Consider the following 115100-nt stretch of genomic DNA (forward strand, 5'->3'; position numbering starts at 1 on the left):
GCCCTCGTACTGGATGTACTTGGGCGTTCCGACAACGCAGCGAGTGTGCGTGCCAGGCGTCGCGGGCCAGGCGGGACTTTCGAAACACGCCCTAGTGCCCCGAGCCGGGCTGTCCATACCCGCGCAGCCGCTCGCCGACCTCCGCGACCTGTTCGCCGGTCAGCAGATGGGGCCGCGCGCCGGGCACGGACGACGCCGTGAGCCACACCCGGCACATCCACTCCAGCTGGGCGGTGCGGTCGTACGCCTGGGCGAGGGTGGCGCCGTGGGCGAGGGTGCCGTGGTTCTGGAGGAGGCAGGCCGTGCGGTCGCGCAGGGCGCGGAGCATGTTCTCGGCCAGTTCGGGGGTGCCGTAGGTGGCGTAGGGGGCGACGCGGACGGGGCCGCCGAGGGCCGCCGCCATGTAGTGGACGAGGGGGAGTTCGGATACGAGCGTGGAGACGGCCGTGGCGTGCACGGCGTGCGTGTGGACGACGGCGCGGGCGTCCGTGGTGCGGTAGACGGCCAGGTGCATGGGGAGTTCGCTGGTCGGGACGAGGGTGCCGAGCACCTGCCGGCCGTCCGGGTCGACGCCGGTCAGGTCGTCCGGGCCCAGCTCGTCGTAGGGCACTCCGGACGGGGTGACCAGGACGGTGTCGCCGACGCGCACCGACACGTTGCCCGAGGTGCCGACGACCAGCCCCTCGCGGACCGTCCGCCGTGCCGTCCCCACCAGTTCCGTCCAGGCCCGGGCCAGGGCCCCGTCCGCCCGGCTCCGCCGCTGTTCAGCCATGCGGTGATCCTTTCAGGCGGCGGCCCGGCGCGGGGGCGTGACGAGGATCTCGCGGAGGCGGAACGAAACAGTCCACAGTGACACTCCGATGCCCACCTCAGTTCATCTTTCGTTCACCTGGGTTTCCTACGGTCAACCGGCCAATGACTTCGAACGATTGCCTGGGTAAATGGAAAACTTCTCGCTGATCCTCGCGATTGTGGTGGTAACCGCACTCGCGTTTGATTTCACGAACGGTTTCCACGACACCGCCAACGCGATGGCCACGACCATCTCGACCGGTGCCCTCAAGCCCAAGGTCGCGGTGGCCATGTCCGCCGCGCTCAACCTTGTGGGAGCTTTCCTCTCCGTGGAGGTCGCCAACACGATCTCCAAGGGTCTCGTCGACGAGACCGGCATCCGTCCCGAGGTCATCTTCGCCGCCCTGGTCGGCGCGATCCTCTGGAACCTGCTGACCTGGCTGGTGGGCCTGCCCTCCAGCTCCTCGCACGCCCTCATGGGCGGTCTGGTCGGCGCCACCGTCGCCTCCGCCGGCACCGGCGCCGTGCACGGCGACGCACTTGTCACCAAGGTGCTGCTGCCCGCGCTCGCCGCCCCGCTCGTCGCGGGCCTCGCGGCGGCGGCGGCCACCCGGCTGTCCTACACGATCGGCAGGGGCGCCGAGGGCGAGGCCACCCGCAAGGGCTACCGCGCCGGCCAGATCGCCTCCGCCGGCCTGGTCTCCCTCGCCCACGGCACCAACGACGCGCAGAAGACCATGGGCATCATCACCCTCGCCCTGATCGCCGGCGGCGCCATCGCCCCCGGCTCGAACCCTCCCACCTGGGTGATCCTCTCGGCCGGGCTCGCCATCGCGCTCGGCACCTACATCGGCGGCTGGCGCATCATCCGGACCATGGGCAAGGGTCTGACCGACCTGCAACCGCAGCAGGGCTTCGCCGCCCAGACCAGCGCGGCCACCGCCATCCTCGCCTCCTCGCACCTCGGCTTCTCCCTCTCCACCACGCACGTCGTCTCCGGCTCCGTGATGGGCGCCGGCCTCGGCCGCAAGGGCGGGGTGGTCCGCTGGTCCACCGCGACCCGGATGATCGTCGCCTGGGCCCTGACCCTGCCGGCCGCCGCGCTGGTCGGCGCGCTCGCCGAGACCGTGACGGACCTCGGCGACTGGGGCACCGCGGCCGTCGCCGTACTGCTCGTCGCCGCGAGCGCCGCGATCTGGCGGCTCTCCCGCCGCGAGGTGGTCGACCACAGCAACGTCAACGACGCCGACGAACCGGTCGGCGTGGTCACCGCGGCGATGGCCGCCGTGACGCCGCCCCCGGCGGGCTCGGTCCCCGCCGGGGACCTGACCGCCACCATCCCCGCCCCCGCGGGCGAGGCAGCCCCGGCCCCCTCCACGGCCACCACCCTGTGAACCCCGCGCATCCGGTCACGAAGGACAACACAGAATGAAGATCGACTGGGCGGCCATCGGCTCCGTCTTCGGCGTCAGCCTCGTGTCCACCGTGGGCCTCGTGGCCCTCTTCACCCTCGGCGTGGCGGGACTGTCCCGCCGTGAGCGGGCCACCGCGCGCGGCGGCTCCGCGGCGCTCGCGGCGACCGGCGCGTACGTCTGCTTCGCGGCGTGCGCGGCGGCGGTGGCGTACGGCATCTACCTGATCATGGCGAAGTCCTGAACCCGGCGGCGGCGACCGCCTCCTGACGCCCCGACACCTCCGTGAGGCCCCTCGCGCCCCGTGCGCGCAGGGGCCTCACCCCTGTCCCGCGCCGGTGTGCGCCGGCGCCGCTATGAACCTCGGCACACTCTCCCCGCGCAGGTCAACGGCAAGTTGACGGCCGTTCCGGGGACATGGTGGACTTCCGGAGCCAAGTACGGCGGCACGAGAGGAAGCCGGTGCGAATCCGGCGCGGTCCCGCCACTGTCACCGGGGAAGAACTCCCCGGGAGCCAGGAACTCTCACCGCCGGTCTCGTCGAACCAGGGCGTGGACACCCTGAGTGAGGACATATCGCCATGCGCGGCTGCGGATCGAGGCACAGCACCAGGTCGTCGACGGCCGACCCCACGGCCGGCTGAGCCGATGCGGGCCGATCGCGTCTTCGCGTACGGCGCCACCGCCGGCCTCCTCGGCGACCACCTCCTGGGCGATCCGCGCCACGGGCACCCCGTGGCCGCGTTCGGGAGTGCGGCCGCGTCCCTGGAGCGGGTGCTGTGGCGCGACCACCGGGGCCGGGGCGCCCTGCACACCGCCGTCTGCGTCGGCGGCGCCGTCCTGCTCGCGGCGGCGGCCGAACGGGCCGTACGCCGCTCCCCCACCGCCTCCGTGGCCCTGACCGCCCTCGCCACCTGGACCGTCGTCGGCGGCACCTCGCTCGCCCGCGAGGCCCGGACCGTCGGACGGGCCCTGGCGGCCGGTGACGTGGCCGGGGCGCGGGCGCGGCTTCCGCACCTGTGCGGACGGGACCCCCAGGCCCTCGACGCGGACGGGATCGCCCGGGCGGTCGTGGAGTCCGTCGCCGAGAACACCTCCGACGCCGTCGTGGGCGCCCTGGTGTGGGGCGCCGTCGCCGGTGTCCCCGGGCTGCTCGGGTTCCGGGCCGTCAACACCCTGGACGCCATGGTCGGTCACAGGTCGCCCAGGTACCTCCGCTACGGCTGGGCCTCCGCCCGGCTGGACGACCTGGCGGGCTGGCCGGGGGCGCGGCTGACCGCCGTCCTCGCGACGCTCGCCGGGGACGATCCGCGCGGGGCGGCACGGGCCTGGCGGGCCGACGCCCGGAAGCATCCGAGCCCCAACGCCGGGCCCGTGGAGGCGTCGTTCGCGGGAGCGCTCGGCGTCCGGCTCGGCGGGACCCTGTCGTACGGCGGCCGGGTCGAGCACCGGCCCGTGCTCAACGGGGCGGGGCGCGCCGTGCGGGCCGGGGACGTCGAACGGGCGGTGCGCCTGTCGAAGCGGGTCGGTCTGCTCGCGCTCGGCGTGTCCGTCGCCGCGCGGCTCCTCGTGAAGGGACGTACGACGTGAACGGTGGTCTCCTCGTCGCCGGCACCACCTCCGACGCCGGCAAGAGCGTCGTGACCGCCGGGATCTGCCGGTGGCTGGTGCGCCGGGGCGTCAAGGTCGCGCCCTTCAAGGCGCAGAACATGTCCCTCAACTCGTTCGTGACGCGGGAGGGGGCGGAGATCGGGCGGGCGCAGGCCATGCAGGCGCAGGCGTGCCGCGTCGAGCCGACCGCGCTGATGAACCCCGTGCTGCTCAAGCCCGGTGGCGAGCGGAGCAGCCAAGTGGTCCTGCTCGGCAGGCCGGTGGGCGAGATGAGCGCGCGCGGCTACCACGGCGGGCGGCAGGAGCGCCTGCTGGGAACGGTGCTGGAGTGCCTGGAGGAGTTGCGGGGCACGTATGACGCGGTGATCTGTGAGGGGGCCGGTTCGCCCGCGGAGATCAATCTGCGGCGGACCGACATCGTGAACATGGGGATCGCCCGCAACTCGCGGCTGCCCGTGCTCGTCGTCGGCGACATCGACCGCGGCGGTGTCTTCGCGTCGTTCTTCGGGACGGTCGCGCTCCTGTCGCGCGAGGACCAGGAGCTGGTCGCCGGGTTCCTCGTCAACAAGTTCCGCGGGGACGTCTCCCTGCTCGAACCCGGGCTCGACATGCTGCACGGGCTCACCGGGCGGCGCACCTACGGCGTCCTGCCCTTCCGGCACGGCCTCGGCATCGACGAGGAGGACGGACTGCGGGTGTCCCTGCGCGGGACCGTGCGCGAGTCCGCCGTCGCCACCCCGGTCGGCGAGGACGTGCTGCGCGTCGCCGTGTGCGCGGTCCCGCTGATGTCCAACTTCACGGACGTGGACGCCCTGGCCGCCGAACCGGGCGTCGTCGTGCGGTTCGTGGACCGGCCCGAGGAACTGGCCGACGCGGACCTCGTCGTCGTACCCGGGACCCGCGGCACGGTCCGCGCCCTGGAGTGGCTGCACGAGCGCGGGCTCGCCGGGGCACTGCGCCGCCGGGCCGCCGAGGGCCGGCCGACCCTCGGCATCTGCGGCGGCTTCCAGGTCCTCGGCGAGCACATCGAGGACGACGTCGAGAGCCGCCGGGGGCGGGTGGACGGACTCGGCGTCCTGCCCGTGCGGGTGCGGTTCGCACGGGAGAAGACCCTCGCCCGCCCCGTCGGCGAGGCCCTCGGCGAGCACGTCGAGGGGTACGAGATCCACCACGGGGTCGCCGAGGTGACCGGCGGCCGGACCTTCCTGGACGGCTGCCGGGTCGGCCACACCTGGGGCACGCACTGGCACGGCTCCCTGGAGTCGGACGGCTTCCGGCGGGCCTTCCTGCGCGAGGTGGCCGCCGCCGCGGGCCGCCGCTTCGTGCCGGCGCCCGACACCTCGTTCGCCGCGCTGCGCGAGGAGCAGCTCGACCGGCTCGGCGACCTGATCGAACAGCACGCGGACACCGACGCGCTCCTGCGGCTCATCGAGTCGGGAGCGCCCCAAGGACTGCCCTTCATCCCCCCGGGAGCGCCCGCATGACCACAGTGTTGTTGTTGTCGACCGCCGACACCGATCTGCTGGCGGCCTGGGCCTCCGGCGCGTCGTACCGCATCGGCAACCCGACCCGGATCGACGTCGCCGAGGAGTTGCCGGAGCTCGTCGAGGGCGCGGACGTCGCGGTCGTACGGCTGCTCGGCGGCAAGCGGGCCTGGGAGGACGGGCTCGCCCGGCTCACCGCCTCGGGTGTGCCGACCGTGCTGCTGGGCGGCGAGGCCGTGCCCGACGCGGAGTTGATGGCCGAGTCGTCCGTCCCGGCCGGTGTCGTCGCCGAGGCACTGCGCTACCTGGTGGAGGGCGGGCCCGCCAACCTCGCCGAACTGGCCCGGTTCCTGTCCGACACCGTGCTGCTGACCGGCGAGGGCTTCGAGGAACCGCACCGGATGCCCGCGTACGGCGTCCACGGCGGGCGGGCCCGCGTCGAGGGCCGGCCGACCGTCGGCGTGCTCTTCTACCGGGCCCACGAACTCAGCGGCAACACGGCGTTCGTGGACACGCTGTGCGACGCGATCGAGGAACGGGGCGCCAACGCCCTTCCGGTGTACTGCGGTTCGCTGCGCGACGCCGACCCCGGCCTCTTCGAGGTCCTGGCCGGCGCGGACGCGCTGGTGGCGACGGTCCTCGCGGCCGGCGGCACCCACGCCTCGCGGGCTTCGGCGGGCGGCGACGAGGAGGCGTGGGACGTCGGCGCGCTCGCGGAGCTGAACGTCCCGGTGCTGCAAGGGCTCTGCCTCACCTCCTCGCGGGCCGCGTGGGAGGCGTCCGACGCCGCCCTCTCCCCCATGGACGCGGCCATGCAGGTCGCGATCCCGGAGTTCGACGGCCGTCTGATCACCGTGCCGTTCTCCTTCAAGGAGCAGGGCCCCGACGACGTACCGGTGTACGTCGCCGACCCCGAGCGGGCCGGGCGCGTGGCCGGGATCGCCGTACGGCACGCGCTGTTGAGGCACAGGCCGAACGCCGAGAAGAGGATCGCGCTGGTCTTCACCGCGTACCCGACCAAGCACTCCCGGGTCGGCAACGCGGTCGGCCTGGACACCCCGGCCTCGGCGGTACGGGTGCTGGACGCGCTGCGGGACGCCGGGTACGGCCTCACCGAGTACCCCTCGGGCGGCGACGAGTTGATCCACCGGCTGATCGAGGCCGGCGGCCACGACGTCGAGTGGCTGACGGAGGAGCAGTTGGCCGCCGCGCCCGCGCGGGTGCCGCTGGCCGACTACCGGGCCTGGTTCGACGGGCTCGACCCGGTGCTGCGGGAGGGGATGCTCCGGGCGTGGGGCGAACCGCCGGGCGGACTGTACGTGGACGGCGAGGACATCGTGCTCGCGTCGCTGCGGTTCGGGAACGTCGTCGTGATGATCCAGCCGCCGCGCGGCTTCGGCGAGAACCCCATCGCCATCTACCACGACCCCGACATGCCCCCCTCGCACCACTATCTGGCCGCCTACCGCTGGCTGGAGGCCGCGCCGTCGGAGGGGGGCTTCGGCGCCGACGCGATCGTGCACATGGGCAAGCACGGCACGATGGAGTGGCTGCCGGGCAAGGGCCTCGGGCTGAGCGCCGGCTGCGCGCCGGACGCCGTCCTCGGGGACCTGCCGCTGATCTACCCGTTCATCGTCAACGACCCCGGCGAGGGCACCCAGGCCAAGCGTCGCGGGCACGCCACGGTCGTGGACCACCTGGTCCCGCCGATGGCCCGCGCCGACACCTACGGCGACCTGGCCAAGCTGGAGCAGCTGCTCGACGAGTACGCGCTGGTCTCCGACCTGGACCCGACGAAGGCACCGGCCGTGCGGGCGCAGATCTGGACGCTGGTCAAGGCGGCCGAACTCCACCACGACCTGCACGTGGACGAGCAGCCGGGCGACGACGCCTTCGACGAGTTCGTCATGCACATCGACGGCTATCTGTGCGAGATCAAGGACGTGCAGATCCGCGACGGACTGCACGTCCTCGGCGGCGGGCCGGTCGGCGAGCCGCGGGTGAACCTGGTGCTCGCGGTGCTGCGCGCCGCGCAGGTGTGGGGCGGGCAGGCCGACGCGCTCCCCGGGCTGAGGGCGGCCCTGGCGGCCCATTTCGGGCTGGTCGAGAAGGAGTTGCTGGCCGAGCCGGGTGCGCCGGTGAAGGTGCCGGTGGAGCTGACGGACCTGGTGGCGGGTCCGGCCCGGACGGCGGCCGACGCGATCGACCTCCTGGAGCAGCTGTGCCGGCGGATCGCGGAGGGCATGGAGGAGCGCGGCTGGGCGGTGGCCGAGAGCGCGCCGCTCGCGCGGGCCGTGCTCGGGGCCGAACTCCCGGAGGCCGTGGCCGTGCTGGAGTTCGCGTGCACCGAGGTGGTGCCGCGGCTCGCCCGGACCACCGACGAGATCGGCCACATCCTGCGCGCGCTGGAGGGCGGTTACGTCCCGGCGGGTCCTTCCGGTTCGCCGACGCGCGGTCTGGTCAACGTGCTGCCGACGGGCCGCAACTTCTACTCGGTCGACCCCAAGGCCATTCCGTCCCGGCTGAGTTGGGAGGTCGGCCAGTCCCTCGCCGACTCGCTGGTCGCGCGCTACCTCCAGGACACCGGGGAGTACCCGAAGTCGGTGGGCCTGACCGTGTGGGGCACCTCCGCGATGCGCACACAGGGCGACGACATCGCCGAGATCCTGGCCCTGCTCGGCTGCCGGCCGGTCTGGGACGACGCGTCGCGCCGGGTGACCGGGTTCGAGGTGGTCGGCCTCGGTGAACTCGGCCGGCCGCGCATCGACGTCACGGTCCGTATCTCGGGGTTCTTCCGGGACGCGTTCCCGCACGTGGTGGGGCTGATCGACGACGCGGTGCGGGCGGTGGCCGAGCTGGACGAGCCCGCGGCGAGCAACTTCGTGAAGGCGCACGCGGACGAGGACACCGCCGGGCACGGTGAGCGGCGCCGGGCCACGTCCCGCGTCTTCGGCTCTAAGCCGGGGGCGTACGGCGCGGGCCTGCTGCCGCTGATCGACGCCCGCAACTGGCGCTCCGACGCGGACCTCGCCGAGGTGTACGCGGTGTGGGGCGGCTACGCCTACGGGCGGGGGCTCGACGGGCGGGCGGCGCGCGGGGACATGGAGACGGCGTTCCGGCGGATCGCGGTGGCGGCGAAGAACGTCGACACGAGGGAGCACGACCTCGTGGACGCGGACGACTACTTCCAGTACCACGGCGGCATGGTGGCGATGGTGCGGCACCTGACGGGGACCTCCCCCGAGGCGTACGTCGGCGATTCGGCCGTGCCGGACCAGGTGCGCACCCGGACCCTGGGCGAGGAGACCCACCGGGTCTTCCGGGCGCGCGTGGTCAACCCCCGCTGGATGAGCGCCATGCGCAGGCACGGCTACAAGGGCGCCTTCGAGATGGCGGCCACGGTGGACTACCTCTTCGGCTACGACGCCACGGCGGGCGTCGTGGACGACTGGATGTACGAGAAGCTCAGCGCCGAGTACGTCTTCGACGCGGAGAACCGGGACTTCATGAAGAAGTCCAACCCCTGGGCCCTGCGCGGCATCACGGAGCGCCTGCTGGAGGCGGCGGACCGGGGGCTGTGGGCGGAGCCGGACGCGGACACGCTGGAACGGCTGCGGGCCACCTATCTGGAGTTGGAAGGCGACTTGGAGGGCGACGAGAAGTGAGTACCCCGTTTCCGTTCACGGCCGTCGTCGGGCAGGACGACCTGCGGTTGGCGCTGTTGCTGAACGCGGTGTCGCCGGCCGTCGGCGGTGTGCTGGTCCGCGGGGAGAAGGGCACCGCCAAGTCGACGGCCGTGCGGGCGCTCTCGGCGCTGCTGCCGGGGGTCGACGTGGTGGCCGGGTGCCGGTTCTCCTGCGATCCCGGGGCGCCCGATCCGGCGTGCCCGGACGGGCCGCACTCCCCCGGGGCGTTCGCGTCGCGGCCGGCGCGGATGGTCGAACTGCCCGTCGGGGCCTCCGAGGACCGGCTGGTGGGCGCCCTCGACATCGAGCGGGCGCTCGCGGAGGGCGTGAAGGCGTTCGAGCCCGGTCTGCTGGCCGACGCCCATCGCGGGATCCTCTACGTCGACGAGGTCAACCTCCTCCACGACCACCTCGTCGACCTGCTGCTGGACGCCGCAGCGATGGGCGCCTCGTACGTCGAGCGCGAGGGTGTCTCCGTGCGGCACGCCGCGCGCTTCCTGCTCGTCGGAACGATGAACCCGGAAGAGGGGGAGCTGCGGCCGCAGTTGCTCGACCGGTTCGGGCTGACCGTGGAGGTCGCCGCCTCGCGTGAGCCCGACCAGCGCGTGGAGGTGGTGCGGCGGCGGCTCGCCTACGACGACGACCCCGCCGGGTTCGCGATGCGGTGGGCCGACGAGGAGTCCGCCGTACGGCAACGGATCGTCGCCGCACGGGAGTTGCTGCCCTCCGTGCGGCTGGGCGACGGCGCGCTGCGGCAGATCGCCGCGACCTGTGCCGCCTTCGAGGTGGACGGCATGCGCGCCGACATCGTGATGGCCCGCACCGCGACGGCGCTGGCCGCGTGGGCGGGGCGGACGGACGTGCTCGCCGAGGACGTACGGCAGGCGGCGCTGCTCGCGCTGCCGCACCGGCGCCGGCGCAACCCCTTCGACGCGCCGGGTCTGGACGAGGACAAGCTCGACCGGACGCTGGAGGAGTTCGACGACGGCGACCCCGATCCCGACGGCCCGGATCCGGACGGCCCCGATCCGGACGGTCCCGGTGGCCCGGACGATCCCGGTGGTGGTGGGGCGCCCGCCCCGGACGACGGCCCGCGGGACGGTGGCTCCGACGCCGCGCCCGAGACCGGCGAGGCCGGTGAGGCGGGCGGCCCACAGGCTTCGGGCGGCGGCGAGCAGTCGGCCGTACGCGCCGCGGAACCCTTCCGTACGAAGGTGCTGAGCGTGCCGGGCATCGGTGCGGGCGCCGCGGGCCGGCGTTCGAGGGCGCGGACCGAGCACGGGCGGACCACCGGGGCGCGCCGCCCCCGGGGCGCCCTGACCAAGCTGCACCTGGCGGCGACGATCCAGGCGGCGGCGCCGCACCAGCGGGCGCGCGGCCGGTCGGGGCCCGGCCTGGTCGTACGCCGGGACGATCTGCGGCAGGCGACGCGCGAGGGCCGTGAGGGCAACCTCGTGCTGTTCGTGGTGGACGCGTCCGGTTCGATGGCGGCGCGGCAGCGGATGGGCGCCGTCAAGGGCGCCGTGCTGTCGCTGCTGCTGGACGCCTACCAGCGGCGGGACAAGGTGGGGTTGGTGACGTTCCGCGGGCGGGACGCGCAGGTCGCGCTGCCGCCGACGTCGTCCGTGGACGCGGCGGCGGCCCGGCTGGAGTCGCTGCCCACGGGCGGGCGGACACCGCTCGCCGCCGGGCTGCTCAAGGCGCACGAGGTGCTGCGCATCGAGCGGTTGCGGGACCCGGCGCGGCGGGCGCTGGTCGTGGTGGTCACCGACGGGCGGGCCACCGGTGGCCCGGAGCCGGTCGAGCTGGCCGGGCGCGCGGCGCGGCTGTTCGCGGCCGAGGGGGTCGCCTCGGTGGTCGTGGACTGCGAGTCGGGGCCGGTGCGGCTGGGCCTGGCCGGGCGGCTGGCCGGTGAGCTGGGCGGTGCGGCGGTGACGCTGGACGAGCTGCGGGCGGACTCGATCGCCGGGCTGGTGCGGGACGTGCAGGGTGGTACGGCGAGGAGGGCCGCGTAATGCCGAAGGGTCAGCCGAGTGTGGTGCCCGACGACGGGCTGACGACGCGTCAGCGGCGCAACCGGCCGCTGGTGGTCGTGCACACGGGCGTCGGGAAGGGCAAGTCGACGGCCGCGTTCGGGCTCGCGCTGCGCGCCTGGAACCAGGGGTGGCCGATCGGGGTGTTCCAGTTCGTCAAGTCGGCGAAGTGGAAGGTCGGCGAGGAGAACGCGCTGCGGGTGCTCGGGGAGTCCGGGCAGGGCGGGAGCGTCGACTGGCACAAGATGGGCGAGGGCTGGAGCTGGGTCCAGCGCGACGACCAGATGGACAACGAGGACAAGGCCCGGGAGGGCTGGGAGCAGGTCAAGCGTGACCTGGCCGCCGAGACGTACCGGCTGTACGTGCTCGACGAGTTCGCGTACCCGATGCACTGGGGCTGGGTGGACACGGACGAGGTCGTGGAGGTGCTGCGCGACCGGCCCGGGACGCAGCACGTGGTGATCACGGGGCGCAACGCGCCGGAGAAGCTGGTGGAGTTCGCGGATCTCGTCACCGACATGTCGAAGGTCAAGCACCCCATGGACACGGGGCAGAAGGGGCAGAGGGGCATCGAGTGGTGACGTCGGTTCCCCGGCTGGTCGTCGCGGCGCCCGCGTCGGGCAGCGGCAAGACCACCGTCGCGACGGGGCTGATGGCCGCGCTCGCCGGGCGGGGACTCGCCGTGTCCCCGCACAAGGTCGGGCCGGACTACATCGACCCGGGGTACCACGCGCTCGCGACGGGGCGGGTGGGGCGGAACCTGGACGCGTACCTGTGCGGGCCCGAGCTGGTCGCGCCGCTGTTCGCGCACGGGGCGCGGGGCTGTGACATCGCGGTGGTCGAGGGCGTGATGGGGCTGTACGACGGGGCCGCCGGGGAGGGGGAGCTGGCGTCGACCGCGCAGGTCGCGAAGGTGCTGCGGGCGCCGGTGGTGCTCGTCGTGGACGCGTCGTCGCAGTCGCGGTCGGTGGCGGCGCTGGTGCACGGGTTCGTGTCGTGGGACCCGGAGGTGCGGATCGGGGGCGTGATCCTCAACAAGGTCGCGTCGGACCGGCACGAGGAGTTGCTGCGGGAGGCGGTGGACTCCGTCGGGGTGCCGGTGCTGGGGGTGTTGCGGCGGGCCGCGGGTGTCGAGGTGCCCTCGCGGCATCTGGGGTTGGTACCGGTCGCCGAGCGGCGGGCTTCGGCCGTGTCCGCGGTGGCCGTCATGGCCGAGATGGTCTCCGGGGGGTGTGATCTGACGGCGTTGGTGCAACTGGCCCGGACCGCGGGTCCGTTGCCGGGTGCGGCTTGGGACCCGGCCACCGCCTTGCCCACCCACGACCACCCGTCCCGATCCGTCGAGAAGTCACCGCCGACAACTGCCCTCACGACCTCCGACACCACCGGCACCACCTCGCCCACCCACGAGCGGGCGTTTCGGTCCGTCGAGAAGTCTCCCTCGACAACTGCCCTCACAGCCTCCGACGCCACCGGCACCACCTCGCCCACCAACGAGCGGGCGTCTCGGTCCGTCGAGAAGCCTCCCTCGACAGCTGCCCTCACGGGCTCCGGCGCCACCGGCGCTGCCGCCACCACTGCCTCGCCCACCCACGACCGCCCGTCCCGATCCGTCGAGAAGTCCCCCTCGACAGCTGCCCCGCCGGACCTGGAAGCCGCCGTGTCCACCACCGCCGCCTCGCCGACCCACGGACGCCCGTCTCAGTACGCCGAGAAGTCTCCCGTGGGGGCGGCGCGGCCCGTCGTCGCCGTGGCCGGTGGGCCCGCGTTCACCTTCTCCTACGCCGAGCACGCGGAGCTGCTCGTCGCCGCCGGGGCCGACGTCGTCGTCTTCGATCCGCTGCGGGACGAGCGGCTGCCCGACGGGACCGCCGGGCTGGTCGTCGGGGGCGGGTTCCCCGAGGTGTACGGCGGTGAGCTGTCGGCCAACGAACCGCTGCGCAAGGCCGTCGCCGAACTCGCCCTCGGTGGGGCCCCCGTCGCCGCCGAGTGTGCCGGACTGCTGTATCTGTGCCGGGAGTTGGACGGCCGTCCGATGTGCGGCGTGCTCGACGCGCGCGCCCGGATGAGCGAGCGGCTCACCCTCGGCTACCGGGACGCCGTGGCCGTCGGGGACAGCGTGCTCGCCCCCGCGGGGACCCGGATGCGCGGCCACGAGTTCCACCGGACGGTCGTCGAGCCCGGCTCGGGGCCGGCGCCCGCCTGGGGCGTGCGCGCCCCCGCGCGGCGGGTCGAGGGATTCGTGCAGGGGGGCGTGCACGCGAGTTATCTGCACACGCACTGGGCGTCCGAGCCCGGTGTGGCCCGTCGGTTCGTGGAGAGGTGCCGTACGTCATGAGCAGCAGGCTGGTCGGAGTGGGGATGGGTCCCGGCGACCCCGAGCTGGTGACCGTGAAGGGCGTGAACGCGCTGCGCGCCGCCGAGGTCGTCGTCGTCCCGGTGATGGCCGCGTCCGACGGCGAGGACGGCGGGGAGCCCGGCCGGGCCGAGTCGACGGTGCTGCACCACGTGCCGCGGGAGAAGGTCGTCCGGGTGGTGTTCGCGCTGAACGAGCGCAGCGACCGGGCCCGCCGGGAGGCGGCGTGGGACGCGGCCGGGGAGCGGGTCGCCGCCCTGCTGCGGGAGCACGGGAGCGTGGCCTTCGCGACGATCGGCGACCCGAACGTGTACTCCACGTTCACGTACCTCGCCCAGACGATCGCCGCGCTGGTGCCGGGGGTCGTGGTGGAGACGGTGCCCGGGATCACCGCGATGCAGGACCTGGCGGCGCGGTCGGGTGCCGTGCTGACCGAGGGGACGGAGCCACTGACGCTGGTGCCGGTGACCGCGGGCTCCGGTGTCCTCAAGGACGCGCTGAACGGTCCGGGCACGGTCGTGGCGTACAAGTTCGGGCGGCGGGCCGCGGAGGTCGCCGAGGCGCTGCGGGAGTCGGGCCGGCTCGGGGACGCGGTGTGGGGTTCGGCGCTCGGGCTGCCCGAGGAGTCGATCCGGTCGGCCGCCGAGCTGGACGGGGCGCCGCTGCCTTATCTGTCGACGCTCATCGCGCCCGCGCGGCGCGAGGGCGGCCGGGGCGGCAAGCTGTGAGTCCGCGGTCAGCCGGACAGGCCCACCACCAGCCAGATGAACGCGGCGCCCGCGACCGTGCACAGCAGGGTCGAGCGGGCGGGGTGCTCGTGGTGGGCCTCGGGGAGGATCTCGGCGGCGGCGAGGTAGAGGAGCGCGCCGCCGAAGAGGCCGAGGTAGCCGCCGAGGAGCGGTTCGGGGATGGTGAAGAAGACCGTCGACAGGGCGCCCAGGACGGGTGCGCAGGCGTCGGCGACGAGCATGGCGACGGCCTTGCGGCGGGCGTTGCCGTAGAGGCTCGTGATGGTGAACGTGTTGAAGCCGTCGGCGAAGTCGTGGGCGATCACCGCGAGCGCGACGGCGGTGCCCATGCTGCCGCCGACCTGGAAGGCGGCGCCGATGGCGACGCCGTCCATGGCGCTGTGCCCGACCATGGCGGCCGCCGCGGTCAGGCCGACCTCGGGCGCCCGGTGGTTGTGGTCGCCGCCGCCGTGGGCGGCCTGGCGGACGGCCAGCAGGCGCTCCACGAGATGGGCCAGGAGGAAGCCGCCCACGAACAGCACCAGCGCGGCCGGTACGCCGAAGACGTCGCCGTCCGCGGCCTCCAGCGCCTCGGGGAGCAGGTCGAGGCCGACCACGCCGAGCATGAGGCCGCCGGCCAGGCCCAGGACCAGGTGGCGGCGGTCGGTCACGCGTTGTGCCGTCCAGCCGCCGGCCAACGTCATCAGGAACGCGCCGAGCGCGACGAACACCGCCATGGGCCCTTGCTATCCGATCAACTGCCGTTTGCGCACATCGGGCCCCTCACCAATCCCTGCACACCATGACATTTCGCACGAGAGGATCTTCTTCCATGGCCGATGCCCCCACCGGCAAGGTGACCTTCGTCGGTGCCGGTCCGGGCGCCGCCGACCTGCTGACGTTCCGTGCCGCGCGCGCGATCGCGGAGGCCGATGTCGTGATCTGGGCGGCCAGCCTGGTCCAGGAGGAGGTGCTGCGGCACGCGCGCGAGGACGCGGAGATCCTGGACTCGGCCACCATGTCGCTCGAGGACGTCGTCGCCGTGTACCGGCGGGCGCGCGCCGAGGGGCTGCGGGTCGCGCGGGTCCACTCCGGGGACCCGTCGCTGTGGGGCGGCACGCAGGAGCAGCTCGACCGGTGCGCCGGGCTGGGCATCGAGACGGAGATCGTGCCGGGCGTCTCCTCGTTCTCGGCGGTCGCGGCGCTGGTGGGGCGGGAGCTGACGATCCCCGAGGTCGCGCAGTCGGTCGTGCTGACCCGGCTGGGCGGCGGCAAGACGCCGATGCCGCCCGGTGAGGACGTCCGCGAGTTCGCCCGGCACGGCACCACGATGGCGGTGTTCCTGTCGGCGGCCCGCAGCGGCCAGCTGGTGCGGGAGCTGCTGGAGGGCGGCTATCCGACGGACACCCCGGTCGTGGTGGCCCACCAGGCGACCTGGCCGGAGGAGCTGGTGGTGCGCTGCACCGTCGGGACGCTGGAGGAGACCGTCAAGGAGCACAGGCTGTGGAAGCACACGCTGTTCCTGGTCGGCCCGGCGCTCGACGCGCACGGCACCCGCTCGCACCTGTACCACCCGGGCCACTTCCACGGCCACCGCAAGGCGGACCCCCAGGCGCGCAGGGAGCTGCGCGAGCGCGGGGCGAGCACATGATCACGGTCGTCGGGACGGGCACCGGGTCGCCGGTGGAGCCCGGGGCGCTGGAGGGCGCCGCGCTGGTCGTGGGCGGCCGGCGGCACCTGGACGCGGTGCGGCTGCCGGAGACGGTCGCACGGGTCGTGCTGGGGCCGCTGGCGCCCGCCCTCGACACCGTCGCGGAGTACGTCGCCGAGGACCGCAGGGTCGTCGTGCTGGCCTCCGGGGACCCGGGGTTCTTCGGGATCGTGCGGGCGCTGGCGGAGCGGTTCGGTCCCGGGCTGCTGGACGTGCGGCCCGGTGTGTCGTCGGTGGCGGCCGCGTTCGCCCGGCTGGGGCTGCCGTGGGACGACGCGGTGGTGGTCAGCGCGCACGGGCGGGAGCTGCGGACGGCGGTGAACCTGTGCCGGGCACATCCCAAGGTGGCGGTGCTGACCGGTCCGGGCGCGGGGCCCGCCGAGCTGGGGGCCGCGGTACCGGCGGACCGGGTGCTCGTCGTGGCGAGCGCGCTCGGCGATCCGGGGCGCGAGCGGGTCGAGCGGGTCACGCCGGCCGAGGCCGCGGCCCGGGACTGGGGTACGGCGGTGAGCGTGGTGCTGTGCCTGGACGAGGCGCGGGCCCTGGGGGCCGTGCGCACGGTCGCGGGCGGCCGGGAGCGGCCGGCCGGCTGGGCCCTGGACGAGTCGGCGTTCGCACACCGCGACTCGATGATCACCAAGTTCGAGGTGCGGGCGCTGGCACTGGCCCGGCTCGGACCGCAACCCGGCGACCTGGTGTGGGACGTGGGCGCGGGCTCCGGTTCGGTGGCCGTGGAGTGCGCACGACTCGGCGCGGCCGTCGTCGCCGTCGAGAAGACACCGGACGGGGTGGGGCGGGTGCGCGCCAACGCCGCCGCGCACGGCGTCGACGTCTGCGTGGTGCACGGGGCGGCGCCGACCGTGCTGTCCGGTCTCGACGATCCCGACGCGGTGTTCGTCGGGGGCGGGGGCGCCGAGCTGCCCGCCGTCGTGACGGCGTGCGCGCGGCGGGCGCGGCGCACGGTCGTGGTGGCACTGGCCGCCCTGGACCGGGTGCCGGCGGCGCGCGCGGCGCTCACCGGTGCCGGGCTGGTGTGCGACGGGGTGCTGCTCCAGTCGTCGCGGCTCGCCCCGCTGCCGGGTGACGTGACCCGGCTCGCGGCCGGCAATCCGGTCTTCCTGCTGTGGGGCGAACGGCCCCAGGGCCGTACCGAAGGAGTAGTCGATTGATCGGCCTGATTTCCGCCACCGCGGCGGGGGCGGTGGCGCGGGACCGGCTGGCGGCCGCGTGGCCGGGACGCACCCGGGTGTACGAGGGTCCCGTCGGGGACGCGGTGCGCGCGGCGTTCGCGGAGTGCGAGCAGCTGGTGTGCTTCCTGGCGACCGGTGCCGTGGTGCGGCTGCTCGCCCCGCTGCTCGGGGACAAGGCGGCCGACCCGGGGGTGGTGTGCGTCGACGAGGCCGGGCGGTTCGCGGTGTCGCTGGTCGGCGGGCACGGCGGCGGCGCCAATGAACTCGCCCGCGAGGTGGGCGGGTTGCTCGGGGCGGAGCCCGTGGTGACGACGGCGACGGACGCGGCGGGGCTGCCCGGTCTGGACACGCTGGGCCTGCCCGTGGAGGGTGCCGTGGCGGCGGTCTCGCGGGCGCTGCTGGACGGTGAACCCGTGGTGCTGGATGCGGAGTCGCCGTGGCCGCTGCCGGCCCTGCCGACCGCGCCGCACGGGTCGTACACGATCCGGCTGACGGACCGGGACGTCGAACCGGCCGACGGCGAGGTGCTGTTGCGGCCGCCGTCGCTGGTCGTCGGGGTCGGCGCGTCGAAGGGCGTGCCGGTGGACGAGGTGCTGGGGCTGGTCGGGGAGGCGCTGCGGGAGGCGGGGCTCTCGGTGCGGTCGGTGGCCCGGCTGGCCACGGTGGACGCCAAGGCGGCGGAGCCCGGTGTGGTGGGGGCCGCGGAGCGGCTGGGGGTGCCCCTGGTGACGTACTCCGCCGAGGAGTTGGCGGCGGTCGAGGTGCCGAACCCGTCCGCCGCGCCGCTGGCCGCCGTCGGCACGCCGTCGGTGGCCGAGGCGGCGGCGCTGGTGGGCGGGGGCGAACTCCTCGTGCCCAAGCGGAAGTCGGCGGGCCGGCCGGCCATGGCGACCTGTGCCGTCGTACGGCGGCCGGCGCGCGGCAGGCTCGCGGTGGTCGGGCTCGGTCCCGGCGCCCGCGACCTGCTGACCCCGCGTGCGGCTGAGGAGTTGCGGCGGGCCTCCGTGCTCGTGGGCCTGGACCAGTACGTGGACCAGATCCGCGATCTGCTGCGGCCCGGCACCCGGGTCCTGGAGTCGGGGCTCGGCGCCGAGGAGGAACGGGCGCGCACGGCGGTCGCCGAGGCCCGCGCGGGCCACGCGGTGGCGCTGATCGGCAGCGGGGACGCGGGGGTGTACGCGATGGCCTCGCCGGCGCTCGCCGAGGCGTCGGAGGACATCGACGTGGTGGGGGTGCCGGGGGTGACGGCGGCGCTCGCGGCCGGCGCGATCCTCGGGGCGCCGCTCGGCCACGACCATGTCTCGATCAGTCTGTCGGACCTGCACACGCCGTGGGAGGTCATCGAGCGCCGGGTGCGGGCGGCGGCGGAGGCGGATCTCGTGGTCACCTTCTACAACCCCCGTTCGCGGGGCCGGGACTGGCAGTTGCCGAAGGCCCTCGCGATCCTCGCCGGGCACCGGGAGCCGCGGACCCCGGTCGGGGTGGTGCGCAATGCGTCACGGCCGGATGAATCAAGCCGTCTGACCACCCTGGCCGCACTCGACCCGGCCACGGTCGACATGATGACCGTCGTGACCGTGGGCAACACGGCGACACGGCAGGTCGCGGGGCGTATGGTCACTCCGCGTGGCTACCGCTGGCAGGAGAGCGCACAGGAGGGTGGTGTCCGGTGAACCGTGTGGTCCATCCCATCGAGCGGGAGTCCTTCCGCCGGCTGCGCGCCCGTCTGGACACCTCCGCGCTGCCGCCGCTGACCCGGGCGGTGGTGGAGCGGGTGATCCACTCCGCGGCCGACCTGGAGTACGCGGACGACCTCGTCCTCGACGAGGCCGACCTGGTGCGCGGGCACACCGCGTTGCACGCCGGGGCGCCGGTGGTCGTCGACGTCGAGATGGTCGCCGCGGGGATCACCCGGCGCGCGACCGTCTGCCGGCTGCGGGACGCCGAGTCCGGTCCGGGGCTGACGCGTTCGGCCCACGCGGTCCGGCTCGCGTACGAGGAGGTCGGCCCCGGCGCGCTGTGGGTGATCGGCTGTGCGCCGACCGCCCTGGAGGAACTCCTCGCGCTGGACGCCGCTCCGGCGCTCGTCATCGGGCTGCCCGTCGGCTTCGTCGGGGCGGCCGAGTCCAAGGCCGCGCTGCGCGCGAGCGGGCTGCCCGCCGTCAGCAACGTGTCCGAGAAGGGCGGTTCGGCGGTCGCCGCCGCCGCGCTCAACGCCCTGCTGTACCACCCCGTGCATCCCACGTCACCGTCCGAAGCAGTACCTCTCACAGAACCGCCCGAGGAGAAACAGTGACCACCCCGCCGCCCGCCCTGCTCATCGCCGGCCATGGCACCCGGGACGATGCCGGAGCCGAGGCGTTCCGCGACTTCGTACGGGAGCTGGGGCGCCGCCACCCGGACCTGCCCGTCGCGGGCGGCTTCATCGAGCTGTCCGCGCCGCCGCTCGGCGAGGCCGTGACCGAACTCGTGGAGCGGGGGGTGCGGCGGTTCGCGGCCGTGCCGCTGATGCTGGTGGCCGCCGGGCACGCCAAGGGCGACATACCGGCCGCGCTGGCCCGGGAGCAGGCCCGGCACCCCGGGACGTCGTACACGTACGGCCGTCCGCTGGGCCCGCACCCGGCGCTGCTGAGGGTGCTGGAGCGGCGGCTGGACGAGGCGCTCGACGGCACGGCCCGCACGCCGTACGACCGCAACGACGTGACCGTGCTGCTGGTCGGGCGGGGGTCGACCGATCCGGACGCCAACGCCGAGGTGTTCAAGGCGGCGCGGCTGCTGTGGGAGGGGCGCGGCTACGCCGGTGTGGAGACGGCGTTCGTGTCGCTGGCGGCGCCGGACGTGCCGAGCGGGCTCGACCGGTGTGTGCGGCTGGGGGCCCGCCGGATCGTGGTGCTGCCGTACTTCCTGTTCACGGGGGTGCTGCCGGAGCGGGTGCGGCAGCAGACCGAGGGCTGGGCGGCGGCGCACCCGGAGGTCGACGTGCGGTCGGCGGACGTGATCGGGCCCGAGCCCGAGCTGCTCGACCTGGTGTGGGAGCGGTACGTGGAGGCCGTCGAGGGCGATCTGCGGATGAACTGCGACTCGTGCGTGTACCGCGTCGCGCTGCCGGGGTTCGAGGACAAGGTGGGGCTGCCGCAGCAGCCGCACTTCCACCCGGACGACGACGGGCACCACGGGCACGGGCATCCCCATCACGGCGGTCACGCGCATGCCCACTGAGGGCGAGCACGATCTGCGGCACCACGGGGACGCCGAAGTCCGCGACGACGGCGCGGAGTTGGTGGACCTCGCCGTCAACGTGCGGGCGGGGACGCCGCCGACGTGGCTGCGGGAGCGCATCGCGGCGTCGCTGACCGGTCTCGCGGCCTACCCGGACGGGCGGGCCGCGCGGGCGGCGGTGGCCGCGCGGCACGGGGTCCCGGTGGAGCGGGTGTTGCTGACGGCGGGGGCCGCGGAGGCGTTCGTGCTGCTCGCGCGGGCCCTGAAGGTACGGCGGCCGGTCGTGGTGCATCCGCAGTTCACCGAGCCGGAGGCGGCGCTGAGGGACGCGGGGCACACCGTGGACCGGGTGCTGCTGCGGGCGGCGGACGGGTTCCGGCTGGATCCCGCGGCCGTGCCGGAGGAGGCCGACCTGGTGGTGGTCGGGAACCCGACGAATCCCACGTCGGTGCTGCACCCCGCGTCGGCCGTGGCCCGACTGGCGCGGCCCGGGCGGACGTTGGTGGTCGACGAGGCGTTCATGGACGCGGTGCCGAGTGAGCGGGAGTCGCTGGCCGGGCGGACGGCGGACGTGCCGGGGCTGGTCGTGCTGCGCAGTCTGACCAAGACGTGGGGGCTCGCGGGGCTGCGGGTCGGGTACCTGCTGGCGGCGCCGGAGACGGTCGCGGAGCTGGCGCGGGCGCAGCCGTTGTGGCCGGTGTCGGCGCCGGCGCTGGTGGCGGTGCGGGAGTGCATGGGCCGGGACGCCGTGGCCGAGGCGGCGGCAGCGGCGCGCCGGATCACGCGGGACCGGGAGCTTCTGGTGGCGGGGCTGGCGGAGTCGGGCGGGGCGGGGGTGCGGGTGGCGGGTCCCGCGGAGGGGCCGTTCGTGCTGGTACGGGCGCCGGACGGCGCGGCCGTACGTCGCCGGTTGCGCGACCTCGGTTACGCCGTCCGGCGCGGGGACACGTTCCCGGGCCTGGACGCCGACTGGCTCAGAATCGCGGTACGCGACCCGAAGACAACACAAGCCTTCCTGACGGCCTTCCGCCGCTCCCTGTTGCCCACCCACCCGACTCGGTGAGTTGGGAACCACCCGCTGCGGAGACCCGCCCGGTCTCAGTTCTTGCGGCGGCGGGTCAGGAGTAGGGCTCCGGCGCCTGCTGCGAGGAGTGCGGCGGCGCCGCCCGCGAGGTACGGCGTCGTCGAGCTGCCGCCCGTTTCCGCCAGGTCGGTGCGTTCGGGGGCGCCCTGGGACCTGACGTCCCCGGGCGGGGTCTCGCAGGAGGCCCCGGCGAGCGTCACAGTGCCCCGGACGTCCGCCACGTTGAGCTTCAACGGGTTGACGGAGACGTTGAGTTCGAGGGCGGTCGCGGCGGCCGTACGGGACGTGGTCGCGTGCTTCGAGAGGTCGAGGCGGACCTCACCGACGCCGGGGACACGGACGTCGGTGGGGCCGCCCGCGCTCAGGGTCACGCGCTTGCCGAGGACGGTCACCGCGCCGACGACATCGGCGTCGGCGACCGGCGCCCTCCCCGCCTCGCACGTGGCCCGTGAGGTCACGGTGTCGACCTCGATCAGGGACAGCAGGGGCAGGCCGGGGACATGGAGCTTGGCGTGGGCCAGGCGGACCGAGCCCTCGGCACGCCCGTCGGTCACCGTCGCCTTCGCCGTGGCGACGTCGGCGGCGAGGACGGTGAACGGCTTGTCGCCGTCCACCCCGTCGAGCCGGGCGGTGAGTGTGCTCCGCTCGGCGCTCCTCGGTGCCTCCACCTCGTTGAGGGAGACCGCGAGCGGGACGTTCACGGTCTTGTCGAGGAGGGACACGTCGAGTCCGGTCCGCAGGACGGCGGCGCTCGCGCGACCGTGGTCGTCGGTCGCGTGCGCGGCGTGCGCGCCGGCCAGGACCGCGGGACCGGCGCTCAGGGCCGTGGCCGCCGCGACGACGGCGAGGCGGCGGGCGGGCATGCGGAAGGTATGGCTGTTCACGGTGGTGGGACCCCCAGACGGAACTTGCTCGGGACCCGAGAAGGATTACGCACTGTGGGTGATCAGTCAGCGATCCTGCGTTACTTCACCCCATCGTGGGGTTTCCGCGCGCCTTTTCGATTCATGGGGCACATGCGTTCCCCTAGCCGATGATCCGTCCCTCCAGCACCACCCGTCGGGGCGCCGCCAGCACCCGTACGTCGGCCCGGGGATCCTCGTCGTACACCACGAGGTCGGCCGGCGCCCCCTCCACGAGTCCGGGCCGTCCGAGCCAGTCCCGCGCGGCCCAGGCCGCCGCCGACACCGCCTCGACCGGCGGGATGCCCGCGGTGACGAGTTCGGCGACCTCGGCCGCGACCAGCCCGTGCGCGAGCGATCCGCCGGCGTCGGTGCCGACGTACACCGGGATGCCCGCGTCACGGGCGGAGCGCACGGTGTCGTAGCGCGCCTCGTACAGCCGCCGCATATGGGCCGACCAGCGCGGGAACCTGGTGTCGCCGCCCGCGGCGAGCTGCGGGAAGGTCGCGATGTTGACGAGGGTGGGGACGATGGCGACACCGCGTTCGGCGAACAGCGGGATCAGTTCGTCGGACAGTCCGGTGGCGTGTTCGATGCAGTCGATGCCCGCCTCGACCAGGTCGCGCAGGGAACTCTCGGCGAAGCAGTGCGCGGTGACGCGCGCGCCGAGCCGGTGCGCCTCCGCGATGGCCGCCTCGACGGCGTCGCGCGGCCAGCAGGCGGCCAGGTCGCCGAGGTCGCGGTCGATCCAGTCGCCGACGAGCTTGACCCAGCCGTCGCCGCGGCGGGCCTCCTGGGCGACGTACGCGACGAGTTCGCCGGGCTCGATCTCGTGGGCGAAGTCGCGGATGTAGCGGCGGGTGCGCGCGATGTGCCGGCCGGCCCGGATGATCTTCGGGAGGTCGGGGCGGTCGTCGATCCAGCGGGTGTCGGTGGGCGCCCCCGCGTCGCGGATCAGCAGGGTGCCCGCCTCGCGGTCGGTCAGCGCCTGCTTCTCGGCGACGTCGTCGTCCACGGGGCCGTGCACACCGAGCCCCACGTGGCAGTGGGCGTCGACGAGACCGGGCAGCGCCCAGCCGGTCACGGTCCGTTCGTCCCGGGCGCCGGCGGGACGGTCGTAGGAGATCCGCCCGCCGACGACCCACACCTCGTCACGCACCTCGTCAGGACCGACGAGAACCCGCCCCTTGACCCGCAGCACCAGCTCATCGCTCATACCGGCACCCTAGGGCCTGTCTGACAATTCCCGCCGGGCCCGCGGCATCTGGCACCGCACCTCGCCGCGTTGTCGGGCACGCCCAAGTACGTCCAGTACGAGGGCGACCCTCCGCCTTGCGATGCACGGCACCAGACACCGCGGCCTGATCCGACGCGAATCGTCAGACCGGCCCTAGTGAAGCCGTGTGTCGTCCTTCCCCGTGCGGTCGGGCGTTGTCTCCGGGACCTCGGCCATGGCCGGGTCGAGGAGGCGGGAGAGGAAGTGGCGGGTGCGCTCGTGCTCGGGGGCGCCGATGACGCGGTCGGGGGTGCCGTCCTCTACGACGACCCCGCCGTCCATGAAGACGACCCGGTCGGCGACCTCGCGGGCGAAGGTCATCTCGTGGGTGACGACCATCATGGTCATGCCCTCGTCGGCGAGCATCCGCATCACCGCGAGGACGTCGCCGACCAGTTCGGGGTCGAGCGCCGAGGTCGGCTCGTCGAACAGCATGACCTCGGGCCCCATGGCCAGCGCCCGCGCGATGGCGACGCGCTGCTGCTGGCCGCCGGAGAGGGAGGCGGGGTAGGCGCCGGCCTTCTCGGACAGGCCGACGCGCGCCAGGTTCTCGGCGGCGACCCGCGCCGCCGTCGCCTTGTCCCGCCCCAGCACCCGCCGCTGCGGGAGCGTGAGGTTCTCGGTGACGGACAGGTGCGGGAAGAGGTTGAACTGCTGGAAGACCATGCCGATGCGGCGGCGCACGGCGTCGATGTCGACGTCCGGGTCGGTGATCTCGGTGCCGCCCACGAAGACCTGGCCCCCGGTGGGCTCCTCCAGCAGGTTCACACAGCGCAGGAGGGTCGACTTGCCGGAGCCGGACGGGCCGATGACACAGACGACCTCGCCCTGGCCGATCTCCAGGTCGATGCCCTTGAGCACCTCGTTGTCACCGAACGACTTGCGCAGACCGCTGACGCGGATCTCCGGGCGGCTCAACGGATCGCCTCCTGGGACTTGGACTCCATACGGCGCACGACGAGGCCGAGCGGGACGGTGACGAGGAGGTAGCACAGCCCCGCCACCAGCAGCGGGGTGGAGTTGGCGGTCTGGCTGGCCAGGTCGTTGCCGAACTTGGACAGTTCGCGCTCCTCCAGCGTGACCCCGAGGAACAGCACCAGCGAGGAGTCCTTGAACAGCAGGACGAGTTCGTTGGTGAGCGGCGGCAGGACGATCCGGAACGCCTGCGGGACGATGATGGAGACCATGGCCCGGGCGGGCGAGAAGCCCAGCGAACGGGCCGCCTCCATCTGCCCCTTGGGCACGGCCTGGATGCCCGCGCGGATGGTCTCGGCCATATACGCGGCGGAGACCAGGCCGAGGGCGACGGCCACCTTGCCGTAGGTGCCGCCCGGGAACTGCACCCCGGGGAAGGCCAGCGGCACGGCGACGCCCACGAAGATGAAGATCAGCAGGGCGGGCAGACCGCGGAAGATCTCGATGTAGACGCCGGCGACCCAGCGGTAGGGGCCCACGGACGACAGCCGCATCAGCGCGATCACCATGCCGAGCACCAGGCCGACGACGAAGCCGGACAGGGTGAAGAGCACGGTGTTCTTCAGCGCCAGCGTGATGACGTCGGGGAACATCTGCCGGGCGACGTCGGCCTGCGCGAACTGGTTCTTCAGCCGCCCCCAGTCCGCCGAGACGGCCAGGGCGATCACCGCGGCGACGAACACGCCGTACTGCGCACCGCGCGAGGCCCGGCGCCGCTGGGTGCGGGTCAGCCCCTTGCGGCGGGGCAGGACCGTGGTGTCGGTGGTGTCGGTGGTGTCGGCGGGGCCGGTCATGAGGCGGAGGGCGAGGCGGCCGAGGCGTCGTACGGGCCGATCCACTGCTCGTAGATCTTCTTGTACGTGCCGTCCGCCTTGGCGTCCGTGAGGGCCTTGTCGATCGCGGCGAGGAGCTTCGCGTTGCCCTTCTTCACCGTGAAGCCGTACTGCTCACCGGTGTTGAGGTTGTCGACGACCTGGAAGGCCGCGGCGTTCGCCTTGTCCTTGAGCCAGCCCTGGACGACCGGGTAGTCGATGACCACGGCCTGGACCTGGCCGGTGCGCAGGCCGTTGAGGACGGCGTCGGAGGAGGCGAAGGAGGTCGGGTCGAGGCCCTTGCTCCGGGCGTAGTCCTCGCCGGTGGTCTGCGCCTGCGCGCCGAGCTTGCGGCCCTTGGCCTTGAGGTCGGCGAGCGAGGTGACGCCGCTCTTCCGGTCGGCGAGCACGGCCTGGGTGGCGTCGAAGTACGGCTGCGAGAAGTCGACGTTCTTCTTGCGCTCCTCGGTGATCGTCATGCCGGCGGCGGCGAGGTCGCACTGGCCGGAGTTGAGGAACGCGCCGGTCTTGAAGTTCTCGAAGGGCGTGTCGAGGATCTGCTGCTTCACGCCGAGGTTCTTGGCGACGAGGTCGATCAGCGACACGTCGAAGCCCTGCACCTTGCCGTCGATCTCCGACTGGAAGGGCGGGTAGGGCAGGTGGGTGCAGGTCGTGAGCTGCCCGGCCTTGACGAGCCGGACGCCGCCCGCGGCGGTGTTCGACGTGCCACCGCTGTCGCCCGACGAGCACCCGGCCACGAGGGCCAGTCCGGCCGCGGTGGCGGTGGCGGCCAGGACACGGGCCCGGCGCCCGAGGAGCGTGATCACGGGACCTCCTGTGAGGGAACTTTGTCTTCCGACTGATGCGGCTTCCGATTATAAGGAAAGGTTGGGGGTCCTCAAATTAATCCGATGGTTCCGTGCCCATTTGACCTGGGAAGTCTCCAGTCCTGGCGGTGGCGGGGGCGCGGGCTACGCTCGACGGCGTTGATCCCTCGCGAGTGGAGAGAGCACCGCCATGACCACCCATGCCTTCCTCGACCTGCCCCCGTTGACCGCCGCGCGCTTCGCGGCGATCGAGGACCGGGTGGCCCGGCTCCTCGGCACCCGGCAGGACGTCGTGATCATGCAGGGCGAGGCGCTGCTGCCACTGGAGGGCGCCATCCGGGGCACCGCGGGACCGGGCACGACCGCACTGAACGTGATCACCGCCCGTACGGGCAGACCTTCGGCACCTGGCTGCGGGACTGCGGCGCCACGGTGATCGACCTGGCGGTGCCGTTCCACACGGCGGTGACGGCCGGGCAGGTCCGGGAGGCGTTCGCCGAGCACCCGGAGATCGACTTCGTGTCCCTGGTGCACGCGGAGGCGGCCACCGGCAACACCAACCCGGTCGCGGAGATCGGCGAGGCGGTGCGGGAGCAGGGCGCCCTGTTCTACCTGGACGCGGTCGCCTCCGTGGGCGCCGAACCGGTCCTGCCGGACGAGTGGGGCGTGGACCTGTGCGTGATCGGGGCGCAGAAGGCGATGGGCGGCCCGGCCGGGGTGTCGGCGGTCTCGGTCAGCGAGCGGGCGTGGGCGCGGATGGCGGCCACCCCCGGGGCACCGCGGCGCTCCTACCTGTCGTTGCTGGACTGGAAGGAGCGCTGGCTCGACGCCGGCCGCACGGCGCTGCCGCACGCTCCGGCGCAGCTGGAGATGCTGGCCCTGGAGGCGTGCCTGGAGCGGATCGAGGCGGTGGGGGCGGCGCAGGTGATGCGGCGCCACCGGGAGGCGGCGCGGGCGACGCGGGCGGGCGCGGCGGCCCTGGGCGGGGGCCTGGAGCCGTATGTGTACGAGGCGGCGGACGCGGCGCCGGTGGCGACGACGCTGCGGGTGCCGGCCGGGCTGGTGGCCTCCGAGCTGGTCGCCCACGCCCTGGCGGCGGATCCGGCGCTGCCCCTCGCGGCGGGCGGCGGCGCATTGGCCGAGGAGATGGTCAGGGTCAACCACTACGGCGCCGACGCGACGCCGGAAGCGGTGCGCCGGTCGCTGGACGCGCTGGGCGCGGCCCTCGCGGACAAGGGCCTCACGGCGGACCGGGAGGGCGCGCTGCGCGCCGCGAATTCCGCCTGGGGGCAGGCAATCGGGGCCTGAATTCAAAGAGAATTCCAGAATTTATCGGCCGGATAGCTTTCCCGAGCTCTTCTGCCCCGGTTCTCCGGAGCTAAACGCAGAGATTTTCAGGCGGGTTACAGCCTTGTGACGCACCGCACACCAAGTCCATTTTATTGTGATTTACGGGGGCGCAAACCTCACATATCGGACTGGCTTCGTACACAAAACAGTGCACCCGAAGCACGTCGCCCTGCATTTTTTAATTTCTCTCGCTAAATTCAATCCGCATGACTGCCGCACAAGCAGACCTGCTCATCGACCGCCCCGCGGTGACGGACGGGGCCGCGCTCTGGCGTATGGCGCGGGCCTCGGGAACGCTCGATCTGAACTCCCCGTACAGCTATCTCCTGTGGTGCCGCGACTTCGCCGGCACCTCGGCGGTGGCCCGCGGGGCGGACGACGTGCCCGTCGGTTTCGTCACCGGATACGTGCGGCCGGAGCGACCCCACACCCTGCTCGTCTGGCAGGTGGCGGTGGACGCGTCCCACCGCGGGCGCGGTGTCGCCGCCGCCCTGCTCGACGCGCTGATCGCGCGGATCGGCGCCGAAGGCGGCATCACGTCCGTGGAGACGACGATCACGCCCGACAACGCCGCGTCCGAGCGCCTGTTCACCTCGTTCGCCACCCGCCACGGCGCCTCCGTCACCCGTGAGGTGCTGTTCGACGCGGGCCTGTTCCCGGACGGCCCCCACCAGCCCGAAGTCCTCTTCCGGATCGGCCCGTTGACCCCCCACCCGGCGCACCTCTGAGGAGCGAATCACCGTGACCATCACCCAGCCCGACCTGAGCGTGTTCGAGACCCTGGAGTCCGAGGTACGCAGCTACTGCCGCGGCTGGCCCACCGTCTTCGACCGGGCGCGCGGCAGCGAGATGTTCGACGAGGACGGCCATCGCTACCTCGACTTCTTCGCCGGTGCCGGATCGCTCAACTACGGCCACAACAACCCGGTGCTCAAGCGGGCCCTGGTGGACTACCTGCTGCGCGACGGGGTCACCCACGGCCTCGACATGTCGACCACGGCCAAACGTTCCTTCCTCCAGACCTTCCAGGACCTGGTGCTGCGGCCGCGTGATCTGCCGTACAAGGTCATGTTCCCGGGGCCGACCGGCACCAACGCCGTGGAGTCCGCGCTGAAGCTGGCGCGGAAGGTGAAGGGGCGCGAGGCGATCGTGTCGTTCACCAACGCCTTCCACGGCATGTCCCTGGGCTCCCTCGCCGTCACCGGCAACGCCTTCAAGCGGGCCGGCGCCGGCATCCCGCTGGTGCACGGCACGCCGATGCCGTTCGACCACTACCTCGACGGACAGGTCCCCGACTTCCTGTGGTTCGAACGGCTCCTGGAGGACCAGGGCTCCGGGCTCAACCAGCCGGCCGCCGTGATCGTGGAGACCGTGCAGGGCGAGGGCGGCATCAACGTGGCCCGCGCCGAGTGGCTGCGCCGGCTCGCGCAGCTGTGCGAGCGGCGGGACATGCTGCTGATCGTCGACGACATCCAGATGGGCTGCGGCCGCACCGGCGCCTTCTTCTCGTTCGAGGAGGCCGGGATCGTGCCCGACATCGTCACCGTGTCCAAGTCGATCAGCGGCTACGGACTGCCCATGTCGCTGTGCCTGTTCAAGCCCGAGCTGGACGTCTGGGAGCCGGGCGAGCACAACGGCACCTTCCGCGGCAACAACCCGGCCTTCGTGACGGCCACCGCCGCCCTGGAGTCGTACTGGGCGGACGGCTCCGCCATGGAGAAGCAGACCCGTGCGCGCGGCGAGCAGGTCGAGCAGAGCCTGATCGCCGTCACCGAGGAGAACCTCGCCGACGTCAAGGAGTACCGGGGACGCGGGCTCGTGTGGGGCCTGGAGTTCCACGACAAGGGGCGCGCCGAGCGGGTGGCGCGGCGCGCGTTCGACCTCGGGCTGCTCATCGAGACGTCCGGTCCGGAGAGCGAGGTCGTCAAACTCCTGCCCGCCCTCACCGTCAGCCCGGACGAACTGGACGAGGGGCTGAGCGTCCTCGCCCGCGCCGTCCGTGAAACCGTCTAGCAAGGAGGCCAGTACCACCGTGATCGTCCGCTCGTTCAAGGACATCGAAGGCACCGACCGGCACGTCAGGGCGGCGTCCGGGACCTGGGAGAGCAAGCGCATCGTGCTCGCCAAGGAGCGCGTGGGCTTCTCCCTCCACGAGACCGTCCTCTACGCCGGGACGGAGACGTCGATGTGGTACGCCAACCACGTCGAGGCCGTCGTCTGCGTCGAGGGCGCGGCCGAACTCACCGACCAGGAGACCGGGAGGACGTACTCGATCACTCCCGGCACCATGTACCTCCTCGACGGGCACGAGCGGCACACGCTGCGCGTCCAGGAGGACTTCCGCTGCATCTGCGTGTTCAACCCGCCCGTGACCGGACGGGAGGACCACGACGAGAACGGCGTGTACCCGCTGCTCACCGAGCCCGAGGAGGTGTGAACGCCATGACCGCCATGACCGTCACCGACCTGTACCCCAGCCGGGGCCCCGTCGAGGTCTCCGTACCGCGCCGGGACCCGGTGGTCTGGGGCTCCCCCGACACCCCCGGCCCCGTCCCGGCCGCCGGCCTCCAGGCGTACGAGCGCGACGGCTTCCTGGCCGTCGATGAGTTGATCACGCCGGACGAGGTCGCCGTGTACCGGCGGGAGCTGGAGCGGCTGGTCACGGACCCGGGCGTCCGGGCCGACGACCGGTCGATCGTCGAGCCGAAGTCGAAGGAGATCCGCTCGGTCTTCGAGGTGCACCGGATCAGCGAGGTGTTCGCGAACCTGGTGCGCGACGAGCGGGTCGTCGGCCGGGCCCGGCAGATCCTCGGCTCGGAGGTGTACGTGCACCAGTCCCGGATCAACGTGAAGCCGGGCTTCGGGGCGAGCGGCTTCTACTGGCACTCGGACTTCGAGACCTGGCACGCCGAGGACGGGCTGCCGAACATGCGGACCGTGTCGGTGTCGATCGCGCTGACCGAGAACCGCGACACCAACGGCGGGCTCATGATCATGCCGGGTTCGCACCGCACGTTCCTCGGCTGCGCGGGAGCCACGCCCGAGGACAACTACAAGAAGTCGCTCCAGATGCAGGACGCGGGCACGCCGTCCGACGAGGCGCTGACCGCGATCGCGGGTGAGTACGGCATCAAGCTGTTCACCGGTGCGGCCGGTTCGGCGACCTGGTTCGACTGCAACTGCATGCACGGCTCCGGCGACAACATCACGCCGTTCCCGCGCAGCAACGTGTTCATCGTGTTCAACAGCGTGGAGAACGCGGCGGTGGAGCCCTTCGCCGCGCCGGGCCGTAGGCCGGAGTTCATCGGCGCCCGGGACTTCACGCCCGTCCGCTGAGACCGCCGGGCCCGGGGCGGGCCGACCCTCACCCGGCTCCGCCCCCCCCCGGCCCGGCCCACCGTGCCGCCGGCCGTCCTCGCGACGGCCGGCGGCACGTGCGTGTGCGGCGGGTGGCGTCCGTGGTGTGCGGCGGTCAGCCGGACAGCGCGTCCAGCAGGCGGTCGACGTCGGCGGTCGTGTTGTAGAGGTGGAAGGCGGCGCGCAGATGGCCCGCGCGGTCGGAGACCTCGATGCCCGCCGCGCTCAACCCGGGCTGCCGGGAACCGAGTCCGGGTACCGAGACGATCGCCGAGCCGGGTGCGGGCACCGGCTCGTGGCCGAGTCCGGCGAGCCCGGCCCGGAACCGGTCGGCGAGCCCCACGGCGTGGGCGTGCAGGGCGGACACCCCGAGTTCCCCGATCAGTTCGAGGGAGCGGCGCAGCCCGGCGTAGGTGAACAGGGCGTGCGTGAGGTCGAAGCGCCGGGCGGAGTGGGCGAGTTCGGCGACCGGGCCGTAGCAGCTGTCCCAGGGTGCCTCGCCCGCGACCCAGCCGGCGAGGACCGGTACGAGTCCGCCGAGGTCCTCGGGGACGGTGAGGAAGGCCGCGCCGTGCGGGCCGAACAGCCACTTGAAGGAGACGGTGGCGGTGAAGTCGTAGGCGTCGGCGTCGACCGGCAGCCAGCCCGCGGCCTGGGAGAAGTCGACGTAGGTGCGGGCACCGTGCTCGTGGGCGGCCTCGCGCAGGGTGGGCAGGTCGGCGAGCCGGCCGTCGGCGGACTGGACGGCGCTGACCGCGACGAGCGCGGTTCCGGGGCGGACGGACTCGGCGATCCGCTCCAGCGGCACCGCGCGCACCTTGAGGTCGCCGCGGACGTGGAACGGGTTCAGCACGGAGGTGAAGTCGTCCTCGGCGGTGAGGACTTCGGCGCCCGCGGGCAGCGACGCGGCGATCACTCCGGTGTGCGCGGCGACCGAGGCGCCCGCCGCGACGCGGGTCGCCGGGACTCCGGTGAGCCGGGCGTACGCGGCCCGGCAGGACTCGACGTCCTCGTGGAGCGGGCGCAGCGGCCGGCCCTCGGCCCGCATCAGCGCCGCCTCGTGCAGGGCGGTGACGGTACGGGCGGGCAGCAGGCCGTTGCTCGCGGTGTTGAGGTAGGTGCTCCTGGGGGCGAACTCGGCGCGGACGAGGCTCTCGAACGTCTCCATGGGACCACTGTGCGGCCCGGGGCACTCCCCGTCCATCGCGCCCGGTGCCACGGCCGCGCCAAGTGGGGCTTATACGTCCGCCCCGGCCTGCGGTTTCTCAGTTCTGCGGGACCGCGCACCCGTCCGGGCCGCACGCCTCGGCGTCACCCTGGTCGACGAGGGTGAGCGGGGCGCGCTCGCCCCACGCCTGGGTGAGCGCGCGGGTGAAGACCTCGGCGGGCTGGGCGCCGGAGACGCCGTACTTGCGGTCGAGGACGAAGAAGGGCACGCCGTTTGCGCCGAGCTGGGCGGCCTCGCGCTCGTCGGCGCGGACCTCGTCGGCGTAGGCGGTGGGGTCGGCGAGGACCGTGCGGCTGGCGTCGGCGTCCAGGCCGGCCTCGGCGGCGAGGGCCACGAGCCGTTCGTCGCCCTCGGTGAAGAGGGAGCGTTCCTCGGCGAAGTTGGCGCGGTAGAGGAGCTGGACGAGCCGGTCCTGGAGGCCCTGTTCCTTGGCGAAGTGGAGCAGGCGGTGCATGTCGAAGGTGTTGCCGTGGTCACGGCCGCGGGTGCGGTAGTCGAGTCCCTCGGCGGCGGCCTGCGCGCCCAGGTTCTCCTCGCCTGCCTGGGCCTGCGCCTCGCTCATGCCGTACTTCTTGGTGAGCATCGCCAGGACGGGCTCGACGTCGCCCTTGGCGCGGCCGGGGTCCAGCTCGAAGGACCGGTGGACCACCTCGACCTGCTCACGGTGCGGGAAGGCCGCGAGCGCCTTCTCGAAGCGGGCCTTGCCCACGTAGCACCAGGGGCAGGCGATGTCGCTCCAGATCTCGACGCGCATGTCTTCGGCTCTCTCCGGCTCGTACAGGGGACGGGGGCTCTCCCCGCTCGTGCGCGAACGTCCGGTCAGCTGCTTTCATTCCCGGGCACCGGGCACCGTGTACCGCAGCCGCAGATGGTGGTCGCCCTCCGCGAGCGGCAGGTCGGGGTCGGGGGTCCAGCCCTGGCGGGCGTAGAAGCCCTGGGCGCGGGTGTTGTCGACGTGCACGTCGAGCACGGCGGTGCGCCGGCCGTCGGCCCGCCACTGCTCGACGCACGCGGTGTGCAGGGCGGTGCCGACGCCGTCGCGCCAGCGGTCGGGGTCGACGTGGAACTGGTACAGCTTGACCGTTTCCGCGGACTCCCCTTCCGGGGTGCGGAAGGAGGCGAGCGCGGTGATCCGGCCCTGTTCGACCACGCACAGCACCTGTCCGTCGGGCCGCTCGATGGCGCCGCGCCAGGCGGCGGTCCAGTCGGTGCCGTCGTCCGGGAGGCCGTCGGGGTAGTACGTGGCCCGCGCCCGGGTGTGCAGGGCGGCGACGGTCTCCGCCTCGGCGGGCAGGACGGTACGGATCACTCGGCTGCCGGTGGGTCGGTCACTGATCATGCAACGGAGGACGTGACCGGGTGCCGGGACGGTTCCGGAGGGCCCCGGGCTCAGCTGCCGTCCCGCAGGTCGCTCGGCCAGACGGGCCGGTACTCGACGTGGTCGTAGGTCACGACGCAGCCCTCCCCGAGCGGCGACTGGGTCATGAAGCCGACGAGGGCGGCGCCGGTCTCCTCCTCGGTGCCGAGGGTGAACAGCCGGACGAAGGTCCAGCGCCGGCCGTCGCGGGAGGCGTGGAAGGCGAAGGCCCGGCCGGTGCGGCTGATCCGAAGCCAGACGGAACTGCCGTCCACGGTGAAGGAGTTGGCGTCGTCGGAGTGGCCCCGGGTGACCACGGTGCAGACGGTGGGCACGTCCGGGGAGTACTCCAGGCACAGCTTGGCCCACTGCCGTTCGCCGACGTGGACGTAGAGCACACCGGCGTCGAAGGAGGAGGTGAACCCGACGGTGACCCGGGCGATCAGCTGGAAGTCGCCGTCCGGCGCCCCGAGCAGCCGGGGCGCGTCGGAGGCGGGGTCGAGCGCTTCCCCGGTGGGCGGCACGAACCGGTCCTGCCGTCCACCGGCCCACCCGGTGAGCACCCCGTTCTCGTAGGCCCAGTTGCCCTCCGGCCCATGACTGCGCAGGGGAAAGGGCAGCTCGGGAAGTTCAAGGTCCATGACGACATTTTCTCAGGCCGACACAGACGCGCCCCGTCAGGGGCGCGGGGAACTGCGCGATCAACCCCAGCGCACCCGCACCCCGAACCGCACCCGGACAGCCCACGGCGCTACCGCTCCAGAACCCCGTTGAACCGCCGGGGAAGCCCCAGGGGATTCTCGTCCCGCAACTCGTCGGGCAGCAGAGCGGCAGGCGCCCCCTGATAGGCAACGGGCCGCAACCACCGCTCGATGGCCGTACCCCCCACGGAAGTGGACGTGGAGGTGGTAGCCGGATAAGGCCCCCCGTGGTGCTGCGCCGCGGCCACCGCGACCCCCGTGGGCCATCCGTCGACGACGACCCGCCCGGCAAGGGGGGTCAGCTCGGCCAGCAGTTCGACACCACGCCCCTCTCCGGCGGCCTCACCCGCGGAGAGGTGCACCGTGGCCGTCAGGTTCCCCGGCAGCCGGGACAGCACGGCCGTCGCCTCGTTCTCGTCCTCGTACCGCACGACCACGGTCACCGGGCCGAAGCACTCCTCCAGGAGCAGGTCGTGCGCCCCGCCCTCGGCCAGCCTGCGGGCGGGCACCGTGAGGAAGCCGGGGCTCACCGTGTGCTCGCTGCCCGCCCCGGGCGTCACCGGGGACTCGACGTCCTCCAGCGCGGCGCGCTCGCCGACGCCCGCGACGAAGTTGTCCCGCATCCGGTGGTCGAGGAGGACCCCGGCCGCCGTGTCGCTGACCGCGTCCGTCAGCGACTTGACGAGGCGGTCCCCGGCGGCGCCCGCGGGCGCGAGGACCAGGCCCGGCTTGACGCAGAACTGCCCGACGCCCAGGGTCATCGACCCGGCGAGCCCGGCCCCGATGGCCTCCGCGCGCTCGGCCGCCGCCGCCTCGGTGACGAGCACCGGGTTGAGCGAGCCGAGTTCGCCGTGGAAGGGGATCGGCACGGGGCGCGCGGCGGCGGCGTCGAACAGGGCCCGGCCGCCGCGCACCGACCCTGTGAAGCCGGCCGCGGCGACGAGCGGGTGCCGGATCAGCTCGATGCCCGCGTCGAAGCCGTGGACGAGGCCGATCGCTCCCTCGGGGACGCCGTGTTCGGCGGCGGCCCGGCGCAGCACCTTGGCGACCAGTTCGGACAGGGCGGGGTGGTCGGGGTGCGCCTTGACGACCACCGGGTTGCCCGCGGCGAGCGCGCTCGCGGTGTCGCCGCCGGCGACCGAGAAGGCGAAGGGGAAGTTGGACGCCGAGTAGACGGCGACAACACCGAGGGGCACCTTGTAACGGCGCAGGTCGGGGATGGGCGGGGTCGCGGTGTCGTCGGGGTGGTTGATGACGACGTCGAGGAAGGCGCCCTCGTCCACGATGTCGGCGAAGGCACGCAACTGGTAGACGGTGCGGGCGAGTTCGCCGGTCAGCCGGACCGGGCCGAGCGCGGTCTCGGCGTCGGCGGCCTCGACGAGGTGGTCCCTGGCGGCGTCGAGTCCTGCGGCGGCGGAGCGCAGGAAGGCGGAGCGGACGGTACGGTCGGCGAGGCCGGCACGGGCGGCGTGGGCCGCGCGGACGGTGGCGTCGACCTCCTCGGCGGTGGCCTCCACGGCGACCTGCTCCCGCTGCTTCCCGGTTCGCGGGTCGACACTCCAGACTGGTGCTGCTGCCACCGCGGGTCCCTCCATGTAGTGCCGCAGAACATCGGTTCATCCATCAGAGGCGTTCGATATACTGAACAATGTCTCGGATGATGAATATCTCGGAGACTATTTCCCGTCGAACGAAGGGGTCAAGCGCGATGTCGGCAGGCGAGACAGGCGGCGGGGCACAGGTCAAGTCCGCCGTGCGGACCGTTGAGTTGCTCGAATACTTCGCCGGCAGACCCGGCATGCACTCCCTCGCCGCGGTCCAGGAGGCCGTGGGGTACCCCAAGTCCAGCCTCTACATGCTGCTGCGCACCCTGGTGGAGCTGGGCTGGGTGGAGACCGACGCGACGGGCACGCGGTACGGCATCGGGGTGCGGGCGCTGCTCGTCGGCACCTCGTACATCGACGGGGACGAGGTCGTGGCGGCGGCCCGCCCGACCCTGGACCGGCTCTCCGACGACACCACCGAGACGATCCACCTGGCACGCCTCGACGGCACGAACGTCGTCTACCTCGCCACCCGCCAGTCGCAGCACTACCTGCGCCCCTTCACCCGGGTGGGCCGCCGGCTGCCCGCCCACTCGACCTCGCTGGGCAAGGCGCTGCTCGCCACCCACACCGACGAGCAGGTCCGCAAGCTGCTCCCGGAGACGCTGCCCGCGCTGACCGAGCACACCATCACCGACCGGGAGAAGCTCATCGAGGAGCTGCGCCAGGTGCGGGAGCAGGGCTTCGCCGTCGACCGGGAGGAGAACACGCTGGGCCTGCGCTGCTTCGGGGTGGCCGTCCCGTACCGCACTCCCGCGCGTGACGCCATCAGCTGCTCGGTGCCGGTGGCCCGGCTGACCCCCGCACACGAGCAGACGATCAAGGACGCGCTGTTCGACGCGCGCGACCGGCTGACCCTGGCGACCAGACGGCTGTGACCGCCGTGTGACGGTTCTCCGCACGTTCGCCGGGGACGCACCGGGAAAAGGGTCGTACGGGAACGATTGCCCCGATCCGGTCGTCCTACAGAGCGCGATGAACAAGACGATCAGGCGGGCCTCCGTCTTCGCGCTGCTCCTCGTGCTCGCCCTGCTGGTGCGGGCGACCTGGGTGCAGTTCTACGACGGCAAGGCCCTCGCGGACGACAAGGACAACCGGCGGGGCGCGATCGAGACCTACGCGGAGCCGCTCGGGAACATCGTCGTGGCCGGGGACTCCGTCACCGGCTCGGCCCGCACGAAGGGCGGCGACCTCGCGTACAGACGTACGTACACCGACGGCCCGCTGTACGCGGCGGTGACGGGGTACGCCTCGCAGAGCTACGCGCCGACCCAGCTGGAGGGCATCTACCAGGACGTCCTCAACGGCACGGACGGCCGGCTCAAGACCGTGATGGACACGGTCACCGGTGCGCGGGCCGCCCCGGGCGACGTGATCACGACGATCGACCCGGCCGTGCAGAAGGCGGGGTACGCGGCGCTGGGCGGCAAGAAGGGCGGCGCCGTCGCGATCGACCCGAAGACCGGCCGCATCCTCGGGATGGTGTCGACGCCGTCGTACGACCCGTCCGCGCTGACCGACGCCAACACGGCGGGCCCGGCCTGGCAGCGGCTGGGCGCGGACCCCGACAAGCCGCTGACCAACCGCGCGCTGCGCCAGCCGCTGCCGCCGGGCTCGACGTTCAAGCTGGTCGTCGCCGCGGCGGCGCTGGAGGACGGGCTGTACGGGGACGTGGACCAGCGCACCGACAGCCCCGACCCGTACACGCTCCCGGACACCCGCACGGTCCTGACGAACGAGGACAGGTCCGCGCCCTGCGAGAACGCCTCCATCCGGGTCGCCCTGCGCTACTCGTGCAACACGGTCTTCGCGAAGATGGCCGTCGACCTGGGCCAGGACAAGGTGCGCGCGATGGCCGAGCGGTTCGGCTTCGACGACGACCGGCTGGACGTGCCGGTGCGGGCCTACACGAGCGTCTACCCCTCGGACATGGACAAGGCGCAGACGGGCCTGTCCGGCATCGGCCAGTTCGACGTCACCGCGACCCCGCTCCAGATGGCCATGGTGTCGGCCACCATTGCCAACGACGGCAAGCTGATCTCGCCGCACATGGTGTCGCGCCTCACCGACAGCGGCGGCGACGTGCTGAAGGACTATGACACCAGCACGGACGAGAAGGAGATCATCAGCTCGGGCACGGCCGAGCAGCTGCGCTCGGCGATGGAGACGGTCGTGAACGAGGGCACGGGCTCGAACGCCCGTATCGCCGGGGCGACGGTGGGCGGCAAGACGGGCACCGCCCAGCACGGCGAGAACAACAGCAAGACGCCGTACGCCTGGTTCACCTCTTATGCCGAGGCCGGCGGCAAGGAGGTCGCGGTCGCGGTGATGGTCGAGCAGTCCGACGCGGCCCGCTCGGAGGTCAGCGGCAACGGGCTGGCCGCGCCGGTCGCGAGGGCGATGATGGAGGCGGCGTTGCGGGGCTGAGGGGCGCGCTACTTCACCCCGAGGATCTGCTCCACGGGATCGATGGCGAAGTACACGAGGAACAGCGCCGAGACGCCCCACAGCAGCCAGTTCACCTCGCGCGCCTTCCCCAGCACCGTCTTGATGACGACGTAGGAGACGAAACCGGCCCCGATCCCGTCGGTGATGGAGTAGGTGAACGGCATCGCGGCGATGGTCAGGAACGCCGGGACCGCGATGTCGAACCGGTCCCAGTCGATGTGCTTGACGTGCGTCATCATCAGGAACCCGACGGCGATCAGCGCGGGCGCCGCCGCCTGGAGGGGCACGATCGTCAGCAGCGGTGTCAGGAACAGCGCGAGCCCGAACAGCCCGCCGGTGACCAGGTTGGCGAACCCGGTCCGCGCCCCTTCGCCGACGCCCGCCGCCGACTCGATGTACGCGGTGTTGGAGGAGGCGGAGCCCACGCCGCCGGCCACGGCAGCGGCCCCGTCGATGAACAGCACCCGCCCGATGTTCGGCACCTGCCCCCGGTCGTCGAGCAGCCCCGCCTCCGCGCTGATGCCGACGATCGTGCCCATGGCGTCGAAGAAGTCCGACAGGACCAGCGTGAACACCAGCAGGACGGCGGTGAGCACACCCGCCTCGGCGAAGCCGCCGAACAGGCTGAAGTGGCCGAACAGACCGAAGTCCGGGGCGGCCACGACCTTGTCCGGGACCTTCGGGGTGGTCAGGCCCCAGCTCTTGACGTCGGCGACGGCGTTGATGACGACGGCCACGACGGTCATCGTCACGATGCTGATGAGGATGGCGCCCTTCACCCGGCGCGCGAGCAGCGCGACGGTGAGCAGCACACCGAGGCAGAACACGAGCACGGGCCAGCCGGTGAGCCGTCCGACGGCGCCGAGCTGCACGGGCACGGTGGTGTTCGCGGCGTCGGGGATGCGGCTGACGAACCCGGCGTCGACGAAGCCGATGAACGCGATGAACAGGCCGATGCCGACGCCGATCGCCTGCTTCAGCTGCTGCGGGATCGCGTTCATGATCGCCTGGCGGAGCCCGGTGAGGACGAGCACGCAGATCAGGACGCCCTCGATGACGACGAGGCCCATCGCGTCGTCCCAGCTCATCAGCGGCGCCAGTTGGAAGGCGACGACCGCGTTCAGGCCGAGGCCGGCGGCGATGGCGAGCGGGAGGTTGCCGCCGACGCCCATCACGACCGTCATCACACACGCCACCAGGGCGGTGGCGGTGACCAGTTGGCCGGTGTCGAGCTGGTGGCCGAACTTGTCCTTGGCGCTGCCGAGGATGATCGGGTTGAGGACGAGGATGTAGGCCATCGTGAAGAACGTGGCGAGGCCGCCGCGTATCTCACGGCCGAAGGTGGAACCCCGTTCGGAGATCCTGAAGTAGCGGTCGACGCCGTTCGTCCCGGGTGGCGGGGTGCTCGGCCGACCGGTCACCGTCTGCGTCTCGGACATGGTCCCACTCCTCGTTGCCTGAGTGATCGGTGCGCGGATGCTGGCTGGATTGTTCCCCCACCGCGTGGGTCCCAGGTTTTCTCCGTGTTACGGAAATCGGCCGTCCCCGCCCGGCCGGCGGCCTGGGCGGGGAGACGGTCCGTGTGCCTCAGCCCACGAAGTACGTGGGGTTCGGCAGCTTGTAGGTGCGGTCGGCGTGGCCGCCGTCCAGGTCCGAGTACTGGTCGCCGACGTTGGCGACGATGTCGTACCCGAGGTCCCGCTCGATGTGCCGACGGGTGCCCGCCTTGTACTGGACGGTGGTGCAGGTCCAGGCGCCCGGGGTGGCGCAGTCGCGGAGATAGGCGGGCGGGTTCGCCGCGTCCTTGAGGAACATGTGCCCGGCGTCGAGGCCGGTGTTGATGCCGACCTTCCTCAGGTTCTCGACGGCGTAGCCGCGCTGCGCCTCGGTGAGGCCGGAGTTGTAGAAGACGGTGACGCCCTTGGCTGCGGCGTACCGGACGAGTTCGGGGCTGCCGAAGACGGCCGGGCGGTCGGCCTTGGCGACGTAGTCGTTCCAGGTGGCCGAGTTGAAGGTGTAGTTGGTCCGGCGCTCGTAGTCGAAGCTGAGCAGCAGGGTGTCGTCGATGTCGAAGACGACGGCGGGCCGGCGGCCGTTGTGCCGCGCCTCCTTGGCCGCCCGGTCGATGTACCGCTCGGCGGCGGCGTCGATGCCCGCCAGGTCCTTGGCGTACGGGCTGTCCGGGGAGGCCCGGTAGACGCCGTTCGCGTCGGCCTCGGCGCCGTAGTAGGTGTCGATGTCCTTGACCAGCACCCCGATGTTGTAGGGCTCGTGGGTGGAGTTGGCCGTGGACTGTCCCGCGGTGGCGGCACCGGCGCCGTAGAGGGCGGCGCCGGCAACGGCACACGCGGCGGCGACGGCAGCGGTCCTGGATGGCTTATTCATGACAGGTTTTCTACGCGCGTCACGGCGGCCCGCGCGAGTTCCGTTGCCTTTTCGAAATCTACAATTCAGGCAAAGTCCCACGGGCGTTGGCCCTCCGGGGAGGGGTCGGTCAGCCCGCGTACGGGTCCGGGACCGTGCCGGGACGGGACAGGAAGGCGAAGTCGCAGCCGGTGTCGGCCTGGGTGATCTGGTCGTTGTAGAGGGCGCCGTAGCCGCGTTCGTAACGGGCGGGCGGCGGTGTCCACTCGGCCGCGCGCCGTGCCAGCTCCGTGTCGTCCACGTCGAGTCGCAGCGTGCGGGCCGGGACGTCCAGCGTGATGGAGTCCCCCGTCCGCACCAGCGCCAGCGGTCCGCCGACGTACGACTCGGGTGCCACGTGGAGCACACAGGTGCCGTAACTCGTGCCGCTCATACGGGCGTCGGAGATCCGCACCATGTCCCGCACGCCCTGCCGCAGCAGGTGGTCGGGGAGGGGGAGCATGCCGTACTCGGGCATGCCGGGGCCGCCCTTGGGGCCGGCGCCGCGCAGCACGAGGACGCTGTCCGCGGTGATGCCGAGCGACGGGTCGTCGATGGTGCGCTGCATGGTCCGGTAGTCGTCGAAGACGACGGCGGGTCCGGTGTGCCGCAGCAGGCGCGGTTCGGCGGCGATGTGCTTGATGACGGCGCCGTCCGGGCAGAGGTTGCCGCGCAGCACGGCGACGCCGCCCTCGTCCGCCACCGGGTTGTCCCGCGCGCGGATGACGTCGTCGTTGTGCACACGGGCGCCGGCGAGCTGGTCGCGCAGGGTGTCGTGGGCGGCGGTGGGCCGGTCGAGGTGGAGCAGGTCGGTGATGCGGGAGAGGAACCCGGGCAGCCCGCCGGCGAAGTGGAAGTCCTCCATGAGGTACGTCCGTCCGCCGGGCCGTACGTCGGCGAGGACCGGCACCGTCCGGGCGATGCGGTCGAAGTCGTCCAGGGTGAGCCGTACGCCGGCCCGGCCCGCCATGGCGATCAGATGGATCACCGCGTTGGTCGAACCGCCGAGCCCCAGCACGGTGGTGACCGCGTCCTCGAACGCCTCCCGGGTGAGGATCCGGGACAACGTGCGGTCGCGGTGGACGAGTTCGACGATCAGACGGCCCGACGCGGCGGCCATCCGCTCGTGCCCGGAGTCCACCGCGGGAATGCTGGAGGCGCCCGGCACGGTCACGCCCAGGACCTCGGCGGCGGCGGTGAGCGTGGAGGCCGTGCCCATCGTCATGCAGTGGCCGGGCGAGCGGGCGAGGCCGCTCTCCAGCTCGGCCATCTCGCAGTCGCCGATCAGCCCCGCGCGCCGGTCGTCCCAGTACTTCCACATGTCGGTGCCGGAGCCCAGCACCTCGGAGCGCCAGTGGCCGGGCAGCATGGGCCCGGCGGGCACGAACACGGTCGGCAGGTCGACGCTCGCGGCGCCCATGAGCAGGGCGGGCGTGGACTTGTCGCAGCCGCCGAGCAGCACGGCGCCGTCGACCGGGTACGACCGCAGCAGTTCCTCCGTCTCCATGGAGAGGAGGTTGCGGTAGAGCATCGGGGTGGGCTTCTGGAAGGTCTCGCTGAGGGTGGCGACCGGGAACTCCAGCGGGAAGCCGCCGGCCTGCCACACCCCGCGCTTGACGGCCTGGGCGCGCTCGCGCAGATGGACGTGGCAGGGGTTGATGTCGGACCAGGTGTTGAGGATCGCGACGACGGGCTTGCCGAGGTGTTCCTCCGGCAGGTAGCCGAGCTGGCGGGTGCGGGCGCGGTGGCTGAAGGAGCGCAGCCCGTCGGTGCCGTACCACTGGTGGCTGCGCAGTTCCTCGGGCTTCTTCACAGCGGCCACCCGGCGGTGGCGGCGGCGACGTCGGCACGGCGGGGTCCGGTCAGGACGCGGCTCGGCGGGCGGACGTCGCGGCGGCACAGGCCGCGGGCGGCCAGCGCCTCCTTGACGACGGTGACGTTGTCGGCCGAGCCGTCCGCCGCGCGCAGTTCCTCGAAGCGGCGAATACGTTCCCAGACCTTCATGGCGGCGGGGTGGTCGCCGCGGCGCAGCGCCTCGATCATGGCGCGGGAGAGGGCCGGGGCGACGTTCACCAGGCCGGAGGTGAAGCCGGTGGCGCCGGCGGAGAAGTACGCGGGGGCGTAGGGCTCGGCGAGTCCCGCGATCCAGACGAACCGGTCGAGGCCGGCGTCGCGGGCGAAGGCGGCGAAGCGTACGGCGTCCGGGACGGCGTACTTGACGCCGATGACGTTCGGGCAGGCGTCGGCGAGTTCGGCGAGGCGGGCGCCGGGCAGCGCGGTGCTCCGCACGTAGGGGACGACGCCCAGGCCGGGGACGGCCTCGGCGACGGCGCGGTGGTAGTCGACCCAGCCGTGCTGCGAGACGTAGGGGTGGACGGGCTGGTGGACCATGATCATGCCGGCGCCGCGGTCGCGGGCGTGGCGGGCGGCGGCGACGGCGCTCGGCACGTCGTGGCCGACGCCGACGAGGACGTGGGCGCGGTCGCCGGCCTCGTCGAGGGTGGTCTCCGTGACGAGGCGGCGCTCCTCGGGGGTGAGGGCGTAGAACTCGCCGGTGTTGCCGTTCGGGGTGAGGGTGGTGACACCGCCGTCCAGCAGCCGGCGCAGCAGGGCGCGGTGGGTGTCGCGGTCGACGTCGCCGTCCGCGGTGAAGGGGGTCACCGGGATGGCCACGACGTCGGCCAGGGCGGCGCGGCGGTCCTCGAAGGTCACGCTTCCTCCTCTGCGCGCGTCCCGGGGAACGCGCGGCGCACGAACGACGCGATGTGGGTGTGCAGGGCGCTCGCGGCGGCCTCGGCGTCGCCGTCCAGGGCGAGCCGCAGGATCTGGTGGTGCTCGTCCGCCTCGCGGTCCCAGGAGGGGTCGGCGGACCAGGCGACGGCGGCGACGAGGGCGGCCTGGTCGCGGACCTCGTCGAGCATCCGGGCGAGCAGCGGGTTGCCGCAGGGCAGATGGAGGGCGCGGTGGAAGTCGCGGTTGGCGAGGGAGCGTTCGGCGGTGTCGGCGGCGTGGCCCGCGCGGGAGAGCGCGTCGCGCGCGGCGTCGAGCGGGGCCCCGCGGCGCACCGTCCGGCGCAGGGCCTCGGGTTCGAGCAGGAGCCGTACGTCGTAGACCTCGCGGGCCATGGCCGCGTCCACCGTGCGCACCGTGACGCCCTTGTACTGGCTCATCACCACCAGGCCGGTGCCGGCGAGGGTCTTGAGCGCCTCGCGCACCGGGGTCTTGGACACCCCGTACTGGGCGGCGAGTTCGGTCTCGACGAGGGCCTGGCCCGGGGTCAGCCGGCCGGTGAGGATGCGGTGCTTGATCGCGTCCAGCACGTACTGGGTGCGGGACGGGATGGGTGTGGGCACGGAGGTCATGCGTCCCTCGTCCCGCCTCTCGCGTCTCAGGTGTCGCGTCTCATATATGACGTACGAGATATGGCGTACGACGCGACGACGCTACGAGCGGGCCGAGGGATCGTCAAGGGGCCGGTCAGGGGCGCCAGTTGGGGTCACGGCCGCTGAGACCCACCGCGCGGTCCAGGAGCGGGGCGTCGTCCGGGACGGGGACGACGGGGCCGAAGATGCCGCCACCGCGGGTGGGGTCGTCGGCGGCGGCGAGGAGGAAGCGGTACGACGCCTCCAGGGCGACCGGGCAGGGCTCGTAGGGGAGGCCGAGGGCGCGGGCCAGGTCCCAGCCGTGGATCACCAGTTCGTCGGCGGCGACGGCGGCCGCGACCGGGGCGGGCAGGGTCACGCCGCCCGCGCGGGTGGTGCCGGTCCAGGCGTCGGGGTCGTGCCAGGTGTCCGCGAGCGCGTCGAGCACCCGGGGCAGTTCCTCGCGCCAGCCGGGGGCGAGTGCGGACAGGCCGGGCTCGGGCGCGCCGTCGGTGGTGGCGCCGAGCTCCTTGCGCCCGGCGTCCCGGAAGGCGACCGAGAGCCCGGCGACGTGCCCGAGCAGGGTCCCCACGGAAAGCTCGGGGCAGGGTGTCACCCCCGCGAGCCGTTCTTCCTCCACTCCTTCGACGAGCTTGGCGACGACCCGCGTCTGCGGCCCGAGATCGAACATCGCACCCTCGCTCATGACAGCCTCCTCAGGATCTGAACTCTCCACAGGTAGACCGTCCGCCCGCGGAAAAGTCATCGCGCGGGCCCGCGGCGTGTTCAGATCCGGGTCAGGGCCGTCCGCACCGTGGCCAGGTCGGCGTCCGAGGCCAGGCCCGCGTGGTAGAGGCGGAGCTCCGTCGCGCCCCGGTCGCGGGCGCGGGTGGCGTCGGCCGTCAGGGTGGCGGGGCTGCCGCCCATGCCGGAGACCACGGTGAAGTTGGCGGCCAGCACGGTGTCGAGGCGGGCGTGGGCGGCGAACGGCGCCAGCGGGCCCGTACCACCCGCGCAGGGTACGACCACGCCGTCCGCGACGGTCAGCACATGTGCGGGGTCCACACCTGCGTTGGCGCCGCAGTGGTACGTCACGGGGTCGGCGTGCAGCAGCACCTGGAAGCCCTCGGGCGCGGCGGCCCGCACGGCGGCGACGGCCTCCTCCTGGAGCGTGCGGGCGGTGCGGTCGCGCCACGCGCGGGTGGCCGTGGCCACCGGCTCGCCGAGCAGCTTCTCCACGCCCGTCCAGCCCTCGTCGTCGGGCGCCCCCCGCCACACCGGTTCCAGGGCGCCGCGCACGGCGTCCGCGAGTTCGTCGGGGTCGAGTCCTTCCCGCGTGTACCCGGCGCGGCAGTCGGGGCAGAAGCAGAGCGACATCAGGTACTGCCCGGCGTCCCCGAGGGCGACGCCGCCGGTCTTGTCGTGGGCGTGCAGATGGGCCAGCCCGTACCAGCCGAGGGACTCCAGCTCGGTGCCCCGTGCCCCGGGCCGTACGGCGGCCTCGGCGGCGAGGTCGACCAGGTAGGCGCGGGTGGCGGGCTGGGCGATGCAGGGCGCCCAGGGGTAGCGGTCGCCGTAGGCGTTGACGACCGAGGTGTGCGGGTGCTCGGCGCCGAGGCGGGAGTTGTGCGCGAGGACGACCCAGGTGTGCACCTCCAGGCCGGCGCCGGCGAGCGCGTCGGCCGCCTCGCCGTACGCGTCCCCTGGCGCCCAGTCCCCCGCCGCGTGGGGGCGTATCGTGCGGCCGGTCCAGTGCTCGCCGGGCGGGTAGAGCACCGCCGCGTGCTCGGCGGTGACGACGCGGTGGCGCGGGTGGCGGGGGGTCAGCGCGCGGGTGGAGTGGTAGGCGGCGGCGAGGGTGACCTGGGCGGTGCCGAGCCCGGCGATCCGTGCGGCGGCGCGGGGGTCGCCGTTGACGTCCCAGGGGTAGACGAACGCCGACGCCTTCACGCGCCCTCCTCCAGCAGCGCGTACCCGCGATCGATGATCTCGGCGAGCTGCTTGACGTGCTCCTCGGTGGGCTCGTGCAGCGGCGGCCGGACCTCGCCGACGTCGAGCCCGCGCAGCCGTACGCCCGCCTTGACGAGGGCGACGGCGTAGCCGCGGCCCTGGGCGCGCAGTTCCACGAAGGGGCGGTAGAAGCCGTCGAGGAGCCGGTGCGCGGTCGTGCGGTCGTCCTCGCGCAGCGCCCGGTGGAAGGCGAGGGCGATCTCGGGCGCGAAGCAGAACACGGCCGAGGAGTAGAGGGTGATGCCGAGGGCGGAGTAGGCGAGCTGGGTCTGCTCGGCGGTGGGCAGCCCGTTGAAGTACAGGAACTCGCCGGGGTCCGCGGTGCGTACGGCGCTGACGACGCGCTGCATGAGGTCGAGGTCGCCGAGGCCGTCCTTGAAGCCGATGATTCCCTCGGTGCGGGCGAGTTCGACGACGGTCCCCGGGGTGAACACGGCGTTGTCGCGCTGGTAGACGATCACGGGGAGGTCGGTGGCGGCGGCGATCTCCCGGTAGTGCCGCAGCAGTCCCTCCTGGCCGGCGACCACGAGGTAGGGCGGCATGGCGAGCAGGCCCTCGGCGCCGGCGTCGCGCGCGACGCGGGCGTGGCGGACGGCGAGGGCGGTGCCGTAGCCGGCGCCGGCGACGACGGGCACCCGGCCGTCGGCCGCCTCCACGGCCGCCCGGACGCACGCCTCGAACTCCTCCGGGAGCAGCGCGTGGAACTCCCCGGTGCCGCAGCAGGCGAACACGGCGGCGGCCCCGGCCTCCACCCCGCGGCGCACATGGGTGCGGTAGACGTCGAGGTCGACGGAGCCGTCGGGGCCGTAGGCGGTGACGGGGAAGAACAGCGGCCCGCTGGGGTTCCGGAGGCGAGCGGCGAGGGGGGCAGACGGCACGGGCGCTCCCTGTCGGTGCATGTTTATGATCTGCGTCTATATTTCTGAACGCGACCACGCTACGTTCCCCACTCGGGGCGGGTCAAGCGCCCGAACGGGCATCCCACTGGCGGATTTCCCCACTCCACGCCCCACTTGACGAGCCGCGCCACGCCTCCCTAGCGTGTCCATGAATGTGAATGCTGTACACGCATGCGGCTGTTGACCCAAGGAGACCGAGGATGCCAGCTCCCCGCACCGTCCTGCTCACCGGCGCCGCCGGCGGGCTCGGCACCCTGATGCGCTCCCTGCTCCCGGAGTACGGCTACACCCTGCGCCTGTTCGACGTGCGCCCGGTCGAGGGCGCACCGGACGCGATCACCGCGGACCTCGCCGACACGGACGCGCTGCGCGAGGCCGTCCGGGGCGTCGACGCGGTCCTGCACCTCGCGGGCATCTCCCTGGAGTCCACCTTCGACAAGATCCTCCGTTCGAACATCGAGGGCACCTACAACCTGTACGAGGCGGCCCGTCTGGAGGGCGTGACCCGGATCGTCTTCGCCTCCTCCAACCACGCCGTCGGCTTCACCCCCGCGCCCCGGGGCGACGACCCGCTCATCCCGGTCGACACCCCGCGCCGCCCGGACACCTTCTACGGCCTGTCCAAGTCCTTCGGCGAGGACCTCGCCCAGCTCTACTGGGACAAGCACGGCCTGGAGACCGTCTCCGTGCGCATCGGCTCCTGCTTCGCGGAGCCGAGCAGCGTGCGCATGCTCTCGGTGTGGATGAGCCCCGCCGACGGCGCCCGCCTCTTCCACGCGGCCCTGACCGCCGAGGACGTGGGCCACACCGTCGTCTACGGCTCCTCCGCCAACACCCGGCTGTGGTGGGACCTGACGAGCGCGCGGGCGCTCGGCTACGAGCCGCGGGACGACTCGGAGCCGTACGCCGCGAAACTCCTCGCCGAGCAGGGCGAACTGGACCCGGCGAATCCGGCGCACGGGCACCTCGGCGGGCATTTCGTGAACGACCCGCCCATCTGGCCGTACTGACGACGGCGGAAATCGATCGTTCATGAGAGCGGGCGGGCACCGAACGGGCCCGCCCGCTCGCCATTCGGGCAAGAACACTGCCCGCTCCCACCTCCCGGACCACAGCCGCGCAGGTCCGAGGCGGGCATGGCACGGGGTGAACGGACACATACGGGCAGCATCGGACCCGCAACAGACCTGGTCAGCCTCGCACACCCGCTGTAGAACATCCCCCAAGGGCCCCACCGGGCCCGAACGGGCAGCCCAGCGGAGAGGCGGGTGACGGAGATGAGCACCAGGACGGCGGAAGAGCGCCAGCGCGAGATCGTGCGGGCGGCGCGGGCCGGCGGCTCCGTCGACGTCAGCGCGCTCGCCGCCGAACTGGGCGTGGCCAAGGAGACCATCCGCCGGGATCTGCGCGCCCTGGAGGACCACGGTCTGGTGCGCCGTACGCACGGGGGCGCGTACCCCGTCGAGAGCGCCGGGTTCGAGACGACCCTGGAGTTCCGCGCCACCAGCCACGTCCCCGAGAAACGCCGGATCGCGGCCGCCGCGGCCGAGCTGCTCGGGGACGCGGAGACGGTCTTCGTCGACGAGGGCTTCACCCCCCAGCTCATCGCCGAGGCGCTGCCCACCGACCGCCCGCTCACGGTGGTCACCGCCTCCCTGCCGGTCGCGGGCTCGCTCGCCGAGGCGGAGAACGTCTCGGTGCTGCTGCTGGGCGGCCGGGTGAGACCCGGCACCCTGGCCACCGTCGACCACTGGACGACGAAGATGCTCTCCGGCTTCATCGTCGACCTCGCCTTCATCGGCGCCAACGGCATCTCCCGCGAACACGGCCTGACCACCCCCGACCCCGCGGTCAGCGAGGTCAAGGCCCAGGCCATGCGCGCCGCGCGACGCACCGTGTTCGCGGGGGTGCACACCAAGTTCGGAGCGGTCAGCTTCTGCCGGTTCGCCGACGTCGGCGCCCTGGAGACGATCGTGACGAGCACGCTGCTCCCGGCGACCGAGGCCCACCGCTACTCGCTGCTGGGCCCCCAGGTCATCAGGGTCTGACTCCCCCCGGACCCTCCGCTTCCCCTCTCCCTCCCCTGCTCGTCCAGGGCCCTCCACACGGAGCGATGCCCCTTATGCCCCGACATATCCAGGAGCGATCCATGCGCACCCAGAGCCGACGGAGGCCGCGAGTCACGCTCGCCATGGCCGCCGCAGGGACGCTGCTCGCCCCGCTGCTCTCCGGCTGCTGGGTCGGAGCGGGCGGGTCCGGTTCCGGCGGTGACTCCATCAACGTGCTGATGGTCAACAACCCGCAGATGACCGAACTCCAGAAGCTGACCGCCGCCCACTTCACCAAGGACACCGGCATCAAGGTCAACTTCACCGTCCTGCCCGAGAACGACGTCCGCGACAAGATCAGCCAGGACTTCGCCAACCAGGCGGGCCAGTACGACGTGGCGACGCTCTCCAACTACGAGATACCCATCTACGCCCGCAACGGCTGGCTGCACGACATGGACGGCTACGTCGCCAAGGACCCCGGCTACGACGAGCAGGACATCCTCAAGCCCATGCGCCAGTCCCTGACCGGCGACGACGGCAAGCTCTACGGCCAGCCCTTCTACGGCGAGTCGTCCTTCCTGATGTACCGCAAGGACGTCCTGGCGCAGAAGGGCCTGACGATGCCCGCCCACCCGACCTGGACCCAGGTCGCCGACATCGCGGCGAAGGTGGACGGCGCCCGGGCCGGCATGAAGGGCATCTGCCTGCGCGGCCTGCCCGGCTGGGGCGAGTCGATGGCCCCGCTGACCACCGTGGTCAACACCTTCGGCGGCACCTGGTTCGACAAGGACTGGAAGGCCCGGCTGAACTCCCCCGAGTTCGAGAAGGCCACCAAGTTCTACGTCGACCTGGTGCGCAAGCACGGCGAGTCCGGCGCCGCCCAGTCCGGCTTCGCCGAGTGCCTCAACAACATGACCCAGGGCAAGGTCGCCATGTGGTACGACGCCACCAGCGCCGCCGGGCTCCTGGAGGCGGACAAGTCCCCGGTCAAGGGCAAGCTCGGCTACGCCCCCGCCCCCGTCGAGAAGACCGACTCCGCCGGCTGGCTCTACACCTGGGCCTGGGGCATCCAGAAGGCGTCCCACAACCCCGACAAGGCGTGGAAGTTCGTCTCCTGGGCCTCCAGCAAGGGCTACGAGCAGCTGGTCGGCGACACCAGCGGCTGGTCCAACGTCCCCGCGGGCAAGCGCGCCTCCACCTACTCGAACCCCGCCTACCGCGCCGAGGCCGCCTCGTTCCAGGAGATGACCAGGGAGGCCATCGAGAGCGCACGGCCAGGCGACCCCGGGGTCCAGCCCCGCCCCGCGCCCGGCATCCAGTTCGTCGGCATCCCGGAGTTCACCGACCTCGGCACCAAGGTCTCCCAGGAGATCAGCGCGGCCATCGCCGGACGCCAGTCCGTCGACTCGGCCCTGAAGAAGTCCCAGCAGCTCGCCGAGCAGATCTCCGAGGAGTACGAGGGACGATGACCGCCACGACGACCGCCCCCATGGCCACCACACCCGTGCGCACCCTGCGGCAGCCCTCCAACCGGCTGCGCGCCTGGGCCACCCGCGCCCCGCTGCTCCCCGCCCTGGTCTTCATGATCGTGGTGACCCAGCTGCCCTTCGTGGCGACGCTGGTCATCTCCTTCTTCGACTGGAACGCCCTCTACCCCAAGGCCCGCCACTTCACCGGTGTCGACAACTACCAGCAGGTGCTCACCGACGCCGACCTGCGCCACTCGGTGTGGACGACGGTGCTCCTCACGGTCGCCGTGGTCCTCGCCAGCCTGGTCCTCGGCCTGGTCCTCGCGCTGCTGCTGGACCGGAGGTTCCGCGGCCGGGGCGTGGTCCGCACCCTGCTGATCGCCCCCTTCCTGGTGGTCCCCGTGGCCGCCGCCCTGCTCTGGAAACATGTGCTCTACAACCCTGAATACGGCCTGTTCAATGGGTTGTTGCACTATGTGGGCGGCCCACAGCCCGACTGGATCTCGAACACTCCGCTGCTCGCCGTCGAGGCGTCGCTGGTGTGGCAGTGGACCCCGTTCATGATGCTGATCCTGCTCGCGGGCCTGCAGAGCCGCGACCAGCAGCAGATCGAGGCCGCCCGGGTCGACGGCGCGAGCGACTGGCAGGTCTTCGTCCATCTGACGCTCCCGCACCTGCGCCGCTACCTCGAACTCGGCGCCCTGCTGGGCTCGATCTACATCGTGCAGAACTTCGACGCGGTCTTCACGATCACGTCCGGCGGCCTGGGCACCGCCAACCTCCCCTACACCGTCTACCAGAGCTTCTACCAGGCCCATGAGAACGGCCTCGCCTCGGCGGCGGGCGTCCTGGTGGTCATCGGCTCCATCATCATCGCGACCTTCGCCCTGCGTGTGGTGTCGTCGCTGTTCCGCGAGGAGGTGTCGCGCGCATGAGCGCCGTGGCCGCACGAGTCCCCCGCAAGACCCGCCGCAGGGGCGCCGGACTGGGCCTGCTGGCCTGGGTGGTCGGCATCCTGTTCTTCCTGCCCATCGCGTGGATGGCCCTGACGTCCTTCCACTCCGAGGCGGACGCGGCGACCAACCCGCCGTCCTTCGCCGCCGCCCTCACCCTCGACGGCTACCGCGACTTCTTCGGTTCCGGCGGCGGGGCGAGCCCCTGGCCCGCGCTGCTCAACTCCGCGGTGGCGTCGGTGGTGTCGACCCTGTGCGTGCTGCTGCTGGCGCTGCCGGCCGCGTACGCGCTGTCGATCCGTCCGGTCAGGAAGTGGACGGACGTCCTGTTCTTCTTCCTGTCGACGAAGATGCTGCCGGCGGTGGCGGGCCTGCTGCCGATCTACCTGTTCGCGAAGAACACCGGGATGCTCGACAACATCTGGCTCCTGGTCATCCTCTACACCTCCATGAACCTGCCGATCGCGGTGTGGATGATGCAGTCGTTCCTGGCCGAGGTCCCGGTGGCCGTGATCGAGGCGGCCCGCGTGGACGGCGCCCGGCTGCCGACCGTGCTGGCCCGCGTGGTGGCGCCCATCGCGCTGCCCGGCATCGCCGCGACGGCCCTGATCTGCTTCATCTTCAGCTGGAACGAACTGTTGTTCGCCCGGGTCCTCACGGGTGTGGTCGCCGAGACCGCCCCCGTCTTCCTGACCGGCTTCATCACCAGCCAGGGCCTGTTCCTGGCCAAGGTGTGCGCCGCGTCGCTCGTCATCTCCCTGCCGGTGCTCGCCGCGGGGTTCGCCGCCCAGGACAAGCTGGTCCAGGGCCTGTCGTTGGGAGCTGTGAAATGAAGGCCGCCGTCATCGAGTCCGTGGGCCGCGCCGTCGTCACGGAGGTCCCGGACCCGACCCCGGGGCCCCGCGAGGTGGTCGTCGAGGTGGCGGCCTGCGGGCTGTGCGGCACCGACCTGCACATCCTCCAGGGCGAGTTCGCGCCCAAGCTGCCGATCGTCCCCGGGCACGAGTTCGCGGGCCAGGTCGTCGGCGTGGGCACCCAGGTCACCGAGGTCGCGGTCGGCGACCGGGTGGCCGTGGACCCGTCCCTGTACTGCTACGAGTGCCGCTACTGCCGCACCGGCCACAACAACCTCTGCGAGCGGTGGGCCGCGATCGGCGTGACCACCGCGGGCGGGGCCGCGCAGTACGCGGTGGCGCCGGTCGCCAACTGCGTCAAGCTGCCCGAGCACGTCCGCACCCAGGACGCCGCCCTGATCGAGCCGCTGTCCTGCGCGGTGCGCGGCTACGACGTCCTCCAGTCCCGGCTCGGCGCGCACGTGCTGATCTACGGCTCCGGGACCATGGGCCTGATGATGCTCGAACTGGCCAAGCGCACCGGCGCGGCCAGCGTGGACATGGTCGACCTCAACGCGGCCCGGCTGGAGACCGCCCGCCGGCTCGGCGTCTCGGCGTCCGCCGCGAACGCGGACGAGCTGGACCGGCCACAGGGCTGGGACCTGGTGGTCGACGCCACCGGCAACGCGGCCGCGATCCAGGACGGCCTCGGCCGGGTCGCCAAGGCGGGCACGTTCCTCCAGTTCGGCGTGGCCGACTACTCGACCCGGGTGGAGATCGACCCGTACCGCATCTACAACCAGGAGATCACCATCACCGGTTCCATGGCGGTGCTGCACAGCTACGAACGGGCCGCCGAGCTGTTCGCGAACGGCGTCCTCGACCCCGAGGTGTTCATCAGCGACCGCCTGCCCCTGGAGCGCTACCCCGAGGCGCTGGAGCAGTTCGCGGCGGGCGTCGGCCGGAAGATCGTGGTCGTGCCCTGAGCCGATCGGGGGTCATGGCGCAGGTAAGGGAACGGCAAAGTGGGGTCGTTCGTTCTCCCGGCATGACAGCTATGACCCCTGGCTCGAACATTCCCCTGCCGGTCGCCCGTGTGACGGTGGACGTCGCCGCACCGGTGCGGCTCGACGTATCGGGCCTGCTGCTCACGGGCGACGGCAAGGTGCGCTCCGACGACGACTTCATCTTCTACAACCAGCCGAGCGGACCGGGCGTGACGTACCGGTCCGGCGGCGGTGCGGCGCCCGACGCGATCGTGGTGGACACGGCCGCCGTCCCGCCCGGCATCGAGAAGATCGTCGTGACCGCCAGCCCGGACGCCGCGGGCCAGACCTTCCAGGGCGTCGAACCGACGGCCACGATCCGCGGCGCGGACGACAACAGCGTCCTGGCCACGTTCACGCCACCGCAGCTGGGCACGGAGACGGCGCTGGTGGTCGTGGAGATCTATCTGCGGAACGGCGCGTGGAAGGCCCGCGCGGTCGGCCAGGGGTACGCGAACGGCCTGGCGGGCATCGCCACGGACTTCGGCGTGACCGTCGAGGAACCCGCGGCCGCCCCGGCCCCGGCGCAGGCTCCCCCCGCCCCGGCCGCGGCCCAGCCGGTCGCCCCGCCGCCGCCCGCACAGCCTCCGGTCACCGCGCCCGCGCCCGCCGCTCCCCCGGCGCCGCCCGCGCCCGCTCCCGGCGCCGGGAAGATCAGCCTGGACAAGGGGCGGGTCAGCCTCCAGAAGAACCAGACCGTCTCCCTGGTCAAGGGCGGCCGCCCACTGCTGTCGACGGTGCGCATGGGCCTCGGCTGGGAGCCCGCGTTCCGCGGCAAGGACATCGACCTGGACGCCTCGGTCATCGCGTACGGCCCGCAGCGCAACCACGTCGACAGCTGCTACTTCGGCAAGCTGACCATCCTCAACGGCGCGGTCAAGCACTCCGGCGACAACCTCACCGGTGAGGGCGGGGGCGACGACGAGGTCATCGCGGTCGACCTGGGCCGGATCCCGCAGGACGTCACGGGCCTGGTGTTCACCGTCAACTCCTTCTCCGGGCAGAAGTTCACGGAGGTCGCCAAGGCGTACTGCCGCCTCCTGGACGGCACGACGGGCGAGGAGCTGGTCCGCTTCGACCTCACCGGCGCCGAGCCGCAGACGGGCGTGCTGATGGCCAAGCTGATCCGCCAGTTCTCCGGCGAGTGGGAGATGACGGCGATGGGCGACTTCGTCAAGGCGCGCACGGTCCGCAACATGGTGAAGCCGGCCGCCGCCGCGCTGTGACACCGCCACGGCGTCACGGGCGCCCCCGGCCCGCGGGGGCGCCCGGCCCGTGCCGGCCCGGCACACACGGCCCGGTGACCCGCCGGGCCCCTAGAACAGGGCGCTGTAGGCGTTCAGTGCGGGCTGGCCGCCGAGGTGGGCGTACAGGACGGTGGAGTCCCGGTCGATCTCGTCACGCGCGACGAGGTCGATCAGCCCGGCCATCGACTTCCCCTCGTAGACGGGGTCGGTGATCATGCCCTCGGTCCGCGCGGCCAGCCGCATCGCCTCCAGCGTGGCCTCGTCGGGGATGCCGTACGTGCCCGCGTGGTAGCGCTCGTCCAGTTCGACGTCCGCCTCGGTGATCTCCCGTCGTACGCCGATCAGCCGGCCGGTGTCCCGGGCGATCCGGGCGATCTGCCGCCGGGTCGCGGTCGGCGCGGCGGAGGCGTCGATGCCGACGATCCGCCGCGGGCGCCCGCCCGCCTCCTCCAGCGCGCGGAACCCGGCGACCATGCCGGCCTGCGTCGACCCGGTCACCGAGCACACCACCACGGTGTCGAAGAAGACGTCCAGGTCGCGCTCCTGCTCCACGACCTCGTAGGCCCACCGCGCGAACCCCAGCCCGCCGAGCGGATGGTCGGAGGCCCCGGCCGGGATGGCGTAGGGCCTGCCGCCGGATTCCTCGACCTCCTTCAGCGCCCGCTCCCAGCTCTCCTTGAACCCGATCCCGAACCCGGCCCGCACCAGCCGTACGTCGGCCCCGGCGAGCCTGCTGATCAGGATGTTGCCGACCTTGTCGTAGACGGCGTCCGGCCACTCCACCCAACTCTCCTGCACCAGCACGCACTTGAGACCGGCGCGGGCGGCGACGGCGGCGACCTGCCGGGTGTGGTTGGACTGCACCCCGCCGATGGAGACGAGGGTGTCGCAGCCCCGCGCGAGCGCGTCGGCCACCAGGTACTCCAGCTTGCGGGTCTTGTTCCCGCCGAAGCCGATGCCTGAGTTGCAGTCCTCCCGCTTGGCCCACAGCTCGGCCCCGCCGAGGTGTCGCGTCAGCCCCTCCAGGGGGTGCACGGGCGAGGGACCGAACAGCAGCGGGCAACGGTCGTACGAGTCGAGGGACACGGGGCCTCCTTGATCAGTCGGGGTCGGCCAGGTCGACGAGGGTGCGCCAGATCTCCGCGGTGACGCGGACCGCCGCCTCGGCGTCGCCGCGCGCGCACGCCTCGATCAGCCGCTCGTGCAGCCCGGCGGAGCGGCAGTTGCCGCCCTCGCCGAAGCGCCGGCGCTCCAGTCTGCGGATGAGGGGGGTGTAGCGGGCGACGGTGGCGGCGGCCGCCTGATTGCCGCTCACCCGGACCAGGACGTCGTGGAACGCGTCGTCGGCGTGCAGCGCCCCGTCCACGTCCCCGGCCCCGACGGCCGTCGCGAAGCGGGCGTTGGCGCCGCGCATCTCGTCGAGGTCCGCGACCGCCAGCAGGGGCACGGCGATCCGGGCGACCAGTTCGTGCAGGGCGCCGACCACCGCGGCGGCGTCCCGTACGTCGGCGGCGACGACCGGGGTCACCCGGGTGTAGCTCTGCGGCTTGCTCTCCAGCAGACCCTCGTCCACGAGCCGTGCGAACGCCTCGCGCACCGGCGCCCGGGACAGCCCCAGCCGCTCGGCCAGCTCGGCGTCGCGCACCACCGCGCCGGGCTCGATCTCCCCGGCGACGATGGCGTCCCGGATGGATGCGTAGGCGCGGTCCCTGAGCAGGGTGCGGCGCACGGGTCGAAGGGCCTCCATGAACTGAAATGTTAGATGTCAATTCATGCGGCGGGCAAGAGTGCGGCCCGTGCCCCCGGTGGAGGCACGGGCCGTTCGTTCGTCGGCGCGGGCCGCCGTTACCGCTTCTGGCGCTTCCAGGGGCCGGTGATGGCCAGCATGATGCCGGGGGTCTGGATGTTGGCGTACAGGGTCTTGCCGTCGGGCGAGAAGGTGACGCCGGTGAACTCGCTGTACTCCGGCTCCTCCGCGGTGCCGATGTTCAGCTCGTTGCGGGCGATCGGGTAGGTGCGGCCGCTGTCGGTGGCGCCGAACAGGTGCTGCACGCCCTCGCCGTCCTCGGCGATGACCAGACCGCCGTACGGGGAGACGGTGATGTTGTCCGGGCCGTCGAAGTTGCCGTCCTTGGACGGGTCCGGGTTCACGCCGATGAGGACCTTGAGCGTCAGGGTGCGGCGCTTGGGGTCGTAGAACCAGACCTGACCGTCGTGCTGGAGGGGGCTCTCCGCACGGGCGTAGGAGGAGACGATGTAGGTGCCGCCGTCGCCCCACCACATGCCCTCCAGCTTGCGGGCGCGGGTGACCTGGCCGTCGGTGAACTGCTTGCGCACGGAGGTGGTCTTCGCGTCGCGGTCCGGGACGTCGACCCAGTCCACGCCGTAGACCGTGCCGATCTTCGTGGCGCGGGAGAGGTCGTCGACGAACCGGCCGCCGGAGTCGAAGCACTTGAACGCCTGGAAGCGGCCCGCGTCGGCGGCGAGGGCGCGCAGCTTGCCCCGGCCGTGGTGGAAGTGCTCCGGCGGGGTCCAGCGGTAGAAGAGGCCGTTGGGGCCGGAGGCGTCCTCGGTGAGGTACAGGTGACCGCGCTTGGGGTCGACGACGACGGCCTCGTGGGCGTACCGGCCCAGCGCCTTGATCGGCTTGGGGTCGCGGTTGGCCCGGCGGTCCTCGGGGTCGACCTCGAAGACGTAGCCGTGGTCCTTGGTCATGCCGTTCTGGCCGGCCTTGTCCTCGGTCTCCTCGCAGGTGAGCCAGGTGCCCCAAGGGGTGTTGCCGCCCGCGCAGTTGGTGGCGGTGCCGGCGATGCCGACCCACTCGGCGACGTGGTCGCGGCGCACCTCGACGACCGTGCAGCCGCCGGAGGCCGCGGGGTCGTAGACGAGGCCCTCGACGAGCGGCACCGGGTGCGTCCAGTTGGCGCGGGGGCCGGACAGCTCGTGGTTGTTGACGAGGAGCGTGGCACCGCGGGGGCCGTCGAAGGTCGACGTGCCGTCGTGGTTGGACGGGGTGAACTCGCCCGACTCCAGCTTGGTCCTGCCGCTGTACGTGATGACGCGGTACTTGAAGCCGGCCGGCAGCGCGAGCAGGCCCTTCGGGTCGGGGAGCAGCGGCCCGTAGCCGACCCCGCCGTGGTGGTGGCGCGAGTCCTCCGACTCCTCGCCCAGGTGCTCGGTCTCCGTGGACGCGAGGGCGTTGGGAGCCGTGGCGAGGGCGCCGACACTGCCCGCCAGCGCGACACCGGCACCGGTGATCGCGGATTTTGTGGCGAAGTCCCTGCGGGTGAGCGACATGGTGTCTCCTGTGACTGGGAGTGCCGTGGAGGGTGGCTGACGTCGGTTCGGGCGAAACGTTCCCGCCCGCCCCTGAACTCCAGTTGAACACCGGGCGACTTCACCGGACCCGCTTCCATGAATCCGTATGCCCCACCCCACCGCCTCCCCAAGCCGCTCCCGGGCGGAGGCAAAGGGTCCGGCGCTGTGACCGCCCCGAAGTGAGCCGTCGCGGCAGGTCACCCCGGTTGCTGGGAGCGGGCCTTGAAGGCGGCCTTCCGTGCCTCCTTGGCGACCCTCTTGTCGGGGTGCAGACGGCCCATCGCCTCCAGGACGTCCGCCGTCGCCGGGTGCTCGACCCGCCACACCGCCGTGAAGAAGCCGCTGTGCTGGGCCGCGAGTCCCTCGACGAGCGCCCGGAGCTCCTCCGAGTTGCCCTCGGCGGCGAGCTGCGCGGCCAGGGTGTCGATGGTCAGCCAGAACACCAGGTCCTGCGAGGGCGCCGGCACCCCGGAGGCGCCGCGCTCGCTGAGCCAGACCCGGGCCAGCCCGCCCAGCTCGGGGTCGTCCAGGACCTCCCGGAGCGCGGGCTCGGCCTCCGTCCCGACCAGCGACAGCGCCTGCTGGCAGCGCAGCCGCCGCAGCGGGGCCCCGGCGTCGCCGCCGCGCGCCGCCGCCAGCAGCTCCCGCGCCGCGGCCAGGCCCTCGCGCCGCGCCAGCCACTGCTCGGTCTCGGCCTGCGCGGCGGCCGGCGGGAAGGCGGACGTCCCGTCGAGCAGCACGTCCGCGCCCTTGTCGGCCAGCTCGCCCACCGCGGGGGCGTCGAACCCGGCCTCCAGCAGCCGCGCCCGCAGCCCGTAGACACCGAGCGGGGTGAGCCGCACCATCCCGTAGCGGGCGACGTCCGTCTCGTCGACCGGCGCCGCCGGCTCCTCGTCGCCGTCGGCCATCAGCGCCTCGTCCACGGGCCGGTACTCCACGAGCCCCACGGGTTCGAACAGCCGGAACTGGTCGTCGAGCCGCATCATCGCGTCGGAGACCTGCTCCAGGACGTCGTTGGTGGGCTCCTCCATGTCGCTGGGCACGATCATCGACGCGGCGAGCGCCGGCAGCGGCACCGGTCCGTCGCCGGGGCCCTCGTCCTTGGCGGTGAGCAGATAGAGGTTGCCGAGGACCCCGTCGAGGAACTCGGCCTCCGCCTCCGGATCCCAGTCGAGTGACGAGAAATCGACCACGCCGCCCTCGTCCATGGCGTCCATGAGCCCGTCCAGGTCGGGCACGCTCGCGTCGGCCACCACGGTCTCCAGCGCGGCCAGCCAGACCGCGAGCACGTCGTGCGGGGAGCCGCCGGTGAGCAGGGCCAGCTCCTCCCCCGCCGCGACGGTCCCGGCCTCCTCGTCGACGATCTCGACGAGGCCGGTGTCGACGGCGACCCGCCATGCCTCACTGGCGTACGCGGCGGCGTCGTCCCCGGTCAGCCCGAGGACGCCGACCGCGTCCGGCAGCTGCTCGTCGACCAGTCCGCCCCCCGCGTCGACCCGGGTCGCGGGCCCCGCCCAGCGGGCGAGGCGGGCGGCACGGGAGAGCAGTGGCGTGGACAGCGCCGCACGGGCCAGCTCGGCTTCGGGGCGCAGCCGTACGGGCGGCAGGGGGGAGCTGTCTGACATCGCCTGGTTCTCCTCGGACCTGGAAAGGACTCAGCCGCTCAGCCTAGACGGATTTGGCCGCATGCCGCCCGGTTCATCTCCCCGCCGGTCCCCGTACATGGCCGAAACCTTCTCAGGGCCGTGCGAAGACCCCGTTCAGCCAGCCCTGCCAGGCGGTCTCGTCCGCCTTGGCGTCGGCGTCCGGGGCGAAGTCGTGCACGGAGATGCCGACCGGGGCGCCCCAGTGGTCGCGGCCGAAGAAGCGGACGAGGGCGTCGTCGGTGCGCAGCCCGATGAAGTACGGGTCACGGTAGTCGAGCACCGCGTCGACCGGGCGGCCGCCGGGCCCGTTCGCCCGGACCCGTGTGCCGGCGGCGGTGTCGTCCGCGAGGCCGAGCGCGCGGCCGACGGCGGAGAAGGAACCGGGGGCCTTGGACGCCTCGGGCCCGTCGAAGGTGGTGAAGGCGACCGCGCGGGGCGCGAAGTGGACGAGGTACTCGCGCAGGGTGTGCAGGTAGAAGTCGGTGTGCTTGGCGGCTCCGTCGTACTGGTTGTCCCAGTCGTCGACGAAGATGCCGCTGTGCACGTAGCGCACCCACGCGCGGCGGCCGTCGTCGCGGGGCTCGACTTCGTAATCGAGCTGGTTGAGGGTCTGCTCGGCGATTCCCTCGACGTCCTCGACGCGGTTGGTGTACCGGTGCGGCGGGTCCCAGGCGGTGACGACGGACCCGAAGGGCCCCCGGCCGCCCACGCGCGGCTCGGACGGCTCCATGGGCCACAGATATCCGCCCGTGCCGCTGGTGACCGCCTCCCACACCTGCTCGGGGGTGGCGTCGACCTCGAACTCACGGGCGATCTCGAATTCCTTGGGCATCACGTGCTCCTGCTCAGTCTGACGGGGTGTCGCGTTCGACGGGCCGGGGTTCCCTGACCGTGGGGTGGAAGGCGACGACGATGCGGTGGTCGCGGCCCTGCTCCGCGTCGGGGGTGTCGTACTTGCCGATCAGCGCGCTCACGCCCGCGGTCAGCTCCTGGACGAAGGCGGCGCGGTCGGCGGCGGAGGCGAAGCGGACCTCGCCGTCCAGCGCGTACGTCGCGAGCCGCTTGCGGGCCTTCGCGGCGCCGGTGATCAGAGTGCCGACGTCCCGGACGAGCCGGGCGCCGAGCGCGAGCAGCCAGCGGGCGGAGAGCTGGTCCCGGAAGCGGTCCGGGTCGGGCTGCACGGCGGCGAGCGCGAGGGGCGAGATGACGTACGACGCGGCGGTCGCGCGCATCAGCCGCTCGGTGACGTTGCCCTTGCGGCGCTCTCCCGCCAGCTCGACCAGGCCGTGCCGCTCCAGGGCCTTGAGGTGGTAGTTCACCTTCTGCCGGGGCAGCCCCACCCGGCCGGCGAGCATGGCGGCCGACGCGGGTTCGCCGGCCAGCTCGGCGAGCAGCCGGGCCCGTATGGGGTCCAGCGACACGGCGGCGGCCTCGGGGTCCTCGATCACGGTCACGTCCAGCATGACTCCACACTCTCACCGAAAACTTTTTTTGTCCAGGAGAACGGAGCGTTCGGTGGGGGGAGCCCGGGGGTCCGGGGGGGGGCCGGAGTCCCGGTGTCCCGGAGTCCCAGTGGCCCAGTAGCCCAGTGGCGGCCCAGTAGCCCAGCCGCCCACTCACCAGTCACCCGGTGGCCCAGTCGCCCGGTGGCCCGGTGTCCCAGTCGCCCGGTGTCCCGGTGGCCCGGTGTCCACCACGGCCGGTAATTCGGTGGAATGAGATGACAAGTGGACGAAGACTGCACCCATGACACCCCCGACCCGACCTCGGACTCCGCCCCCTGCCCCGACCCCGTCCGCAACCCCTCACTCGGCCTCTCTCCCTCCCGGGGTGCCCTTCGGCCGGACGCTCTGCGCGATGATCACGCCCTTCACCGGGTCGGGCGCCCTCGACCTGGACGGAGCCGGCGCACTGGCGGCGCGGTTGGTGGCGGAGGGCTGCGACGGGCTGGTGCTGAACGGGACGACGGGTGAGTCCCCGACGACCACGGACGCGGAGAAGGCCGACCTGGTACGGGCGGTCCGCGCGGCCGTGGGCGAGGGGGTGCCGCTCGTCACGGGCATCGGAACCGCGGACACCCGGCACACGGCCGAACTCGCGTCGGCGGCCGAACAGGCGGGAGCCGACGGGGTGTTGGTGGTGACGCCGTACTACAGCAGGCCCCCGCAGGACGCCGTGGAGGCCCACTTCCGCGCGGTGGCGGACGCGAGCGGGCTGCCGGTGATGCTGTACGACATCCCCGGCCGCACCGGGACGCGCATCGCCCCCGACACCCTGGTCCGGTTGGCGGAACACCCGCGGATCGTGGCGGTGAAGGACTGCTCCTACGACTTCCTCGGCACCCAGAAGGTGCTGGCGCGCACGGAGTTGGCGTACTACGCGGGCTGCGACGAACACGTCCTCGCGCTGCGCGCGGTGGGCGCGACGGGCTGTGTCAGCACGGTCGCCAACGTCGTCCCGCGCCATGTCGCGGACGTCCTGGCGGAGTTCGAGGCGGGCGACACGGCCGCGGCGACCCGCCTCCAGCACCGCCTCACCCCGCTGATCGAGGCGATGACGGCCGCGGGCCTGCCCGGCACGGTCACGGCGAAGTCCCTGCTCGGCCTGCTGGGCCACCCCGCGGGCCCCGTCCGAGCCCCCTTGCTCCCGGCCGACCGGGAGACGTCCGAGGAACTGCTGGCAACATACGACGCCCTCCTGTCCGGCTGATCGATTCCACCCGAAGCCGAACTACCAGGCGGCTGAGAACACGTCTGGTCATGCCTTGCCGCCCCCGCCTCTCAGCGATGAGAGGACCAGGCGCCCGTACCGTGTCGTCAGGACTGCCGCGGTGGCGGCGACCGACAGCGCGAGCGAGATGATCAGGTGCGCCACGGAGTGGTCGTCGAGAACCTGGAGGACGCCAAGCGCCGTGCCGAGGGGCAGGCCGAGGATGGTGAGGACGCCCAGGGCCCCGCTGATCTGCTGGCTTTCCTGCGTCTGCACGAGCCTGCTGTAATCGGCTGCTTCAGCGAGGATCTCGTCAAAACGTGTGGGCAGTCGGTGCTGGTTCTGGAAAGCGAGCAGGAGATCGTTCGCCGCGCCGTGCGCGGTGAGGTGCTGTCGCCAGTAGGTGCTGCGGAAGACGGCGATGTTCTTCTCCAGCGTGGCGACACGACGGGCGAGCCGAGAGGAGTTGAACACATCGGAGAGTTCGTCGGTGAGCTCGTCGATGTGGTCGCGCTGCAGTGAACCGAGGAGCAGAGCGTCGAGGTAGACGGTACGGGAGTGCAGCGCGCCGAACTCGAAGAAGTCGCCCGCACCGGTGTCGGTCCGGTGTCCGAGAAAGGCGGCACCTTGACGCAGTACCAGCGCGCTCCAGTCCGCCGAGATCCGCACCGTGTCCTTGAGTTGGTCGTGGACAGTCTCAGGAGGCAGTGGGAAGTCCTCGGATGTGGAGCATGACGCCAGTTGCCACAGCCAGCGGTCCGCGGTGGCGGGCAATGCCCCTTCCGCCCCGGTGCGGAGGGCGGGGGAATGCTGCTCCTTCGGGCTCATGAAGGCGACCGTGTAGGGACGGGCGGTCGCGAACGGTGTGGCGGGGGCGCGGACATCGGCGATGCCGTCGAGAAGCCGGGCCGGGTCGAATGGGCCGGTGAGCGGTTCCTCGATGGTGGCGGGTCGCCGCCTGGCCAGTGCCCGCAACACCGGCAGCAGCGGTCTTTCCACACTGAAGTGCAGGACGGCGAGGGCGTGTTCGGGGTTGCGAGCGGTGGCCGCGCGGAGAAGCTCCATGCCGAGCAGATGCAGACCGTTGTGCTTGTCGTCCAGCGGCAGGTGCCAGCGGCGTGGCCGTCCAGGCGCGCCGTACAACGCGCGGGCGGAGGCGGGGGCGAAGTAGGTGGACCGAGTCTCGGTATCGGTGCGACGACTGCCCAGTTCGAAGGGAAAGGGGCCTTCGGGCCAGCCGGGAACGCGTAGCAGCCGCACGGGCAGGACGACTGTCAGTTCCTGGCGCGTTCCTGTGACCTCGTTGAGCAGCGGAATTCGGTTGGCTGTCACCCGTAGTACTCGGCCGGGTCGGGTTGGTTGAGGCGAATGACGAACTCGGCCCGGTCAGGGCTTTCCGCGCTGACGTGAAAGCGGACGCGTTCGCCCGTGCGGATGGTCCGAAACCCCTCGGTCACGATCTGCCGATAGTCGAAGCTGTAGTACCGCTCGTCCTCGTCGTCCCGGACGATGTACGAGCCGAGCGCACCGCTGGCCCCTCCCCCACTGGGGCGCCGGTCAACGATACGTCCGTGACGCGGCCCACCGCCGGTCATGCTCTCGTCTCCTCTGGCCTGGACGTGTCGATGTCCTGCACACAACGGAAGCCGACCGCGTTGCTTCCGCCGCGCTTCCGATAGATGCCTTTGGTGCTTGTCTGTACTGCACGTATGGGGTTGTCGTAGCTACCGCCACAGATGACGGCCTCGCCGGGGTCGTCCAGGCTGGTGGAAGTCCACTCCCAGCAATTGCCCACCATGTCGAGCAGGCCATAGGGGGAGCGGTTGTCCGGTCGTTCATGGACGGAAGTCACCCCGGCACGGCGCGCGGCGTCGCCCGCGAAGTCCCGATACCAGGCTTGATACGTCACGACAGGTCGGCCGACCCACGTGTCGGCGCAGTTGACACGGGTGCTGTCGGGATTGTCGCCCCAGGGGAAGAGCCGTCCGTCGACACCCCGCGCGGCGGCCTCCCATTCGAGGGAGGTGGGTAGACGTTTGCCTTCGAACGCGGCGAAGGCGTACGCGCTCCACCAGTTGACGCAGATCGCGGGGTAGGAGTCGTAGCGCGGATTCTCATAGTAGTCGGGCAGCCGCAACCGATCCGTCCAAGGCCGATGTGTGATGCCGGAAGGCTGGTCGGGGTGGTCCCACTGGGAGGTGCCGTCCGCGTCGAGGGCGTCGAGGAAACGGCGGTAGCGCGCGACGGTCACGGCATGGCGATCGAAATGCACGGGACGCTCGACGCGACGGACCAACAGCCGTTCGGTCGGGCCAACGAGGTATGCACCGGCGGGCAGCACGCAGTCGTCGCTCGCCGGACTGCCGGGTATTCCGGCGAGGAATGCGCGCACCTGCTCGGTGAGGAAGGCACCGCCGGGGAGGTTTGCCGCCAGTTCCCGGTTCGCCGGTTCGGACAGAAACCTGGCGGCCAGCAGCTCTTGGTAAGCCGTGTGCACGAAGGCGACGTGATCGGGTCCGGCCGACCGCAGTACGGAAGCGAGGACACAGGCGTCGCGATCGAGGCGCCCGTCGAGGAAGGCACTTGCCCCCAACTGCCGGTGCAGGTCAAGGAGTGAGAACACGGTCCGATCGGTGAGGAAAGCGTGTCCGAACACGGAAGGCAGCCGCTGTTCCAGCTCGGGCTGCCCACGCTCGGCCAGGGTTTGCGTGAGGTGAGCGCCGAGGATGTCCGCGAGACGCTGTCCCGCCGGAAGGCCGAGCGCCGTGGTCAGGCGGGTTTCCAGAGGAGTTGCCTCGGGCTCGGCCAGCCGTACGACATGGAAGTGAGGGACACGGGAGGGGTCGACACCGTTGGCGTACATCTGCTCGACCAGCTGCTCGGAGCGGCCGGCCCCGCTGTCCAACAGCTGCCGCACTTGGGGTGAGTCTGCGAGGAAGGACACCCGTGAGCTCATGACCACCGCGGATTCGGCCGACAGGACGGCCGCGAGATCGGTGAAGAGTCGCAGGAACCCGGCGGGACTCGCTTCCTCGACTCCCTCGTCTACTGCATCGAGGACGCACAGCGCCGTCCCGGAGCGGATGAGGTAGAGGAAGAGGTCATAGGCACGTGAGCGCTCCGACGTCATGGTCGGTGCGAGAATGCGCACCGCGTACTCGGAAAACGGTTCGTCCTTCGGTTTGAGACCGAGGTCGAAGTAGAACCGGAAGCGGCGGATCTCCGGGTCAGCGGCCAACGAGCGCAGCAGTGTGCTCTTGCCGCTCCCCGGGCGACCTGTTACCAGGACATTCGCGCTGCCGCGCGCGAGACGAGTCAGCAACTCTGCCGCGTCGCCGGACTGTTCCACCGTCGGCTCGCCCGTACGCGGGTCGGTGGTCAGCGCCGCGGCGGCGACAGCGGTTCGCTGCTCCCCCAGGTCATCGGCGGAGGCGACATCGGCGAGGTGGGCCTCAAGATTGACGATGGTATCGACGAAACCGTCGTATCGAACGATACGGAAGTCCAGACCCAGCATCTGATGGAGTGCGCCGGGCGGCGCTGCGCTTCCGTCATCGTCCAGAACCACGAACCGAGTGAGTTTGGGCAGCCGGGTCCGCAGGAGCTCACCACCGCTTGAGGCCAGGACGGTACTGAGGTCGTCCGCATCGCGGGAGAGCATCAGTTCCACGTACTCCAGCCGCATCCCGGACTCACGGCAGAACAGCTGGTACACGGTGTCCGGGCTCAGGACGAACCGCTTGGCCTGCCGGTAGCCGAGGGTGACGTACAGACCGGCAAGGAACTCGCAGCGACGCGCCACCTCTGGCGCCATGTCGGGCTCACCGCCGAGAAGCGCTGCGCTCCCGGTGTCGGTGAACCAGACCAGAACGTCGACGAGTCTGCGGACCGCCAATAGCCCGTCCTCGTCACTGATGTCGTATCCGTCGTGCGTGGACCGGTTACGAAGACGCCGGATGTCCTCAAGTGCGTCCAGGACCGTGTTGCTACGAATGTACGGTCGGCAGCGCTTGACGAGGTCGTTCAGTGCCTTCGTGGACGGATCGCCCTCGATACCGTGGTGGCGCCACAGCTCCTTGAGCAGTTTCTCGGTCAATTTCCCGATCAGGGCGACGGCATTCTCGGGGTAACCGTCGTTGAGGGACCGTAACGGCCGCTCCAGATCGAGTCCCAGTCGATCGGCGATCCGCGAGTGGTCGTCGAGCTCACCCCGCAGGCGCCGCAGCCGTTCGTCGACCACGGTGCTCACGTGCCCTCCCCGGGGTGCCGGCCGAGAACGAACGCGAACCGGTCGGGAAACACCAGCTCGGGTTCGGGATGAGCGACTCTCATCTCTTCCAAGCCCTTTTCGATCTCGCTGTCGTTGAAGGTGGAAAGCAGGGACATGTAACGGGCACGCACCATACCGAGGTACTTTTCCCGATCTATGCGCAGCTCGTGCTCGACGTAGCTGAGACTGGCCTTCAGCCCAGCGGCTCGCAGATGTCCCTCGATGAGACTCGGATCCGGCTGCAGCTCCTCGAAACGGGCGAGGGCAGCTTTGAAGAGGGGGTACTGAATGCTGGCCGGAAGCATGACCACCAGCAACCGTCCTCCGGGGGACAGGCGGTCGGCCAGACCACGGAGCGTGAGCGCCGGATCGGCCACGTGGTGCACCGACTCCTTCAGCCAGATCGCGTCGAACTGTTCGTACGGCAGATTGATACGCCCTTCGGCGATGCTCTCGGCGGAAGCCACGACGGGCGTCAGGCCGACCGACGACGACGCGCTCAACTGCTGGAGCATCGCCTCGGAGGGGTCGACACACAGAATCGGATCACGTGGCCGCAGTTGCTCGGCGACCTCACGGGCGAACAGACCCGTCCCGGATCCGATGTCGGCGATCCGGTCGGTGGGGACGAGCTGTAGCGCTTCGATGATCCGGCCGGCCATCCAGGGAACGTAGTCCGGACCATAGACCCAGTGCTCGTCGTACTCGGCTGCCAGGCCCTCGTAGTGCCCTCGCATGTCGCGCCGCTCCACGGTCCCCCTCGTGCCCTTCGTATGCTGCTGGTTGTGCCGCACAGACACCTTGCAGGTTATCGCGGGTGCACATACGGCAACAGTGCGTAATCCGGCGGTTGCTGGACCTCGCCGGGCGTGCGGGCGGCATCGGGCGCCCCTGTCCGACAATGCCGAGCGCCCTCCCCCAGCAAGCCTGAAGCTGCGAGGGAGGGCGCTCGATGCCCACGAGGGCGGCCACCTGCACGGCCGCCGATGATCAGTTGTGGCTGTGGAGGATGTCGTTCAGGCCTGCCCAGACCGCGTTGTTGGGGCGGGCCTCCACCGTGCCGGTGATCGAGTTGCGGCGGAAGAGGATGTTGGACGCGCCGCTCAGGTCGCGCGCCTTGACGATCTGACCGTCGGGCATCGTGACGCGGGTGCCGGCGGTGACGTACAGGCCCGCCTCCACCACGCACTCGTCGCCCAGCGCGATGCCGACGCCCGCCTCGGCGCCGATCAGGCAGCGCTCGCCGATGGAGATGATCACGTTGCCGCCGCCGGACAGCGTGCCCATCGTGGACGCGCCGCCGCCGATGTCCGAGCCGTTGCCGACGACCACGCCCGCGGAGATGCGGCCCTCGACCATGGACGTGCCGAGCGTGCCCGCGTTGAAGTTCACGAAGCCCTCGTGCATGACCGTGGTGCCCTCGGCGAGGTGCGCGCCCAGCCGCACCCGGTCGGCGTCGGCGATGCGCACGCCCTTGGGCACGACGTAGTCCGTCATCCGCGGGAACTTGTCGACGGACGTCACCTGGAGGTGCAGCCCCTCGGCACGGGCGTTCAGACGCACCGTCTCGATCGCGTCGACCGCCACCGGGCCGAGCGAGGTCCACGCGACGTTGGCGAGGAAGCCGAACATGCCGTCCAGGCTCTGGCCGTGCGGCTTGACCAGCCGGTGGGAGAGCAGGTGCAGCCGCAGATAGACGTCGTGCGCGTCGATCGGCTTGTCGTCCAGGGACGCGATGACCGTGCGGACCGCGATCACCTCGACGTCGCGCCGCGTGTCGGGGCCGATGGCGCGTGCGGCGCTCTCGCCGAGCAGCTCCACCGCCTGGTCGGCCGACAGCGACTCGGTACCGGACGGACCGGGCTCCGCGGCGAGTTCGGGGGCGGGGTACCAGGTGTCGAGAACGGTGCCGTCGGCGGCGACGGTGGCGAGGCCGGCGGCAACGGCGCCGGTGGTACGAGCAGCAGTCGTGTCGGTCATAGGCGTAGTTTCTCATTCCGGGAGAGCTGCGCGAGACCTCGTGGGACGTGGCGCAAGGAGCCCCGGCGGTCGAATCTATGCGAGTGGGGGTTGAGCGCGGTCCGCCTCAGCCGCGGCTTCCTGTCGGGCCCGCGCTGATCGCTTCCAGTTGGAGATCCAAAGGCGCATCATGGGGCGCTCGGCAACGGGATCCGACGGATGGGTGACGTGGTGCCGGTGCACATGGATCGGCCAGCCGGTCCCGCTGCCACCGTCCTCCCACGCGATGCGGAAGACCTCGTCGGGGTCGGTGATGTCCCTGCCACAGCCCTGGCATCGCGCGTACACCCGGATGCGGTTCACCGGGCGAGTACTTCCCAGTAGCGGCACAGCGACTGAAGCGAGCGGGCCAGTCGCCGAGCGTGGATCACTCGGTTGAGCAGGTCGGGCCCGGGGTCGGCCTCAAGACGCTCGCGGGCGCTCTCGACAGTGACCAGCGCCCCGTATCCAAGGATGGTCTCCTCTCCGAAACCTTCGGCCAGACGCTGCACCTCGGGCATGATCACACCCAAGTGGGCGCGAATCCGGATCACAAGCTGATCCAGCTCGGCCGCGGACGATGGCAGTGCTTCGGGCCCATCGTCGGGCCTGATGAGATGCCGTGCAGCCTTGCGCATGGCTCCTAGACCAAGTTCCTGTGCGGGTGTCCGCCCGGCTGTGCTGTTCACTGCTGTCGACTCCTGGCAGTCGGCCCATCCGATCACCCTGGATGTGGTCGGGTGGTTTGCTGTGCGGACCATGTGCGGGGAGAGGCGGGGGCGCTCTCCCACCCGCGTGCGGTCGCCTGTACAGCCTCGGTCCCCGAGACGGACGAATCTCCCCCTTGCCCACGTCAGTTGGGACGTCCGGGCGGTACGTTGAAGAACGCCCAAAAGACCCTAGGGGGAGCCTTGAACACCGCCCTACGATCGGCTATGGAGGCAGCGAACCAGTCCCCCAGACGGTTGGCTGCCGGCATCGGAGTGACCGGCAAGACGGTGGAGCGGTGGTTGGCCGATGAAGACCTGTTACCGCACCCTCGGAACAGAGAAGACGCCGCCCGCGCGTTGGGAGTGGATGAAGAAATGCTCTGGCCCAAGGCTGTACGGGACCGAGTCAAAACAGGTGGCGACCTGGAGATCGTCCAGAGCTACCCGTACCGGTCGGCGGCGCCCTCGACCTTGTGGGCAAGCTTGATCGATGACACCGAACAAGATCTTTTTCTTTCGGGCTACACCAACTACTTCTTCTGGACGCTGGTACCGGCGTTCTCCCAGACGCTCAGGCGCAAAGTGAAGGCCGGTTGCCGAGTCCGCTTCCTGTTGGGGGACCCGAACGGCGAAGTGACCAGGCAACGCGAGGTCATCGAGGACGTGACCTTGACCGTGTCGACGCGCATCCACATGACGCTTCAAGAACTGGGGAAACTCGGAGACGTGGGCGGGCTCGAAGTCCGTCACAGCGCTCCCGAGGACGCGGTGAACCATGTGTCGCTCTCGGTGTTCCGGTTCGACGACCAAGCCTTGGTGACTCCGCATCTGGCGAGGGTGGTTGGCCACGACTCGCCGTTGATGCATCTGCGCAGGGTGAAGCACGGCGGCATGTTCGACCGGTTCGCCGAGCACGCCGAGGAACTGTGGGAACGGTCTCAGCCAGTGCACCAGGCTGCCTAGGCCGTGTCCGGCGGCAGCGGACAGGTTTGTCGTGGCTGGCGGGACCTGTCGTTCCGATTCAGGGAGCGGAAGACGGTTCACGACCGTCATCGCAGGTGGTCAGCGGACGGCACACGGGAAAAAATCTTGCGGGCCGTCCAGGCGGACGCAGATGCCGGGGGCCGGATCGACTGGAGCATGGTCGGCGTGGACTCCGCCTCCTGCCGGGCTCATCGGCACTCGGCCGGCGTCGCCCGCTCGCCTTGCGTTCGCCCACCGACCCCGTCTCCGGCTCAGAATCCGGGAGCCGGGAGGGGGCCCGGCCACCACGAAGGCACGCCGCTGGGGCAGTCGTACGTGGGGCCGTTCCAGAAGAGCGAGACAGCGCACCAGCACAGGGCGAGGAGTACCGCCATGAGGGTGAGGGCGTGGAGGAGAGGTTGTTTCCCCAGGAGAACGCCCACGGCGACCCAACCCAGGACCAGGAGGCCCCAGAGGGACGGGATGAAGAGGATGAGAAGGAAGGTGCTGTTCGCCGCGTTGTTGACGCCGGCGTCGCAGGCGCTCAGTGCTCTGCCGAGAAGCATGGCAGAGAGCACCGCGAGAATAAGCCCCACCACCGTTCCGGAACATCCGTGAAGCCGTCGCTCGCCCATACGTCCCCCCATGACCGTCGGCTCCGGAAAGCACCTCAGCCGCATGACCCGCTACGTCATCCACGCGCTGAACACGCCCTTGACCAGCCGGTACCCGCCCACCCCCGTGGCTAACGGATCAAGCAGGCACTCTGAACGGCAGGTCCCGCCGGCCACGGTGAACCGGTCCGCTGCCGGAACAGAATTCCGTCAGTTCACACCGACGCTCCCTGGCTCCTCGCCGCGGTACGGGATCCATCGGTAGCCCGGCCGGAACTCGACGTAATCAGCGCCCAGGCCGAGTTCGGTGTGCAGCTGTTCGGAGAGGACCAGGCCGTGGAGGGTGCCGTCGCGGAGTTCGTCCGCCCAGTCGGACCTGAGATCGTCGAGGTCCAGAATGCCTTCCGGGTCCCATCCCACCTTGGCGGCGACGTAGCCCTGAAACCTTGCCAGCAGCCCGTAGAGCTGGTGCGCCAGTTCCGTCAACTCGGTCGCGGTGAGCCGAAATCGCGGCAGGCTGCCGTCGACAGCGACGCCGAAGCCGACGGCCACCGGGATGACCGACAGCTCGATGTGCGGCTCCGCCGTGTGCAGGAGCGGTCGGTGGAGAGGGATGCGATGGGCACCCGCGCGGAGCACGAGTGGCCGCGGTTGGGTGAGCGCCGCGGCCCGTGCGGCCTCGATGTTGTCGCCGAAGTTCACCACGAGTTCGAAGCAGAGCGCCACTGTCCGTCACCCTCCCCGGTTCCGGCCCGCGGCCGTCCCCGCGTCTCCGTCTCCGTCGCCGTCACGTCGCCCGAGTTCCGGTCTGTTCGGCGAACGGGATCACCCGCGACAAGACTTCCCGGGCGTATTCCTCGTCGTACGGAGCCCCCGTCAGCAGTACCTGGAGGCAGATGCCGTCCAGGAGGGCGAGGAGGGCGTGGGCCGTCGTGGGGTCCGTGCGGGGGGTGAGGTGAGCCGCCGTCTGCTGGGCCCATTCCGCCGCGACCGGGCGCAGGGCCGGGCGTCGCAGGGCGGCCAGGTACAGCTCGTACTCCAGCTCCACCCCCGTCCGGTCGCCCCCCAGCCACTCCCCCATCACCCGTGCCAGCTCCGCGGCCAGGTCGCCGTCGCCGTCCCTCGGCAGCCGCTCGGCCAGCATGGTCGCGAAGCCCTCGTTGGCCTGGCGCAGCGCGGCGACCAGCAGGTCGTCGAGGGTCGCGAAGTGGTACGTCGTGGAGCCGAGCGGCACGTCCGCCTCGGCGGCGACCGAGCGGTGGCTCAGTCCGGCGATGCCCTTCGCCCCGACGACCCGGATCGCCGCGTCGATGATCCGCCGGCGCCGCTCGGGGTCGTAGCGCCGGGGCATCAGTGCGCGCCGCCCAGGTTGAGCACCACCACTCCCCCGACGATCAGCACGACCCCGGCGATCTTCGTGGCCGTCAGTCCCTCGCCGAACAGCAGCAGGCCGAGCAGGGCGATGGCCGCGGTGCCCACGCCGGACCAGATCGCGTACGCCGTGCCGATCTGCACGGTCTTGAGGGTCTGGGCGAGGAGGAGGAAGGAGACGACGTACCCCAGCGCGGTCACCAGCGAGGGGCCCAGCCGGCTGAAGCCTTCGCTGTACTTCATCGCCGTCGTGGCGGTCACCTCGGCCGCTATGGCTCCGGCGAGCAACAGGTATCCCATGTGTACGAGCGTACATAACCCGCGCCCCACGGGGTACGAGAGGACCCCCACGATCCCCTACCAACGGTCCCCCGACAGAACGCCGAAGCGGCGGCACACTCATCGGGGTGCCGCCGCTTCAAGCGCGTACAGCGGGACTCAGACGTTGAAGCCGAGCGCGCGCAGCTGCTCGCGGCCGTCGTCCGTGATCTTGTCCGGGCCCCACGGCGGCATCCAGACCCAGTTGATGCGGAGTTCGTTGACCAGTCCGTCCGTGGCGGACCTGGCCTGGTCCTCGATGACGTCCGTCAGCGGGCAGGCCGCCGACGTGAGGGTCATGTCGACGGTGGCGATGTTCGCCGAGTCGTCGATGTGGATGCCGTAGATGAGGCCGAGGTTGACGACGTCGATGCCCAGCTCGGGGTCGACGACGTCCATCAGGGCCTCACGGAGTTCCTCCTCCGAGACCGGCTTCATCTCCACGGTGTCGCTCATGCCGTCTTCCTTTCGGCGTCGGCTCCGCCCAGCGCCTGGGCCGTCGCGTCCTTCCACGCCATCCAGCTGAGGAGGGCGCACTTGACCCGGGCCGGGTACTTGGAGACACCGGCGAACGCGACCGCGTCCTCCAGGATGTCCTCCATGGCGTCGTCGGGCTCGATACGGCCCTTGGACTGCATCAGCTCCAGGAAGGTCTCCTGGATCTTCTGCGCGTCGGTGACCTCCCTGCCGACCAGCAGTTCGTTCAGGACGGACGCGCTGGCCTGGCTGATCGAGCAGCCCTGGCCCTCGTACGACACGTCCTCGATGGTCGTTCCGTCGTACTTCACACGAAGGGTGATCTCGTCGCCGCACGTCGGGTTCACGTGGTGCACCTCGGCGTCGCCATCCCGAAGACCACGCCCGTGCGGGTTCTTGTAGTGGTCCAGGATGACTTCCTGGTACATCGAGTCCAGCTTCACCTTGTCAGCACGCCCCTCAGCCGAAGAAGTTCCGTACGTGCTCCAGCCCCTCGACCAGTGCGTCGATCTCGGCCGGCGTGGAGTACAGATAGAACGACGCTCGTGTGGTCGCAGGAATTCCGTAGCGCAGGCAGACGGGGCGGGCGCAGTGGTGGCCGACCCGGACCGCGATGCCCTGCTCGTCGAGGACCTGGCCCACGTCGTGCGGGTGGATGTCACCGAGCGTGAAGGAGATCGCCGCGCCCCGGTCCTCGGCCGTGGACGGGCCGATGATCCTGAGGCCGGGGACCTCGGTCAGCCGACGCACCGCGTACTCGGTCAGCGCGTGCTCGTGGGCGAGGATCCGGTCCATGCCGATCGAGTTCAGGTAGTCGATCGCCGCACCCAGTCCGACCGCCTGGGCGATCGGCGGGGTGCCCGCCTCGAACTTGTGCGGGGCGGGGGCGTACGTCGACGAGTGCATCGACACGGTCTCGATCATCTCGCCGCCGCCGAGGAACGGAGGCAGGTCCTCCAGCAGCTCCTGCCGGCCCCACAGCACACCGATGCCGGTCGGGCCGCACATCTTGTGGCCGGTGAAGGCGACGAAGTCGGCCTGGAGCGCCTGGACGTCCAGCGGCATGTGCGGCGCGGCCTGCGAGGCGTCGATGCAGACCAGGGCGCCGACCTCCTGGGCGCGGCGCACGATCGCCTCGACGGGGTTGACCGTGCCGAGGATGTTCGACACCAGCACGAAGGAGACGATCTTCGTCTTCTCGGTGATGATCTCGTCGATGTTGGAGAGGTCGAGCCGCCCGTCGTCGGTGAGGCCGAACCACTTCAGCTTCGCGCCGGTGCGCTGCGAGAGCAGCTGCCACGGCACGATGTTGGAGTGGTGCTCCATCTCCGTGATGACGATCTCGGTCTCGTGGTCCACCCGGTAGGGCTCGTCGGCCCAGCCGAGCATGTTGGCCACGAGGTTGAGCGACTCGGAGGCGTTCTTGGTGAAGATCACCTCGTCGCGGCTCGGGGCGTTGATGAACTCGGCGACCTTGTCGCGCGCGCCCTCGTACAGCGCCGTGGCCTCCTCGGCGAGCACATGCACACCGCGGTGGACGTTGGCGTTGTGGCGCTCGTAGTAGTCGCCGAGGACGTCCAGCACCTGGCGCGGCTTCTGCGTGGTCGCCGCGTTGTCCAGGTACACGAGCTTCCTGCCGTCGTGGACCAGTCGGTCCAGGACGGGGAAGTCCTTGCGGATCGCCTCGGTGTCGAGGAGGCCCGGCAGCTGTGTCACGCGGATGCGCCACCCTTCACATATGCCTCGTAGCCCTCGTTCTCCAGCTTGTCCGCGAGCTCGGGGCCGCCGGACTCGACGATGCGGCCGCCGGCGAAGACGTGGACGTGGTCGGGCTTGATGTAGCGCAGAATGCGCGTGTAGTGCGTGATCAGCAGGGTGCCGACCTCGCCGGTCTCGCGGACGCGGTTGACGCCCTCGGAGACGATGCGCAGGGCGTCGACGTCGAGACCGGAGTCGGTCTCGTCGAGGATCGCGACCTTCGGCTTGAGCAGTTCGAGCTGGAGGATCTCGTGGCGCTTCTTCTCACCGCCGGAGAAGCCCTCGTTGACGTTGCGCTCGGCGAAGGAGGGGTCCATGTGGAGACTCTCCATGGTCTCCTTGACCTCCTTCACCCAGGTGCGCAGCTTGGGGGCCTCGCCGCGGATCGCGGTGGCGGAGGTGCGCAGGAAGTTGGAGACCGACACACCGGGGACCTCGACCGGGTACTGCATCGCCAGGAACAGGCCCGCGCGGGCGCGCTCGTCGACGGACATCTCCAGGACGTCCTCGCCGTCGAGCAGGACGGTGCCGCCGGTGACGGTGTACTTGGGGTGACCCGCGAGGGAGTAGGCGAGGGTCGACTTGCCGGAGCCGTTGGGGCCCATGATGGCGTGCGTCTCGCCCTGCTTCACGGTGAGGTCGACGCCCTTGAGGATCTCCTTCGTGGCGTTGTCGGCCTCGACGGTGACGTGCAGGTCTCGGATTTCAAGCGTTGCCATGGATGCCTCAGGACTCCTGGGTGAGGGAGACGAGCACGTCGTCCCCTTCGATCTTTACGGGGTATACGGGGACGGGGCGCGTCGCGGGGAGGCCGGACGGCTTGCCGGTGCGCAGGTCGAAGCTGGAGCCGTGCAGCCAGCACTCGATCTGGCAGTCCTCCACCTCGCCCTCGGAGAGCGAGACGTTCGCGTGCGAACAGATGTCGTTGATGGCGAACACCTCGCCCCCGGTCTTCACGACCGAGACGGGCGTGCCGTCGAGTTCGACCCGCGTGGGGGTGTCCTCCACCAGCTCGCTCAGCCCACAGGCGCGTACGAATGCGTCGCTCATGCGACCGAGGCCTCCAGCTCCTGCTCGATCCTGTCGATGAGACGTTCCTGGATGTCGGCGACACCGATCTGCTGGACCAGCTCGGCGAAGAAGCCGCGGACGACGAGGCGGCGGGCCTCGTGCTCCGGGATGCCGCGGGCCATCAGGTAGAAGAGCTGCTCGTCGTCGAAGCGGCCGGTGGCGGAGGCGTGTCCGGCGCCGACGATCTCGCCGGTCTCGATCTCCAGGTTCGGCACCGAGTCGACCCGGGCGCCGTCCGTGAGGACGAGGTTGCGGTTCATCTCGTACGTGTCCGTGCCCTCGGCCTTGGCCTCGATGAGCACGTCGCCGATCCACACCGCGTGCGCGTCGTCGCCCTGGAGCGCGCCCTTGTAGGCGACGTTGGACTTGCAGTGCGGGGTGTTGTGGTCGACCAGGAGGCGGTGCTCCTGGTGCTGACCCGCGTCGGTGAAGTACAGGCCGAACAGCTCGGCCTCGCCACCGGTGCCGGCGTAGGCGACGCGCGGGTGCAGGCGTACGACGTCGCCGCCGAAGGTGACCACGAACGACTTGAAGGTGGCGTCCCGGCCGATCAGCGCGTTGTGCTGGCCGACGTGCACGGCCTTGTCGTCCCAGTCCTGGACGGAGACGACGGTGAGCTTGGCGCCGTCGCCCAGGATGTAGTCGACGTTGGCGGCGAGCACGGCGTCACCGGTGTGGTCGATGACGACGACGGCCTCGGCGAAGGCCCCCAGCTCGATGACCTGGTGCCCGTAGGCGACCCCGCCCTCACCGTGCACGGCGATGCGGACGGGCTCCGTGAGGACCGTCTCCTTGGGGACGGTGACCACGCCGGCCTGCTCGAAGGCCGAGTACGCCTGGGCGGCGACGCGGTCCACGGGGACACCGGCCCTGCCGAGCCGCGCGTCGTCCCGGCCGACGGTCTCGACGACGACGCCCTCGGGCGCGTCGACGGCGACCTTGACGCCGGTGCCGCTCGCGACGGCGGTCCCGTCGTGCAGTCCGCGCAGCCGCTCCAGCGGGGTGAACCGCCATTCCTCCTCGCGGCCGTGCGGCACGGGGAAGTCCGCGACGTCGAAGGAGGGGGGCGCGCTCATGCGCGTGGCGACGGTCGACTCGGCGGCGACCGCGATCTGGCCCGCGGTGGTGGAGCCCACGGGGATGTTTTGAGCCTCAGCCATGGCTGTCGGTCTGCTCTCTTCCTTCGTCAGAAATCCGCTGCTGCTTCCGGAGGGGCGGTCAGCCGACCGCGCCCTCCATCTGCAGCTCGATCAGCCGGTTGAGTTCCAGCGCGTACTCCATGGGGAGCTCCTTGGCGATCGGCTCGACGAAGCCGCGCACGATCATCGCCATCGCCTCGAACTCGGAGAGGCCGCGGCTCATCAGGTAGAAGAGCTGGTCCTCGGAGACCTTGGAGACGGTCGCCTCGTGGCCCATGGACACGTCGTCCTCGCGGACGTCCACGTAGGGGTACGTGTCGGAGCGGGAGATCGTGTCGACCAGCAGCGCGTCGCAGAGCACGTTGGACTTGGAGCCCGCGGCGCCCTCGCCGATCTCGACCAGGCCGCGGTACGAGGTACGGCCGCCGCCGCGCGCCACCGACTTGGAGACGATGTTGGACGAGGTGTTCGGCGCCATGTGGACCATCTTGGAGCCGGCGTCCTGGTGCTGGCCCTCGCCCGCGAAGGCGATGGAGAGGGTCTCGCCCTTGGCGTGCTCGCCCATCAGGTAGACGGCCGGGTACTTCATCGTCACCTTGGAGCCGATGTTGCCGTCGATCCACTCCATGGTCGCGCCCTCGTAGGCCACGGCGCGCTTGGTGACCAGGTTGTACACGTTGTTCGACCAGTTCTGGATCGTCGTGTAGCGGCAGCGGGCGCCCTTCTTCACGATGATCTCGACCACGGCGCTGTGCAGCGAGTCCGACTTGTAGATCGGGGCCGTACACCCCTCGACGTAGTGGACGTAGGCGTCCTCGTCGACGATGATCAGCGTCCGCTCGAACTGGCCCATGTTCTCCGTGTTGATGCGGAAGTAGGCCTGGAGCGGGATCTCGACGTGCACGCCCTTCGGCACGTAGATGAAGGAGCCGCCCGACCACACGGCGGTGTTCAGGGAGGCGAACTTGTTGTCACCGGCGGGGATGACGGTGCCGAAGTACTCCTTGAAGAGCTCCGGGTGCTCCTTCAGGGCGGTGTCGGTGTCGAGGAAGATGACGCCCTGCTCCTCCAGGTCCTCGCGGATCTGGTGGTAGACGACCTCCGACTCGTACTGCGCGGCGACGCCCGCGACGAGGCGCTGCTTCTCCGCCTCCGGGATGCCGAGCTTGTCGTAGGTGTTCCTGATGTCCTCGGGCAGGTCCTCCCAGGACTCCGCCTGCTTCTCCGTGGAGCGCACGAAGTACTTGATGTTGTCGAAGTCGATGCCCGAGAGGTCCGAGCCCCAGTTGGGCATGGGCTTCTTCTCGAACAGCTTCAGGCCCTTGAGCCGCAGCTTCGTCATCCACTCCGGCTCGGACTTCTTGTCGGAGATGTCGCGGACGACGTCCTCGTTCAGGCCGCGCTTCGCCGCTGCACCGGCCGCGTCGGAGTCGGCCCAACCGTATTCGTACTTGCCCAGGCCCTCGAGTTCGGGGTGGGCAGTCTCCGTGGGGAGCGTCATGCGGGGTTCCTCCCGGCCGTGCTTGCAGATGCGTCAGTGGATGTCTTGGGGATGAACGTCGTGCAGACGCCGTCGCCGTGGGCGATGGTCGCCAGTCGCTGGACGTGCGTTCCGAGCAGCTCGGCGAAGATCTCCGTCTCCGCCTCGCACAGCTGCGGGAACTGCTCGGCGACGTGCGCGACCGGGCAGTGGTGCTGGCAGAGCTGTTCGCCGACCGGTGCGCTGCGCGCCGTGGCAGCGTACCCGTCGAGGCTCAGGGCCTTGGCCAGTGCTTCGGCGCGCTTGTCGGGGCTGACCCTCTCGACGGCCTTGCGGTAGGCGCTCGCCTGGGCCGCGGTGCGGGCACGGGCGAAGGCGGCGACCGCCTCCTGGCCCCCTTCCCGCTCGGCGATCCAGCTCAGCGCGTCCGCGGCGAGCTTGTCGTACGACTGGTCGAAGGCGTCGCGGCCGCAGTCGGTGAGCGCGAAGACCTTGGCGGGGCGGCCTCGCGTCCGCGCCCCGTACACCCGCTGCTCGCGCGCCTGCACCACGTCGTCGGCGGTCAGGGCGTCCAGGTGGCGGCGGACCGCGGCCTGGGTGAGCCCCAGCCGGCCGGCGAGTTCGGCGACGGTCGACGGCCCGTGGTCCAGGATCGATCGCGCGACCCGGTTGCGCGTCGAGCGCTCCCCGGTCGCGAGCTCGTCCTGCGGGGCCCCGATGGGGGTCTCCCGAGCCTCGTCGACGTTTTTCACAACGCCATTGTTGCGTAATTCCTCAGAGCCTGACAAGCCGCCTTCATCACGGTCCACGGTGCCCTGCGTCACTTAGGCATACCTAAACCGACCTGCGGAAACGATCTTCCCGAGCATTGTCCGGACGCCTATTCGATGGCGCCGCGCGGGCCCGTCCGGGACACTCCCGACCATGCCCGCACCCCCTCCGACCGGCCCACTCGTCACCCGCGACACCCTCGCGTCCGAGCTGTGCCGACTCGGCGTCCGAGCCGGCGAGACCCTCCTCGTGCACTCCTCGCTCAGCGCCCTCGGCTGGGTCAACGGAGGCCCCGTCGCGGTCGTCCGGGGACTGCTCGACGCCCTCGGCCCTGACGGCACCCTCGTGGTCCCCACCCAGACCGGCCACCTCTCCGACCCGGCGCTCTGGCGGAACCCGCCGGTGCCCGCCGCCTGGTGGGACACCGTCCGCGCCACGATGCCCGCCTACGACCCCGGCACCACCCCCTCCCTCGGGGTCGGCGTGATCCCCGAGGCCGTACGGACCTGGCCCGGCGCCCGCCGCAGCGCCCACCCCCAGACGTCGTTCGCCGCGCTCGGCCCGCGCGCGGCGGACGTCACCGACGGCCACGCGCGCGACTGCCGGCTCGGCGAGCACAGCCCACTGGCCCGGCTGGAACGCCTCGGCGCCCGGGTGCTGCTGCTCGGCGCGGGCTACGACTCCTGCACCAGCTTCCACCTCGCCGAGTACCGCGTCCCGGCCCCCCGCGTCCCCGTCGGCCGGCCCGCGCCGGGCGGCGGCTGGGAGACCGTCACCGAGGTCGCCATCAGCTCCGCGCGGTTCGACGAGCTCGGCCACGACTTCGAGCGGGACCGGCCCGTCGTGCGCGGCCGGGTCGGCGCGGCCGACGCCCGGCTGTTCCCGGTGGCGGACGCGGTGGCCTACGCACAGCGGTGGCTGCCCCTGCACCGGCCGGGCGACGAGGAGTTTGCGCACCCGCCCGTCTGAGCCCCCGGAAGCGTCCCTAGACTCTGGACCCATGCGAAGTGAGCCCGTGGTCCAGATCCATGCCCTGGTGAAGCGGTACGGAACGAAGACCGCGGTGAACGGCCTGGATCTGGTGGCCGAGGCGGGAGTGACCGCCGTACTCGGCCCCAACGGGGCGGGCAAGACGACCACGGTCGAGACCTGCGAGGGGTACCGGAAGCCGGACACCGGCACGGTGCGTGTCCTGGGCCTCGACCCGGTGAGAGAGTCCGCACGGCTGCGCCCCCGGATCGGGGTGATGCTCCAGTCCGGCGGCGTCTACTCCGGTGCGCGGGCCGACGAGATGCTGCGCCACGTGGCCGGGCTGCACGCCCATCCGCTCGACGTGGACGCCCTCGTCGAGCGGCTCGGCCTCGAAGGCTGCGGCCGGACCCCCTACCGGCGGCTGTCCGGCGGCCAGCAGCAGCGGCTCGCGCTCGCCATGGCCGTCGTGGGCCGCCCCGAACTGGTCTTCCTGGACGAGCCCACCGCCGGCCTCGACCCCCAGGCCCGCCGCGCCACCTGGGACCTCGTGCGGGACCTGCGCGACGACGGCGTCTCCGTGATCCTCACCACCCACTACATGGACGAGGCCGAGCAGCTCGCCGACGACGTCGCGATCATCGACGCCGGCCGGGTGATCGCCCACGGCTCGCCCGAGGAGCTGTGCCGCGGCGGCGCCGAGAACACCCTGCGCTTCAGCGGCCGCCCCGGCCTCGACGTCGGCTCCCTGCTCAAGGCGCTGCCCGCCGACTGCACGGCCGCCGAGCTGACGCCGGGCTCCTACCGGGTGGTCGGCAAGGTCGACCCGCAACTGCTCGCCACGGTCACCTCCTGGTGCGCCCAGCACGGCGTGATGCCGGACCGCATCTCCGTCGAACGCCACACCCTCGAAGACGTCTTTCTTGAACTGACCGGCAAGGAGCTGCGCGCATGACTCCGCTCAGCACGACCCCCGGCCGGGGGTCCGGGGGTCGCCCCCCGGGAAGACACAGCCTGGAACTGACCGGCAAGGAGCTGCGCGCATGACCACGGCAGGTACCTACGCGCCCAGGCCCGGTGCGGCGCCCCTCCCCCGGATGATCGCGGCGCAGGCCGTGCTCGAGACCAGGATGCTGCTGCGCAACGGCGAACAGCTGCTGCTCACGGTCGTCATCCCCACGCTGCTGCTCGTCCTGTTCAGCTCCGTGGACATCATCGACACCGGCTCCGGCGAGGCCGTCGACTTCCTCGCCCCCGGCATCCTCGCCCTCGCCGTGATGTCGACCGCGTTCACCGGCCAGGCCATCGCGACCGGCTTCGAACGGCGCTACGGCGTCCTGAAGCGGCTCGCCTCCTCCCCGCTGCCTCGCTGGGGCCTGATGACCGCCAAGACCGCGTCCGTGCTGGTCACCGAGGTCCTCCAGGTGATCCTGCTGACGGCGATCGCCCTCGCGCTCGGCTGGTCCCCGCACGGCGACCCCGCCTCCGTGGTGCTGCTGCTCGTCCTCGGCACCGCCGCCTTCTCCGGGCTCGGTCTGCTCATGGCGGGCACGCTGAAGGCCGAGGCGACCCTGGCCGCCGCCAACCTGGTCTTCCTGCTGCTGCTCGTCGGCGGCGGGGTGATCGTGCCGCTGGACAAGTTCCCCGCCGGCGCCCAGGACGTGCTCGGACTGCTGCCCGTCACCGCCCTCTCCGACGGCCTGCGGGACGTGCTCCAGCACGGGGCCGGAACACCCTGGGGCGACCTCGGCGTCCTCGCCGTGTGGGCGGTCGCGGGGCTGGCGCTTGCGGGCCGGCTGTTCCGCTGGGAGTGATCGGCGGTGGGGTCCCCGAGAAGACGGAGGGCGTGAACACAGAGGACGTGAAGACGGAGGACCCCTCGTGAAAGTGTGCACAAGCGGGCGCCTACGATGGTCCCCGTGCCCAAGCTGACCCGAGCCGACGCCGTACCGGCCCTGCGCAACCCGCTCGCCTTCATCGCCGCGCACTGGACCCCGCATCCCCGGACGGTCCGGCGGGCGGCTCTCGCCGCGCTCGTCATGTCGGTGGTCATCGTGGTCACCGGCGGCGCCGTCCGGCTCACCGGCTCGGGCCTCGGCTGCCCGACCTGGCCGACCTGCACCGACGATTCGCTGGCCACCACCCGGGCCATGGGTGTCCACGGGGCCATCGAGTTCGGCAACCGCATGCTGACGTACGTGCTGTGCGCGGCCGTCGGCTGGGCGATCGTCGCCGCGCGCTCCGAGAAGCCGTGGCGGCGCGGTCTCACCCGGCTGGGCTGGGCGCAGTTCTGGGTGGTCATGGGCAACGCGGTGCTCGGCGGCGTCGTGGTCCTCGTCGGTCTCAACCCGTACACGGTCGCGGCGCACTTCCTGCTGTCCTCGGCGCTCATCGCGGTCGCCGCGGTGATGTGGCAGCGCACCCGGGAGGGCGACGCGGAGCCCCGGCCACTGGTCGGCGCGGCGGTGCGGCAGCTGGTGTGGTTCCTGGTCGCCGCGTCGGTGCTGCTGATCGCGGTCGGCACGGTGGTGACGGGGGCCGGGCCGCACGCGGGCGACTCCAGCGAGGTCGACCGCATCCACATCGACTGGGAGACGGTCGCCAAGCTGCACGCGGTGCTCGCCTGGATCGTGGTGACCCTGACCTTCGCCCTCTGGTTCGTCCTGAAGGCGGTCGACGCCCCGAAGGGCCCGCTGGACCGCACCCGCGAGCTGTTCCTGATCCTGCTCGCCCAGGGGATCATCGGGTACGTGCAGTACTTCACGCATCTGCCCGAGGTGCTGGTCGGCCTGCACATGCTCGGCTCGTGCCTGGTGTGGATCGGCGTGCTGAGGGTGCTGCTCGCCCTGCGCGAGCGCCCCGCCACGACGGCCGACGTGCCCGGCCCCCCGGCCGAGGCCGCGGTCGGCACCCGCGCCTAGGACCGCTCCGCCCGCCGGGCTCAGGGGTACAGGCCGGCCCGGAAGGTGAACGAGACGAGTTGGGCTCGGTCACGTGCGCCGACCTTCGTCATGGCCCGCACCGCGTGCGTCTTCACGGTGAACGGCGACACGGACATCCGGGCCGCGATCTCCTCGTTGCCCAGACCGCTCGCGACGAGGACGACGACGTCCCGCTCCCTGGGTGTCAGGGCGTCGAAGCGCCGCAGCAGTTCCCGGTCGACCACCGGGGGCGGGCTGTCGGTCATGTGACCGATGAGCGCGGCCGTCGCGGCGGCCGACAGCGCACCGCCACCGCCGACGACCTCGGTGATCCCGGCGACGAGTTCGGCGGGGCTCACGGTTTTGCTCAGGAAGCCGTTGGCGCCCGCGCGCAGGGCGGCGAGGACGATGTCGTCCTGGTCGAAGGTGGTCAGCACGATCACCCGCGTCCTCTCGGCCGGATGCTCCCGGCGGATCCGGCGGGTGGCTTCCACACCGTCGATGCCGGGCATCCGGATGTCCATGAGGACCAGGTCGACGGGGTGGTCCCGGAGGAAGGGGACGACCTGGAGTCCGTCGGAGAGATCACCCACGACGACGAGCCCCGGGTCGAGTCGGAGCATCGCCCGGATCCCGGCCCTGATGTCGTCCTGGTCGTCGACGATGAGAACGCGCGTCATCGGACCACGGCTCCCAGGGGGCTGAACTCCGCCCGGACCCGGAACCGCCCGTCGTGACGGTCGATCGTCAGCCGCCCGTTGGAGGACTCGACGCGTTCGCGCATCCCCACGAGTCCGAGTCCGCCGCCCGGGTCGGAGCCGCGGGGTGAGCGGCCGACGCGGTTCTCCACGGTGACGCGGATCCTGCCGTCGCGCTCCCGCACGTCCACCGTCGCCGTCCCCTCTCCGTGCCGGTAGGCATTCGTGAGCGCTTCCTGGACGACCCGGTAGACCGTCACGCCGACACTGGGCTCCACAAAACCGGTGGGGAGGTCGAGGGAGGGCCGGACGTCGAGGCCGATGCTCTCGAAGGAGGCGACCAGGCCTTCCAGGCCGCTGAGCGCCGGGGTCGGCCGGAGCGCCTCGTCGCCCGGGACGTCGTCCCCGAGGCGGAGGAGCGCGAGGATGCGTTGCGTCTCGACGACGACGGTGCGGGCGCTCGCCCTGGCCGAGACGAGGGCCTGCCGGGAGGACTCGGCGCCCTCGGGCAGCCCGATCTCCGCCGCGCCGAGGTGCAGGCTCAGCATCGCGACCTGGTGGCCGATGACGTCGTGGAGGTCCCGGGCGATGCGCAGCCGTTCCTCGGTCACTCGCCGGGTGGCTTCGATCTCACGGGTGGCGATGGCGCTCTCGGCCCGTTCCTCCAGGGTCCACCAGTGCTCCCGGTGGATGCGCAGCGCGGCCCCCGTCGCCCCTCCCGCCATGGCCGAGAAGAGGGCGGCGGCTCCCACGACCGCACCGCCCCGGAATCCCCCGACCGTCATGAACGCGCCCAGGAAGAACGCCGCCACGACGGCGATCCCGGCCAGCGGCTGCTTTCCCCTGAGGGTGACCGAGAACAGCACGAGCACCGCCATCATCCACACCGACAGGGGGTCGCGGCCCACCGCCGTGACGGCGAAGGACGCCGCGCTCGTGACGACCAGCCCTGCCCACGGCCGCCACCACGAGAGGGCGACACCGCCGCCGGCGAGGAGCACGGAGAGGGCCGTCGGCCAGTCCGACCCCCGCACGGCCACGGCCACGAGCTGACCGGTGAACACCAGCGCGGCCACGGCGTAGGCGGCTCGGTGCAGCACCTCGGGGCGGCGGACCCACAGGGGTGCCGCGGGCCCGTCCTGACTGTTCCGCACCTCGACCATGCGTCGATTCTCGTTCACCTGTGCGGCGGCCGTGTACTTCGAACGATGTAGACGGCGAAGCCGCTCCGGTCGTCGGAGACGGATACGGGGACGGCGGGATCCCTGCCGTCGAAGTGGGTCGCGGAACTACTTCGTTCGAAGTACGCGGGCTCCCGCGAGGCCGCTGAGACTCGTCGTCGAGGCGACCGTCTCACACCGTCACGATCACCACGGGACACCCGATGACTCAGACCACCGCACATTCCACGAATTCAGCGCATTCGACAGCTCCCACCACGACCGCGATGACGCCCTCCGGGCTGCGGTCGCTCCATCTGATCCGAGTGGTCTTCTCCCTGATCTGGGTGGCACTCGTCCTCACGACCTCCGGCTCGCTCGTGTCGACGGACGAACCCACGGTCGCCGCGGCCGTGCTCCTCGTCGTCTACCCCCTGTGGGACGCCGTCGCCACGCTCCTCGAACGTCGCCTGGCCGGAGTCGGCGCCATGAGCCGCGTCAGCACGGTCAACCTGGGCCTCGGCCTCGCCGCCACCGCCGGAATGATCATCGCCGTCCTCTCCACCGTCGGGACGGCCCTGCTCGTGTTCGGTGTCTGGGCCCTGCTCGCCGGAGCCGTCCAGCTCGTCGTGGCGGTCCGGCGCCGGCGCACCGTCGGCGCCCAGTGGCCCATGATCGTCAGCGGCGGGCAGTCCGTCCTCGCCGGCGTCACCGTCGCCGCCACGTCCGCGTCGGCGACGAGCGGCCTGTCCACCGTGGCCGGGTACTCGGCCTTCGGTGCCTTCTGGTTCCTCGTCTCCGCCGTCGCCCTGAGCGTCCGCACCCGACGCGCAACCCGCTGACCACCGCCGCTGGGACCTGTCCGGCTAGGGCGTGTTTCGAAAGTAGCGCCGTCCGCCCGGAGGGCGGGGCCCGCGGCGTCTGGTGCGTGCAATCGCAAGGCGGAGGATCGCCCTCGTACTGGATGTACTCGGGCGTTCCGACAACGCAGCGAGTGCGCGTGCCAGGCGTCGCGGGCCAGGCGGGACTTTCGAAACACGCCCTAGCCGCGCTCCAGCCCGTACACCCGGCCCGCGTTCTCCGAGGCGACCAGGGCCGCCACCCGCTGGGCGTCGTCCAGGGACCACGCGCCCTCGGTGACCCAGCCGCCCAGGACACGGGTCAGGGCGTCGCGGAAGAGGCGGGCGCCGACGACGTGCAGTTCGGGCAGGCCCTGCGCGCCGCTGGAGAAGAGGACCTTGCCGAAGGGCGCGAGCTCCAGGGTCTCGGCGAGGATCGTGGCCGCGCGGGCGCCGGTGCGCACCAGCGCGGCGCCCGAGTCGGCATACACGTGCGGGAAGACCCCGGCGAGATGGGCGGCGTGCCGGTGGTACGGGTATCCGTGCAGCAGCACCAGGTCCGTGCCCAGCCCGGCGGTCGCCCGCACGAAGTCCGTGAGCAGCACCGGGTCCGTACGGTCCACGCGCGCCCCCGGCTCCCCGAGCCCGGCGTGCAGCTGGAGCGGCCGGCCCGAGGCGACCGCGATCCACAGCAGGTGCCGTAGCAGCACGGGATCGCACAGCTCGCCCCCGACCCGCCGTCCGGCCAGCCAGCGGCCCGCCGCGCCCCGCACCTCCCCGGGACCGGGCGGCTCGGGCGCCAGCGCGAGGCCGTGCCGCACCCCCGCGACGGAGGTGAAGGCGACGGCGTTCGCCGCGGCGCCGTGGACCGACTCGGCGAGGTTGGCGAGGAACGACTCGACCGTGCCCGAGGTGTCGGCGACCTGCTCGGCGAGCAACTCAAGACGCACGACCTCGCGGGCCTCGGCGTCGCCGGTGGAGGCCATCTCCTCGGGGCCGGTGAGGTCGCCGGGCAGTCCGGTGTCGACGAGGTACGTCGTGATGCCGCTGCCCCGCAGCAGCCTGCGGCCCGCCTCCAGGACGCCGAGTTCACGGCGCCGGGCGAGGTAGCACGCGGGCGAGCAGTGCGGTTCCAGGTCGAGCAGCGGGGGGCACCATCGGCGTACGGCGAAGCCGGTCTGGGTGTCGAACAGCGTGGTGCCGGGGGCGGGCGGCCCCTCCGTCCGGGCGAGCTGGGTCTCGAAGGTGCCGAGGCCCAGCTCCGTTCTCAGCACGCCGTGGCAGTACTGGTCCACGAGGGACGGCGTCTCGATCATCCCTGGCTCCCCACGTCGGCGCTGCGCTGCCTTCGCCGGTACTAACGGGTGAGCGGGGTTTCCGTCGCGGGCGCGGACGAGAAGGGTGCCGGGTCAGCCGCCGAGCTGGATGCCGGCCATCCGCTTCCACTCGTACGGGCCCGTCGTCACCTTCGCCGCGAACTCGCCGTCGAAGGACTCGTGGACGGTGATGCCGGACTTCTCGACAGCCTGTTCGGCGACGGCGTACGTGGGCGCCACCAGGTCGCCCCAGGTGCCGTCCTCGCCGACGAGGACGATACGGGCGCCGCGCTCGCCGATGTAGGCCACCTGGCCCCCGGCGCCGCCGTGGGCCTTCGCGAAGGCGTCGATCTGCTTGGCGAGCCGTGCCACCCTGCGCTCGGCCTTCGGGTCAACCTGCTGCGTGTCTGCCATGCCCAGAATGCTACTCACGAGTAGATCGACTGGCGAGCGCTGGACCCTGTGACGTGCGTCGGTCGTACGTCAGCGCAGGAAGGGGTCGATGGCGACGGCGACGAAGAGGATCGACACATAGGTGATCGACCAGTGGAACAGGCGCATCTCCTTGAGCCGGACGCCCGTCACCTCCGCGTTCGCGCGGTTCTGCAGCCCGTGCGCCTCCCAAAGCCAGAAGCCGCCGGCCAGCAGCGCGACCAGGGTGTAGAACCAGCCCGTGTAGCCGAGCGGCGTCAGCAGCAGGGAGACGAGGACCATCACCCAGCTGTAGATCACGATCTGCCGGGCCACCACCTTGTTGGAGGCGACGACCGGGAGCATCGGCACGCCCACGCGCGCGTAGTCCTCCTTGACCTTCATGGACAGCGGCCAGTAGTGCGGCGGCGTCCAGAAGAACATGACGAGGAAGAGGATGATCGGCGCCCAGGACATGGAGCCGGTGACCGAGGACCAGCCGATCAGCACCGGCAGACAGCCGGCGATGCCGCCCCACACGATGTTCTGCGACGTACGCCGCTTGAGGATCATCGTGTAGACGACGACGTAGAAGAGGAGCGCTCCGAGTGACAGCCAGGCGGACAGCCAGTTGACGGTGAGCCCGAACAGCAGCGTCGAGACGACCGCCAGCGTGATGCCGAAGGCCAGGCACTCCCGGGGGCTGACCATGCCGGTGACCAGCGGGCGCTGCGAGGTGCGGTCCATGAGCGCGTCGATGTCGCGGTCGATGTACATGTTCAGCGCGTTGGCGCCGCCCGCGGACAGGTAGCCGCCGACACAGGTCAGCAGCACGAGACCGAGGTCCGGCACACCGCGCTGCGCCAGGAACATCACCGGAACCGTGGTGATGAGCAGCAACTCGATGATCCGGGGCTTGGTCAGAGCCACGAAAGCCTTGGCCCGGGCTCCGAACGGCCGGTGGCTCGGAGTCTGACTGGTCCCGAGCACCCCCGCTGGACGGGATTCGACGGCCGTCACGCACACCCCTGACAGAGACATCCCAGCGAGCCTCCCCGTGTGAAGTCCCGGTAAAGGCTCGCGCGTACCACGCCACTGTAGACGTTGCCCATACCCCGACCTTCGCGGGGGTGGGGTCGTGTTGGCAGGGGTGGTCAGGCGGCTGTTCGGGGGTGTGCTCATCCGTCGTACTGGGACTCGATTGAGCGCTCTTCCGACGGGCTCCGTATTCAGTTGCCGAACGCCGTGCAAGCCAGTCGGGAGGCGGATCCCCGAGACTCCCGGCAGTCTGGAATGACCCGCGAAAATGCACGTGTTTACGGGGGTAGGCTCGACAACGGCCGGTGGGCGTCCAGTGCACCGGCATTCGACATGTGGAGAGGAGCCCTGACCCAGGGTGAGCACCAAGCCGACCACCACAGACCTCGAGTGGACCGAGCTGGACCAGCGGGCCGTGGACACCGCCCGCGTCCTGGCCGCCGACGCCGTACAGAAGGTCGGCAACGGCCATCCCGGTACGGCGATGAGCCTGGCGCCGGCCGCCTACACCCTCTTCCAGAAGGTGATGCGCCACGACCCCGCCGACCCCGAGTGGGTCGGGCGCGACCGCTTCGTGCTGTCCGCGGGCCACTCGTCCCTGACCCTCTACACCCAGCTCTACCTGGCCGGCTTCGGCCTGGAGCTGGAAGACCTGGAGTCCTTCCGCACCTGGGGCTCCAAGACCCCGGGCCACCCGGAGTACGGACACACCAAGGGCGTCGAGACCACCACGGGCCCGCTGGGCCAGGGCGTCGCCAACGCGGTGGGCATGGCGATGGCCGCCCGCTACGAGCGCGGCCTGTTCGACCCGGACGCCCCGCAGGGCGAGTCCCCCTTCGACCACTTCATCTACTGCATCGCCGGTGACGGCTGCCTCCAGGAGGGCATCTCCGCCGAGGCGTCCTCGCTCGCCGGACACCAGCGGCTCGGCAACCTGGTCCTGCTGTGGGACGACAACCACATCTCGATCGAGGGCGACACCGAGACCGCCGTCTCCGAGGACACGGTCAAGCGGTACGAGGCGTACGGCTGGCACGTGCAGCGCGTCGCCCCGAAGCCGGACGGCGACCTGGACCCGCACGCCCTCTACAACGCGATCGAGGCCGCGAAGCAGGTGACGGACCGCCCGTCCTTCATCGCGATGCGCTCGATCATCGCCTGGCCGGCCCCCAACGCCCAGAACACCGAGGCCGCGCACGGCTCGGCGCTCGGCGACGACGAGGTGGCCGCCACCAAGCGCGTCCTCGGCTTCGACCCGGAGAAGTCCTTCGACGTCGCCGGCGAGGTCATCGACCACACCCGCGGGGCGCTGGAGCGCGGCCGGCAGGCCAAGGCCGAGTGGGAGAAGTCGTTCCAGGAGTGGCGGGGCAACAACGCGGACCGCGCCGCCGAGTTCGACCGCGTCAGCCGGGGCGAGCTGCCCGCCGGCTGGGAGGACAAGGTCCCGGTCTTCGAGGCGGGCAAGTCCGTCGCCACCCGCGCCGCCTCCGGCAAGGTGCTCCAGGCCCTCGGCGCGATCGTGCCCGAACTGTGGGGCGGCTCCGCCGACCTGGCCGGCTCGAACAACACCACGATCGACAAGACCTCGTCGTTCCTGCCGAAGGACAACCCGCTGCCCGAGGCCGACCCGTACGGCCGCACCATCCACTTCGGCATCCGCGAGCACTCCATGGGCGCGGAGCTCAACGGCATCACCCTGCACGGCAACACCCGCGTGTACGGCGGCACCTTCCTGGTGTTCTCCGACTACATGCGCAACGCGGTGCGGCTGTCGGCCCTGATGCACCTGCCGGTGACGTACGTGTGGACGCACGACTCCATCGGCCTCGGCGAGGACGGCCCCACCCACCAGCCGGTCGAGCACCTCGCCTCGCTGCGCGCCATCCCCGGACTGAACGTGGTCCGCCCGGCCGACGCCAACGAGACCGCGATCGCCTGGCGCGAGATCCTGCGCCGCTACACCAAGGAGTTCGGCAAGGGTGCCCCGCACGGCCTCACGCTGACCCGCCAGGGTGTGCCGACGTACGAGCCCGACGAGAACGCGGCCAAGGGCGGCTACGTGCTGTTCGACGCCGAAGGGCCCGAGGGGCGGAGCGCCGAGCCGCAGGTCGTGCTGATCGCCACCGGCTCGGAGGTGCACGTGGCCGTGGAGGCGCGCGAGCGGCTCCAGGCCGAAGGGGTGCCGACGCGGGTGGTCTCCATGCCGTCCGTGGAGTGGTTCGAGGAGCAGGACCAGGGGTACCGGGACAGCGTGCTGCCCCCGTCCGTGAAGGCGCGCGTCTCCGTGGAGGCCGGGATCGGCCTGACGTGGCACAAGTACGTCGGGGACGCCGGACGCATCGTTTCCCTGGAGCACTTCGGTGCTTCCGCCGACGGCAAGGTCCTCTTCCGCGAGTTCGGCTTCACTGCCGAGAACGTCGCCGCCCGGGCGAGGGAATCGATCGCCGCCGCCCAGCGCTGACGCCCACATACGACACGTAGGAGATGTAATTCCATGACAGACGCACTGAAGCGCCTCTCCGAGGAAGGCGTCGCGATCTGGCTGGACGACCTGTCGCGCAAGCGGATCACGTCCGGCAACCTCGCCGAACTGATCGACGAGCAGCACGTCGTGGGCGTCACCACCAATCCGACGATCTTCCAGAAGGCGATCAGCAGCGGCGACGGGTACGAGCAGCAGCTCGCGGACCTCGCCGCGCGCAAGGTCACCGTGGAAGAGGCCGTCCGTATGATCACGACGGCGGACGTCCGTGACGCCGCCGACATCCTGCGCCCGGTGTTCGACGCGACCGACGGCCAGGACGGCCGGGTGTCGATCGAGGTCGACCCGCGGCTCGCGCACGACACCCGGGCGACGGTCGCGGAGGCCAAGCAGCTCGCCTGGCTGGTCGACCGCCCCAACACGCTCATCAAGATCCCGGCCACCAAGGCGGGTCTGCCGGCGATCACCGAGGTCATCGGCCTCGGCATCAGCGTCAACGTGACGCTGATCTTCTCGCTGGAGCGCTACCGCGAGGTCATGGCCGCCTACCTCGCCGGTCTGGAGAAGGCCAAGGAGCGCGGCCTGGACCTCTCGAAGATCCGTTCGGTGGCGTCGTTCTTCGTGTCCCGCGTGGACACCGAGATCGACAAGCGCATCGACGCGCTCGGCACCCCTGAGGCCAAGGCCGCGCGCGGCAAGGCCGCCGTCGCCAACGCCCGGCTGGCGTACCAGGCGTACGAGGAGGTGTTCGCGGGCGAGCGCTGGAACGCGCTGGAGAGCGCGGGCGCCCACAAGCAGCGTCCGCTGTGGGCCTCGACGGGTGTGAAGGACCCGGCCTACAAGCCGACCCTGTACGTCGACGACCTGGTGGCGCCGAACACGGTGAACACCATGCCGGAGGCGACGCTCCAGGCGACCGAGGAGCACGGCGAGATCTCCGGCGACACCGTCGCCGGGACGTACGAGCGGGCCCGCGCCGACCTCGACGCGGTCGAGGCGCTCGGGATCTCGTACGACGACGTGGTCCAGGTCCTGGAGGACGAGGGCGTCGAGAAGTTCGAGACGTCCTGGAACGATCTGCTCAAGTCGACCGAGGCGGAGCTTCAGCGCCTCGCTCCCTCGAAGGGCTGACATCTTGTCCCCCCAATCCGGTTCCGGAGCGAACCCGCTTCGTGACCCCGCAGACCGACGGCTCCCGCGTATCGCGGGGCCGTCGGGCCTGGTCATCTTCGGCGTCACGGGCGATTTGTCACGCAAAAAGCTGATGCCCGCCGTGTACGACCTCGCGAACCGGGGTCTGCTGCCGCCGGGCTTCTCGCTGGTGGGCTTCGCCCGCCGCGAATGGCAGAACGAGGACTTCGCGCAGGAGGTCCACGACGCCGTCAAGGAGCACGCCCGTACGCCGTTCCGTGAGGAGGTCTGGCAGCAGCTCATCCAGGGGATGCGCTTCGTCCAGGGCACCTTCGACGACGACGACGCGTTCGAGCGGCTGCGCTCGACCATAGAGGAGCTGGACAAGGCGCAGGGCACGGGCGGGAACTTCGCGTTCTACCTGTCGGTGCCGCCGCGGTCCTTCCCGGTCGTCATCCAGCAGCTGAAGAAGCACGGCCTGGCCGACCAGGAGCGCGGTTCCTGGCGGCGCGCGGTCATCGAGAAGCCGTTCGGCCACGACCTGAGGTCGGCCGAGGAGCTGAACAAGGTCGTGCACGAGGTGTTCGAGCCGGACCAGGTGTTCCGCATCGACCACTACCTCGGCAAGGAGACCGTCCAGAACATCCTGGCGCTGCGCTTCGCCAACCAGATGTTCGAGCCGATCTGGAACCGGTCGTACGTGGACCACGTGCAGATCACGATGGCCGAGGACATCGGCATCGGCGGTCGCGCGGGCTACTACGACGGCATCGGCGCCGCCCGCGACGTCATCCAGAACCACCTGCTCCAGCTGATGGCGCTGACCGCGATGGAGGAGCCGTCCTCCTTCGACGCGGACGCGCTGGCCGCAGAGAAGACCAAGGTGCTCGGCGCGGTGCGACTGCCGAAGGACCTGGGCCGCAGCTCGGTCCGCGGCCAGTACGCGGCGGGCTGGCAGGGCGGCGAGAAGGTCATCGGCTACCTCCAGGAAGACGGCATCGACGCCCAGTCGAAGACCGACACCTACGCCGCGATCAAGGTGGAGATCGACAACCGCCGCTGGGCGGGCGTCCCCTTCTACCTGCGCACCGGCAAGCGCCTCGGCCGCCGCGTCACCGAGATCGCGGTCGTCTTCCAGCGCGCCCCCCACTCCCCCTTCGACCACACGGCGACGGAGGAGCTGGGCCAGAACGCGGTGGTCATCCGGGTCCAGCCCGACGAGGGCATCACGGTCCGCTTCGGCTCCAAGGTGCCCGGCACCTCCATGGAGATCCGGGACGTGTCCATGGACTTCGCCTACGGCGAGTCGTTCACGGAGTCCAGCCCGGAGGCGTACGAGCGGCTCATCCTCGACGTGCTGCTCGGCGACGCCAACCTCTTCCCGCGCACGGAGGAGGTCGAGCTGTCCTGGAAGATCCTCGACCCGATCGAGCAGTACTGGGACAAGCACGGCAGGCCGGCGCAGTACCCGTCGGGCACGTGGGGCCCCGAGGAGGCCGACGAGATGCTCGCACGAGACGGACGGAGCTGGCGGCGGCCATGAAGATAGACCTCACGGACACCACGGCCGGCAAGGTCAACAAGGCGCTGGTGCGGGGCCGCCGGGCCATCGGCACACCCGCCGTGGGCATGGTGCTCACCCTGGTCATCGTCACCGACGAGGAGAACGCCTACGACGCCCTGAAGTCGGCTAACGACGCCTCGCGCGAGCACCCCTCGCGCACGCTCGTGGTCGTCAAGCGCGTCTCCCGCTCCCCGCGCGACCGCACGACCTCGCGGCTGGACGCCGAGGTGCGGGTGGGCGCGGACGCGGGCACCGGCGAGACGGTGGTGCTGCGGCTGTACGGCGAGGTCGCGGACCACGCCGACTCCGTGGTGCTGCCGCTGCTGCTCCCGGACGCGCCCGTCGTCGTCTGGTGGCCGGTGAACGCGCCGCGCGAACCGGCCAAGGACCCACTGGGCGCGCTCGCCCAGCGCCGGGTCACCGACACCTATGCCGCGGAGCAGCCGGTGCGTGAGCTGTCGGTGCGCGCCGACGCCTACACGCCGGGCGACACGGATCTGTCCTGGACGCGCATCACGCCGTGGCGCTCGATGCTGGCGGCGGCCCTGGACCAGGTCACCTGCGAGGTGCGGGGTGTGGAGGTGGAGGGCGAGGAGTTCAACCCGAGCGTCGAGCTGCTGGCGATGTGGCTCGCCGACCGGCTGGACGTGCCCGTCAAGCGCTCCCTGTCGTCGGGCCCCGGTCTGACGGGGGTGCGCATGGACACGAACTGCGGCCCGATCGCGCTGGACCGCGCGGACGGTTCGCTGGCCACGCTGTCCATAGAGGGCCAGCCCGACCGCGCGGTGGCGCTCAAGCGCCGTGAGACGGCCGAGCTGATCGCGGAGGAGCTGCGCCGCCTGGACCCGGACGACACGTACGCGTCGGCGCTGCGCTTCGGCGTGGACCGGCTGGCCGGGTCGGCCGCGGCGGTGCGGACGGCGGTCGAGGCGAGCACCGTCGACGCGGGGGCGAAGGCGGCCCCGAAGCCCGCCCCGCCGAAGAAGGCGGCGGCCAAGTGAGCACCCCGCAGCTGGTCGTGCACCACGACAAGGAGCTCATGGCGCAGGCCGCGGCGGCCCGGCTGATCACCAGGATCGTCGACGCCCAGTCCTCGCGGGGCTCCGCGTCGGTGGTGCTCACCGGCGGCCGCAACGGCAACGGTCTGCTGGCGGCGCTGGCGGCGGCCCCGGCCCGGGACGCGATCGACTGGGGCCGGCTGGACCTGTGGTGGGGCGACGAGCGGTTCCTGCCCGAGGGCGATCCGGAGCGCAACGTCACCCAGGCGCGCGAGGCCCTGCTGGACGCCGTACCGCTGGATCCGAAGCGCATGCACGCCATGCCCGCGTCGGACGGTCCGTACGGCTCCGACGCCGACACGGCGGCGGAGGCGTACGCGGCGGAGCTGGCGCAGGCGTCGGGTCCCGAGAACCACGGGACCGTGCCGACCTTCGACGTCCTGATGCTGGGCGTCGGCCCGGACACCCACGTGGCGTCGCTCTTCCCGGAGCTGCCCGGAGTCCGGGAGACGGAGCGCACGGTGATCGGTGTGCACGGCGCCCCGAAGCCCCCGCCCACCCGGATCTCCCTGACCCTGCCGGCGATCCGGTCGGCCCGTGAGGTCTGGCTCCTGGCGGCCGGCGAGGACAAGGCGCGGGCCGCGGCCATCGCCCTGTCGGGCGCGGGCGAGATCCAGGCCCCGGCGGCGGGTGCGCGCGGGCGGCAGCGCACGCTGTGGCTCCTCGACACGGCGGCGGCCTCCCAGCTGCCCCGCTCGCTGTATCCCCCGGCGTCGCCCTGACGGACGTACCGTGCCGGGCGTGCCGTGACGGGCGTGCCGTGACGGGCGTGCCGTGACGGGTGTTCTGTGACGGGTGTTCTGTGACGGGTGTTCTGTGACGGGAAGGGCGGCGGAGTGCGCGTGAAGCGCGCCCCGCCGCCCTTTCGCCGTCTCGGCGCACGCGGCGCACGGCGCGGACGTCGCCGTCTCAGCGCACGGCGCGGACGCGGTCCGGGTCGCCGTCGAGCCTGCCCTGCTGGCGCAGTTCGGTGATGTCGTCGACCAGGCACTCCCGGATGTCCTTGCCCATGCGGCGCCATCCGAAGAACTCGCAGGTCAGCTTGATGAGTTCGTCCTCGGACATGCCGGGGCACTCGGCGGCCAGTTCGTACAGCGCGACCAGCCGCTCGGCCGGGGCGATGTGCACGATCTTGCGCACGCTCTCGCCGTCGTGGTGGCGTGCCGTGCGGGCAGTGCGCCGCGGTACGTCGTAGAAGGCGCCGTCCGCGGTGACCAGACCGGAGCGGACCAGGGCACCGGCGACCTCCCTGACGTTGTCGCGGATGCGGTTGCCCGCCCGGGTGACGCCCCACGCCTCCCGCGCCCGCTGCACCAGCAGGTCCTCGTGGAGGGGTCCCTCGGTCTCGATCACCTGGGCCAGCACCTTGCGCAGCGCGGGCCGCGCCTCGGGGGTGTGCAGTTCGTGGCGCGGCCGGACGACGACGTCGGCGGTCCGGTACGGCTCGCTCCACTCGCGGTCGGCGCCGGGGGCGACGGGGACGCGCTCGTACTCGACCTCCGTCCGGGCGGCCGACTGCTCCGGCTGCCCCGGCAGTTCCCGCTGGCCCTGCTGGCCGTGCTGTTCCGGCTGGCCCTGCTGTTCCGGCTCCGGGGTCTGCCGGGCCGCGCCGGTGAGCGGGCCCTGCGCGACGGCCTGTTCGACCGCCTCGCGCAGCCGGAGTTCGGCGGCGGCCCGGCCGCGGTACCAGTCGGTGCCCCAGATGCGGTGGAGGCGCCAGCCGAGCCCGTTCAGCACCTGTTCGCGCAGCCGGTCGCGGTCCCGGGCGGCCTTGGAGGAGTGGTACATGGCGCCGTCGCACTCGATGCCGAGGGCGTACGCGCCGGGCAGTTCGGGGTGGCGCACACCGAGGTCGATGCGGTATCCGGCGACCCCGACCTGGGGTTGGACCCGGTAGCCCCAGCCGCGCAGGACGGCGAGCACGGACTCCTCGAACGGGCTGTCGGGCTCGGCGTCGGGCCGTACGGCGTCCCGGCTGAGGACGGCGGGGCCGTGCTCGGCGTACTCCAGGTAGCGCTTGAGGTACTGGACGCTCTCGTTGGCGCTGTCGGCGAGGCCCGCGCCGCGGAAGGAAGCGACCACCTCCATGCGGTAACGGGCGCGGGTGACGGCCACGTTGAGGCGCCGCCAGCCGCCGCTCTTGTTGATGGGCCCGAAGTTCAGCCCCAGCCTGCCGTGTTCGTCGGGCCCGTAGCCCACCGACATGATCATGACGTCGCGTTCGTCGCCCTGCACGGACTCCAGGTTCTTGACGAAGAAGCCGTCGAGGCGGTCCTCGGTGAAGCAGTGGTCGAGGTCGGGCCGGGACAACCGGGCCTGCTGCACCGCCTGGTCGATGGCGGACGCCTGGGCCTGGGAGAGCGCGACGACGCCGAGGGTGCGGCCGGGGCGGGTGTCGAAGTGGTGGAGGACGCGCCGGGCCACGTACTCGGCCTCGGTCCGGTTGTCACGGCGGCCGCCCCGGTCGTAGACGCCGTCGGCGGGCAGGAAGGCGACACCGACGTCATTGCCCTCGTCCAGCGCGCCGGGGAAGGTGATCATCGAGTTGTCGTAGAACTCGCGGTTGCTGAAGGTGATCAGGTTCTCGTGGCGGCTGCGGTAGTGCCAGCGCAGCGGCAGTTCCCGCATGGCCCCGGCCTTGCAGGCGTGCAGCAGGGACTCGAAGGAGTCGGGGGCGTCCTCGGTGTACTCGTCGGAGTCGTCGGCGCCGTCGACCGACGAGTCGAAGAACGAGGTGGGCGGCAGCTGCTTGTCGTCACCGGCGACGACGAGCGTGCGCCCGCGGTAGACGCAGTTGACCGCGTCGCTGGGGCGGACCTGGGACGCCTCGTCGAAGACGACCACGTCGAAGTGGAAGTCGGCGGGCAGGAACTGGCTGACCGTCAGCGGGCTCATCATGAAGCAGGGCTTGATCGTCTGCACGACCTCGCGGGTACGGCCGAGCAGTTCGCGCACCGGCATGTGCCGGGTCTTCTTCTCTGCCTCGCGCACGATGACGGCCCCCGCGCCGCCGGCGAAGCTGCGCGGCCGCCGCCGGTTGCACGCCTCGGCGACCGCGCCGCCCGCCGCCGCGACCAGCCGGCGGTCGGCCTCGCGGAAGTCGGTCACGCGCGCGTCGAGGTCGTCGGAGCGGGTGGTGCGCAGCCGCGGGTCGGTGGCGAGGACGTCGTCGGCCCAGGAGCGCAGGAGAGCCTGCTCGACGACGTCCGGCAGCCGCCCCGGGTCGACGCCCCGCTCGGCGGCGGTCGCCACGAGGCCGTCGGCCCCGTGCCGGGCGAGCACGCCGAGGCCGTCGGCGTGAGTGCGCCACACCTCGGGGCCCTGCGGGTCGGCGACCATGCCGCCGATCACGGGCCGGGCCTGGTCGAAGGGGCCGAGCAGGGACGGGGAGAGCTGAGTGCGGCGGGCGGGGTCGAACAGGTCGAGCAGCGCGGTGACGGCGCGGGTCCAGCGGCCGGCGCGGGAGTCGGCCGCGGCGCACCAAGCGGCGAGGCCGCCGCGGACGTTCTCGGCGAGCAGCGTGGGGAAGGGGTCGCCGTCCGCCTCGTCGGCGAGCCGATCGGGCAGCAGGTCGTGGCGCTCGGCTTCATGGGTGAGCGCGGCGATACGGTCGGCGGTCGCCAGGGCCCGGTCGAGGTCCGCGCACTCCTCCGGGGTGCGCGGGGTGTACCGGCCGAGGAGGGCGGTGTGCGCGTCGGCGAGGCGGGTCACCTCGGTGGCGGCCCCGTACCAGGCGAGGGCCTGGTCGAGGCGGCCGGGCAGCGCCTTGTCCCAGGTGCCGGTGCGGGTGAGGGCTGCCGCGGCGGCGCGGTCGGCCTTGTACCGGGCGGAGAAGCGGGCCATCAGTCCGCGGTGCTGCTCGGCGAAGCGGCGTGCCAGGTCGGGCAGTTCGGCCGTGGTGACGACCTGGTCGCCGAAGAGGTCGCCGGCCGCGGCGCGGGCGGCGACCTCGGTGTCCAGGGCCCGGCGCAGTTCCGCGGCGGCGGTGTGCGCCCGGCGCAGGGTGTCGGCGTCGAACCAGCCGCGCGGCGGGCGGTGGCCGCCGGTGGTCAGGTCGGCGAGTTCGCACAGGGCGGACGCGGTCTCGGCGCGGTCGGCCTTGGGCATGCCGAACAGGTCGGCGAGCTGGGCGAGCTGCGCGGAGACGTCGTCGGGCAGGGTGCCGTCGGCGGGCGTCGTGGAGTCCGGGAGGCCCGCGCGCAGGGTGCGCACGGTGTGCTGGACCTCGCGCACGGAGCGGGGTTCGGGCTGTGTGGCCGCGAAGGGGCGGCGCCCGGCGGCCGTCAGCAGGGCGTCGAGGGCGTCGGCGGCCTCCGCGGCCACCTGCTGCGCCGAGGTGCCGACCAGTCCCCGCCAGGGGAAGGACTCGCCCTCCGCCGCGGGGCGCCAGGCCCGGCTGACGGACCGGGCGGCGGCGGTGGCCTCCTGGAGTCCTACGGCGGTCAGGCCGCGGCCGACGGGGACGCCGTCACCGGTGCCGGGGGGCAGGATCGGTGTGCCGTCCTGTTCGAGCAGGACGAGGCGTCCGAGGACGTCGTGCAGGGTGCGTCCCAGCGGCTCGCGGGTGAGGTTCATGGCGGCGGCGTAGGCGGACAGTTCCTCGCGCAGCGTGCGGGCGCGGGCCAGTTCGTGTTCGGCGGCGCCGGTGACGCGGGCCTCGGTGGTGAGCACCCGGGCGAGTTCGGTGGCGACCGCCTTCTTGCTCGTGTCACCGCTGTGCAGGGCCATGACGAAGTCACCGAGGCCGACGCCGCGCAGCCGGTTGCGGACGACGTCGAGGGCGGCCGCCTTCTCGCTGACGAACAGCACGCTGCGCCCGGCGTGCATGAGCGCGGCGATCATGTTGGTGATGGTCTGGCTCTTGCCGGTGCCGGGCGGCCCGCTCATCACGAAGGAGCGGTTGTCGAGGGCGGCGGCAACGCACTGCCGCTGCGAGGCGTCGGCGTCGAGCACCAGCGGGGTGCGCTCCGGCAGCTGGACGTCGTCGATGCGGTCCAGGTCCGGGGGTTCGAAGCCGATCAGGTCGTCGGGCAGTCCGGCGTCCGGGCCGAGGGCGACGGCCTTGACCAGCGGATGCTCCAGGATGCGCGCCTCGTTCTGCTGGAGGTCCTGGTACATCGCCTCACGGTGCGAGGCGAACAGTCCGAGCACCACCCGCTCGTCGACCGACCAGCCCCCCAGCCCGGCGGCGACGGAGCGGGCCGCGGAGATCACTCCGCGCAGATCGGTGACGTCGGTGCGGGTGACCTCGCTCCAGTCGACGCCGAGCCGGTCCAGTTTCACGGCGAGGGCCGGGTTGTGGATGCGGTCCTGGTCCTCGGAGAGGTGGAGGCGGTGGCGGCGGCCGTCCCTGCGGAGCTCCACGGGGACCAAAATCAGGGGCGCGGCACTGCTCTCGTGGGCGTCGGCCTCGCGCCAGTCGAGCATGCCGACGCCGAGCCACAGCACCCACAGGCCGTAGTCGTTGAACATCTGGCCGGATTTCTGGCGCAGTTGGTAGAGCGAGGCGTCCAGGGACGCCTGGGTGGTCTTCTGGGTGACGAGTCCGGGCCGGGCCCGTCCGTCGCCTCCGTTCGCCCCGCCCGCGCCACCCACGCCGTCGTCGGCCTGTTCGACGCCCTGGTGGTCCTCGACGGGTGCGAAGTCCCAGCCTTTGGCGAGGCCGGCGAGGAGGGCGGCGGCGCCGGGCGAGGACACCTCCAGGGTGGCGGTCCTGGTGTGCCGGAAGTTCAGCAGCCGGTTGCGGCCGCCCATGTCCAGCAGGGAGTTGCGCCAACCGTCGAGGACGGTCTTCAACTGGGGGGACATGTGGTGGAACCTCCTGGAGCGGCACGCACAGGGACAGCCGCCTCGCAGGCCCCCCTGGAGGTATCTACCTATCATTTCGGATCTTCCGCCACACCGAAGATCCATCAGCTGGTATGGATTTGTTGTGAAAGAACGGCGCGGATCGCGTAAATCGCCACCTCGTCCGCTTGACCTGACGTCCCCGCCCGGTGATCTCCACCGAGCGGGGACGTCCGTACGGCGGTGTCACTGCCGGCCGCGCAGCTCCCGGTAGGCCGACACCAGGGCCTTGGTGGACGCGTCCAGACCCGCCACCTCGGCCCCCTCGGTGAGGGCCGGTTCGACGCGCTTGGCGAGGACCTTGCCCAGTTCGACGCCCCACTGGTCGAAGGAGTCGATGTTCCAGACGGCGCCCTGCACGAACACCTTGTGCTCGTAGAGCGCGATCAGCTGGCCCAGCACCGACGGCGTCAGCTCCGCGGCCAGGACCGTGGTCGTCGGGCGGTTGCCCTCGAACGTCTTGTGCGCGACCAGCTCCTCCGGCACGCCCTCGGCGCGCACCTCGTCGGCGGTCTTGCCGAAGGCGAGGGCCTGCGTCTGGGCGAAGAAGTTGGCCATCAGCAGGTCGTGCTGGGCCTTGAGCCCGTCGCTCAGCTCACCGACCGGCCGGGCGAACCCGATGAAGTCCGCCGGGATCAGCTTGGTGCCCTGGTGGATCAACTGGTAGTAGGCGTGCTGCCCGTTGGTGCCGGGCGTACCCCACACCACCGGACCGGTCTGCCAGTCGACCACCTGTCCGTCCCGCGCCACGTGCTTGCCGTTGGACTCCATGTCCAGCTGCTGGAGGTAGGCGGTGAACTTGGACAGGTAGTGCGAGTACGGCAGCACCGCGTGCGACTGCGCGTCGAAGAAGTTGCCGTACCAGATGCCCAGCAGGCCCATCAGCAGCGGGGCGTTGGACTCGGGCGGCGCGGTGCGGAAGTGCTCGTCGACGAGGTGGAAGCCGTCGAGCATCTCACGGAAGCGGTCCGGGCCGATGGCGATCATCAGGGAGAGCCCGATCGCCGAGTCGTACGAGTAGCGCCCGCCGACCCAGTCCCAGAACTCGAACATGTTCGCCGTGTCGATGCCGAAGTCGGCGACCTTGCCGGCGTTGGTCGACAGCGCCACGAAGTGCTTCGCGACGGCCTCCTGACCGGCCTTCAGCTCGCCGAGCAGCCACTCCCGCGCGGAGGTGGCGTTGGTGATCGTCTCGATCGTGGTGAACGTCTTGGACGCGATGACGAACAGCGTCTCCGCCGGGTCCAGGTCACGCGTGGCCTCGTGCAGGTCGGCGCCGTCCACGTTGGACACGAAGCGGACCGTGAGACCGCGGTCGGTGAAGCTGCGCAGCGCCTCGTACGCCATCGCCGGGCCGAGGTCGGAGCCGCCGATGCCGATGTTGACCACGTTCTTGATGCGCTTGCCGGTGTGCCCGGTCCAGGCGCCGGAGCGGACCCGCTCCGCGAAGTCCGCCATCCTGTCGAGCACCGCGTGCACACCGGGGACCACGTTCTCGCCGTCCACCTCGACCACCGCGCCGCGCGGGGCCCGCAGCGCGGTGTGCAGCACCGCCCGGTCCTCGGTGACGTTGATGCGCTCACCGCGGAACATGGCGTCCCGCAGGCCGAAGACGTCGGTGGCGGCGGCCAGCTCGCGCAGCAGCCGCAGTGTCTCGTCGGTGACCAGGTGCTTCGAGTAGTCGACGTACAGATCGCCCACCCGGAGCGTGTACCCCGTGCCGCGCCCGGCGTCGGCGGCGAACAGGTCGCGCAGATGGGTGTCGGCCAGCTCCTCGCGGTGCTTGGCCAGCGCGGTCCACTCGGGCGTGTGGTTGAGCCTGGTACGGCCGTCTGCGTTCATATCCGAGTTCAGCCTTCTTTCCTGCCTGTCCGTGCTGCGTGCCTTGCCCCGCTGCCGTTCCAACCTAATTGATCAGGGCGCGGCGTGAGCGGTCGTCGCGCCGTCCTCGGGGGCAACAACAGGTACGTCCCGCTTGCTCCCGGGTATCAGCGCGGTGACGGCGAGGGCGAAGAAGAAGGCGGCGAGCAGCGCGGGCGTGCGCGGTCCCAGGGCGGCGGCGACCGCACCGCCGAGGAGCGCGCCCAGGGGTGCCCCGGCGACCCCGAGGGTGCGGAAGGCGGCGGCGACCCGCCCCAGCATCCCGGCGGGGGCACGCTGCTGCATCAGGGTCGTGGTGTTGACGTTCCACACCATGCCCATGAACCCGAAGACGGCCATGGCGGCGACCAGGGCGGCCAGGCCCGGCGCACAGCCCATGACGACGAGCGCGCCGGTCTGCACGGCCCCGGCCAGCAGCACCGCCCCCGTCCGCCCCGTCCGGGCGACGAGCCGGCCGCCCAGGACACCGCCGGTGAGGCCGCCCACGGTGTACGCGGTGGTCGCCGCCGCGTAGCCCGCGGTGCCGGCGTGCAGGCGGACGGTGACCAGGAGCACCAGGGTGGCGATGAGCGCGCCCATGCCGACATTGCACAGGGCGGTGGCCGTGCACAGCCGGCGCAGCGCCCGGTCCCGCCACAGGGTGCGCAGTCCCTCGGCCATGTCGTGGCGCAGGGTGGCGCCGGCCGGTCTCGGCGCCCGCTCGGGCGGCGCGGTGCGCAGGGAGGCGACCAGGGCGGCGGCCAGCAGGAAGGTGGCCGCGTCGGCGGCGAACGGGAGGGCCGCGCCGACGGTCAGCAGCAGCGGGACGGCGGGGGCGCCGAGCAGACCGCCCGCGACGCGCTGCCCGGTCATCAGCCGGGCGTTGGCGCCGCCGAGGGCGTCCGTGTGCACCAGGGCGGGCAGCAGGGCCGTGGCGGCATTGTCGAAGAGGGTCTGGAGCGTGGTGAGGGCGAAGGCCAGCACGATGAGCAGGCCGACGGAGGCGTGCCCCAGCGCGACGGCGACCGCGAAGCCGGCGACCAGCAGTCCGCGGACCGCGTCGACCGTCCACATCGCGCGCCGCTGGTCCACGCGGTCGGCGACGGCGCCGCCGAGCAGGCCGAAGACGATCCAGGGCAGCTGCCCGCAGGCGGTGACCGCGGCGATGAGCAGCGGGTCGTGGGTCAGCGTGACCGCCAGCAGGGGCAGCGCGGCCGTGCGCAGGGCGTCGCCGAAGCTGGAGAGCACGGCGGCGCTCCACAGCCGTCCGAAACCCCCGCGCCACGCGGGCGCGCCCGCCCCCACCGCCTCGACCGCCGTCACTGCTCCCCCTCACGATGCGTCCGTGTCACCCACCGTAGGGGGCGCCACTGACAATCGGCCGGGGCGTGGGCGGCGGTATGCGGAGGGCGGTGTGGCGAGACGGCTCCGGCCGGGCGCCCTCGGGCCCCCGGCCGGTGTCAACTGCTAGATCTCGCCCCGAAGTTTGGCGAGCGCCTCGGCGAGGATCGCCTCGCCGTCCGCGTCGCTGCGCCGCTCCCGTACGTACGCGAGGTGCGTCTTGTACGGCTCGGTGCGCGGCGGGTCCGGCGGGTTGTCCCGGTCCTGTCCGGCGGGGAAGCCGCAGCGCGGGCAGTCCCAGGTGTCGGGGACCTGCGCGTCGCTGGCGAAGCTGGGCTGCGTCTCGTGCCCGTTGGAGCACCAGAAGGAGATGCGCAGACGGGGCGCGGACTCGCCCCGCTCGGCCTCGCCCATCGGCCCCGCCCCGACCCGGCTTCCTCGGATCGCGTTGCCACTTGCCACGGTCGTAACTCCCTGCGTGATGGTGCCGCAAAGCGAGTCGGCGTTCGCTTCACTGCGAGCGCCTAAGTCTACGTAAGGCCCAACGCGCGTCCAGTGATGGGAGTTACAGCCCCCGCACCTAGACGCAAGCCCCATGATAGGCCGCGCTCACGGGCGCGTACCGAACATGGGGCCTTACGTGCGGAATGTGCGTGTGGAACGTGCGCTCAGTTGTTCGTCTTCATGATGAGGCCGAGGACGATGATGCACGCGAACCACAGCAGACCGATCACCAGGGTGATCCGGTCGAGGTTGCGCTCGGCGACCGAGGAGCCGCCGACGGAGGACTGCATGCCGCCACCGAACATGTCGGAGAGGCCGCCGCCCTTCCCCTTGTGCATCAGCACCAGCAGCATCAGCAGCAGGCTGAAGACGATCAGGGCGATCGAGAACCCCAAAACCACGGCTGGACCAACTTCCTCGGATTCGGATGGACGACGGGGGCACGGCACCGGGCCATGCCCCCGCAAGAGTACGACGGATCGTCGCTACCGCATACTCACTGGTCGCGCGACCACCCGCGTCACTGGTCGCGGAAGCGCACGATCTTGACGAACTCGTCGGCGTCCAGCGAGGCTCCGCCGACCAGGGCGCCGTCGATGTCGGCCTTGGCCATGATCTCGGCGACGTTGCCGGACTTCACGGAGCCGCCGTACTGGACGCGGACCTTGTCGGCCACGTCCTGCGAGTACAGCTCGGCGATCCGCGCGCGGATCGCGGCGCAGACCTCCTGGGCGTCGTCGGCGCCGCAGACCTTGCCGGTGCCGATGGCCCACACGGGCTCGTAGGCGACCACGACCGTCTCGGCCTGCTCGGCCGTGACGTCCTTCAGGCCGCCGTCGAGCTGGGCGAGGGTGTGGGCGACGTGGTTGCCCGCCTCGCGGACCTCCAGCTCCTCGCCGACGCACAGGATCGGGGTCAGGCCGTGCTTGAAGGCGGCCTTGACCTTGGCGTTGACGGTCTCGTCCGTCTCCTGGTGGTACTGGCGGCGCTCGGAGTGGCCGACGACCACGTAGGAGCACTTCAGCTTGGCCAGCATCGGGCCGGAGATCTCGCCGGTGTAGGCACCGGAGTCATGGGCCGAGACGTCCTGGGCGCCGTACTTGATCTTGAGTTTGTCGCCGTCGACGAGGGTCTGTACGGAGCGCAGGTCGGTGAAGGGCGCGAGGACCGCGACCTCGACGGCCTCGTAGTCCTTGTCGGCCAGGGCGAAGGCGAGCTTCTGGACGTGGGCGATGGCCTCCAGGTGGTTGAGGTTCATCTTCCAGTTGCCCGCCATGATCGGCGTGCGGGTGCTCATCGAGGTCAGTCCTCCAGTGCGGCGAGGCCGGGGAGCGTCTTGCCCTCGAGGTATTCGAGGGAGGCGCCGCCGCCGGTCGAGATGTGGCCGAATGCGGTCTCGTCGAAGCCCAGCAGGCGCACGGCCGCGGCGGAGTCGCCGCCGCCGACGACCGTGAAGGCCGGGGAGTCGATGAGGGCCTGGGCGACCGCCTTGGTGCCCTCGGCGTAGTCGGGGTGCTCGAAGACGCCCATGGGGCCGTTCCAGAAGACGGTGGCCGCGTCGGCGAGCTTCGAGGCGTACAGCTTGCGGGACTCAGGACCGATGTCCAGGCCCAGCTGGTCGGCCGGGATCGCGTCCGCGGCGACGGTGGAGGGGTTCGACGGGGCCTTGGTCTTCAGGTCCGGGAACCCGGGGGCGACGAGGACGTCGAGGGGGAGGACCAGCTCGACGCCGGTCTTCTCCGCGCGCTCGATGTACTCGGTGACGGCCGGCAGCTGGTCCTCCTGGAGGAGGGACGTGCCGATCTCGTGGCCCTTGGCCTTGAGGAAGGTGTAGACCATGCCGCCGCCGATGAGGAGGCGGTCGGCCTTGCCGAGCAGCTCGTCGATGACGGCGAGCTTGTCGGAGACCTTGGCACCGCCGAGGACGACGACGTAGGGGCGCTCGACGTCCTTGGTGAGCTTCTTGAGGACGCCGACCTCGGTGGCGATGAGGTGACCGGCGTAGTGCGGCAGCCGGGCCGGGAGGTCGTAGACGGAGGCGTGCCTGCGGTGCACGGCTCCGAAGCCGTCACCGACGTACACGTCCGCGAGGGCGGCGAGCCGGTCGGCGAACTCGCCGCGCTCGGTGTCGTCCTTGGACGTCTCGCCGGCGTTGAAGCGCAGGTTCTCGATGACGGCGACCTGGCCCGGCTGGAGGCCGTCGACCGCGTCGTGGGCGGCCGGGCCGACGGTGTCCTGGGCGAACGCGACCGGGGCGCCGAGGAGTTCGGCGAGGCGCTCGGCGGCCTGCAGCAGCGAGAAGGCCGGGTCCGGGGCGCCCTTGGGGCGGCCGAGGTGCGAGGCGACGACCACCTTGGCGCCCGCGTCGGCGAGGGCCTTGACGGTGGGCAGGACGGCGCGGATGCGGCCGTCGTCGGTGATGAGGCCGTCGGCCATGGGGACGTTGAGGTCGGCGCGGACGAAAACGCGCTTGCCGTCGACGCCTTCGGCGAGCAGTTCGTCGATGGTCTTCATGAGGGGACTCCTGAGGAGGGCTCTTGATCGTGGGAGGGCCGACCGGCCGGTGCGCGGCCGGTCCGTACGTGCGTCAGGGCTCGGGCGGCGTGTCCGCTGCCCGAGCCCTGGTGGCGCATCAGGTGCCTGCTCTGCCGATCAGAGCTGGTTGCCGACGAAGACCGTCAGGTCGACGAGGCGGTTCGAGTAGCCCCACTCGTTGTCGTACCAGCCGAGGATCTTCACCGAGGTGCCCTCCTGGACCATGGTCAGGGAGGAGTCGAAGGTGCAGGAGGACGGGTCGCTGACGATGTCCGAGGAGACGATCTGGTCCTCGGTGTAGGTCAGGTAGCCCTTGAGATCGCCCTCGGATGCCTTCTTGAACGCGGCGTTGACCTCGTCCTTGGTGACCTCGCGGGACAGCTGGACGACCAGGTCGGTGGCCGAGCCGGTCGGGACCGGGACGCGCATCGCGATGCCGTCGAGCTTGCCCTTGAGCTGGGGGAGCACGAGCGCGGTGGCCTTGGCGGCGCCGGTCGTGGTCGGGATGATGTTCTCCGCGGCGGCGCGGGCGCGGCGCAGGTCGGAGTGCGGGAAGTCCAGGATGCGCTGGTCGTTCGTGTACGCGTGGACCGTCGTCATGAGGCCCTTGACGATGCCGAAGTTCTCGTCGAGGACCTTGGCCATGGGCGCCACACAGTTGGTGGTGCAGGAGGCGTTGGAGATGACGTGGTGGTTGGCCGCGTCGTACTTGTCCTCGTTGACGCCCATCACGATGGTGATGTCCTCGTCCTTGGCCGGAGCCGAGATGAGGACCTTCTTGGCGCCGCCCGCGAGGTGCTTCTCGGCGTCGGCCTTCTTCGTGAAGATGCCGGTCGACTCGATGACGATGTCGACGCCCAGCTCGCCCCAGGGGATGTCGGCCGGGTTGCGCTCGGAGAGCACCTTGATGGTGTGACCGTCGACGGTGATGGTGTCGGCGGTGTGCGAGACCTCCTGCTTCAGACGACCCAGGATGGTGTCGTACTTGAGCAGGTGAGCGGTGGTCGCGGTGTCACCCAGGTCGTTGACAGCCACGATCTCGATGTCTGCACCCTGCTCCAGCAGCGCGCGGAAGTAGTTACGTCCGATGCGGCCGAAGCCGTTGATGCCTACGCGGATCGTCACGAACCGATCTCCTCGTTGGTACGCCGGCTCTCGTCGCCGGCGAGCTGTTTTGGGATGTCCCCGACCACCCCTGACCCTACCTCCCTGAGGCTCCCGAGGTGACATCAGATGCCCCCTTGACGGCAGTGCGGTCCGTACCCGCGAGTAGGGGTACGGACCGCACGAGGCCGAGCGTCATATTGTCCTGTTACGACATGGAACGCCGACCGTTTTGAACGGACCTGTCACTCGTTCGAGAGAGGGTCGGCTCACTTGTCGAGTGCCGCCAGCGCCCTGCCCAGGAGCGCCGTCCGGTCGGCCGCCGCGGTGACCTGCTCCAGGCCGAAGCCCAGCAGCACGGTGTCGTCCGTAGTGACCGCTCCGAAGGTCCGGAACAGGGTTCCGGTACGCGCCCAGTCCTTGAGGACGGCCGGGCTGCCCGCGGGCGGTCCTGCGACGCTCCAGGGACCCAGGGACGTCTCGAAGCCCTCGGTGTCCCGGGCCGCGCCGCCGACGACGAGCGAGGCGTCGTCGACGAGGACGCCGTGTCCGCCGCTGCCCGGGTCGGTGACGTAGGTGATCGAGAGCTCGACCGACTTGCCCGCGTAGGCGCTCAGGTCGAAGGAGACCTGCTGCCAGCCGTCGGAGCTGCCGGTGAGGCTGTTCCAGGAGCCGCTGGTGCCGGTGGCGGTGCAGGCGCCGTCGGCGAGCGTCAGGTAGTGCGTGAGCCAGGGGTGCTCGTTGATCAGGAACCCGGCCCCGCACTCCGTCGGCACGGTGCTGCGGCTCGCGCCGCCCGCCTCGGGGAGGGTGGTCCAGTCGTCGGAGCCGACGGTGCGGGCCTCGACGATCGCGTGGTCGTAGCCGGGCTCGGTGTCCCACAGCATCCGGGTGCTCAGGGCCGGCGCGTCGGCCGCGGTGACACCGCCGAGGTCCACGGTCCGGGTGAGTCGCTTGTAGCCGTCGTCGGTGTGCACGGCGGCGGCCATGGAGGAGCCGCTGTAGGGCCCGTACGGGTTGACGGTGCCGGCGAACTGACCGGCGCCCGCGCTGGCGAACTGCGGGTAGTCGTCCACGGACAGCTCGTCCGAGGTGACGCCGTAGGTGCCGGCCCGGTCGAGCGGGTTGCCCGGCGCCGCGCCGAGGGCGCCGCTGAAGCCGTCGAGCGCGCCCGCGCCGGTGAAACCGGTGGCGCCGGGCGTCGACGTCCGGGAGTAGGCGCCCAGGTAGTACTGGCTGAAGTCGTCCGAGCGGTTGCCGCCGCCGAGGTCGACGCTGCCGCCGGCCAGCTCGCCGGCCTCGATCAGCTTGCCGCCCTCGTTGAGGTAGGCGCGCAGCTGGAGCTGGGTGGCGTTGGCGGGGCCGGCCGTGCCCGAGTAGTGCACGACGGTCCCGAAGTGCTTGAGCACGCCCAGCGCGTCGGGGGCGCCCTGGGTGGCGACGTCCCAGACGAGTGCCCGGCGGCCGTTGGCCTTCAGCGCGTCGACGTAGGTCTGCGCCTGCGTGGCGGCCGTGCCCTCCTCGGCGACGACGAGGACGTCGGCCCGGGGCCGCTCGGCCACGGTGTAGGTGAAGTGCGCGCTGGAGACCTTCTTGCCCTGCGCGGTCTCACCGGTGAACCACACCTCGACCCGGTCGCCGACGTCGCCGTCCTGGACCTCGGCCCGGTACTCGTCGAAGTAGAGGTTGTCCTCACCGCCGTAGGTCTCGCCGCCCTTCCAGGGCTTCAGCGCCTGGTCCCAGGTGCGGCCGCCGTTGACTCGGTACTTGAGCTCCTTGTCGCGCACGGCCTTGCGCACGACGACGGAGACCTCCTGGTCCGCGCCGCGCGCGTACGACGTGGAGAACGCGGCCGGGGTGAAGTCGGCGGCCTCGAGACCGACCGTGGAGGCCGGCTTGTCGGGGTGCGCGGCGGTCTCGGCGACGGAGAGCGCGAAGGGGACGTTCTTCTCGAACTCCTCCTGGATCAGCTTCTCGTCGTCGGGGAAGTTGAAGACCGACCGGCAGTCGGAGGCGTTCCAGGCGTCGTCCGGGTCGACGGCCGAGGCGGTCTGGCAGGTCGACATCTCGGGGGTGAACATCGCCATGCCGTTGACGTTCGACGCGTGGCCGTCCGCCTCGCCGTTGGTGGTGTACAGCTCGGAGGAGACCTGCGAACGGTAGCCGGGGATGGCCGGGTTGTCCGGGGTGCCGGCGAGCGCGGTGTAGAGGACGTCGTCCGGGGTCGGGGTGGCCACCTGCCAGCCGACACCGTAGAGCAGGAGTTCGGCGGCGGAGTGGTAGTTGATGCCGTACCTGAACCCGACGCGCTTCTCGAAGGCGTCCAGGGCCTTGGTCTCGGGCTCGGAGCCGGGGCTCGCGCCGCGGTAGGTCTCACTGGTGGGGTTGGGCGACGAACCCTCGTCGTCGTAGCCCCACTTGTAGGAGAAGTTGCGGTTGAGGTCGACGCCGTCGCCGGTGGAGATGGCGCCGTCGCCGTTGACGTCCCGCAGGTTCTTGCGCCACAGGCGGTTGTCGGGGTCCTGGAACGTGTAGTCGTAGCCGTCGGGGTTCGCCGAGGGGACGAACCACAGCTCGGTCGAGTCGACGATCTTCTTGACGCGCTTGTCCGTCTTGTAGCCGTTCACGTAGTAGTGAAGCAGCCGCCGGGTCATCTCCGGGGTGATCCACTCGCGCGCGTGCTGGTTGGACATGTACAGCACGGCGGGCTTCGAGCCGTCCTTCGACTTCTTCGCGTTCTTGGTCAGCTTGAGCGCGAGGATGTCCTGTCCGCGCACGGTCTTGCCGATGGACTCGACCTTGGTGATACCGGGGTTGTCCTGGGCGGTGCGCAGGAGCTCCTCGGCGATGCCGCCGCTTCCGCCGTACGGCCGGAACACGCCCTCGGCCGCGCCTTCGACACGCGCCTCGGCCTTGGCCGAAAGTGTGTGCTCGGTGAGGCCGACGCCCTGCTTCCGGAGCTTCTGGGCCTGACCGTCCGTGAGGTAGAGCTCGACGGAGGCCCGGTCCCCGTCGGCCGCCCGCTCGCCGAGCTCATGGCCGTCCTGGCCCGCTTCGAGGAGCAGGGGGACCTGCTTCTCGGTGACCTCGGCGTGGAAGACCTTGACCTCGTCCGGGTCGGGCTTGGCAGGGCCCGCGTCCTGCGCCTGCGCGATGGGCGCGAGACTCGCGCCGCCGATCAGGAGTGCGCCGAGGGCGAGGATCGATCTCGCTCTGTGTCTCATGTACCCCCCTAGCCGTGGTCCGCCCCAGCGGCGAACCATGCCAGGCTCATGACACTTCATGATCGAGTCAAGAGCACTTCATGGACAGGTAAACGCCGGTGCCGACGACCGAACCGGGCGCCGACACCACCGAGTTGAACGACCGCGGCTAACCGACGAGGTTGTCGGCCAGCTCCTCGCTGAGGTTGGCCTCGGTGCCCGGGATGCCGAGGTCCGAGGCGCGCTTGTCGGCCATCGCCAGCAGCCGGCGGATACGCCCGGCGACGGCGTCCTTGGTCAGCGGCGGGTCGGCGAGCGCGCCCAGCTCCTCCAGGGATGCCTGCTTGTGCTCCATGCGCAGCCGGCCCGCGGCCGCGAGGTGCTCGGGCACCTCGTCGCCGAGGATCTCCAGGGCGCGCTGCACCCGGGCGCCGGCGGCCACGGCGGCGCGGGCCGAACGGCGCAGGTTGGCGTCGTCGAAGTTGGCGAGGCGGTTGGCCGTGGCCCGCACCTCGCGGCGCATCCGGCGCTCCTCCCAGGCCAGCACGGACTCGTGCGCGCCGAGCCGGGTGAGCAGGGCGCCGATGGCGTCGCCGTCGCGGACGACGACCCGGTCCACGCCGCGCACCTCGCGGGCCTTCGCGGCGATCGACAGCCGGCGGGCGGCGCCGACCAGGGCGAGCGCGGCCTCCGGGCCGGGGCAGGTCACTTCGAGGGAGGAGGAACGGCCGGGCTCGGTCAGCGAGCCGTGCGCGAGGAAGGCGCCCCGCCAGGCCGCCTCGGCGTCGCAGGTCGCCCCCGAGACCACCTGCGGGGGCAGCCCGCGGATCGGCCGGCCGCGGCCGTCGACCAGCCCGGTCTGCCGGGCCAGCTGGTCACCGCCCGCGACGACGCGCACGACGTAGCGCGAGCCGCGGCGCAGCCCGCCCGGCGCCATCACGATCAGCTCAGAGCTGTGCCCGAAGATCTCCAGGATGTCCCGCTTGAGACGGCGGGCCGCCATCGCGGTGTCCAGCTCCGCCTCGATCACGATGCGTCCGCTCACCAGGTGCAGGCCGCCGGCGAACCGCAGGATGGCCGAGACCTCCGCCTTCCTACAGCAGGTCCGGGTGACGGGGAGCCGGGAGATCTCGTCCTTCACCGCTGCCGTCATCGCCATGGGCCGATCCTTCCATGCATCCGAAAAATACGGTCGTACGCGGCGGCCAACAGCTCCGGGTCGTGCCGGGGGGAACCGTCGGTCCGGGCCACCGGAGCCAGCTCGACCGCGGCTCCGAGCCGCTTGGCGGCCTCGCTGAGCGAGTCGCGGTCGGGCACGGCGGCCTCGTCGGCCAGCACCACGTCCAGGGCGAGTTTAGGGGCGTGTCGCCCCAAAACCTCCAAATGACGCTGCGGGGAGAAGCCCTCGGTTTCTCCGGGCTGCGGGGCGAGGTTCAGGGACAGCACCCGGCGGGCCTTGGTCGCCGTGAGGGCGTCGAGCAGCTCCGGGACCAGCAGATGCGGGATGACCGAGGAGAACCAGGATCCGGGGCCGAGAACCACCCAGTCGGCGTCCAGGACCGCCGCGACGGCCTCGGGGACGGCGGGCGGGTCGTGCGGCACGAGGTGCACCGACTGCACCTCGCCGGGCGTGAGCGCGACGGTCGCCTGCCCGCACACGGTGTCCACCTCGTCCGGGGTGGCCGGGTCGTGCCCCTTGACCTGGGCCTGGAGTTCCAGCGGCACGGCGGACATGGGCAGCACACGGCCGTGCGCGCCGAGGAGCTTGCCGACCAGGTCGAGCGCCTGGACGTGATCACCGAGCTGCTCCCACAGGGCGACGATCAGGAGGTTGCCGACCGCGTGGTCGTGCAGGTCGCCCTGGGTCTGGAAACGGTGCTGGATGACCCGGGCCCAGGTCTGGCCCCAGTCGTCGTCCCCGCACAGCGCGGCGAGGGCCTTGCGCAGGTCACCCGGGGGCAGCACCCCCAGCTCGTCGCGGAGCCGGCCGCTGGAGCCGCCGTCGTCGGCCACGGTGACGACGGCCGTGAGGTCGCCGGTGATCCGGCGCAGCGCGGCGAGCGAGGCGGACAGGCCCATGCCGCCGCCGAGGGCGACGACCTTGGGCTGGGTGCCGCGCCGGCGCGGCCGGCCGCCGCGGGCCTCGGCCGGACGTCCGGCGCGCGCCTCGGCGGAGCGGCTGGCACGAGCCTCGGGCACGGCCCGGCGCAGTCGGCTCAGCCGCGATGTACGTTCCGTCATTCCCGTCCCATGTCCCGGTGCACGACCACCGTCTCCACGCCCTCGGCCGCGAGCCGCGCGGCGAGCTTCTCCGACATCGCCACGGACCGGTGCTTGCCGCCGGTGCAGCCGATGGCGATGGTCACGTAGCGCTTGCCCTCGCGGCGGTAGCCGGCGGCGATGAGCCGCAGCAGCTCGGCGTAGCGGTCGAGGAACTCCTTGGCGCCGGGCTGATTGAAGACGTACGCCGCGACCTCCTCGTTGAGGCCGGTGTAGGGGCGCAGCTCCGGGACCCAGTGCGGGTTGGGCAGGAAGCGCATGTCGGCGACGAGGTCGGCGTCGACCGGCAGGCCGTACTTGAAGCCGAAGGACATCACCGTGGCCCGCAGCTCGGGCTCCTCGTCGCCGGCGAACTGGGCGTCCATCTTGGCGCGCAGCTCGTGCACGTTGAGGCTGGAGGTGTCGATCACCAGGTCGGCGTCGCCGCGCAGCTCGCGCAGCAGCTCGCGCTCGGCGGCGATGCCGTCGACGATGCGGCCGTCGCCCTGGAGGGGGTGCGGGCGGCGCACCGACTCGAAGCGGCGCACCAGGGCCTCGTCGGAGGACTCCAGGAAGACGATGCGCCGGGTGACGCCCCGGGTGTCGAGGTCGGCGAGGGACTCGCGCAGGTTGTCGAAGAAGCGGCGGCCCCGGACGTCGACGACGACCGCGATCCGCGCCACGTTGCCCTGCGAGCGGGCGCCCAGCTCCACCATGGTGGGGATGAGGGCGGGCGGGAGGTTGTCGACGACGAACCAGCCGAGGTCCTCCAGACACTTGGCGGCCGTCGAGCGGCCCGCTCCGGACATGCCGGAGATGATCACCAGCTCGGGGATGGCCGCGTCGGGGACCGCGGCCGTCGTGGCGTCCGTACTCACCTGTGCTCCGTTTTCCTGGGCCGTCTGCCGCGGCTGCTCGGCGCCGGTCTCGCCGGGCGCGCGATCTCGTTCCGGTGTGTGCCTTGCCTCGTGCTCGGTCATGTCTCCTGCCCCCGTCGTTCGTCCGGGACGCCCGCGGTCACGGGGTCCCCCGAGGAACCCGCCGCCGTCACGGGCGCCTCGTCTTCCATGTCATCCATGATCTCTCCGGTCGCCGTGTTGACGGCGGGTGCGGCCGGGGCCGTCCGGGCGAGGGCCGCGGCGATGGTCTCCGCCGTCTTGCGGCCTATCCCGGGCACCTCCTGGATCTGGTCGATTGTGGCGGACCTGAGCTTCTTCACCGAGCCGAAATGCTTGATCAACGCCTGTTTGCGTGTCTCGCCGAGGCCCGGCACGTCGTCCAGGGGGCTCGCGCGGAAGCGCTTGGCCCGTTTGGTGCGCTGGTAGGTGATGGCGAAGCGGTGGGCCTCGTCGCGCACGCGCTGGAGCAGATAGAGGCCCTCGCTGGTGCGGGGCAGGACGACCGGGTCGTCGTCCTGCGGCAGCCAGACCTCCTCCAGGCGCTTGGCGAGGCCGCAGACGGCGATGTCGTCGATGCCCAGCTCGTCCAGCGCCCGCTTGGCCGCCGCGACCTGTGGCTGCCCGCCGTCGACCACGACGAGCTGGGGCGGGTAGGCGAACTTCCTGGGACGGCCGTCCTCGTCCTTCAGCCCGTTGCCGTCCTCGTCCACCCACTCGCCGGTCTTCTCCTTGTCGGCGAGGTAGCGCCGGAAGCGGCGGGTGATCACCTCGTGCATGGAGCGGACGTCGTCCTGGCCCTCGAAGCCCTTGATCTGGAAGCGGCGGTACTCGCCCTTGCGCTGGAGGCCGTCCTCGAAGACCACCATGGAGGCCACGACGTCGTCCCCCTGGAGGTGCGAGATGTCGTAGCACTCGATCCGCAGGGGCGCGCT

General features: G+C 71.7%; 102 protein-coding genes, 2 pseudogenes and 1 riboswitch (1 of these 105 running past the window's edge). Of the genes and pseudogenes, 42 read left to right on the forward strand and 62 right to left on the reverse strand.

Annotation, left to right across the window (positions count from 1 at the left end; genetic code table 11):
• Positions 1-91 precede the first annotated feature (91 nt).
• Positions 92-772: a class II aldolase/adducin family protein gene (locus tag AB0F77_RS21425; protein WP_361950771.1), complete on the reverse strand. Its 681-nt coding sequence runs from the start codon at positions 770-772 to the stop codon at positions 92-94.
• 169 nt (positions 773-941) lie between these two features.
• Here AB0F77_RS21425 and AB0F77_RS21430 point away from each other — a divergent pair, with 169 nt between their 5' ends.
• From AB0F77_RS21430 to cobI, 9 genes are all read left to right on the forward strand, one after another.
• Positions 942-2186 (forward strand): inorganic phosphate transporter, encoded by a 1245-nt coding sequence (locus AB0F77_RS21430; protein WP_361950774.1) that lies wholly within the window; start codon positions 942-944, stop codon positions 2184-2186.
• Between the two features lie 34 nt (positions 2187-2220).
• Positions 2221-2448 (forward strand): hypothetical protein, encoded by a 228-nt coding sequence (locus tag AB0F77_RS21435; RefSeq protein ID WP_361950777.1) that lies wholly within the window; start codon positions 2221-2223, stop codon positions 2446-2448.
• A gap of 207 nt (positions 2449-2655) precedes the next feature.
• Positions 2656-2729: riboswitch (cobalamin riboswitch) on the forward strand.
• Between the two features lie 123 nt (positions 2730-2852).
• Complete coding sequence (locus AB0F77_RS21440) at positions 2853-3794, forward strand: cobalamin biosynthesis protein (RefSeq protein WP_361950780.1); 942 nt, start codon at positions 2853-2855, stop codon at positions 3792-3794.
• Positions 3791-5299 (forward strand): cobyric acid synthase, encoded by a 1509-nt coding sequence (locus AB0F77_RS21445; protein WP_361950783.1) that lies wholly within the window; start codon positions 3791-3793, stop codon positions 5297-5299. The genes AB0F77_RS21440 and AB0F77_RS21445 overlap by 4 nt, the downstream gene beginning before the upstream one ends.
• A complete protein-coding gene (gene cobN, locus AB0F77_RS21450) occupies positions 5296-8964 on the forward strand; it encodes a cobaltochelatase subunit CobN (RefSeq protein WP_361950786.1) in 3669 nt (1222 codons plus the stop codon). The genes AB0F77_RS21445 and cobN overlap by 4 nt, the downstream gene beginning before the upstream one ends.
• The gene (locus AB0F77_RS21455) at positions 8961-11000 is read left to right on the forward strand and encodes a putative cobaltochelatase (protein ID WP_361950789.1); all 2040 of its coding nucleotides are present in this window, start codon (positions 8961-8963) and stop codon (positions 10998-11000) included. The genes cobN and AB0F77_RS21455 overlap by 4 nt, the downstream gene beginning before the upstream one ends.
• Positions 11000-11599 carry a cob(I)yrinic acid a,c-diamide adenosyltransferase gene (gene cobO / locus AB0F77_RS21460; protein ID WP_361950791.1) on the forward strand — a complete coding sequence of 200 codons (600 nt, stop codon included), beginning with the start codon at positions 11000-11002 and terminating at the stop codon, positions 11597-11599. Before AB0F77_RS21455 ends, cobO begins: the two co-directional genes overlap by 1 nt.
• Positions 11593-13356, forward strand: coding sequence for a cobyrinate a,c-diamide synthase (locus AB0F77_RS21465; RefSeq protein WP_361950794.1), 1764 nt, complete (start codon positions 11593-11595; stop codon positions 13354-13356). The genes cobO and AB0F77_RS21465 overlap by 7 nt, the downstream gene beginning before the upstream one ends.
• The gene (cobI, locus tag AB0F77_RS21470; RefSeq protein ID WP_361950797.1) at positions 13353-14102 is read left to right on the forward strand and encodes a precorrin-2 C(20)-methyltransferase; all 750 of its coding nucleotides are present in this window, start codon (positions 13353-13355) and stop codon (positions 14100-14102) included. The genes AB0F77_RS21465 and cobI overlap by 4 nt, the downstream gene beginning before the upstream one ends.
• Before the next feature lie 8 nt (positions 14103-14110).
• Here the strand turns inward: cobI and AB0F77_RS21475 are convergent, their stop codons facing one another.
• On the reverse strand, positions 14111-14839 hold the full coding sequence (locus tag AB0F77_RS21475; RefSeq protein ID WP_361950800.1) for a ZIP family metal transporter: 729 nt from the start codon (positions 14837-14839) through the stop codon (positions 14111-14113).
• 95 nt (positions 14840-14934) lie between these two features.
• On the opposite strand from AB0F77_RS21475, the gene cobM reads away from it, so the two are divergent.
• From cobM to cobC, 6 genes are read left to right on the forward strand one after another with little or no spacing between them, the layout of a single operon-like run.
• Entirely contained in the window at positions 14935-15753 is an 819-nt protein-coding gene (gene cobM / locus AB0F77_RS21480; protein WP_361950803.1) for a precorrin-4 C(11)-methyltransferase, read from the forward strand.
• Entirely contained in the window at positions 15750-16982 is a 1233-nt protein-coding gene (cbiE, locus tag AB0F77_RS21485; protein WP_361950806.1) for a precorrin-6y C5,15-methyltransferase (decarboxylating) subunit CbiE, read from the forward strand. Before cobM ends, cbiE begins: the two co-directional genes overlap by 4 nt.
• The gene (gene cobJ, locus AB0F77_RS21490) at positions 16979-18676 is read left to right on the forward strand and encodes a precorrin-3B C(17)-methyltransferase (protein WP_361950809.1); all 1698 of its coding nucleotides are present in this window, start codon (positions 16979-16981) and stop codon (positions 18674-18676) included. The genes cbiE and cobJ overlap by 4 nt, the downstream gene beginning before the upstream one ends.
• Entirely contained in the window at positions 18673-19299 is a 627-nt protein-coding gene (locus AB0F77_RS21495) for a precorrin-8X methylmutase (protein WP_361950812.1), read from the forward strand. Before cobJ ends, AB0F77_RS21495 begins: the two co-directional genes overlap by 4 nt.
• Positions 19296-20222, forward strand: a complete 927-nt coding sequence (locus AB0F77_RS21500) for a sirohydrochlorin chelatase (RefSeq protein WP_361950815.1) — start codon at positions 19296-19298, stop codon at positions 20220-20222. Before AB0F77_RS21495 ends, AB0F77_RS21500 begins: the two co-directional genes overlap by 4 nt.
• Complete coding sequence (cobC, locus tag AB0F77_RS21505; protein ID WP_361950818.1) at positions 20212-21285, forward strand: Rv2231c family pyridoxal phosphate-dependent protein CobC; 1074 nt, start codon at positions 20212-20214, stop codon at positions 21283-21285. Before AB0F77_RS21500 ends, cobC begins: the two co-directional genes overlap by 11 nt.
• A 35-nt stretch (positions 21286-21320) precedes the next feature.
• On the opposite strand, the gene AB0F77_RS21510 is transcribed toward cobC, so the two are convergent.
• The 5 genes from AB0F77_RS21510 to AB0F77_RS21530 form a co-directional block, all read right to left on the reverse strand.
• Positions 21321-22190, reverse strand: coding sequence for an SCO1860 family LAETG-anchored protein (locus tag AB0F77_RS21510; protein ID WP_361950821.1), 870 nt, complete (start codon positions 22188-22190; stop codon positions 21321-21323).
• Between the two features lie 142 nt (positions 22191-22332).
• Positions 22333-23424: an amidohydrolase family protein gene (locus AB0F77_RS21515; RefSeq protein WP_361950824.1), complete on the reverse strand. Its 1092-nt coding sequence runs from the start codon at positions 23422-23424 to the stop codon at positions 22333-22335.
• Between the two features lie 174 nt (positions 23425-23598).
• Complete coding sequence (locus AB0F77_RS21520; protein WP_361950827.1) at positions 23599-24402, reverse strand: amino acid ABC transporter ATP-binding protein; 804 nt, start codon at positions 24400-24402, stop codon at positions 23599-23601.
• Positions 24399-25253: an amino acid ABC transporter permease gene (locus AB0F77_RS21525; RefSeq protein ID WP_361950829.1), complete on the reverse strand. Its 855-nt coding sequence runs from the start codon at positions 25251-25253 to the stop codon at positions 24399-24401. The genes AB0F77_RS21520 and AB0F77_RS21525 overlap by 4 nt, the downstream gene beginning before the upstream one ends.
• Positions 25250-26098 (reverse strand): transporter substrate-binding domain-containing protein, encoded by an 849-nt coding sequence (locus AB0F77_RS21530; protein ID WP_361950832.1) that lies wholly within the window; start codon positions 26096-26098, stop codon positions 25250-25252. The genes AB0F77_RS21525 and AB0F77_RS21530 overlap by 4 nt, the downstream gene beginning before the upstream one ends.
• A gap of 190 nt (positions 26099-26288) precedes the next feature.
• On the opposite strand from AB0F77_RS21530, the pseudogene AB0F77_RS21535 reads away from it, so the two are divergent.
• The 5 genes and pseudogenes from AB0F77_RS21535 to thpD all read left to right on the forward strand — a co-directional run bounded on the left by AB0F77_RS21535 (position 26289) and on the right by thpD (position 30784).
• Positions 26289-27406, forward strand: a pseudogene (locus tag AB0F77_RS21535) (aminotransferase class V-fold PLP-dependent enzyme).
• 248 nt (positions 27407-27654) lie between these two features.
• Positions 27655-28176, forward strand: coding sequence for a diaminobutyrate acetyltransferase (ectA, locus tag AB0F77_RS21540; protein ID WP_361950835.1), 522 nt, complete (start codon positions 27655-27657; stop codon positions 28174-28176).
• Between the two features lie 13 nt (positions 28177-28189).
• Positions 28190-29461 carry a diaminobutyrate--2-oxoglutarate transaminase gene (gene ectB, locus AB0F77_RS21545; RefSeq protein WP_361950838.1) on the forward strand — a complete coding sequence of 424 codons (1272 nt, stop codon included), beginning with the start codon at positions 28190-28192 and terminating at the stop codon, positions 29459-29461.
• A 19-nt stretch (positions 29462-29480) separates the two neighbouring features.
• Positions 29481-29885 (forward strand): ectoine synthase, encoded by a 405-nt coding sequence (locus AB0F77_RS21550; RefSeq protein WP_361950841.1) that lies wholly within the window; start codon positions 29481-29483, stop codon positions 29883-29885.
• Positions 29886-29890: 5 nt separating this feature from the next.
• A complete protein-coding gene (gene thpD / locus AB0F77_RS21555) occupies positions 29891-30784 on the forward strand; it encodes an ectoine hydroxylase (RefSeq protein WP_361950844.1) in 894 nt (297 codons plus the stop codon).
• A gap of 136 nt (positions 30785-30920) precedes the next feature.
• Here the strand turns inward: thpD and AB0F77_RS21560 are convergent, their stop codons facing one another.
• The 5 genes from AB0F77_RS21560 to AB0F77_RS21580 form a co-directional block, all read right to left on the reverse strand.
• The gene (locus tag AB0F77_RS21560) at positions 30921-31973 is read right to left on the reverse strand and encodes an aminotransferase class V-fold PLP-dependent enzyme (protein WP_361950847.1); all 1053 of its coding nucleotides are present in this window, start codon (positions 31971-31973) and stop codon (positions 30921-30923) included.
• A 97-nt stretch (positions 31974-32070) separates the two neighbouring features.
• A complete protein-coding gene (locus AB0F77_RS21565) occupies positions 32071-32787 on the reverse strand; it encodes a DsbA family oxidoreductase (protein WP_361950850.1) in 717 nt (238 codons plus the stop codon).
• A gap of 75 nt (positions 32788-32862) precedes the next feature.
• Positions 32863-33372 carry a GNAT family N-acetyltransferase gene (locus AB0F77_RS21570; protein ID WP_361950853.1) on the reverse strand — a complete coding sequence of 170 codons (510 nt, stop codon included), beginning with the start codon at positions 33370-33372 and terminating at the stop codon, positions 32863-32865.
• Positions 33373-33422: 50 nt separating this feature from the next.
• Complete coding sequence (locus tag AB0F77_RS21575) at positions 33423-34031, reverse strand: DUF1349 domain-containing protein (RefSeq protein WP_361950856.1); 609 nt, start codon at positions 34029-34031, stop codon at positions 33423-33425.
• 110 nt (positions 34032-34141) lie between these two features.
• Positions 34142-35671 (reverse strand): aldehyde dehydrogenase (NADP(+)), encoded by a 1530-nt coding sequence (locus AB0F77_RS21580; protein ID WP_361950859.1) that lies wholly within the window; start codon positions 35669-35671, stop codon positions 34142-34144.
• 128 nt (positions 35672-35799) lie between these two features.
• On the opposite strand from AB0F77_RS21580, the gene AB0F77_RS21585 reads away from it, so the two are divergent.
• Together AB0F77_RS21585 and AB0F77_RS21590 are read left to right on the forward strand one after the other, a co-directional pair.
• Entirely contained in the window at positions 35800-36573 is a 774-nt protein-coding gene (locus AB0F77_RS21585) for an IclR family transcriptional regulator (RefSeq protein WP_361950862.1), read from the forward strand.
• A gap of 97 nt (positions 36574-36670) precedes the next feature.
• A complete protein-coding gene (locus tag AB0F77_RS21590) occupies positions 36671-38122 on the forward strand; it encodes a penicillin-binding transpeptidase domain-containing protein (RefSeq protein WP_361950865.1) in 1452 nt (483 codons plus the stop codon).
• An 8-nt stretch (positions 38123-38130) separates the two neighbouring features.
• Here the strand turns inward: AB0F77_RS21590 and AB0F77_RS21595 are convergent, their stop codons facing one another.
• The 8 genes from AB0F77_RS21595 to AB0F77_RS21630 form a co-directional block, all read right to left on the reverse strand.
• A complete protein-coding gene (locus AB0F77_RS21595) occupies positions 38131-39582 on the reverse strand; it encodes an NCS2 family permease (protein ID WP_361950868.1) in 1452 nt (483 codons plus the stop codon).
• A gap of 148 nt (positions 39583-39730) precedes the next feature.
• On the reverse strand, positions 39731-40528 hold the full coding sequence (locus tag AB0F77_RS21600) for an HAD family acid phosphatase (RefSeq protein WP_361950871.1): 798 nt from the start codon (positions 40526-40528) through the stop codon (positions 39731-39733).
• Between the two features lie 109 nt (positions 40529-40637).
• Entirely contained in the window at positions 40638-42359 is a 1722-nt protein-coding gene (araD, locus tag AB0F77_RS21605; RefSeq protein ID WP_361950874.1) for an L-arabinonate dehydratase, read from the reverse strand.
• Positions 42356-43258, reverse strand: a complete 903-nt coding sequence (locus tag AB0F77_RS21610) for a dihydrodipicolinate synthase family protein (RefSeq protein ID WP_361950877.1) — start codon at positions 43256-43258, stop codon at positions 42356-42358. The genes araD and AB0F77_RS21610 overlap by 4 nt, the downstream gene beginning before the upstream one ends.
• Positions 43255-43908, reverse strand: coding sequence for a GntR family transcriptional regulator (locus AB0F77_RS21615; RefSeq protein WP_361950880.1), 654 nt, complete (start codon positions 43906-43908; stop codon positions 43255-43257). Before AB0F77_RS21615 ends, AB0F77_RS21610 begins: the two co-directional genes overlap by 4 nt.
• Positions 43909-44023: 115 nt before the next feature.
• The gene (locus AB0F77_RS21620) at positions 44024-44614 is read right to left on the reverse strand and encodes a TIGR03086 family metal-binding protein (protein ID WP_361950883.1); all 591 of its coding nucleotides are present in this window, start codon (positions 44612-44614) and stop codon (positions 44024-44026) included.
• Between the two features lie 80 nt (positions 44615-44694).
• Complete coding sequence (locus AB0F77_RS21625; protein WP_361950887.1) at positions 44695-45858, reverse strand: hypothetical protein; 1164 nt, start codon at positions 45856-45858, stop codon at positions 44695-44697.
• Positions 45855-46796, reverse strand: a complete 942-nt coding sequence (locus tag AB0F77_RS21630) for a 5-dehydro-4-deoxyglucarate dehydratase (protein WP_361950890.1) — start codon at positions 46794-46796, stop codon at positions 45855-45857. The genes AB0F77_RS21625 and AB0F77_RS21630 overlap by 4 nt, the downstream gene beginning before the upstream one ends.
• Before the next feature lie 221 nt (positions 46797-47017).
• Between AB0F77_RS21630 and AB0F77_RS21635 the strand changes: the two genes are divergently transcribed.
• From AB0F77_RS21635 to AB0F77_RS21665, 7 genes are all read left to right on the forward strand, one after another.
• Positions 47018-47827 (forward strand): NAD(P)-dependent oxidoreductase, encoded by an 810-nt coding sequence (locus tag AB0F77_RS21635; protein WP_361950893.1) that lies wholly within the window; start codon positions 47018-47020, stop codon positions 47825-47827.
• Positions 47828-48094: 267 nt separating this feature from the next.
• Positions 48095-48865 (forward strand): DeoR/GlpR family DNA-binding transcription regulator, encoded by a 771-nt coding sequence (locus AB0F77_RS21640; protein WP_361950896.1) that lies wholly within the window; start codon positions 48095-48097, stop codon positions 48863-48865.
• Between the two features lie 101 nt (positions 48866-48966).
• The gene (locus AB0F77_RS21645) at positions 48967-50337 is read left to right on the forward strand and encodes a sugar ABC transporter substrate-binding protein (RefSeq protein WP_361950899.1); all 1371 of its coding nucleotides are present in this window, start codon (positions 48967-48969) and stop codon (positions 50335-50337) included.
• Positions 50334-51272: a sugar ABC transporter permease gene (locus AB0F77_RS21650; protein WP_361950902.1), complete on the forward strand. Its 939-nt coding sequence runs from the start codon at positions 50334-50336 to the stop codon at positions 51270-51272. Before AB0F77_RS21645 ends, AB0F77_RS21650 begins: the two co-directional genes overlap by 4 nt.
• Positions 51269-52123, forward strand: coding sequence for a carbohydrate ABC transporter permease (locus AB0F77_RS21655; RefSeq protein WP_361950905.1), 855 nt, complete (start codon positions 51269-51271; stop codon positions 52121-52123). Before AB0F77_RS21650 ends, AB0F77_RS21655 begins: the two co-directional genes overlap by 4 nt.
• Entirely contained in the window at positions 52120-53109 is a 990-nt protein-coding gene (locus AB0F77_RS21660; RefSeq protein ID WP_361950908.1) for a zinc-dependent alcohol dehydrogenase family protein, read from the forward strand. The genes AB0F77_RS21655 and AB0F77_RS21660 overlap by 4 nt, the downstream gene beginning before the upstream one ends.
• A gap of 71 nt (positions 53110-53180) precedes the next feature.
• Positions 53181-54395: a TerD family protein gene (locus AB0F77_RS21665; RefSeq protein ID WP_361950911.1), complete on the forward strand. Its 1215-nt coding sequence runs from the start codon at positions 53181-53183 to the stop codon at positions 54393-54395.
• A 90-nt stretch (positions 54396-54485) separates the two neighbouring features.
• Here the strand turns inward: AB0F77_RS21665 and AB0F77_RS21670 are convergent, their stop codons facing one another.
• The 6 genes from AB0F77_RS21670 to AB0F77_RS21695 form a co-directional block, all read right to left on the reverse strand.
• Entirely contained in the window at positions 54486-55502 is a 1017-nt protein-coding gene (locus AB0F77_RS21670; RefSeq protein ID WP_361950914.1) for a 1-aminocyclopropane-1-carboxylate deaminase, read from the reverse strand.
• 13 nt (positions 55503-55515) lie between these two features.
• Positions 55516-56163, reverse strand: a complete 648-nt coding sequence (locus AB0F77_RS21675) for a GntR family transcriptional regulator (RefSeq protein WP_361950917.1) — start codon at positions 56161-56163, stop codon at positions 55516-55518.
• Positions 56164-56261: 98 nt separating this feature from the next.
• On the reverse strand, positions 56262-57713 hold the full coding sequence (locus AB0F77_RS21680) for an alkaline phosphatase PhoX (protein WP_361950920.1): 1452 nt from the start codon (positions 57711-57713) through the stop codon (positions 56262-56264).
• A gap of 218 nt (positions 57714-57931) precedes the next feature.
• A complete protein-coding gene (locus AB0F77_RS21685; protein ID WP_361950923.1) occupies positions 57932-59359 on the reverse strand; it encodes a hypothetical protein in 1428 nt (475 codons plus the stop codon).
• Positions 59360-59471: 112 nt separating this feature from the next.
• The gene (locus AB0F77_RS21690; protein ID WP_361950926.1) at positions 59472-60212 is read right to left on the reverse strand and encodes an SRPBCC domain-containing protein; all 741 of its coding nucleotides are present in this window, start codon (positions 60210-60212) and stop codon (positions 59472-59474) included.
• A gap of 13 nt (positions 60213-60225) precedes the next feature.
• Positions 60226-60843 carry a helix-turn-helix domain-containing protein gene (locus AB0F77_RS21695; protein ID WP_361950929.1) on the reverse strand — a complete coding sequence of 206 codons (618 nt, stop codon included), beginning with the start codon at positions 60841-60843 and terminating at the stop codon, positions 60226-60228.
• Between the two features lie 283 nt (positions 60844-61126).
• On the opposite strand from AB0F77_RS21695, the gene dapA reads away from it, so the two are divergent.
• Entirely contained in the window at positions 61127-62089 is a 963-nt protein-coding gene (gene dapA / locus AB0F77_RS21700; RefSeq protein ID WP_361950932.1) for a 4-hydroxy-tetrahydrodipicolinate synthase, read from the forward strand.
• Positions 62090-62137: 48 nt separating this feature from the next.
• On the opposite strand, the gene AB0F77_RS21705 is transcribed toward dapA, so the two are convergent.
• From AB0F77_RS21705 to AB0F77_RS21730, 6 genes are all read right to left on the reverse strand, one after another.
• Complete coding sequence (locus tag AB0F77_RS21705) at positions 62138-63421, reverse strand: hypothetical protein (RefSeq protein WP_361950935.1); 1284 nt, start codon at positions 63419-63421, stop codon at positions 62138-62140.
• Positions 63418-63684, reverse strand: a complete 267-nt coding sequence (locus tag AB0F77_RS21710) for a hypothetical protein (RefSeq protein ID WP_361950938.1) — start codon at positions 63682-63684, stop codon at positions 63418-63420. Before AB0F77_RS21710 ends, AB0F77_RS21705 begins: the two co-directional genes overlap by 4 nt.
• On the reverse strand, positions 63681-66338 hold the full coding sequence (locus tag AB0F77_RS21715; RefSeq protein ID WP_361950941.1) for an SUMF1/EgtB/PvdO family nonheme iron enzyme: 2658 nt from the start codon (positions 66336-66338) through the stop codon (positions 63681-63683). Before AB0F77_RS21715 ends, AB0F77_RS21710 begins: the two co-directional genes overlap by 4 nt.
• Positions 66335-67111, reverse strand: coding sequence for a class I SAM-dependent methyltransferase (locus AB0F77_RS21720; protein ID WP_361950944.1), 777 nt, complete (start codon positions 67109-67111; stop codon positions 66335-66337). The genes AB0F77_RS21715 and AB0F77_RS21720 overlap by 4 nt, the downstream gene beginning before the upstream one ends.
• 238 nt (positions 67112-67349) lie before the next feature.
• Positions 67350-68339, reverse strand: coding sequence for a 2,3,4,5-tetrahydropyridine-2,6-dicarboxylate N-succinyltransferase (gene dapD, locus AB0F77_RS21725; protein ID WP_361950947.1), 990 nt, complete (start codon positions 68337-68339; stop codon positions 67350-67352).
• A gap of 338 nt (positions 68340-68677) precedes the next feature.
• A complete protein-coding gene (locus AB0F77_RS21730) occupies positions 68678-68995 on the reverse strand; it encodes a DUF6415 family natural product biosynthesis protein (RefSeq protein ID WP_361950950.1) in 318 nt (105 codons plus the stop codon).
• Positions 68996-69292: 297 nt separating this feature from the next.
• On the opposite strand from AB0F77_RS21730, the gene AB0F77_RS21735 reads away from it, so the two are divergent.
• Together AB0F77_RS21735 and AB0F77_RS21740 are read left to right on the forward strand one after the other, a co-directional pair.
• Positions 69293-70030 carry an XRE family transcriptional regulator gene (locus AB0F77_RS21735; RefSeq protein WP_361950953.1) on the forward strand — a complete coding sequence of 246 codons (738 nt, stop codon included), beginning with the start codon at positions 69293-69295 and terminating at the stop codon, positions 70028-70030.
• A gap of 36 nt (positions 70031-70066) precedes the next feature.
• Positions 70067-70258 (forward strand): annotated as a pseudogene (locus tag AB0F77_RS21740) (IS5/IS1182 family transposase); the annotation flags it as partial.
• Positions 70259-70302: 44 nt separating this feature from the next.
• Here AB0F77_RS21740 and AB0F77_RS21745 read toward each other — a convergent pair.
• The 12 genes from AB0F77_RS21745 to AB0F77_RS21800 all read right to left on the reverse strand — a co-directional run bounded on the left by AB0F77_RS21745 (position 70303) and on the right by AB0F77_RS21800 (position 79010).
• Complete coding sequence (locus tag AB0F77_RS21745) at positions 70303-70596, reverse strand: hypothetical protein (protein WP_361950956.1); 294 nt, start codon at positions 70594-70596, stop codon at positions 70303-70305.
• 258 nt (positions 70597-70854) lie between these two features.
• Positions 70855-71370 carry a hypothetical protein gene (locus AB0F77_RS21750; RefSeq protein ID WP_361950959.1) on the reverse strand — a complete coding sequence of 172 codons (516 nt, stop codon included), beginning with the start codon at positions 71368-71370 and terminating at the stop codon, positions 70855-70857.
• 61 nt (positions 71371-71431) lie between these two features.
• A complete protein-coding gene (locus AB0F77_RS21755; RefSeq protein WP_361950962.1) occupies positions 71432-71995 on the reverse strand; it encodes a TetR family transcriptional regulator in 564 nt (187 codons plus the stop codon).
• Positions 71995-72315 (reverse strand): multidrug efflux SMR transporter, encoded by a 321-nt coding sequence (locus tag AB0F77_RS21760; RefSeq protein ID WP_361950965.1) that lies wholly within the window; start codon positions 72313-72315, stop codon positions 71995-71997. The genes AB0F77_RS21755 and AB0F77_RS21760 overlap by 1 nt, the downstream gene beginning before the upstream one ends.
• A 138-nt stretch (positions 72316-72453) precedes the next feature.
• Positions 72454-72789: a metal-sulfur cluster assembly factor gene (locus AB0F77_RS21765; RefSeq protein WP_361950968.1), complete on the reverse strand. Its 336-nt coding sequence runs from the start codon at positions 72787-72789 to the stop codon at positions 72454-72456.
• Entirely contained in the window at positions 72786-73253 is a 468-nt protein-coding gene (sufU, locus tag AB0F77_RS21770) for a Fe-S cluster assembly sulfur transfer protein SufU (protein ID WP_361950971.1), read from the reverse strand. Before sufU ends, AB0F77_RS21765 begins: the two co-directional genes overlap by 4 nt.
• 16 nt (positions 73254-73269) lie before the next feature.
• Entirely contained in the window at positions 73270-74526 is a 1257-nt protein-coding gene (locus tag AB0F77_RS21775; RefSeq protein WP_361950974.1) for a cysteine desulfurase, read from the reverse strand.
• Positions 74523-75287: a Fe-S cluster assembly ATPase SufC gene (gene sufC / locus AB0F77_RS21780; protein ID WP_361950977.1), complete on the reverse strand. Its 765-nt coding sequence runs from the start codon at positions 75285-75287 to the stop codon at positions 74523-74525. The genes AB0F77_RS21775 and sufC overlap by 4 nt, the downstream gene beginning before the upstream one ends.
• A gap of 7 nt (positions 75288-75294) precedes the next feature.
• A complete protein-coding gene (locus tag AB0F77_RS21785; protein WP_361950980.1) occupies positions 75295-75618 on the reverse strand; it encodes a bifunctional 3-phenylpropionate/cinnamic acid dioxygenase ferredoxin subunit in 324 nt (107 codons plus the stop codon).
• Positions 75615-76799, reverse strand: a complete 1185-nt coding sequence (sufD, locus tag AB0F77_RS21790; RefSeq protein WP_361950983.1) for a Fe-S cluster assembly protein SufD — start codon at positions 76797-76799, stop codon at positions 75615-75617. The genes AB0F77_RS21785 and sufD overlap by 4 nt, the downstream gene beginning before the upstream one ends.
• Positions 76800-76857: 58 nt before the next feature.
• Positions 76858-78279: a Fe-S cluster assembly protein SufB gene (gene sufB, locus AB0F77_RS21795; RefSeq protein WP_361950986.1), complete on the reverse strand. Its 1422-nt coding sequence runs from the start codon at positions 78277-78279 to the stop codon at positions 76858-76860.
• The gene (locus tag AB0F77_RS21800) at positions 78276-79010 is read right to left on the reverse strand and encodes a metalloregulator ArsR/SmtB family transcription factor (RefSeq protein ID WP_361950989.1); all 735 of its coding nucleotides are present in this window, start codon (positions 79008-79010) and stop codon (positions 78276-78278) included. Before AB0F77_RS21800 ends, sufB begins: the two co-directional genes overlap by 4 nt.
• A gap of 172 nt (positions 79011-79182) precedes the next feature.
• Between AB0F77_RS21800 and AB0F77_RS21805 the strand changes: the two genes are divergently transcribed.
• The 4 genes from AB0F77_RS21805 (at position 79183) to AB0F77_RS21820 (ending at position 82919) form a co-directional block, all read left to right on the forward strand.
• Complete coding sequence (locus AB0F77_RS21805; RefSeq protein ID WP_361950992.1) at positions 79183-79998, forward strand: AAC(3) family N-acetyltransferase; 816 nt, start codon at positions 79183-79185, stop codon at positions 79996-79998.
• A 31-nt stretch (positions 79999-80029) separates the two neighbouring features.
• A complete protein-coding gene (locus AB0F77_RS21810; protein ID WP_361950995.1) occupies positions 80030-80953 on the forward strand; it encodes an ABC transporter ATP-binding protein in 924 nt (307 codons plus the stop codon).
• Between the two features lie 88 nt (positions 80954-81041).
• Positions 81042-81812, forward strand: a complete 771-nt coding sequence (locus tag AB0F77_RS21815; RefSeq protein ID WP_361950998.1) for an ABC transporter permease — start codon at positions 81042-81044, stop codon at positions 81810-81812.
• Positions 81813-81908: 96 nt separating this feature from the next.
• Positions 81909-82919: a COX15/CtaA family protein gene (locus AB0F77_RS21820; protein WP_361951001.1), complete on the forward strand. Its 1011-nt coding sequence runs from the start codon at positions 81909-81911 to the stop codon at positions 82917-82919.
• A 20-nt stretch (positions 82920-82939) separates the two neighbouring features.
• Here AB0F77_RS21820 and AB0F77_RS21825 read toward each other — a convergent pair whose 3' ends face one another.
• Positions 82940-83599 carry a response regulator transcription factor gene (locus tag AB0F77_RS21825; protein ID WP_361951004.1) on the reverse strand — a complete coding sequence of 220 codons (660 nt, stop codon included), beginning with the start codon at positions 83597-83599 and terminating at the stop codon, positions 82940-82942.
• The gene (locus AB0F77_RS21830) at positions 83596-84780 is read right to left on the reverse strand and encodes a histidine kinase (RefSeq protein ID WP_361951007.1); all 1185 of its coding nucleotides are present in this window, start codon (positions 84778-84780) and stop codon (positions 83596-83598) included. Before AB0F77_RS21830 ends, AB0F77_RS21825 begins: the two co-directional genes overlap by 4 nt.
• A gap of 284 nt (positions 84781-85064) precedes the next feature.
• Here AB0F77_RS21830 and AB0F77_RS21835 point away from each other — a divergent pair, with 284 nt between their 5' ends.
• A complete protein-coding gene (locus AB0F77_RS21835; protein WP_361951010.1) occupies positions 85065-85619 on the forward strand; it encodes a DUF308 domain-containing protein in 555 nt (184 codons plus the stop codon).
• Between the two features lie 200 nt (positions 85620-85819).
• Here AB0F77_RS21835 and AB0F77_RS21840 read toward each other — a convergent pair whose 3' ends face one another.
• The 3 genes from AB0F77_RS21840 to AB0F77_RS21850 all read right to left on the reverse strand — a co-directional run bounded on the left by AB0F77_RS21840 (position 85820) and on the right by AB0F77_RS21850 (position 88369).
• The gene (locus AB0F77_RS21840) at positions 85820-86932 is read right to left on the reverse strand and encodes an amidohydrolase family protein (protein ID WP_361951013.1); all 1113 of its coding nucleotides are present in this window, start codon (positions 86930-86932) and stop codon (positions 85820-85822) included.
• A 93-nt stretch (positions 86933-87025) separates the two neighbouring features.
• Positions 87026-87346, reverse strand: a complete 321-nt coding sequence (locus tag AB0F77_RS21845) for a hypothetical protein (RefSeq protein ID WP_361951016.1) — start codon at positions 87344-87346, stop codon at positions 87026-87028.
• 69 nt (positions 87347-87415) lie between these two features.
• Positions 87416-88369 (reverse strand): heme o synthase, encoded by a 954-nt coding sequence (locus AB0F77_RS21850; protein ID WP_361951196.1) that lies wholly within the window; start codon positions 88367-88369, stop codon positions 87416-87418.
• A 370-nt stretch (positions 88370-88739) separates the two neighbouring features.
• Between AB0F77_RS21850 and tkt the strand changes: the two genes are divergently transcribed.
• Genes tkt through pgl form a run of 5 tightly spaced genes read left to right on the forward strand, consistent with a single transcriptional unit; the run spans position 88740 to position 95338 of the window.
• Positions 88740-90842 (forward strand): transketolase, encoded by a 2103-nt coding sequence (tkt, locus tag AB0F77_RS21855; protein ID WP_361951019.1) that lies wholly within the window; start codon positions 88740-88742, stop codon positions 90840-90842.
• 33 nt (positions 90843-90875) lie between these two features.
• Positions 90876-91994 (forward strand): transaldolase, encoded by a 1119-nt coding sequence (gene tal / locus AB0F77_RS21860; protein WP_361951022.1) that lies wholly within the window; start codon positions 90876-90878, stop codon positions 91992-91994.
• 4 nt (positions 91995-91998) lie between these two features.
• Complete coding sequence (gene zwf / locus AB0F77_RS21865) at positions 91999-93537, forward strand: glucose-6-phosphate dehydrogenase (RefSeq protein WP_361951025.1); 1539 nt, start codon at positions 91999-92001, stop codon at positions 93535-93537.
• Positions 93534-94559 (forward strand): glucose-6-phosphate dehydrogenase assembly protein OpcA, encoded by a 1026-nt coding sequence (gene opcA / locus AB0F77_RS21870; protein ID WP_361951028.1) that lies wholly within the window; start codon positions 93534-93536, stop codon positions 94557-94559. Before zwf ends, opcA begins: the two co-directional genes overlap by 4 nt.
• A complete protein-coding gene (gene pgl / locus AB0F77_RS21875; protein ID WP_361951031.1) occupies positions 94556-95338 on the forward strand; it encodes a 6-phosphogluconolactonase in 783 nt (260 codons plus the stop codon). The genes opcA and pgl overlap by 4 nt, the downstream gene beginning before the upstream one ends.
• A 187-nt stretch (positions 95339-95525) precedes the next feature.
• Here the strand turns inward: pgl and AB0F77_RS21880 are convergent, their stop codons facing one another.
• The 13 genes from AB0F77_RS21880 to uvrC all read right to left on the reverse strand — a co-directional run.
• Positions 95526-100424, reverse strand: coding sequence for a DUF3320 domain-containing protein (locus tag AB0F77_RS21880; RefSeq protein WP_361951034.1), 4899 nt, complete (start codon positions 100422-100424; stop codon positions 95526-95528).
• A 225-nt stretch (positions 100425-100649) separates the two neighbouring features.
• On the reverse strand, positions 100650-102305 hold the full coding sequence (gene pgi / locus AB0F77_RS21885; RefSeq protein ID WP_361951037.1) for a glucose-6-phosphate isomerase: 1656 nt from the start codon (positions 102303-102305) through the stop codon (positions 100650-100652).
• 72 nt (positions 102306-102377) lie between these two features.
• Entirely contained in the window at positions 102378-103646 is a 1269-nt protein-coding gene (locus AB0F77_RS21890; protein WP_361951040.1) for an MFS transporter, read from the reverse strand.
• Between the two features lie 144 nt (positions 103647-103790).
• Complete coding sequence (locus AB0F77_RS21895) at positions 103791-104126, reverse strand: RNA polymerase-binding protein RbpA (protein ID WP_003957010.1); 336 nt, start codon at positions 104124-104126, stop codon at positions 103791-103793.
• 206 nt (positions 104127-104332) lie between these two features.
• Complete coding sequence (secG, locus tag AB0F77_RS21900; RefSeq protein WP_361951043.1) at positions 104333-104569, reverse strand: preprotein translocase subunit SecG; 237 nt, start codon at positions 104567-104569, stop codon at positions 104333-104335.
• Positions 104570-104688: 119 nt separating this feature from the next.
• Positions 104689-105465, reverse strand: a complete 777-nt coding sequence (tpiA, locus tag AB0F77_RS21905) for a triose-phosphate isomerase (RefSeq protein WP_361951046.1) — start codon at positions 105463-105465, stop codon at positions 104689-104691.
• Between the two features lie 5 nt (positions 105466-105470).
• The gene (locus AB0F77_RS21910; protein WP_361951049.1) at positions 105471-106682 is read right to left on the reverse strand and encodes a phosphoglycerate kinase; all 1212 of its coding nucleotides are present in this window, start codon (positions 106680-106682) and stop codon (positions 105471-105473) included.
• 138 nt (positions 106683-106820) lie between these two features.
• Positions 106821-107828, reverse strand: a complete 1008-nt coding sequence (gene gap, locus AB0F77_RS21915; protein WP_361951052.1) for a type I glyceraldehyde-3-phosphate dehydrogenase — start codon at positions 107826-107828, stop codon at positions 106821-106823.
• Positions 107829-108076: 248 nt separating this feature from the next.
• Positions 108077-111031: a M14 family zinc carboxypeptidase gene (locus AB0F77_RS21920; protein ID WP_361951055.1), complete on the reverse strand. Its 2955-nt coding sequence runs from the start codon at positions 111029-111031 to the stop codon at positions 108077-108079.
• 148 nt (positions 111032-111179) lie between these two features.
• A complete protein-coding gene (gene whiA, locus AB0F77_RS21925; RefSeq protein WP_030347991.1) occupies positions 111180-112169 on the reverse strand; it encodes a DNA-binding protein WhiA in 990 nt (329 codons plus the stop codon).
• Positions 112160-113251 (reverse strand): uridine diphosphate-N-acetylglucosamine-binding protein YvcK, encoded by a 1092-nt coding sequence (gene yvcK / locus AB0F77_RS21930; protein ID WP_361951058.1) that lies wholly within the window; start codon positions 113249-113251, stop codon positions 112160-112162. Before yvcK ends, whiA begins: the two co-directional genes overlap by 10 nt.
• Positions 113248-114249, reverse strand: coding sequence for an RNase adapter RapZ (gene rapZ / locus AB0F77_RS21935; protein ID WP_361951061.1), 1002 nt, complete (start codon positions 114247-114249; stop codon positions 113248-113250). The genes yvcK and rapZ overlap by 4 nt, the downstream gene beginning before the upstream one ends.
• A protein-coding gene (gene uvrC / locus AB0F77_RS21940) for an excinuclease ABC subunit UvrC (RefSeq protein WP_361951064.1) crosses the window boundary here: on the reverse strand, positions 114246-115100 show its end. The gene runs 1194 nt beyond the window's last position; the window shows 855 of its 2049 coding nt (coding positions 1195-2049); its start codon lies off the right edge, out of view — the gene reads right to left on this strand; its stop codon occupies positions 114246-114248. The genes rapZ and uvrC overlap by 4 nt, the downstream gene beginning before the upstream one ends.

This window comes from Streptomyces sp. NPDC026672 (genome assembly GCF_040638185.1).
In the GTDB taxonomy this organism is placed as follows: domain Bacteria; phylum Actinomycetota; class Actinomycetes; order Streptomycetales; family Streptomycetaceae; genus Streptomyces.

Excerpts from the sequence above, each read along its gene's own strand:
- AB0F77_RS21840 (WP_361951013.1), bottom strand. The coding sequence starts at position 86,932 with ATGATCGAGACGCCGTCCCTCGTGGACCAGTACTGCCACGGCGTGCTG.
- AB0F77_RS21880 (WP_361951034.1), bottom strand. The coding sequence starts at position 100,424 with ATGTCCCCCCAGTTGAAGACCGTCCTCGACGGTTGGCGCAACTCCCTG.
- ectA (WP_361950835.1), top strand. The coding sequence starts at position 27,655 with ATGACTGCCGCACAAGCAGACCTGCTCATCGACCGCCCCGCGGTGACG.
- AB0F77_RS21815 (WP_361950998.1), top strand. The coding sequence starts at position 81,042 with ATGACCACGGCAGGTACCTACGCGCCCAGGCCCGGTGCGGCGCCCCTC.
- AB0F77_RS21635 (WP_361950893.1), top strand. The coding sequence starts at position 47,018 with ATGCCAGCTCCCCGCACCGTCCTGCTCACCGGCGCCGCCGGCGGGCTC.
- AB0F77_RS21835 (WP_361951010.1), top strand. The coding sequence starts at position 85,065 with ATGACGCCCTCCGGGCTGCGGTCGCTCCATCTGATCCGAGTGGTCTTC.
- opcA (WP_361951028.1), top strand. The coding sequence starts at position 93,534 with ATGAAGATAGACCTCACGGACACCACGGCCGGCAAGGTCAACAAGGCG.
- AB0F77_RS21435 (WP_361950777.1), top strand. The coding sequence starts at position 2,221 with ATGAAGATCGACTGGGCGGCCATCGGCTCCGTCTTCGGCGTCAGCCTC.
- sufB (WP_361950986.1), bottom strand. The coding sequence starts at position 78,279 with ATGACGCTCCCCACGGAGACTGCCCACCCCGAACTCGAGGGCCTGGGC.
- dapA (WP_361950932.1), top strand. The coding sequence starts at position 61,127 with ATGACACCCCCGACCCGACCTCGGACTCCGCCCCCTGCCCCGACCCCG.
- AB0F77_RS21595 (WP_361950868.1), bottom strand. The coding sequence starts at position 39,582 with ATGTCCGAGACGCAGACGGTGACCGGTCGGCCGAGCACCCCGCCACCC.
- AB0F77_RS21810 (WP_361950995.1), top strand. The coding sequence starts at position 80,030 with ATGCGAAGTGAGCCCGTGGTCCAGATCCATGCCCTGGTGAAGCGGTAC.
- AB0F77_RS21690 (WP_361950926.1), bottom strand. The coding sequence starts at position 60,212 with ATGCCCAAGGAATTCGAGATCGCCCGTGAGTTCGAGGTCGACGCCACC.
- AB0F77_RS21575 (WP_361950856.1), bottom strand. The coding sequence starts at position 34,031 with ATGGACCTTGAACTTCCCGAGCTGCCCTTTCCCCTGCGCAGTCATGGG.
- AB0F77_RS21590 (WP_361950865.1), top strand. The coding sequence starts at position 36,671 with ATGAACAAGACGATCAGGCGGGCCTCCGTCTTCGCGCTGCTCCTCGTG.
- AB0F77_RS21440 (WP_361950780.1), top strand. The coding sequence starts at position 2,853 with ATGCGGGCCGATCGCGTCTTCGCGTACGGCGCCACCGCCGGCCTCCTC.
- cobN (WP_361950786.1), top strand. The coding sequence starts at position 5,296 with ATGACCACAGTGTTGTTGTTGTCGACCGCCGACACCGATCTGCTGGCG.
- tpiA (WP_361951046.1), bottom strand. The coding sequence starts at position 105,465 with ATGAGCACCCGCACGCCGATCATGGCGGGCAACTGGAAGATGAACCTC.
- AB0F77_RS21665 (WP_361950911.1), top strand. The coding sequence starts at position 53,181 with ATGACCCCTGGCTCGAACATTCCCCTGCCGGTCGCCCGTGTGACGGTG.
- AB0F77_RS21600 (WP_361950871.1), bottom strand. The coding sequence starts at position 40,528 with ATGAATAAGCCATCCAGGACCGCTGCCGTCGCCGCCGCGTGTGCCGTT.
- AB0F77_RS21685 (WP_361950923.1), bottom strand. The coding sequence starts at position 59,359 with ATGTCAGACAGCTCCCCCCTGCCGCCCGTACGGCTGCGCCCCGAAGCC.
- AB0F77_RS21525 (WP_361950829.1), bottom strand. The coding sequence starts at position 25,253 with ATGACCGGCCCCGCCGACACCACCGACACCACCGACACCACGGTCCTG.
- AB0F77_RS21805 (WP_361950992.1), top strand. The coding sequence starts at position 79,183 with ATGCCCGCACCCCCTCCGACCGGCCCACTCGTCACCCGCGACACCCTC.
- AB0F77_RS21735 (WP_361950953.1), top strand. The coding sequence starts at position 69,293 with ATGGAGGCAGCGAACCAGTCCCCCAGACGGTTGGCTGCCGGCATCGGA.
- AB0F77_RS21640 (WP_361950896.1), top strand. The coding sequence starts at position 48,095 with ATGAGCACCAGGACGGCGGAAGAGCGCCAGCGCGAGATCGTGCGGGCG.
- AB0F77_RS21475 (WP_361950800.1), bottom strand. The coding sequence starts at position 14,839 with ATGGCGGTGTTCGTCGCGCTCGGCGCGTTCCTGATGACGTTGGCCGGC.
- sufD (WP_361950983.1), bottom strand. The coding sequence starts at position 76,799 with ATGGCTGAGGCTCAAAACATCCCCGTGGGCTCCACCACCGCGGGCCAG.
- AB0F77_RS21745 (WP_361950956.1), bottom strand. The coding sequence starts at position 70,596 with ATGCTTCTCGGCAGAGCACTGAGCGCCTGCGACGCCGGCGTCAACAAC.
- AB0F77_RS21910 (WP_361951049.1), bottom strand. The coding sequence starts at position 106,682 with ATGAAGACCATCGACGAACTGCTCGCCGAAGGCGTCGACGGCAAGCGC.
- thpD (WP_361950844.1), top strand. The coding sequence starts at position 29,891 with ATGACCGCCATGACCGTCACCGACCTGTACCCCAGCCGGGGCCCCGTC.
- AB0F77_RS21425 (WP_361950771.1), bottom strand. The coding sequence starts at position 772 with ATGGCTGAACAGCGGCGGAGCCGGGCGGACGGGGCCCTGGCCCGGGCC.
- dapD (WP_361950947.1), bottom strand. The coding sequence starts at position 68,339 with ATGACCGACACGACTGCTGCTCGTACCACCGGCGCCGTTGCCGCCGGC.
- AB0F77_RS21845 (WP_361951016.1), bottom strand. The coding sequence starts at position 87,346 with ATGGCAGACACGCAGCAGGTTGACCCGAAGGCCGAGCGCAGGGTGGCA.
- AB0F77_RS21515 (WP_361950824.1), bottom strand. The coding sequence starts at position 23,424 with ATGAGCGATGAGCTGGTGCTGCGGGTCAAGGGGCGGGTTCTCGTCGGT.
- AB0F77_RS21830 (WP_361951007.1), bottom strand. The coding sequence starts at position 84,780 with ATGGTCGAGGTGCGGAACAGTCAGGACGGGCCCGCGGCACCCCTGTGG.
- AB0F77_RS21680 (WP_361950920.1), bottom strand. The coding sequence starts at position 57,713 with ATGTCGCTCACCCGCAGGGACTTCGCCACAAAATCCGCGATCACCGGT.
- AB0F77_RS21730 (WP_361950950.1), bottom strand. The coding sequence starts at position 68,995 with ATGCGCAAGGCTGCACGGCATCTCATCAGGCCCGACGATGGGCCCGAA.
- tal (WP_361951022.1), top strand. The coding sequence starts at position 90,876 with ATGACAGACGCACTGAAGCGCCTCTCCGAGGAAGGCGTCGCGATCTGG.
- AB0F77_RS21825 (WP_361951004.1), bottom strand. The coding sequence starts at position 83,599 with ATGACGCGCGTTCTCATCGTCGACGACCAGGACGACATCAGGGCCGGG.
- AB0F77_RS21675 (WP_361950917.1), bottom strand. The coding sequence starts at position 56,163 with ATGGAGGCCCTTCGACCCGTGCGCCGCACCCTGCTCAGGGACCGCGCC.
- cobI (WP_361950797.1), top strand. The coding sequence starts at position 13,353 with ATGAGCAGCAGGCTGGTCGGAGTGGGGATGGGTCCCGGCGACCCCGAG.
- AB0F77_RS21655 (WP_361950905.1), top strand. The coding sequence starts at position 51,269 with ATGAGCGCCGTGGCCGCACGAGTCCCCCGCAAGACCCGCCGCAGGGGC.
- AB0F77_RS21660 (WP_361950908.1), top strand. The coding sequence starts at position 52,120 with ATGAAGGCCGCCGTCATCGAGTCCGTGGGCCGCGCCGTCGTCACGGAG.
- AB0F77_RS21620 (WP_361950883.1), bottom strand. The coding sequence starts at position 44,614 with ATGAGCGAGGGTGCGATGTTCGATCTCGGGCCGCAGACGCGGGTCGTC.
- AB0F77_RS21695 (WP_361950929.1), bottom strand. The coding sequence starts at position 60,843 with ATGCTGGACGTGACCGTGATCGAGGACCCCGAGGCCGCCGCCGTGTCG.
- cobM (WP_361950803.1), top strand. The coding sequence starts at position 14,935 with ATGGCCGATGCCCCCACCGGCAAGGTGACCTTCGTCGGTGCCGGTCCG.
- AB0F77_RS21920 (WP_361951055.1), bottom strand. The coding sequence starts at position 111,031 with ATGAGACACAGAGCGAGATCGATCCTCGCCCTCGGCGCACTCCTGATC.
- AB0F77_RS21560 (WP_361950847.1), bottom strand. The coding sequence starts at position 31,973 with ATGGAGACGTTCGAGAGCCTCGTCCGCGCCGAGTTCGCCCCCAGGAGC.
- rapZ (WP_361951061.1), bottom strand. The coding sequence starts at position 114,249 with ATGACCGAGCACGAGGCAAGGCACACACCGGAACGAGATCGCGCGCCC.
- cobO (WP_361950791.1), top strand. The coding sequence starts at position 11,000 with ATGCCGAAGGGTCAGCCGAGTGTGGTGCCCGACGACGGGCTGACGACG.
- AB0F77_RS21755 (WP_361950962.1), bottom strand. The coding sequence starts at position 71,995 with ATGCCCCGGCGCTACGACCCCGAGCGGCGCCGGCGGATCATCGACGCG.
- AB0F77_RS21570 (WP_361950853.1), bottom strand. The coding sequence starts at position 33,372 with ATGATCAGTGACCGACCCACCGGCAGCCGAGTGATCCGTACCGTCCTG.
- AB0F77_RS21785 (WP_361950980.1), bottom strand. The coding sequence starts at position 75,618 with ATGAGCGACGCATTCGTACGCGCCTGTGGGCTGAGCGAGCTGGTGGAG.
- AB0F77_RS21760 (WP_361950965.1), bottom strand. The coding sequence starts at position 72,315 with ATGGGATACCTGTTGCTCGCCGGAGCCATAGCGGCCGAGGTGACCGCC.
- sufC (WP_361950977.1), bottom strand. The coding sequence starts at position 75,287 with ATGGCAACGCTTGAAATCCGAGACCTGCACGTCACCGTCGAGGCCGAC.
- AB0F77_RS21765 (WP_361950968.1), bottom strand. The coding sequence starts at position 72,789 with ATGAGCGACACCGTGGAGATGAAGCCGGTCTCGGAGGAGGAACTCCGT.
- cobC (WP_361950818.1), top strand. The coding sequence starts at position 20,212 with ATGCCCACTGAGGGCGAGCACGATCTGCGGCACCACGGGGACGCCGAA.
- AB0F77_RS21430 (WP_361950774.1), top strand. The coding sequence starts at position 942 with ATGGAAAACTTCTCGCTGATCCTCGCGATTGTGGTGGTAACCGCACTC.
- AB0F77_RS21820 (WP_361951001.1), top strand. The coding sequence starts at position 81,909 with ATGGTCCCCGTGCCCAAGCTGACCCGAGCCGACGCCGTACCGGCCCTG.
- AB0F77_RS21650 (WP_361950902.1), top strand. The coding sequence starts at position 50,334 with ATGACCGCCACGACGACCGCCCCCATGGCCACCACACCCGTGCGCACC.
- AB0F77_RS21615 (WP_361950880.1), bottom strand. The coding sequence starts at position 43,908 with ATGACCTCCGTGCCCACACCCATCCCGTCCCGCACCCAGTACGTGCTG.
- cbiE (WP_361950806.1), top strand. The coding sequence starts at position 15,750 with ATGATCACGGTCGTCGGGACGGGCACCGGGTCGCCGGTGGAGCCCGGG.
- AB0F77_RS21585 (WP_361950862.1), top strand. The coding sequence starts at position 35,800 with ATGTCGGCAGGCGAGACAGGCGGCGGGGCACAGGTCAAGTCCGCCGTG.
- pgi (WP_361951037.1), bottom strand. The coding sequence starts at position 102,305 with ATGAACGCAGACGGCCGTACCAGGCTCAACCACACGCCCGAGTGGACC.
- whiA (WP_030347991.1), bottom strand. The coding sequence starts at position 112,169 with ATGGCGATGACGGCAGCGGTGAAGGACGAGATCTCCCGGCTCCCCGTC.
- AB0F77_RS21565 (WP_361950850.1), bottom strand. The coding sequence starts at position 32,787 with ATGCGCGTCGAGATCTGGAGCGACATCGCCTGCCCCTGGTGCTACGTG.
- yvcK (WP_361951058.1), bottom strand. The coding sequence starts at position 113,251 with ATGACGGAACGTACATCGCGGCTGAGCCGACTGCGCCGGGCCGTGCCC.
- AB0F77_RS21710 (WP_361950938.1), bottom strand. The coding sequence starts at position 63,684 with ATGACCGGCGGTGGGCCGCGTCACGGACGTATCGTTGACCGGCGCCCC.
- AB0F77_RS21645 (WP_361950899.1), top strand. The coding sequence starts at position 48,967 with ATGCGCACCCAGAGCCGACGGAGGCCGCGAGTCACGCTCGCCATGGCC.